We start from the raw sequence: 111,705 nt of genomic DNA on the forward strand, positions 1-111,705 counted from the left end.
TCAGGACGCTGGAGGATCTCGAAGCATTCGACGAGTTGGTCTCGATCGAGAGCACGACCATTTCTCACTACGAGCAGGTCCTACAGTCCGTCCGAGGAGCCCCAACTACATCCTTGCGAAACCTCATGGCGGCGCTCAACAGCGACGAAACCCTACCCACAGCTACTCTCGTATGCGGGCTTGGGCGTGGGGGCCTAGTGAACTCCATGTTCACTTCTGAGTGGGAGGTCGCGGGCCTAGAAACTGATGGGGCCAAGCGCACGCTGAGTGCAACCTGGAGGCGAAAGGGCGACACTCCAAGATGGTTGTCCGCAGGTCGCCGAACTTCGCTCCCCCCGACGATTGCCACAAGGATCGAGCGCGAGCAGAGTCTCGGTCGCGGCAATCAGGGGGTTGGGCGAATCTTGTTCGGCGATTCTTCGATTGACGTCGGCGCCGTGCAAGAGGGCCTGGTTGTTTGCCACGGACGCCTGCTCGTACTGCCCGGCCATCCGTTCCAGAGCATGAAGCCGGTGTCGGCGGAAATCCCGACGGCGGCACTGACCTATCTACGAGCTTGGGTTGCGGGAACGGTTACAGGTTTCACGCCGAATCGATATGGTCGTGCCTTCTCGGTACACGCACTCGACGAGGCGACCCGCGAACAATGGGACGGGAATATCCTGAAGGTGCTGGAGGACACAGGAGCCTTCGAGATCCTTGAGGAAGATTCGGTCCGACTCGCACTGCAGTCACCCGATCTTGAACCGCTCGATGTCGCCAGATGGGATCGTAGAACCTCGACGATCGACGACTTGGCGTGAAGTCCTTTGGCGTGGATCGCTGCGACGTATCGACTCGAGGCCACGACATCCGACCTTAAATCGGTGACTCTTGGCGCGGTCGGATCCGCGGTGAAAGGGCCGACTGCTGTTGTCCGATCGCGACCGCGGCCTTGGAACACTGCGTCTGATCGATGGATCTCAGAGTGCGCACCCACCTTGCTATGGAGGTACCCGAACGGCGTCGTTGAGTTGCTCGGACTCGGCATCTGTGGCCTGTGTACTCCAGGCCCGTGCCTAGCCTTGACCACTGAAGACTCACACACGGGCGGCGTGCGTGTCGGTCCCCGGCCGCGCGTAGACGCCCCAGGCGACGACGAGCATGACGGCGTAGACGGCGGCGAAGGCACACAGGCCTCCGGTGATGCCGAGCTCGGCGAAGGTGCGCGGCACGAAGAACGAGCCCAGCGCGCCGACGGCGCCCGCGATGCCGATGCAGCCGGCGGCGGCGCGGTGCCCGCGGGCGCGGGCGTCGTCGTCGTGTGCGCCGATCTGGAACGCGATCGGGATCATCCGGTAGACCGAGCCGTTGCCCACGCCCGCGGCGCCGAACAGCACGAGGAACAGGGCCAGGAAGAGCGCGAACGAGGCGTCCTCGAGCGTCAGCACCAGCCCGACCACGCCCGCGGCCATCGCGACGTAGGAGGCCATCGTGACGCGCGTGCCACCGAAGCGGTCGGCCAGCGCGCCGCCGAAGGGCCGCATCAGCGCGCCGGTCGCGGCGCCGAGGAACGCCATCGCGATCGGCACGTCGGGGTGCATCGCCTTCATGAGCGTGGGGAAGGTGAGCGAGAAGCCCAGGAACGAGCCGAACGTGCCGATGTAGAGGAACGAGATGACCCACGTGTGGGGGTTGCGGACGGCCAGCGCGTAGCTGCGCAGGTCGGAGCTCGTGTTCGAGAGGTTGTTCATGAGCAGCAGGGCAGCGAGCGCCGAGATGATGGCGGCGGGCACGAAGATCAGGCCGGCTCGCTCGAGCGCGACGCCGGCACCCGTCGTGATGATGAGCGGCACCACCAGTTGCACGACTCCGGTGCCGAGGTTGCCGCCGGCGGCGTTGATGCCGAGCGCCTTGCCCTTCTCGCGCTGCGGGTAGAAGAACGAGATGTTCACCATCGACGAGGCGAAGTTGCCGCCGCCGAGTCCGGCCAGGGAGGCCACCAGCAGCATCACCGCGAACGGGGTGCCCGGGTCGCTCACCGCCCACGCGAGCCCGAGCGCGGGGATCAGCAGCAGCAGGGCCGAGATCACGGTCCAGTTCCGCCCGCCGAACACCGGCACCATGAACGTGTAGAGCACGCGCATGGCCGCGCCCGCGAGCCCCGGCAGCGCGATCAGCCAGTAGAGCTGGTCGGTCGAGTAGGAGAAGCCGGCCGCGCCCAGGTTCGGGACGACCACGCTCCACACGCCCAGCATCATGAAGCCGAAGAACTCGGCGAAGACGGACACGGCGAGGTTGCGCCGCGCGATCGGGCGGCCCTCGGTCGCCCACTGGGCCTCGTTCTCGGGATCCCAGCCGTCGATCCACCGGCCGGGCCGGTGGACGAGGGAGGAGGTCTGCAGGTCGGTGTTCACGGTGGTCATCACGACTCCTGACGCAGGGCTGCTCGGATGGCCACGACCGTAGGAACGGCGCGTTTCGGCCGCCCGCGCCTGCCGGTAACCGGCCGGGAACGTTCTCCTCACAGGCGGTCCGTGACGATCGTGAGACCGATGTCATCGGTTGTTACATCCAGGTGTCGGGCCGGAAACCTGCGCCACGGACGCTGGAGGCATGACACGCAAGAGACTGATCGTCGCCGGCGCCGGCATGGTCGCCCGCCGCCTGGTGGAGGCCCTCGTCGAGCGCGGCGCCACCGCGCAGTGGGACATCGACGTGTTCGGTGAGGAGAGTCGTCCGCCCTACGACCGCGTCGCGCTCACCTCCTTCTTCACGGTGGCCGACCCCGACGAGCTGCTGCTCGGCGACCAGGCCCTGTGGCGGACGCCCGGCGTGCGACTGCACCGCAACGCGCGGGTCTCCGGGATCGACCGCGAGGCGAGGACGGTCACCGTCCACGGTCGCGAGGAGCACTACGACGAGCTCGTCCTGGCCACCGGCTCGTACGCCGCCGTCCCGCCCGTGGACGGCTCGGACCTGCCGGGCTGCTTCGTCTACCGCACGGTCGACGACGTCACCGAGCTGCGCACGTGGGTGCGCGATCGCGGCGAGCAGCTGGGCCACCCGGCGCGCGGTGTCGTGATCGGCGGTGGCCTGCTGGGCCTCGAGGCGGCCGGCGCGCTGCGCGAGCTCGGCGCCGAGTGCACCGTGGTCGAGTTCGCCGACCGGCTGATGCCCGTCCAGCTCGACCTCGCCGGCGGTCAGGCGCTGCGCCGCCTCATCGAGGGACTCGGCGTCGAGGTCCGCACGTCCACCGCGACGAAGTCGCTGCGCACCGGGCGCGGCACGAAGAAGGTCGGGCGCATGACGTTCGCCGACGGCGAGAGCATCCCCGCCGACGTCGTCGTCTTCGCGACCGGCGTGCGGCCGCGCGACGAGCTCGCCCGCGGGGCCGGCCTCGAGGTCCACCCGCGCGGCGGCGTGATGGCCGACGACGCCTGCCGCACGAGCGACGAGCACATCTGGGCGATCGGCGAGGTCGCCTGCATCGCCGACCGCGTCTGGGGCCTGGTCGGTCCCGGCTACACGATGGCCGAGGTCGTCGCGGACCGGCTGCTGGGCGGCGCGGCCGCGTTCACCGGCGCCGACCTCTCCACCAAGCTCAAGCTCATGGGCGTTGACGTCGCCAGCTTCGGCGACGCGTTCGCCGCGCAGGGCGGCAGCCTCGAGGTCGTCTACGCCGATCCGCTGGCGGGCGTGTACAAGAAGCTCGTCATGAGCGACGACGCCAGCACGCTGCTCGGCGGCATGCTCGTCGGCGACGCCTCGGCCTACACGAGCCTGCGCCCGATGGTCGACGCCGAGCTCGGCAGCGACCCGGCCGCGTGGCTCATGCCCGACGGGATCGAGCCGCCGTCGACCGGCGCGCTGCCCGACACCGCCACGGTGTGCTCGTGCAACAACGTGTCGGCGGGGGCGATCCGCTGCGCGATCAGCGGCGGCGAGTGCACGGACCTGGCGGGAGTGAAGGCGTGCACGAAGGCCGGCACCAGCTGCGGCTCGTGCGTCCCGCTGGTGAAGACGATCGTGAACGCCGAGCTCGAGGCGCAGGGCATCACCGTCAGCAACGCGCTGTGCGAGCACTTCGACCTCAGCCGCACCGAGCTGTACGAGGTCGTGCGGGCCACCGGCATCGGCTCGTTCAGCGAGCTGATCGCCCGGCACGGGCGGGGCCACGGCTGCGACATCTGCCGCCCCGTCGCGGCCTCGATCCTGTCGAGCCTGGGCCGCGGTCACGTGCTCGACCGCGAGAACGCCCGACTGCAGGACACGAACGACCACGTCATGGCCAACCTCCAGAAGGACGGCACGTACTCCGTGGTCCCGCGCATCCCCGGCGGCGAGATCACGCCCGAGGGCCTCATCGTCATCGGCCAGGTCGCGGCCGACTTCGGGCTCTACACGAAGATCACCGGCGGCCAGCGGATCGACCTGTTCGGCGCCCGCATCGACCAGCTGCCCGCGATCTGGAAGCGGCTCGTGGACGCGGGCTTCGAGTCGGGGCACGCCTACGGGAAGAGCCTGCGCACGGTGAAGTCGTGCGTCGGCCAGACCTGGTGCCGCTACGGCGTGCAGGACTCGGTGGGACTCGCGGTCGAGCTCGAGCTGCGCTACCGCGGCCTGCGCTCGCCGCACAAGATCAAGCTGGGCGTCTCGGGCTGCGCGCGCGAGTGCGCCGAGGCGCGCGGCAAGGACGTGGGCGTCATCGCCACCGACCACGGCTGGAACATGTACGTCGGCGGCAACGGCGGCTTCACGCCGCGGCACGCGCAGCTGTTCGCCGAGGACCTCAGCACCGAGGAGCTCGTGCAGGCCATCGACCGCTTCCTGCTCTACTACGTCCGCACGGCCGACCGGCTCCAGCGCACGGCCCCGTGGATCGAGTCGATCGAGGGCGGGATCGAGCACGTCCGCGACGTCGTCCTGAAGGACTCCCTGGGCATCGGCGCCGAGCTGGACGCGCAGATGGCCGAGCACGTCGAGAGCTACGCCGACGAGTGGGCGCAGACGCTGGCCGATCCCGAGAAGCTGGCCCAGTTCGGCTCCTTCGTGAACGCGCCCGACACGCCCGACCCCGACCTCGCGTACGTCGAGGTGCGAGGTCAGCGCCGCCCCGCCGACCCCGTCGTGATCGCCGGCGACCGTCTGCCCGTCCGAGGACTGGCTCGATGAGGGCGGCGGTGTCCGAGACGGCGTGGACGGCCGTGTGCACGGTGGACCGGCTCTGGGTCGACCGCGGCGCGGCGGCCCTGGTCGACGGTGAGCAGGTGGCGATCTTCCGCCTCCAGGACGGCGAGATCCTCGCGGTGGGCCACCGCGACCCGTTCACGGGGTCGAACGTCATCGCGCGCGGCCTGGTCGGGTCCCGCGGCGACGTCCCGACGGTGGCCTCGCCCCTGCACAAGCAGGTGTTCGACCTGCGGACCGGCGTGTGCCTCGACGAGCCCGCGGTCACGCTCGGCCGCTGGGACGTGCAGGTCGTCGACGACGTCGTGTGGCTGCGCCGGGAGGGCGCGTGACCCCTCACGGGCCGGTGCTCGCCGGGACCCGGATCCTCGTCACCGCGCAGCGGCGTGCCACCGACCTGGCCAGCGCCCTCGTGCGCCGCGGCGCGCAGGTCCACACGGCCGCGACGCTGGGCGTGGAGGCGCACATCGACGAGGCCACCCTCGTCGCGCGCACCCAGGACCTCATCGACGACCGTCCCGACGTCGTCGTCGTGACGACCGCGATCGGCTTCCGCAGCTGGCTCGAGACGGCCGAGTCGGTCGACCTGCTCGAGCCGCTGCACGAGGTGCTGGCCGCCGCGCGCATCGTCGCGCGCGGGCCGAAGGCGCGCGGCGCGATCCAGGCCGCCGGACTGGTGGCCGACTGGGTCGCGGAGTCCGAGACGTCGCGCGAGATGGCCGAGTACCTCGTCGCCGAGGGCGTCGACGGACTGCGGATCGCGGTGCAGCACCACGGCGCGGGCGACGACGGTCTCGAGTCCGCCGTCACCGCGGCGGGCGCGTCCACCGTCCCGCTGGTCGTCTACCGCTGGGGCCCGCCGCCGGACCCCGAGGCCGTCGAGCGCTCCGTGCGCGACGCGGCCTGCGGCGGCTTCGATGCCATCGTCTTCACCTCGGCGCCCGGCGCCAGCGCGTGGCTGCGCGTCGTGCGCGAGCTCGGCGTGCTGCCCGAGCTGCTGGAGCTGGCGGGGGAGGGCCGGCTCGTCCTGGCGGCGGTCGGACCCGTCACCGCCGAGCCGCTCGTCGTCGCCGGGTTCGACCCCCTCGTGCCCGACCGCGGTCGTCTGGGCGCGCTCGTCCGCTCGGTCGTCGTGCACTTCGGCCGCGACGACCTCGGGATCGACGTCGCGACAGGTCGGCTGCGCGTGCACGCCACCGCCGCGACCCTCGACCACGAGGTGCTGCCGCTGCCGCCGGCCGGTCTGGCCGTGCTGCGGCTGCTGGCCTCCGAGCCGGGAGCGGTGTTCACCCGCGAGCAGGTGCTGTCCGTCCTGCCGCGCGCCACGGACGATCCGCACGCCGCCGACGTCGCCGTCGGCCGGCTGCGCGAGGCGCTCGGCGACCGCCGCCTCGTCGGCACCGTCGTCAAGCGCGGCTACCGACTGGAACCGCACACCCTGGAGAGGCCCGCATGAGCGCACCCGTCCTGATCGCCTGCAGCCACGGCACCCGCTCGGAGCGCGGGGCCACCGCCGTCAGCGCCCTGGTGGACGCCGTCCGGGCCGCCTCGGGCCTGGAGGTCGTCCCGACGTGGGTCGACGTGCAGGAGCCGGCGCTGCCCGAGGTCGCCGCGTGGCTCGGTGACCGCCCGGCGGTCGTCGTGCCGCTGCTGCTCTCGGCGGGCTACCACGTGCACCACGACATCGCGGGCGTCGTCGCGCGCCGTCCGGCGCACATCGCGGCCGCGCCGCTCGGCCCGCACGAGGCGGTCACCGACGTGCTCGTCTCGCGGCTGCACGACGAGGGTCTCGCGCCGGACGACGTCGTGGTCCTCGGCGCCTCCGCGTCCAGCGACCCGCGTGCCCTCGCCGACCTCCGGGCGACCGCCGAGGACCTCTCCGTCAGACTCGACCGTGAGGTCGCGCTCGGCCACGTCGGCCACTGCGGCACACCCCTCTCGGAGGTCGTGGCGTCGGTTCGCCGTCCGGGCCGACGGGTCCTCGTGGCGAGCCATCTGCTGGCTCCCGGGCACTTCCACGACGCGCTCGGGCGGGCCGGTGCGGACGTGGTGACGGCGCCTCTGCTCGACGAGCGGACGCCCGACGAGCGCCTCGTCCGCCTCGTGCTCGAGCGGTACGAGCAGGCCCGGGCCCGCGAGCTGGCGACGGCGGTCTGACGTGGTGCGCACGGTCTGCGGGTACTGCGGCGTGGGCTGCGGCCTCACCCTGCAGGTCGAGCGACGTCACGACCAGGTCCTCGTCACGGGCGCGACGGGAACCCCCGACCACCCGGCCAACGCGGGCCGGCTGTGCACGAAGGGTGCGACGACGGCCGACCTGCTCGCCGCGCCGGGACGGATGGAGAAGGCCTCGATCCGCTCCGACCGCTCGGCGGACCGGGTCGAGGTGGGCATCGAGGCCGCGCTCGACGAGGCGGCCGCCCGCTTCCGCGCCGTGATCGACGAGCACGGACCCGACGCGGTCGCGCTGTACGTTTCGGGCCAGATGTCGCTCGAGGCGCAGTACCTTGCGACGAAGCTGGCCAAGGGCTACCTGCGCACGGTCAACATCGAGTCGAACTCGCGGCTGTGCATGGCCAGCGCGGGCACGGGCTACAAGCAGTCCCTCGGGGCGGACGGGCCGCCGGGCTCGTACGACGACTTCGACCACGCCGACCTGTTCCTCGTGATCGGCTCGAACATGGCCGACGCCCACCCGATCCTGTTCCTGCGGATGATGGAGCGGGTCAAGGCCGGCGCGCGACTCGTCGTCGTGGACCCGCGGCGCACCGCGACGGCCGAGAAGGCCGACCTCTTCCTCCAGGTCCGCCCCGGCACCGACCTCGCCCTCCTCAACGGTCTGCTGCACCTCCTCGTCGAGGCCGACGCGGTCGACCGCGGGTTCGTCGCGGAGCACACCCGCGGCTGGGAGGACGTCGAGGCGATGGTCGCGGCGTACGACCCGGACTCGGTGGCCGCCACCACCGGCATCGCCGCCGACGACCTGCGCACCCTCGCCGGCTGGATCGCCGAGGCCGACGACTGGATGAGCTGCTGGACGATGGGCCTCAACCAGTCCACGCACGGCACGTGGAACACCAACGCGCTGGTCAACCTGCACCTCGCGACGGGCGCGATCTGCCGCACGGGGTCCGGGCCGTTCTCCCTCACGGGCCAGCCGAACGCGATGGGCGGACGCGAGATGGGCTACATGGGGCCCGGCCTGCCGGGCCAGCGCTCCGTCGGCTCCGCCGCCGACCGTGCGTTCGTCGAGGAGGTCTGGGGTCTCGAGGCCGGCACGATCCGCGACGAGGTCGGTCGCGGCACGATCGACCTCTTCGAGCAGCTCGCCGCCGGAGACGTCCGCGCCGCGTGGATCATCTGCACCAACCCGGTGCACTCCGTCGCGAACCGCTCCACCGTCGTCGCCGGGCTGGCCGCAGCCGACGTCGTCGTGGTGCAGGACGCCTACGCCGAGAACGAGACGCTGGCACACGCCGACATCGCCCTGCCCGCCGCGCTGTGGACCGAGGCCGAGGGCGTCATGGTCAACTCCGAGCGGAACCTGACGCTGTGCCGGCCGGCGGGCCCGCCGCCCGGCGACGCGCGCGCGGACTGGCGGCTGATCGCCGACATCGCCACGCGGCTCGGGTTCGGCGAGGCGTTCGCCTTCGACAGCGCCGAGGAGGTCTTCGACGAGATCCGCGCCTTCGCCAACCCCGCCACGGGCTACGACCTGCGCGGCGCCGACTACGACCGCCTGCGCGAGGGCCCGCTGCAGTGGCCGTGCCCGCCGGACGGCGAGCGCAGGAATCCGATCCGCTACGTCGAGGACGGCGTGGTGAGGTTCCCGACGCCCGACGGTCGTGCCGTGTTCCACGCCCGGCCACACCTCGCGCCCGCCGAGCTGCCGGACGACGAGTTCCCCGTGGTCCTCAACACCGGGCGCCTGCCGCACCAGTGGCACACCATGACCAAGACCGGGAAGGTCGCGCAGCTCAACCGGCTGAATCCCGACCCCTTCGTCGAGGTCCACCCGGACGACGCGGCCGCGCTCGGTATCGGCGAGGGCTCGGCCGTCCGGGTCGTCTCGCGCCGCGGGGAGGTCGAGCTGCCGGCGGTCGTCACCGACCGCGTCCTGCCCGGCACGTGCTTCGCGCCGATCCACTGGGGCGAGATGACGGGGGAGGGGCTCGCCGTCAACGCCGTCACGCACGACGCCGTCGACCCCGACTCGCTCCAGCCCGAGTTCAAGTACTGCGCCGTGCGGCTCGAGCGCGCCCCGATCCGGCTGCCCGTCACGCCGCCGCGACCCACGTCCGAGGTCGAGACGGCCTGGCTGGCGGGGTTCCTCGCGGCGAGGACGCAGGCCGGTCTCCCGGCGTCGGCGCCGGTCGGTCCCGAGGTGCGCGCGTGGTTCGCCGAGGTGCTGGCCGCCCTCGCTCCGGAAGAGGAGTCCGGCGAGGCGGACGTCACGGTCCTCACGGCCTCGCAGACCGGCCGCGTCGAGGACCACGCGCCGCAGCTCGTCGAGCTGCTCCGCGCCCGCGGCATCTCCACGGCCCACCGCTCGATGCGCGACGCCGGCGACCTGCGCGGCACCGTCCTGTTCGTCACCAGCACGACCGGCGACGGCGACCCGCCCACCGAGGCGGTCGGGCTGTGGCGCCGGCTCGCCGCGCCCGACGCGCCCCGCCTGGAGGACCTCCGCTTCAGCGTGCTGGCCTTCGGCGACTCCGCCTACGCCGACTTCTGCGGCTTCGGGCGGCGTCTCGACGAGCGGCTGGCCGAGCTCGGAGCCCGGCGACTGGCTCCGAGGACGGAGTGCGAGCCTGCGTACGACGCTCCCGCCGCCGCTTGGCTCGAGGCGGTCGGTCGCGCCCTCGGGGCGACGGACGTGCCCGTCGTCTCGCGGACGAAGCGGCCCGCCCTGGCGACTCGTCTCACCCGCAACGAGCTGCTCACCGCGCCGGGATCGTCGAAGGAGGTCCGCCGGATCGGCTTCCACCTGCCCGACGACTCGCTCACGTACGAGCCCGGCGATGCGCTGGCGGTCTCACCGCGCGTCGACCCGGCGTACGTCGACGCCTGGCTGACCCTCACCGGCCTCGACGGCGACGCGCTCGTGGACGCCGACGGCGAGCCCGTGCGCCTCGCCGATGCCCTCGTCGAGCGGTACGACCCCGTGACGATCACCCCGGCGGTCGTCAGGCTCGTGATCGAGCGTCACCGCGGGACGATCACCGACCTGCCCGACCCGGACGACCGCCAGGCCGTGCAGGAGTGGGCGTGGGGCCGGCAGGTGGTCGACCTCCTGCACGACCACCCGACCCTGGCGCGGCTCGACCAGTGGCTCGACGTGCTGCAGCCGCTCACGCCGCGGCAGTACTCGATCTCGTCGAGCCCGCTGGAGGACCCGCGCGAGGTGCAGGTGACCGTCGGCGTCGTGCGCCACCGCGTGCACGGTCCCGAGCGCCACGGCATCTGCTCGGGCTTCCTCGCCGACCGCGCGGACGACGTCCGGGTGCACGTGCAGCGCCAGCGCCACTTCCGGCCGCCCGCCGACCCGTGCGCCGCGGCGATCATGGTCGGTCCCGGCACGGGCATCGCGCCGTTCCGCGGCTTCCTCGCGCACCGCGCGCTGGCGGGCGAGACCGGCCGGAACTGGCTGATCTTCGGCGACCGCAACGAGGACACCGACTTCCTGTACCGCGACGAGCTCGAGCGGTGGCGCGACGAGGGCGTGCTGACACGTCTCGACGCCGCGTTCTCGCGCGACCAGGACCGCCGTGTCTACGTGCAGGACCGGATGCGCGAGCACGGCGCCGAGCTGTGGCGCTGGCTCGACGAGGGCGCCCACTTCTACGTGTGCGGTGACCGGGTGCACATGGCCAAGGACGTCGAGGCGACGCTGCTCCACCTCGCCGAGCGGCACGGTGGCCTCGGGCGAGAGGCGGCGCGCGACTGGCTCGCGGGCCTCGCCGACGAGGGGCGCTACGCCAAGGATGTGTACTGATCTCGATAGGGTCACGAGCATGACCGTGGCCGTCGTCACCGACTCGACCGCGTCGTTGGATCCCGACGACGCGGCGCGCGAGGGCATCACCGTCGTGCCCACGACCGTCATCATTGGGGCGCGCGTCTACACCGAGGGCGTCGACGTCACGTCGCACATGATCGCCGACGCGCTCGCCGACAACGTGCCCGTCAGCACGTCGCGACCGTCGCCCGAGACGTTCCAGGCCGTCTACCGCGCGCTCGCGTCCACGGGCGTCGACGAGATCGTCTCGGTCCACATCAGCTCGAAGGTCTCCGGCACCGTCGATGCCGCACGCCTGGCCGCCGACCGCGTCGACGTGCCGGTCCGTGTCGTCGACACGATGCAGGTCGGCCTGGCCACGGGATTCGCCGCCGGGGCGGCCGCCCGCGCGCGCGACGCCGGCGGCACGCCCGAGGAGGTCGAGGCCGCGGCTCTCGCGTCCGCCGGCTCGGCCCGGGTGCTGCTCTACGTCGACACCCTCGAGTACCTGCGCCGCGGCGGCCGGATCGGTCGCGCCGCCGCCCTCATCGGCTCGGCGCTCGCGGTGAAGCCCATCCTCACGCTCGAGGACGGCGAGGTGACGCCGCTGGAGAAGGTCCGCACGTCGTCCAAGGCGCTCGCCCGCGTGGAGGCGCTCGCGGTGGAGGCCGTCCGGGGGTACGCCGGCGACTACGACATCGGCGTGCTGCACCTCGCGAGCGAGGAGGTCGCGGTCCGCGTCGCCCAGTCGCTCGCGCATCAGCTCGAGCGCTCCGAGATCCCCGTCGACGAGGTCGGCGCGGACATCGGCGCCCACGTCGGCCCCGGGATGATCGCGGTCACCGTCAGCGCCCGCTGATCCACAGGCGGCGCCGAGTCGTCGCGACGGTCCACAGGCTCGCGACGACGGGTTCCGCGCCGGGGCCGGCGATTCCTAGGGTCGCGGCATGGTTCCCGTCCCGCCCGAGACCCGCGCCCAGGTCGCACGGCAACGCCTGGCCGAGCTGGCCGCGACGTTCGACGCGACGCTCCCCGATCCCGACCGTCCGCCACCGGGCCGGCGCCGCAAGCCGCGCCGGGTGCTGCGGCCCGTGCACGTCCGGTTCGCCGTGGTCGTGGGCGGCGCGGCCGCGGTCCTCGTCGTCTGGTGGCTGCTGGCCGGCCGGCCGCAGGAGGTCGCCGTGCCCGACCCCACACCGGTCGCGGTGAGCGAGGGCGCCCCCGCGGCCTCCGCGCCCGCGACCCTCGTCATCGACGTGGCGGGGCGGGTGCGTCGGCCCGGCATCGTCACGCTGCCCCCGGGCTCACGGGTGCACGAGGCGATCGAGGCCGCCGGCGGTACGAAGGGCAAGGTCGACACCGCCTCGCTGAACCTCGCGCGCGTGCTCAGCGACGGCGAGCAGGTCGTGGTGGGCGGGCCCTCGACCGGTGCGGCGCCCGCCGGCGACGGCGCCCCCGCGACCGTCAACCTCAACTCCGCCGACGTGGTCGCCCTCGACGCCCTGCCCGGCGTCGGCCCCGTGACCGCCGAGGCGATCGTGTCGTGGCGCGACGAGAACGGGCCGTTCCGGTCGGTCGAGGACCTGCTCGACGTGAAGGGGATCGGCGAGGCGACCCTGGCCGACCTGCGTGACCGGGTCGCGCTCTGACCTGCGGGTCGTCCCGGCCGCGCTCGCGGTGTGGGCGGCCGCCGCGGCGCTCAGCCGTGCGGCGCCCGCGTGGTCGTTCGGTGCCGCCCTCGTGGGCGCCGTGGTCCTCGCGCTGGGCTGGCGCCGCCCGGTCCTCGCGTTCCCCGCCGCGGCCCTCGTGCTGGTCGCGGTCACGTGTGGCTGGCGCGTGACGGCGGTGGAGGCCTCGCCCGTCATGGCACTCGCCGAGCGGGGGACCACCGTCCGCGCGGAGGTCCAGGTGCGCGAGGAGGGTCGCGTGTACATCGCACCTTCCGGCCCCGGCACCGTCGCCCCCGTGACGGTGCGCGTGGTGGAGACCCGTGGCCGGACGTGGGAGGTGCGGGTGCGCGCCACGATGTTCGTCGAGGGGTCGCAGTCGCTCGTCACCGGCACCCAGCTGGCGGTCCGCGCCGAGCTCTCGCCCGCCGACGGCCGGGACGAGGCGGCCGTCCTGCGGGTGCGCGAGTGGCGCACCGTCGGCTCCGGGCCGGGGTGGTGGCGCTGGAGCGAGGTCGTCCGCGACGGAGTGCGCGACGGCGTCGACCACCGGGACGACCAGGCCGCGGCGCTCGTTCCCGCCCTGGTCGCCGGGGACGAGACCGGCCTCTCCGAGCGGACCCGCGAGGAGTTCGCGACGACCGGCCTCACCCACCTGCTCGCCGTCTCCGGCGCGAACCTCACGATCGTGCTCGGCATCGTGCTGCTGGGGCTGAGGGCCGTCGGCGCGTCCCGGCGCGTGGTGCTGGCCGCGGGCGTCCTCACGGTGATCGCGTTCGTGCTCGTGGCGCGACCCGAGCCCAGCGTGCTGCGCGCGGCGGTGATGGGGTCGGTCGCGCTCGCCGGACTCCTCGTCGGTCGCACGGGCGCGGGACTGCGCGCGCTCGCGTGGTCGGTGATCGGCCTCGTCGTGCTGGACCCGTGGCTCGCGACGCGCGCCGGGTTCGTCCTGTCGGTCTGCGCCACGGCCGGCATCATCACGGTCGCGCCTCCGCTGGCGCGGCGTCTCCGCTGGCTGCCGGGACCCCTGGCCACGGCGGTGGCCGTGCCCATCGCGGCCCACCTCGCCTGTCTACCGGTCGTCACGTCGCTGAGCGGCGAGATCTCCCTGGTCGCGGTCTTCGCGAACGTCGTGGTGGCGCCGGCGGTCGCGCCCGCCACGGTCGCCGGGCTCTCCGCGGGACTGCTCGACCTCGTCTGGGCGCCCGTCGCGGCGGTGCCCGGCACGGTGGCGTGGGCGTCGGCCTCGGTGATCGTCGCCGTCGCCCGCGTGGGCGCCTCCGTCCCGGGCGCCTCGGTCGCGTGGCCGTGGCCGTGGTGGACGCTGGTCCCGCTGGTGCCGGCGATCGGCGTCGCCCTCTGGTGGCTCGTCCGTCGACCGGCCCTCACCGTCGGCGTCACCCTCGGCCTGCTCGTGGCGATCGTCCGGACGCCCACGCCGGACTGGCCGCCGCGGGACGTCGTCGTGGTGGCGTGCGACGTGGGCCAGGGCGACGGGTTCGTCGTGCCGACGGGTCCGGGGGAGGCGATCGTCGTCGACGTCGGGCAGGAGCCCGGGCCCATCGACCGCTGCCTCACCGAGCTGGGCGTCGAGCGCATCCCGCTGCTCGTGCTCACCCACGGCGACGCCGACCACGTCGAGGGCTGGCGCGGTGCGGTCCGGGGACGCGAGGTCGAGGTGCTCGCCGATGGACCCTCGGGCGGCCCGGACGTGCCGGCTGCGCGCCGCGTCCGCCTGCTGTCGGGCAGCACCCTCGAAGTCGGGGACGTGCGCCTCGAGGTGCTCTGGCCGCGCGCCGACGCCGAGCGCGTCGCGCCCGAGGCGCGCAACGACGTGAGCGTGGTGCTGCGGGCCACCGTCCGCGGGCACCGGATCCTGTTCACCGGCGACCTCGGGGAGGAGGCGCAGCGCGGGCTCGGCCGACTCCACCCCGACCTGGCCGCCGACGTGCTGAAGGTGGCGCACCACGGCAGCGCCGACCAGTGGCCCGGGCTCGTCGAGCGGGTCGCGCCCGCGGTCGCGCTGATCGGCGTGGGCGCCGACAACGCGCACGGCCATCCCACGGCGGCGGCCCTCGACGCGCTGGCCTCGCACCGGGTCTCGGTGTGGCGCACCGACACCTCGGGCACGGTCGCGGTGGTCGACCGCGACGGGCGGCTCGTCGTGTCGGCGCGGTGACCTATTCTCGGGACGTGGCGAACCCGTTCGGCAAGATCCTGCTGGTCACCGGCAACTCCGAGTTCCTCTCCGACCGCGCCCGGCGCCAGGCCGTCGCGCAGGTCCGCGAGGCGGCGCCCGAGGCCGAGATCGCCGAGTCGTCCGCCTCCTCGCTCGCCCCGGGGGAGTTCACCGCGCTCACCAGCGCGTCGCTGTTCAGTCAGGCCACGGCCGTCGTGCTCACCGACCTGCAGGACCTCGGCGAGCAGGTCGCCGCCGAGCTGCTCCAGTACGCCGCGTCCCCGTCCGACGACACCGCGGTCGTCCTCGTGCACGGTGGGGGAGCGAAGGGCAAGGGCCTGCTCGACAAGCTCCGCAAGACCGCGGCCGTCAGCGAGGTCGCCCAGCAGGCGCCGAAGTACGAGCGCGACCTCATCGCGTGGGTCCGGCAGGAGGCGCGCTCGCGGGGCCGTGCGATCGACGACAAGGGCGCGGCGCTGCTCGTGGCGGCGGTCGGCTCCGACCTGCGCTCGCTCGCGGCGGCTGTCGACCAGCTGGTCACCACCCTCGCCGAGGGGGAGCGGCTCGACGCCACGGTCGTCGGGCGCTACTTCGGCGGGCGCGCCGAGGTGCGCGGCTACGAGATCGCCGACGCGGCCCTCGACGGTCGGCTCGACCTCGCGCTCGAGCGGGCCCGGTGGGCCGAGGCCGCGAAGGTCGCGCCGCTGCTCATCACCGCGGCGCTGGCCTCGGGACTGCGCCAGCTGGCGCGCGTGGCCACGGCCGACCCCGGGCTCCGCGACGCCGACCTGGCCCGCGAGGTGGGCGCGCCGCCGTTCAAGATCCGCACGCTGCGCCAGAGCGCCCGCGGCTGGACCGAGGCCTCACTGCGCCAGGCGCTCGACGCCGTCGCCCGCGCCGACCTCGCGGTCAAGGGCGGCTCGGCCGAGCCGGGTCACGCGGTCGAGCGGATGATCATCGACATCGCGGTCGCGCGCTCGCGCGGCTGACCCCGAACGCACGAACGCCCCGCCACCCATCGGGTGCGGGGCGTTCGAGGCGGAACTCAGAGAGCGGCGGCCTTCTTGGCGATCGCCGACTTGCGGTTCGCAGCCTGGTTCTTGTGGATGACACCCTTCGAAGCAGCCTTGTCGAGCTTCTTCGCGGTGTCGGCGGCGAGGACCTTGGCCTCGTCGGCGTTGCCGGCCTCGACGGCCTCCTGGAAGCGGCGAACCGAGGTCTTCAGTGCCGAGCGCACGGACTTGTTGCGCTCGCGCGCGGCCTCGTTCTGCCGGTTGCGCTTGATCTGCGACTTGATGTTCGCCACGGCAAACCTGTTCTTTCGTCGTTCTGGGTGATGAGAAGTCTGGTCGCGTCCGAGCCCGTCGTACGGTGGGCTGGACACGCAATCGTCAATGCTACCAGCGCTGACGGTCGGTCCTCAAATCCGGTGCGTCTCGTAGGCTTCGGGGCGTGCAGCTCCTCTACGACATTCTGGTCTGGGTCCACATCGCGTGCTGGGTCGCGGCCCTCGTCCTGTGGGCCATGTCGCTCAAGGCCCCCCGCGTCCCGAAGGGCATGGCGCACGCCGTCGCCACCGCCCTGGTCATCGGCATCGTGCTGACCGGCATCGGCTCGGCCAGCGAGGCCGTCCACGACCCGAACAACGCCAAGGTGGGCGTCAAGTTCGTCATCGCCGCGGTCGCCACCGCGCTCGCGTTCATGAAGCAGAAGCTCCCCGCGCCGAACCCGTGGGGACACGTCGTGGCGGCGCTGGTGCTCGTCAACGTCGTGATCGCTTACGCCTGGCGCTGATCGGCTGTCACGACCCCTGTGCGGGTCGTGGACAATGGATCTCACCATGACGCGCCCCACCACCGCCCCGGCCCCGGGGTCGACGCCGCCCGACCTGCTGCGGAACTTCTGCATCATCGCGCACATCGACCACGGCAAGTCGACGCTCGCCGACCGCATGCTGCAGCTGACCGGCGTCGTCGACGAGCGCGCCGCCCGTGCGCAGTACCTCGACCGCATGGACATCGAGCGCGAGCGCGGCATCACCATCAAGAGCCAGGCCGTGCGGATGCCGTTCACGAAGTCCGACGGCGACGACGCGGGCACGACCTACGTGCTCAACATGATCGACACGCCCGGGCACGTCGACTTCACGTACGAGGTCAGCCGCTCGCTCGAGGCGTGCGAGGGCGCGATCCTGCTGGTCGACGCGGCCCAGGGCATCGAGGCCCAGACGCTGGCGAACCTCTACCTGGCGATGGACGCCGACCTGCACATCATCCCCGTGCTCAACAAGATCGACCTGCCCGGCGCGCAGCCGGAGAAGTACGCCGAGGAGATCGCCGGGATCATCGGCGGGAACCCCGACGACGTGCTGCGGGTCTCGGCCAAGACGGGCCAGGGCGTCGAGGCGCTGCTGAACCTCATCGTCGACGAGGTCCCGCCGCCCGAGGGCGATCCCGACGGCCCGCCGCGCGCGCTGATCTTCGACTCCGTCTACGACACCTACCGCGGCGTCGTGACCTACGTCCGTGTGGTCGACGGCAAGCTCAGCCACCGCGACAAGATCAAGATGATGTCCACCGGCGCGGTGCACGAGATGCTCGAGGTCGGCGTCATCAGCCCCGAGCCCGTCAAGGAGGACCACCTCGGCGTCGGCGAGGTCGGCTACCTCATCACGGGCGTGAAGGAGGTCCGCCAGAGCCGCGTCGGCGACACCGTCACGTCGGCTACGAAGCCGGCCTCCGAGCCGCTCGGCGGCTACCAGCACCCGAACCCGATGGTGTTCTCCGGCCTGTACCCGATCGACGGAGACGACTTCTCCACGCTGCGCGACGCGCTCGAGAAGCTGCAGCTCAACGACGCGGCACTGGTCTACGAGCCCGAGTCGTCCGGCGCCCTGGGCTTCGGCTTCCGCATCGGCTTCCTGGGCCTGCTGCACCTCGAGATCGTTCGCGAGCGGCTCGAGCGCGAGTTCAACCTCGACCTCATCTCGACCGCGCCGAACGTGGTCTACCGCATCGAGCTGGAGGACGGCAGCGAGCACGTCGTCACCAACCCGAGCGAGTACCCGAACTCGGGCAAGATCGCGAAGGTCTACGAGCCCGTCGTCTCGGCCACGATCCTCGCGCCGTCGGACTACATCGGCACGATCATGGAGCTCTGCCAGGCGCGTCGCGGCCAGCTCGGCGGCATGGACTACCTGTCCGAGGACCGCGTCGAGATCCGCTACACGCTGCCCATGGGCGAGATCATGTTCGACTTCTTCGACGCGCTGAAGTCGCGCACCAAGGGCTACGCCTCGCTGAACTACGAGCTCGCCGGCGAGCAGGCCGCCGACCTGGTGAAGGTCGACATCCTGCTCCAGGGCGAGGTGGTCGACGCGTTCAGCGCGATCGTGCACCGCGACAGCGCCTACACCTACGGCGTCGCGCTCGCGGGCAAGCTCAAGGAGCTCATCCCGCGCCAGCAGTTCGAAGTGCCGATCCAGGCCGCCATCGGCGCGCGCGTCATCGCCCGCGAGAACATCCGCGCGATCCGCAAGGACGTCCTCGCCAAGTGCTACGGCGGCGACATCAGCCGCAAGCGCAAGCTGCTGGAGAAGCAAAAAGAGGGCAAGAAGCGCATGAAGATGGTCGGCCGCGTCGAGGTCCCCCAGGAGGCCTTCATCGCCGCCCTCTCCACCGGGGACGCCAAGCAGTCCTGAGCCCGCTGGCCGGGACTGTGACGAGAATCGCCCGCGTGGCCCGTACGCGCGGGTAGGGTGACGGGCATCACAGTGTCGACCGTCCCCCGGGAGCTCTCCGATGTCCGTCTCCGCCGCTGACCAACTCACGATCGTCCAGAACCGCGCCCGGAGCGTCGGTGAGCTGTTCTTCAGCCGCGTCGACGCGTCGGGTCCCCGGGAGGCGTTCCGCTACCCCGATGCCGACGAGAACTGGCACTCGCTGACCTGGACCCAGTCCGGCGAGAAGGTCACGAAGCTCGCCGCAGGCCTCGTCGCATTGGGCATCGAGCCCGAGGAGCGCGTCGCGATCGCGTCGGGCACGCGCATCGAGTGGATCCTGTCCGACCTCGCCATCAACTCCGCGGGCGCGGCCACGACCACCGTCTATCCCAGCACGGTGACCAACGACGTCGTCTACATCCTGGCCGACTCCGAGAGCCGGGTCGTGTTCGCCGAGGACGACAGCCAGGTCGCGAAGCTGCGCGAGGGGCGTTCGGAGCTGCCGCAGGTGGCGAAGGTCGTCGTCTACGAGGGCGAGACCGACGGCGACTGGGTCATCTCCTTCCAGGACCTGCTCGACCTCGGCGAGAAGCACCTCGCCGACCACCCGGGCGTCGTCCAGGAGCGCATCGCCGCGACCGGACCCGAGTCGCTGGCCACGCTCATCTACACCTCGGGCACCACGGGCCGCCCCAAGGGCGTCCGCCTCGTGCACGACTGCTGGACCTACGAGGGCGCCGCCGTCGCCGCGCCGGGGTTCCTCTCGATCGACGACCTCGAGTACCGCTGGCTGCCGATGGCCCACTCGTTCGGCAAGGTGCTGCTGACGACGCAGCTCGCCGTCGGCTTCCCGTGCGCGGTCGACGGCCGCGTGCCGAAGATCGTCGAGAACCTCGCGGTCGTGAAGCCCACGTTCATGGGCGCCGCGCCGCGCATCTTCGAGAAGGCCTACGGCCGCATCGTCGGCATGATGGAGGAGGAGGGCGGCCCCAAGCTCAAGCTCTTCCACTGGGCCGAGCGCGTCGGCCTCCAAGTCTCGCGCCTCACCCGCGCCGGCAAGCCCGTGCCGCTGCCGCTCAAGGTGCAGCACGCGATCGCCGACAGGCTCGTGTTCTCCAAGGTCCGCGACCGCTTCGGCGGCCGCGTCCGGTTCTTCATCTCCGGCGCCGCCTCGCTCTCCACCGACATCGCCGAGTGGTTCCACGCCGCCGGCATCCTCGTGCTGGAGGGCTACGGCCTCACCGAGACCTCGGCCGGCGCCGTCGTCGCCCACCCGGACGACTTCAAGATCGGCACGGTCGGCCGCCCGTTCCCCGGCTCGGAGGTCAAGATCGCCGAGGACGGCGAGGTCCTCATCAAGGGCCCGAACGTCATGCGCGGCTACCACAACCTCGAGACCGAGTCGGCGTCCGCGCTGACCGACGACGGCTGGCTCGCCACGGGCGACATCGGCGAGTTCGACGCCGACGGCTTCCTGCGCATCACCGACCGCAAGAAGGACCTGTTCAAGACCTCGGGCGGCAAGTACGTCGCGCCGTCGCACATCGAGGGCATCTTCAAGGCCGTGTGTCCGCTGGCCAGCCAGATGGTGGTTCACGGCAACGACCGCAAGTTCTGCTCGGCGCTCATCACGCTCGACCCCGACGCCGTCGACGGCTGGGCCGAGCACCACGGCATGGCCGGCAAGTCCTACCAGGAGATCGTGTCGTCGCCGGGCATCCAGCAGCAGATCGCGCAGGACGTCGAGGAGCTCAACGCGAAGCTCAACCCGTGGGAGACGATCAAGAAGTGGGCCGTCCTGGACCACGACCTGTCGATCGAGTCCGGGGAGATCACGCCCAGCATGAAGGTCAAGCGCCGGGTCGTGGAGGAGCGCTACGCGGACGTGCTCGACGGCTTCTACGCCGAGGCCTGACGGACCGCCACGTACCCTTGGTGCGTGGCGCTCGGCATCTACCTGCACGTGCCGTTCTGCTCCGTGCGGTGCGGCTACTGCGACTTCAACACGTACACCGCCGACGAGCTCGGCGGGCCCGACGTCGTCGGCGCGTCGCGCACCACGTACATCCAGGCGGCGCTGCGCGAGCTCGACCTCGTGCCCGAGCGCACGGTCGACACCGTCTTCGTCGGCGGCGGCACGCCGTCGCAGGTGCCGGCCGGCGACCTCGTGCGGTTCCTGAAGGCGGTCGACGCGCGCGGCGGGCTGGCCCCCGGCGCCGAGGTCACCACCGAGGCCAACCCCGACAGCGTCTCGCCCGAGTCCCTCGCCGAGCTGCGCGAGGGCGGCTTCACCCGGATCTCGTTCGGCATGCAGTCGGCCGTGCGGCACGTCCTGTCGGTGCTCGACCGCACGCACGACCCCGAGCGCGTCCCGCAGGCCGTGGCGTGGGCACGCGACGCCGGCTTCGAGCAGGTCAGCCTCGACCTCATCTACGGCTCGCCCACCGAGACCATGGAGGACTGGCGCCACACGGTGGAGTCGGCGCTGGAGATGGAGCCCGACCACATCAGCGCCTATGCCCTGATCGTCGAGGACGGCACCGCCTTCGCCCGCAAGGTCCGTCGCGGTGAGGTCGTCATGCCCGACGACGACGAGACCGCGGACAAGTACCTGCTGGCCGACGACCTGCTCGAGGCCGCGGGGCTGCGCTGGTACGAGCTGTCGAACTGGGCTCGCGACGAGGCGGCACAGTGCCGTCACAACGTCGGCTACTGGAACGGCGGCGAGTGGTGGGGCGTCGGACCCGGCGCGCACTCGTTCGTCGACGGTGAGCGCTGGTGGAACGTCAAGCACCCCGCGGCATACGCGCAGCGGCTCATGACGGGGGAGTCGCCCCGGGCCGACGGCGAGCGTCCCGACGCCGACGCGCGTCACCTCGAGGACGTCATGCTGCGCATCCGGCTCGCCGAGGGGATCGAGCCGAGGCTGCTCGGCGACGTGACCCGGTTCGTCGACGCGGGCTGGCTCGAGCCGCGCGGCGACCGCGTCGTGCTGACGCGCACGGGCCGGCTCATGGCCGACCGTGTGGTCCTTGAGGCTGTCGGCGACCTCTGAGGTCTGTTCGGCACCCCTTCGGCTGCGCTACGTTCGCCCCATGGGGGACGTGGAGGACACCACCACGCAGGAACGATCGGGCACGGTCAGCCGCCCGGTCCTGACCGCCATGGTCATCGGCTCCATGGTCGGAGCCGGGGTCTTCTCGCTGCCGGCGCGCTTCGGTGCGGACACGGGCGTCGCGGGCGCCCTCATCGCCTGGACGATCGCCGGCACCGGCATGCTCATGCTGGCCTTCTGCTTCCAAGCCCTCGCCGTGCGCAAGCCCGAGCTGGACTCCGGCGTCTTCATCTACGCCAAGGCCGGGTTCGGCGACTACGTCGGCTTCAACTCCGCGGTGGGCTTCTGGGCCAGCACGATGGCCGGCAACGCCTTCTACTGGGTCTTCATCACGGCGACGATCGGGGCGTTCTTCCCCGAGTTCGGCGACGGCGACACGATCCTCGCGGTCGCGATCTCGTCCGCCGGCGTGTGGGTGTTCCACGTCCTGATCGCGCGCGGCGTCCGCGACGCGGCCGTGATCAACCGCCTCGTCACGATCTTCAAGATCATCCCGATCCTGGTGTTCATCGTGGTGCTCGGCCTGAGCTTCGACGCGGGTACGTTCAGCGACAACTTCTTCGCGTACGACGACCTCGGCACCATGACCGAGCAGGTCAAGAACACGATGCTCGTCACGACGTTCGTCTTCATCGGGATCGAGGGCGCCAGCGTCTACTCCCGCTACGCCCAGAGGCGCGAGCACGTCGGCCAGGCCACCGTCGTGGGCTTCCTGAGCGTGCTGGCGATCTTCTCGCTCGTCACTCTCGTGTCCTACGGCGCGTTCCCGCAGACGCAGATCGCGAACACCCGCCAGCCGTCGATGGTGGGTCTCTTCGAGGAGACCGTGGGCCCGTGGGGCGAGTGGTTCATCAGCGCGGGCGTGATCGTGTCGGTGCTCGGCGCCTACCTCGCGTGGACCCTGATGGCCGCCGAGGTCGCGTTCGTCCCGGCACGCAGCAACGACATGCCGCGCTTCCTCGGTCGCGAGAACGCGGCGGGCACCCCGATCACCGCGCTCATCGCGACCACGATCGGCGTCCAGGCGCTGCTGGCGCTGACGTTGTTCGTCGACGACTCGCTCAACTTCATGCTGGACCTCACCACGAGCCTCGCGCTCGTGCCGTACCTGCTGGCCGCGGCCTACGCGCTGAAGCTGACCCTGTCCGGCGAGACCTACGAGGAGGACTCCTCCGAGCGGGTGAAGCACGGGATCTTCGCGGGTGTCGCCACCGCGTACGCGATCTTCCTGTTCGTCGCCGCCGGGCTCGAGTTCCTGCTGCTGTCGTCCCTGCTCTACGCGCCCGCCGCGGTGCTGTTCTTCCAGGCTCGACGCGAGCGCGGGCTGCGTCTGTTCACCCCCGCGGAGACCGTGCTGTTCGGCGTCATCTGCATCGGCGCGGTGATTGCCCTGTACGAACTGCTGACCGGTGGCATCGTGTTGTGATGTCACGTCCCGAAGGAGCCTCATGACGAACCCGTCCGACGCCTACGGCGTCCACTCCGAGGTCGGTCGACTGCGGAAGGTCCTGGTCTGCGCGCCGGGCCTCGCGCACGAGCGCCTCACGCCGTCGAACTGCGACGACCTGCTGTTCGACGACGTGCTGTGGGTGCAGAACGCGCAGCGCGACCACGAGGACTTCGTGGGGAAGATGCGCGAGCGGGACGTCGAGGTCGTCGAGCTCCACGACGTGCTCGCCGACACGATGGCCGACCGCGCGGCCCGGGCCTGGCTGCTCGACCGCAAGATCGTCGCGAACGAGGTCGGCGTCGGGCTCGTGGAGGAGACCCGCGGCTACCTCGACGAGCTGCCCGCCGACGAGCTGACCCGGTTCCTGATCGGCGGCCTCTCCACGCGCGATCTGCCGCGCGAGCTGGCGCCCGGCTACCGCGCCCTGGTGCGGGAGGCCCACGGCGGTCACGAGTACCTCATGCCGCCGCTGCCGAACACGCTCTACACGCGCGACACCACGTGCTGGGTGTACGGCGGCGTCACGCTGAACCCGCTGTACTGGGCGGCGCGCAAGGACGAGACGCTGCTGATGAAGGCGGTCTACGAGTTCCATCCCGACTTCGCGGGCTCGAAGGTCTGGTGGGGCGATCCCGAGGTCAACTGGGGTACGGCCACCGTGGAGGGCGGCGACGTCCTCGTCCCCGGCAACGGGGTCGTGCTGATCGGCATGAGCGAGCGGTCGTCGCGCCAGGGCATCACCCAGCTGGCCAAGTCGCTCTTCGACCGGGGCGCCGCCGAGAAGGTGATCGTCGCCGGCATGCCGAAGCTGCGCGCCGCGATGCACCTCGACACGGTGTTCACGTTCGCCGACCGCGACGTCGTGACGATCTACCCCGACATCGTGAACACGATCCACGCCTTCACCGTGCTGCCGGGGGAGGGCCTTCCCGGCATCGAGGTCATCGACCACGAGGACACCCCGTTCCTCGACGTGGTCGCCGACGCGCTGGGGATCGAGAAGTTCCAGGTCGTCGAGACGGGCGGCAGCGAGTACGACACCGAGCGCCAGCAGTGGGACAGCGGCAACAACCTCGTCGCGCTCGAGCCGGGCGTCGTCGTGGCCTACGACCGCAACACCCACACGAACTCGCTGCTGCGCAAGGCCGGCATCGAGGTCATCGAGATCGTCGGAGCCGAGCTCGGGCGCGGCCGCGGAGGCGGGCACTGCATGACGTGCCCGATCATCCGTGAGCCCCTCGACGGCTGAGCCGCGCCGCCGCTGGCTGCGCTTCGCGGTCACCGTCGGGTTGACGCTGCTGGTCCTGGTCGTCGGGATCAGCCTCGCGGACGAGATCGACTGGGAGGGCGTCCGGTCCTCGCTCGCCCGGCTCGAGGCGTGGCAGCTGGTGGTGCTGTGCCTCGGACTGCTGCTGCGCCAGTGGCTCAACGCGCTGCCGCTGGCCCTGTTCATCGATGGCCTCTCGTCGTGGCGGGCGATGCAGAACGACCAGGCGGCGATCCTCATGACCACCGTGGCGCCACCGCCGGCGGACTACGTCATGCGGTTCGCGATCTTCACGTCGTGGGGCATCGCCCTGCCCGCCGCGGTGGCCGGCTCGGTCATGAACACGCTGTCGTTCTACGTCGTGCGGTTCGGGGCGCCGGTGCTCGGCAGCCTGCTGATGATCTTCCTGGGCACGTTCCACCTCGGCGAGCTGCTCGGTGCCCTGCCCAGCATGCTCGTGAGCGTCGCGATCCTCGTGGCGCTGCGGCTGGCGTTCCGGGGCGAGGCCTTCACGGCCGCGCTCGCCCGTCGGGCGGGCGACCTCGTGGCCCGGGTGCGCCCGAAGGTCTCGGGCGACGCCTGGGCCGAGTCGGCGGCCGGCTTCCGCCGTCAGGTCATCGGCCGGGTGCCGCGGGCGCTGCCGCGCTCGCTGCTCGCGCTGACGGCCATGGTGCTGGTGGACGCGGCGCTGCTCGTCGCCTCGCTCCGGTTCGTCGGGGTGGACGCCCAGCAGGTGCCCGCGATCGAGGTCGTCGTGGCGTTCCTCGTCGCCTACCCGCTGACGCTGTTCCCGTTCTCGGGCATCGGCATCCTGGACGCCGTGGTCATCGCGACGCTCGTCAGCGTGGGCACCGATGTGTACGAGGAGGGCGTGATCGCGGGCTTCTTCGTGTGGCGCATCGTGACGATCGGCGGGCCGATCCTCATGGGTCTGGCGTCGGTGGCGCTGTGGAAGTGGCAGCTGCTGCGCCGACCCTCTATGACGTGACGAAGTCGATGAGCTCCTCGACCCGGCCCAGGAAGGCGGGCTCGAGGTCGGTCCAGGAGTCGACCCGGCCGAGGATCGCCTTCCACGCCCGGGCGATGTCGGCCTGTTCGGCGTGCGGCCAGCCGAGGTGGGCGCAGATGCCCTTCTTCCACTCGACGGTGCGGGGGATCGTGGGCCACGCGTCCATGCCGAGACGCTGCGGCTTCACGGCCTGCCAGACATCGACGTAGGGGTGGCCGACCACCAGCAGGTGCGGCACGTGCGCCACGGCGTCGGCGAGGCGCTGCTCCTTCGAGCCGGGCACGAGGTGGTCGACGAGGACGCCGAGGCGGCGCTTCGGCCCGGGGGAGAAGTCACGCACGATGCCCGCGAGGTCGTCGATGCCGCCGAGGTGCTCCACGGCCACGCCCTCGGCCCGCAGGTCGTCGCCCCAGACCTTCTCGACCAGCTCGGCGTCGTGACGGCCCTCGACGAAGATGCGGCTGGGCAGCGCGACCTTGGCGCGGGTGTCGGCGGCGACGCGCGAGCCCGAGGCCGTGCGGGTGGGCGCGGCGGCGACCTTCGGCGTGGGCGCCACGAGCACGACGGGCTTGCCCTCCATGAGGAAGCCGGGGCCGAGCGGGAAGACCTTGCGCCGCATGCGGCGGTCCTCGAGCTCCACGGTGCCGAGGTCGCGCTCGACGCGCATGATCTCGCCGACGAACCCCGAGGAGGCCTCCTCGACGACGAGGCCGGGGTCGGCGGCCAGCTCGGTGGAGCGGCCACGGGCGGGCCGGCGCCAGTCGCCGGAGAGGACGTCGGATCCGTAGCGGTCAGCCATGGCCGAACCACACTCCCAGGAGTCGCTGGTGGAAGTCCTCGACGTCGTCCTTGGTGCCGCTGTCGAGCGTGTCGCCGGCGATGAGGCCGATCGCGAGGTCGACGGCGGCGGGCCACGTCTCGGGGACGTCGGCCGGGACCTCGTCGGTGACGAGCGCGCCGAGGGCGACCTCGGGCGCGTGGCCGGGGCGGGTGACCACCATGACGAGCTCGCCGCCCTCCGGCCCGTGGCCCAGGTGCGAGACCTCGACGAACGCCTCGCCGACCGCGCCGGCCCAGACCGATGCCATCGAGCCGCCGCGCGACTCGTGCGCGACGGTGGTGCCGTCGGGGGCGGTCACGGCGTAGGGGGTGTAGACGAGGACCTGGTCCCCGTCGACGACCTCGATCGCGCCGTCGGGGCGCACGGAGACCTCACTCACCCCGACAGGTTGCCATGTCCGCGGACGCCGTTCGTGCAGGCACACCGCCCTCGACGACCTCGCTAGACTGGCACTGGTCAGGGTCGAGTGCCAGCAGCGTGGGAGGTGACAGCGTGATCGAGGACCGCCGGCTCAACGTCCTGCGAGCCATCGTCGAGGACTACGTCGCCACCCAGGAGCCCGTCGGCTCGAAGGCGCTCGTCGAGCGTCACCGCCTCGGCGTCTCGCCCGCCACGATCCGCAACGACATGGCCGCGCTGGAGGACGAGGGCTACCTCACCGCGCCGCACACCAGCGCCGGCCGCATCCCCACCGACAAGGGCTACCGGATGTTCGTCGACCGGCTGGCCGAGGTCAAGGCGCTGTCGGGCGCCGAGCGCCGCGCGATCGAGACCTTCCTGTCCGGCGCGATCGACGTCGACGACATCGTCATGCGCAGCGTGAAGATCCTCGCCCAGCTGACCAACCAGGTCGCGATCGTGCAGTACCCGTCGCTGACCCGGTCCACCGTGCGCCACGTCGAGCTCGTCGCGCTCGAGGGCTCGCGCGTCCTGATCGTGGTCATCACCAGCAGCGGCCGCGTCGAGCAGCGCATCGTCGAGCTGGTCGAGACGCCCGGCGAGGGCCTGCTCGCCGACCTCAAGTCCCGCATCGTGCGCGCCACCCTCGGCGAGCGCCTGCCCGAGGCCTCGCTGCGCCTGGCCGAGCTGATCGACACGTTCGCCGTGGACGACCGCCCGGTCGTCTCGGCCATCGTCACCACCTTGGTCAACACGTTCTCCAACGAGCGGTCCGACGAGCGCGTCGCGGTCGGCGGCACCGCCAACCTGGCCCGCTTCGGCGCCGACTTCGACACCGCCATCCGTCCCGTGCTGGAGGCGATGGAGGAGCAGGTCGTGCTGCTGCACCTGCTGGGCGAGGCCACGGTCGGCCCGCACGTGCGGATCGGCCGCGAGACCGGACGCGACGACCTGTCGGGCACGGCCGTCGTCTCCAGCACCTACGGACCCGACGGGGAGACCTTCGCCCAGCTGGGCACGATGGGGCCGACCCGCATGGACTATCCCGCCACGATGGCCGCCGTCGGCGCCGTCGCCCGCTACGTCGGGCGGATCCTCGCCGACGGCTGAGCGATCCACCTCGGACTGCGAAAGAGAAGAGATCTTGGACTACTACGAACTGCTGGGCGTGTCGCGCGAGGCGACCCCGGAGGAGCTGAAGAAGGCCTACCGCAAGGCGGCCCGCAAGTGGCACCCCGATGTCAGCGACGCCCCGGACGCCGCCGAGCGCTTCAAGGAGGTCACGACCGCCTACGAGGTGCTGTCCGACCCGCAGAAGCGGTCGATCTACGACCGCGGCGGCGACCCGCTGTCGGCCGGTGGCGGCATGGGCGGCGGCTTCGGCCAGGGCTTCAGCTTCGACGACATCATGGACGCGTTCTTCGGCCAGACGTCCTCGCGCGGCCCGCGCCCGCGCACGCAGCGCGGCCAGGACGCGCTGCTGCGCCTGTCGGTGAGCCTCGCCGAGGCGGCGTTCGGCGTGCAGCGCGAGATCAAGGTCGACACCGCGGTCACGTGCGAGGTCTGCGACGGCACCGGTGCGAACGCCGGCTCCGAGCCGGTCACGTGCGGCACCTGCCACGGTCACGGCAACGTCCACCACGTCCAGCGGTCGCTGCTCGGCGACATCCGCACCTCGCGCCCGTGCCCCACGTGCCACGGCTACGGCACCGTCATCCCCGACCCGTGCCGTGAGTGCAACGGAGAGGGCCGGGTCCGCTCGCGCCGCAGCCTGCAGGTCAACGTGCCGGCCGGCGTCGACGACGGCAACCGGATCCAGCTCGCGGGCGAGGGCGAGGTCGGCGCCGGGGGCGGCCCCGCCGGCGACCTCTACATCGAGATCAAGGTGGCCCGCCACCCCGTCTTCACGCGCCAGGGCGACGCGCTGGCCTGCCAGATCACGGTGCCGATGACGGCCGCCGCGCTCGGCACCCGCATCGACCTGCCCACGATCGACGCCGAGCGCGAGGACGTCGAGGACGACCAGCGCACCGTTGCGATCGACGTGCCCGCCGGCATGCAGTCGGGCGAGACCGTCGTGGCCCGCGGCCACGGCGTCCCGCGCCTGCGCGGCTCGGGTCGCGGCGACCTCACGGTGCAGGTCGTGGTGGAGACGCCACGCGACCTCGACGGCGAGCAGCGCGAGCTGCTGGAGAAGCTGGCCGCGTCCCGCGGCGAGGAGCACGTCGACCCGGTCGTGGGCCACCACTCCCGCTCCGGCGTCTTCGGCCGCATCCGCGACGCCTTCAAGTAGGCCGTGGCGGGTCGCTAGAGTCGCCCCATGGCTGCTGACTGCATCTTCTGCAAGATCGTCGCCGGGGAGATCCCGGCCGAGATCGTCGCCGAGTCCGAGCACACGATCGCGTTCCGCGACATCAACCCGAAGGCGCCCGTGCACGTGCTCGTCGTGCCGAAGGTGCATGAGCCCGACGCGGCCTCGCTCGCCGCGGCCGAGCCGGCCGTCGCGGCCGAGCTCCTCGCGCAGACGCGCGTGGTGGCCACCCAGGAGGGGTACGAGGACTACAACCTGGTGTTCAACACCGGGTCGAACGCGGGACAGACCGTCTTCCACGCCCACGTGCACCTGCTGGCGGGGGTCGACGTCTCGAAGCTGTTCCTGGCCTGACGCTACGCTGGAGGGGTATGACTGACGACACTGCACCGCCGCGGCACACGGTGACGATTCCCGCGTCCGTGCCCCTGGTCTCCCTGTTCGGGCCCGCCGACGAGTTCCTGCGTCTCATGGAGGCGGCGTTCGACGCCCGCATCCATGCCCGCGGCAACGAGGTCACGATCACGGGCGAGCCCTCCGAGGCCGCCCTCGTGGAGCGGCTCCTCGACGAGCTCGTCACGATCCTGCGCACGGGGCAGGCGCTCACCTCCGAGACGGTCGAGCGCAGCATCGGCATGCTGCGCACCGAGACGCAGGAGCGCCCGGCCGACGTGCTGAGCCTCAACATCCTGTCGAACCGCGGCCGCACGATCCGTCCCAAGACGCTCAACCAGAAGAAGTACGTCGACGCGATCGACGAGCACACGATCGTCTTCGGCATCGGCCCCGCCGGCACCGGCAAGACCTACCTCGCGATGGCCAAGGCCGTGCAGGCGCTGCAGGCCAAGGAGGTCACCCGGATCATCCTGACCCGGCCCGCGGTCGAGGCCGGCGAGCGGCTGGGCTACCTGCCGGGCACGCTCAGCGAGAAGATCGATCCGTACCTGCGCCCGCTGTACGACGCGCTGCACGACATGCTCGATCCCGAGTCGATCCCGAAGCTGCTGACGTCGGGCGTCATCGAGGTCGCGCCGCTGGCCTACATGCGCGGCCGCACGCTCAACGACGCGTTCATCATCCTCGACGAGGCCCAGAACACCACGGCCGAGCAGATGAAGATGTTCCTCACCCGCCTGGGCTTCGGCTCCAAGATGGTCGTCACCGGCGACGTCACGCAGGTCGACCTGCCGGGCGGCGCCACCAGCGGCCTGCGCGTGGTGCAGCAGATCCTCGACGACGTCCGCGACGTGCACTTCAGCCGGCTCACCAGCCACGACGTCGTGCGTCACAAGCTGGTCGGCCGCATCGTGGCCGCCTACGACCAGTACGAGGCGAACGGCCGTGGCCGCGCCGACGCCGCCGGGGGAGCACATGACCGTCGACGTCCTCAATGAGTCCGGGGTCGACGACGTCGACGTCGCGGCCCTCACCTCGCTGTGCCGGTTCGTCATGCGCCGCATGCGCCTGCACCCGCAGACCGAGATGACGCTGCGCCTCGTCGACGTCGACACGATCGCCGTCCTCAACGAGCAGTGGATGGGCAAGAAGGGCCCCACGGACGTGCTCTCGTTCCCCATGGACGAGCTGACGCCGGGCCGCGACGACGAGGAGCGCGACGCGGGCTACCTCGGCGACATCGCGCTGTGCCCGCAGGTCGCCGAGCAGCAGGCCCCGGCCGCCGGTCACGACCGCGACGACGAGATGGCCCTGCTGACCGTCCACGGCATCCTGCACCTGCTGGGCTACGACCACGCCGAGCCCGAGGAGCACGCCGAGATGTTCGGCATCCAGGGCCGCCTGCTGCTCGAGTGGGCCGACCCGGCCCTCCGGGAGAGCTGAGATGAGTGGTCCAGCCATAGCCCTGGCCGTCTTCCTCGTGGTGCTGGCCGGCGTGCTGGTGGCCGTGGAGGCGGCCCTCTCCACCTTCTCGCGCGCCCGCGCCGACGAGCTGACCGAGGCGGGCGTCGGCGGCGCCAAGCGCCTCGCCCGGATCCTCGAGGACCCGGCGCCGTACCTGAACTCCGTGCTGCTGCTGCGCATGCTGGCCGAGACCACGGGCATCGTGCTGGTCGCGGCGATCGTCGCCGACGAGGTCGACGGCTACTGGCAGAACGTCCTCATCGCCGCCGGCCTGATGTCCGTGGTGTCCTTCGTCGTGATCGGCGTGGCGCCGCGCACGCTGGGCCGCCAGCACTCCGAGAGCATCGCCGTGGCCTCCGCCGCGCCGGTGATCTGGCTGACCGTGCTGCTGGGCCCCGTCCCGCGGCTGCTGATCCTGCTGGGCAACGCGCTCACCCCGGGCCGCGGCTTCGCCGAGGGACCGTTCGCGTCCGAGGTCGAGGTGCGCGAGCTCGTCGACCTCGCCGCCGCCAGCTCGGTGATCGAGTCCGACGAGTCCAAGATGATCCAGTCGGTGTTCGAGCTGGGCGACACGATCGTGCGCGAGGTCATGGTGCCGCGCCCCGACCTGGTCTACATCGAGAAGCACAAGACCCTGCGTCAGGCGATGTCGCTCGGCCTGCGCAGCGGCTACTCGCGCATCCCCGTGATCGGGGAGAACCTCGACGACGTCATCGGCATGGCGTACCTCAAGGACGTCACGAAGCGCGTCTTCGACAACCACGCGGCCGAGACCACCGAGAAGGTCGACTCGATCTGCCGTCCGTGCGTCTACGTGCCCGACACGAAGCACGCCGACGACCTGCTGCGCGAGATGCAGGCCCAGCGCACCCACGTGGCCATCGTGATCGACGAGTTCGGCGGCACCGCCGGCATGGTGACGATCGAGGACATCCTCGAGGAGATCGTCGGCGAGATCACCGACGAGTACGACGACGAGCCCGACGAGCGCGAGCAGCTCTCCGACGGCGCTTGGCGCGTCAGCGCCCGGTTCGACGTCGACGACCTCGAGGAGCTCTTCGGCATCCCCGTGGAGGACGAGGACGTCGACTCCGTGGGCGGCCTCATGGCCAAGCACCTCGGCACCGTCCCGATCCCAGGTTCGGTCGTCGAGGTCGACGGTCTGCGCCTCGAGGCCCAGGCGCCCCAGGGCCGCCGGAACCGCATCGGCCGCGTCGTCGTCTCGCGCGTCGAGCCGCTGGACGTCACCGCCGAGGCCTGAGCCCGGCCGGTACATTCGTGGCATGGACCTGACCCCCGAGGACGCGAAGCTCGTGACGCTCGCCCGGACCTCTCGTGCCCGTCTCGGAGTGGCCCAGGGGGCCGCGGTGCGCGACCTCGACGGCCGCACCTACGCCGCCGCCACCGTCCACCTCGACACGCTGCGCGTCTCGGCGCTCGACCTCGCCGTCGCGATGGCCGTCTCGTCGGGCGCGAAGGGCCTCGAGGCCGCCGCGCTGGTGACCGAGGGCGACGTCCCGGTCGGCCTGGACTCGGTGATCGAGTTCGGTGGCGCCGGCGTCACCGTGGTGGTCGCCGACCCCGCGGGCGCCGTCGACACGGTGCTGTCGACATGAGCCAGTTCCGCTCCGGCTTCGCCTGCTTCGTCGGGCGTCCCAACGCCGGCAAGTCCACGCTGACCAACGCCCTCGTCGGCGGCAAGGTCGCGATCACGTCCTCGCGCCCCCAGACCACGCGCCACGTCATCCGTGGCCTCGTCCACCGCGACGACGCCCAGCTCGTGCTGGTCGACACCCCGGGCCTGCACAAGCCCCGCACCCTGCTGGGGCAGCGCCTCAACGACCTGGTCCGCACGACGTGGGCCGAGGTCGACACGGTGGGCATGTGCCTGCCGGCCAACGAGAGGATCGGCCCGGGCGACCGCTTCCTCATCAAGGAGATCGCGGCGCTGCGTCGCAAGCCGGTCATCGCGATCGCCACGAAGACCGACCTCGTGACGCCCGCGCGTCTCGCCGAGCACCTGACCGAGATTGCCGCCGCCGGCGCGGAGGCCGGGCTGGCGTGGCACGAGGTCGTCCCGGTGTCCGCCGTGTCGGGGGAGCAGGTCGAGCTGCTGGGCTCGCTGCTCATCGACACGCTGCCCGAGGGCCCGCCGCTGTACCCCGAGGGACAGCTCACGGACGAGCCCGAGGAGACGCTGATCGCCGAGATCATCCGCGAGTCCGCGCTCGAGGGCGTCCACGACGAGCTGCCGCACTCGCTGGCGGTCGTGGTCGAGGAGGTCGTGCCGCGCGAGGACCGTCCCGCCGAGAAGCCGCTGCTCGACGTGCGCGCCAACGTCTACGTGGAGCGCGACAGCCAGAAGGGCATCATCATCGGCAAGAAGGGCGCGCGCCTCAAGCAGATCGGCATCGACTCGCGCTCGCAGATCGAGCGGCTGCTGGGCACGCCCGTGCACCTCGACCTGCACGTCAAGGTGGCGAAGGACTGGCAGCGCGACCCACGCCAGCTGCGCAAGCTCGGCTTCTAGGCCACGCGGTACCGCTCGACGTGGGCCATCGGCCCGTCGAGGTGGCGGTCGTCGAGGTGTCCGTGGGACTTCATGTTGTGGTGCCGTCGGCACAGGCAGCGCAGGTTGCCGGCCGAGGTGGTGCCGCCGCGATCGTAGGCGAGCTCGTGGTCGAGGTCGGTGGAGCCGGCGGGGGCTCGGCAGCCGGCGACCCGGCAGGTGCCGTCCCTCCAGTGGAGGGCCTGCCGCAGTGACTCCGGCGGCCGGTAGCCCAGGACCGTCGAGTCCAGCACGGTGCCGGCCTCGTCGAGCACCAGGCGTCGCAGCACGGTGTGCTCGGACTGCGCCAGCTCGCGCACCCACGCGGCAGCGACCGGCTCGCCGTCGAGGGTGAGGCCCGGGCCGTCCGTGAGGCCGATGAGGTCGGTGGCGGCGATGCTGATCGCGATCTCGGCGCGGATGTCGGTCGCGGTGCCGTCGCACGACGTGAGCCAGTGGGCGACGAGGTCGGCCTGCTTCTGGTCGCGGGTGCGTCGGTCCGTCTCGCCCGTCTCGGGGTCGACCGCGGGAAGCGCCTTCGCCGCACGGCGCAGGCGCTCGGCGACGACCACGGCCACGCCGGTGGGCAGCAGCGCGTTCAGCCAGCTGGTGCCGTCGTCGAGGTGGGTGACGCCGACGCGACGCTCGTCGACGGCGCGAGCCGACTCGCCCGCCACCTCGTCGGGCTCGAGCCGGGCGCGGAGTCGCCGCAGCCACGAGCGGAGCTCGCCGACCGTGTGGGTCTCGGCGTAGTCGACCGCGGAGGCGTCGACGGCGGCGACGGCCTGGGAGGTGCGCAGCCGCTCGACGGTGGCGGCGATCGCGCCCGCCTTCGCGGCGTCGATGCGGCCGACCCGGAACGTGGCCCAGACGCGCGGCGTGTGATCGCGCAGGGTGCGGGCGTCGTGCAGGATGCCCCAGGCTCGCTGCTCGGAGATCGCCAGCTGCTGCGCCATGTCGAGCACCACGGCGCTGCGGCCGTGCTGCTTGGAGATCGACGGCTGGTCGGCCGCGTCGATCAGGCGCGTGGCCCGCTCGAAGTGCTGGAGGATGAGGTTCCACGTGGCGAACTCGGCCCGTGCCTGCTCGCGCCGGACGTCGGCGAACGCCTCGTCGTCGGTGCGGGCCCTGAGCATGCTTCATGATAGAACAGATGTTCGATGAGCAGGGCGTTCATGCTGCGCTTCCCGCCATGCGAGACGGGTTCATCGACCCGGTGCGTGGGCGGACACCGCATCGCTGAGCCGGTCGAGCAGCTCGGAGTCGAGTCGCCAGCGCTGCCAGTACAGGGCCACGCGGGTCACTGATCGGCCGAGGCGGACGAGCGTTCCCGCCTCGATGCCGCCGCGGGCCTGCGACTCCGGCAGCAGGCCCCAGCCGAGCCCGGCCTCGATCGCGGCGCGGAAGTCGTCGGACGACGGGACCTCGTGGATGACCGGAGCCGCGGCCTCGGTGTGGCGTTGCAGCTCCTCGTGCTGGAGCCGGTCCTTCGCGTTGAACACGACCATCGGCATGGCCGCCCAGTCGGGCCGTCCGGAGCGGTCGAGGAGCGAGGGGTGGGCGACCGGCAGGTACCGCATCGTGCCGAGCGGGGTGACCGAGCAGCCCTGCACGGGGGAGGGGTCGCTGGTCACCGCGGCGACCACCTCGCCGCGGCGCAGGAGGTCGTGGCTGTGGCCCTCGTCCTCCACGCGCAGCCGCAGCGCGACGCCGTCCCACGTGGCGATCTCGGCCAGCACGGGCCGGAACCACGTCGCGAGCGAGTCGGCGTTGATCGCCAGGGCGAGGTCGGTCGGTCCTTCGGTCAGCCCATCGGTCAGTGCCTCCGCGAAGACGAGCTCGAGCTGGCGACCGAGCCGCACGAGCGGGGCCCCGGCCTCGGTCGGCACGCATGGTGTCCCGCGGCCCACCAGGACGCGCCCGACGGCGCTCTCGAGGGCGCGGATGCGCTGGCTGACCGCGCTCGGGGTGACGTGGAGCCGCTCGGCCGCGGCCTCGAAGGAGCCGGTGTCGGCAATCGCCACCAGGGCCGACAGCTGGGCGGGGGAGAGGTCCATGGATCGAGTTAAGCACTCCTTCACCATGCAAAGAAAGATTCGTTGGACTTCACGAGTCGACGGACCCTACGGTCGAACGGTGCTGAACGCCTTCGTGACCGGAATGATCACCGGCCTGTCCCTCATCGTCGTCATCGGCGCCCAGAACGCCTTCGTCCTGCGCCAGGGCATCCGGCGCGCCCATGTCGGCGCCGTCGTCGCCATCTGCGCGGTGTCGGACCTCGCGCTCATCCTGGCCGGGGTCGCCGGCATCGGGGCGATCATCGACCGGGCGGGCTGGCTCATCGACGTCGTCACGTGGCTCGGCGTGGCGTTCCTGGTCTGGTACGGCATCGGCTCGATCCGGCGCGCGTTCCGCCCCGAGCACCTCGACGCCGCCGGGCGCACCGCCGCCACGCTGCGTGCCGTGGTGCTGCAGGCGCTGGCGCTCACGTGGCTCAACCCCCACGTCTACCTCGACACGGTGGTGCTGCTCGGCTCGATCGCTCAGACGCACGGCGACGACCGCTGGTGGTTCGGTGCGGGCGCCTCGGTCGGCAGCATCGTGTGGTTCTCGTCGCTGGGATTCGGCGCCACGCGTCTGGCCCCGCTGCTCGCCCGACCGCGGGCGTGGCAGGTGCTCGACCTGGTCATCGGCCTCGTGATGTTCGTGATCGCGGCGTCGCTGGTCTGGTGACCCGCGGGGACTTCTTGCACGATGGAGGGGTGGACCCCGTCGAGGCGCTGCGCGAGACCGCGTTCTGGCTCGAGCGCGAGCGTGCGTCGACCTACCGGGTCGAGGCGTTCCGCAAGGCCGCCGCGGCACTCGCCGGCCTGACCGCCGACGAGGTCGCCGAGCGAGCCCAGAGCGGATCGCTCGGCAGGATGAAGGGCCTCGGGCCGCGGACGACCACCGTCGTCGAGCAGGCGCTGTCGGGCGACGTGCCGGAGTACCTCTCCGACCTCCGGGCCCGCAACACCGGGCCCCTCGCCGAGGCCGGGGCCGAGCTGCGCGCCCTGCTGCGCGGCGACCTGCACAGCCACTCCGACTGGTCCGACGGCGGCAGCCCGATCGAGGAGATGGCGCGCGCGGCGGTCTGGCGGGGCCGCGAGTACCAGGCCATCACCGACCACTCGCCCCGGCTCACGGTCGCCAACGGGCTGAGCCGCGAGCGCCTCGAGGTGCAGCTCGAGGTCGTCGCCGACGTGAACGACCAGTTCCCCGACGTCACCCTCCTGACGGGCATCGAGGTCGACATCCTCGACGACGGCGCGCTCGACCAGGACGACGACCTCCTCGGTCGCCTCGACGTGGTGGTGGCGAGCGTGCACTCGAAGCTGCGCATGGACGCCCCGGCGATGACGCGGCGCATGGTGGCCGCGGTCACGAATCCGCACACCGACGTGCTGGGACACTGCACCGGCCGGCTCGTCGAGGGCTCGCGCGGGACGAGGAAGCAGTCCCAGTTCGATCCCGAGCAGGTCTTCCGTGCGTGCGCCGAGCACGGCGTCGCCGTCGAGATCAACTCGCGCCCCGAGCGCCAGGACCCGCCGGACGAGCTGATCGACCTCGCGTACGACCTGGGCTGCCTGTTCGCGATCGACACCGACGCGCACGCGCCGGGTCAGCTGGACTTCCTCGACCACGGCGCTGCCCGCGCCGCCGACCGCGGCATCGACCCCGACCGGATCGTCACGACCTGGCCGCTCGACCGCCTACGGGAGTGGCTGCGGCGCTAGCGGACGACGAGGTCGTACGTGTAGACCGACGACCGCGTCTCGGGGCCGTGGCGGTACTTGACCTTGAGGACGTGCTTGCCCGGCGCGAGCCCGGAGACGGTGGTCCTGAATCGGTCCTTGGAGGTCAGTCGCGTGTGGCGCTTCACCACCCTGCCGTCGATCTCCAGCGCGATGGCGCCGCCCGCGCGCTCGAGTCCGTAGGTGCGGACGTTCGCGTACGCCGACAGCAGGATCTTCCCCTTGTTCCGGGCGACGGTGATCGTCGAGCGGCGCGAGGACCACGGCATGTAGGTCTCGTCGCGCGTGAACGACGTCCGGTAGGCGCCGTTGAGCTTCAGGAACGGGCGGGGACGGTACGTCAGGTTCCGCACGGAGCTCCCGTTCTTGTAGACGAAGCTCGCGTAGCCCGTCACGGGCTCGAGGAACTTGCTGCGGCCGTAGTCCGCATCGGTCGTGAGGGTCCCGAGCCGCGGGCGGATCACGGGGCGCTTGGTTCCCGCCGCGAGATTCGAGTAGCCCTGCGGGGTGTAGTAGCCGTTGGCGTAGGAGTAGCGACCGTCCGCGACGGGGCGCCGGGCCTCCTTGACCGTCACGCCGGGGAAGACGGCGTACATCTCGACGTCCAGACCCTTGAGCGGCGTTCCCTTGACCGACCGGACCCGGCCACGCAGGGGCTGGTCCGTGAAGGGCTGGTCCGGGAAGTTGACCGTCCCGAGGTCGTTCTCGCCCTCCACCAAGGTCCGTCTGAAGGCGTGGAAGAGGTACCGGTCCTCGTCGAAGTCGTACACCTCGAAGGTCCATGTCCCCGGCGTCAGTCCGGGACTCCCGCTCTCGTTGCCTCGGCCGGTGTAGGCGCCGTGACCCCCGTAGAACGAGGCCCGACCCGTGCCGTCGGACTGGCGCGCGACGATCGAGTAGTAGTCGGTCGCGCGTCCGCCATGGGACAAGCGGAGCGTGATCGTCGTTTCGGGCGCGGCGGTCGAGGGCGCGCCGGCGAGCAGGCCGGCGGCCAGTGCGAAGGCGGCGACGACCGCGATCCGGAGCCTCATGGATGTCCCCCAATGTCGGAGGGTCCGACGCTAGCAGCGGACGGTGCCGCGGGAGCCCGGATCAGGTCATGAGCAGCGCGGCGAGCGTGCCGCCGAGCTCGGTGGCCGCGTCGAGGTGCGGGTCGACGTCGCCGGTGAAGACCAGCGGGGGAGCGGCGAGGGTCCACTGCAGACCCGTCGTGATCGACTCCATGGCGCGCTCGGCGCCGATCGTGTCGTAGCCGCCGCGGATCCAGTAGGAGAACGGCCGCTTGGCGGTCGGCTCGCGCACGTCGTTGTAGACGGTGTCGAAGAAGTGCTTGAGCGCGCCAGAGATGTAGCCGAGGTTCGCCGAGGTGCCCAGCACGTACCCGTCGGCCGCCAGGACGTCGTCCACGGTGGCCTCGAGTGCGGGCCGCACGACCACCTCGACGCCCTCGATCGCGTCGTCGCGCGCGCCCGCCAGGACGGCGTCGCCGAGGGTGGTCAGACGCGGGGTGGGGCAGTGCTGCACGACGAGGAGGCGGGCCATGGCGTCACCGTAGCGTCAGGTCCGTTCGTTCGCGTGTCCGATATTGCTCGGTGTGCCTAGGATCAGGCCATGGACTTCGCCGCAGCGGCCCAGGCCGTCCTCGACAACGTGGGCAAGGTCATCGACGGCAAGCAGCAGGCGATCGAGACCGCTCTCGTGGTGGCGCTGGCCGAGGGCCATCTCCTCATCGAGGACGTCCCCGGAGTCGGCAAGACGGCGCTCGCCCGCGCCCTGGCCCGCTCGGTCGACGGCTCGGTGCGACGCATCCAGTTCACGCCCGACCTCCTCCCGTCCGACGTCACCGGCGTCTCGGTGTTCAACCAGGCCAGCTCGGAGTTCGAGTTCAAGCCCGGCGCCGTGTTCGCGAACATCGTGGTCGGCGACGAGATCAACCGCGCCTCGCCCAAGACCCAGTCGGCGCTGCTGGAGTCGATGGAGGAGCGCCAGGTCTCGGTCGACGCCACCACCTACCCGCTGCCCCGCCCGTTCATGGTGGTGGCCACGCAGAACCCCTTCGAGATGGAGGGGACGTACGTCCTGCCCGAGGCGCAGCGCGACCGCTTCATGGCGCGCATCTCGCTGGGCTATCCCGACACCGACGCCGAGCTGGCGATGCTGCGCGACCGCGACACCCGCGACCCGGCGGCGCTGCTCGAGCCGGTGATCCTCGTCGATGACCTGCAGCAGATGATCACGCACGCCCGCGGCATCCACGTGGCCGAGTCGGTCGAGCGCTACGTGGTCGCCCTGGCCCGCGCCACGCGCGAGTCCGGCGATCTCCGGCTGGGCGCCAGTCCGCGCGCCACGCTCCAGCTCGTGCGCGCCGCCAAGGCCCTCGCCGCCGTCCGCGACCGCGAGTTCGTCCTGCCGGACGACGTCGTCGAGCTCGCGCCGCTCGTGCTGACCCATCGACTCGTCCCGCTGCGCGGCGGCGGCAGCTCCGACGAGATCGTGTCGGACATCCTGCGCCGGGTCCCGGTCTGACCATGTGGCTCACCGGACGGTCCATCGCGCTGATCGCGGCCGCTGTGGTGAGCCTCGCCCTGGCCGCGCTCGTCGGCATCCCCGCGCTGCTCTACGTCACCGGCCTGTGCGCCGGGCTCGTCGCGGTCGCCGTCGTGCTCGCCGTGCTGGCGCGGCCGCGGCTCGTGCTCACCCGCACCGTGACGCCGGCCATCGTCGAGCCCGGCGAGCCGGTCGAGGTCGTGCTGGACGTCGGCGTGATCTCGGGCGTGCCGGTCGTCGCGGGCCACTGGCGCGATCGCCTGCCGAGCACCGTCCTCGGCACGGCCACCGGCACCGTCCCCGTCACCGGAGAGCCGCGCGCCCGCGTGGAGTACGTCGTCACCGGGCGCCGTCGCGGGAGTCACGAGCTCGGCCCGTTCTCGGTCTCGGTGGGCGACGCCTTCGGGCTGGTGCAGCGCTCCCTCGTCGCGGGCGGCCGCGACCGCTTCATCGTGCTGCCGCGCCGTCACTCGCTGGACGTGCGGGTCGGCCCGGCCGGAGCCACCGACGGATCGACGCGCCTGCACCCGACCTCGGGCCTGGGGCAGGACGACGTCATCGCGCGTCCCTACCTGCCGGGCGACGCTCTGAAGCGCTGGCACTGGAAGGCCACGGCCCACCACGGCGAGCCCATGGTGCGCCAGGAGGAGTCCGAGCTGCGGCCCACCGTCCTGGTCGTCCTCGACGCCGACCCGCGCGTCCACGACCATGCCGGCTTCGAGTGGAGCGTCTCGGCGGCCGCGTCGGTCGTCGCGCACTACGGGGGACGCGGCTTCGACGTCGACCTCGCCACCGGCGCCCAGCAGGTTTCGCTGGAGTCCGGCCACGGTCTGCAGGACGCCCTCGTGGTGCTGGCGCTCGCCGAGCCCGACTCCTCGCCCCTGATCATCCCGGCGCGCGAGCGCACCACCTTCGTCATGACCGGCTCGCTCGACTCCACCTCGGCTGCTCGCCTGCTCCAGGCCGTGCCGTCGCGCGACACGATCGCGTTCGTCGCCCGCGGCACCTCCGAGGATGCCCACAGCGCCCTCGCCGCGGCCGGCTGGCACGTCGTCGTCCGCGACTCCAACGAGGACCTCGAGGCCGCCTGGGCCGCGGCGACGGGGGTGCCGGCATGAGGCGCGACCGCGGCGACGAGCTCAACGACACGCTGGTCGTGCTGGGCGCGACGGCCGTGCTGCTCGGTGGCTTCGCGCCCCTGTTCGACGGCCTGCGCTGGGTGGTCGTGGTGCTGTCGCTCGTGGTCTCCGTCGCGGCGGTGACCGCCGTGGTCCGCCTCTTCGCGCCCACGTGGGCCACGTCCGCCGGCGCCCTGGCCGCGGTGCTCGGACTCGTCTGGACGTTCGTGCCCGGCACGACCGTCCTCGGCATCCCCACGCCGTCCTCGTTCGTCGAGCTGGCGTCCATGCTCGGCGATGCCCGGACCACGATCGTGGAGGAGGTCGCGCCGATCCTGCCGCCCGACTCGGTGGTGCTGCTCGTCGCGATCGCGTACCTCGTGATCTTCGTGCTGTCCGACGCGGTGGCCCGCCAGGCATGGCGCGTGCCGCTGCTCGGCCTGCTGTGGGCGACGATGCTCGTCGTCCCCAGCGTCATCGCGATGGAGATGCCCCCGTGGTGGCTGTTCGCCGGCACGGCCGTGGCGTGGCTGTGGCTGTGGTGGTCCGAATCCCCGCACGTCGGCGTCATCCCGAGCGGGGCCGCGGCCGTCACGGGCGTCGGCGCGGTGGCCGTCGCGCTGGTGGTGCCGGTCGTGGGGCCCGAGATCGACCCCACCTCGAGCGACTTCGGCGTCGCCGAGAGCCAGGTCTTCGGCACCGGCATCAACCCGATGATCGAGCTCGGCCGCAACCTGCGCCAGTCCCAGCCGCGTCGCGTGCTGACGTACTCCACCGAGGGCACCACGGGGCAGTACCTCAAGGTCGCGACCCTGCGTCAGTTCAGCGGGCGCTCGTGGATCCCGAGCCCCGTGATGGGCGACCTCGACATCGAGGGTCTCGACGACCTCGACGAGACCATCACGTCCGAGGAGCGCACCACGAGCATCCGGATCGAGAGCCTGCGCTCGAGCCTGCTGCCGGTACCGTACCCTGCCACCAGCATCAAGGGCCTCGACGGCGACTGGCAGTGGCTGCGCGACGGGAGCACCGTGCGCGCCCAGGGCCGCACCACCACCGAGGACCAGAACTACACCGTGACGAGCCTGGACCGGCTGCCCACGGCCGACCAGGTCCGGGGTGCCGGCGACGCGGGACGATCGCTCGACTCCTACCGCTCGCTGCCGGACGACGTGCCCGAGCTCGTCACGCGCCTGGCCAACGAGCGCGCCGGTGACGAGGACAACGACTACGACCGCATGCTCGCGCTCCAGGACTGGCTGCGCACCGACTTCTCGTACTCCGTCGAGGCGCCGGTGGAGGAGGGCTACGACGGCAACGGGCTCGACGTCATGGAGGAGTTCCTGCAGAAGCAGAGCGGCTACTGCGTGCACTTCGCCTCCACCCTGGCCGTGATGGGCCGCGTGCTGGACGTGCCCACGCGCGTCGCGGTCGGGTACGCGCCGGGCGACAGCCTGCTGGGCCGCTCGGTCGACGAGTCGACGTTCGGCGTCGACTCCGACGACCTGCACGCCTGGACCGAGGTCTACTTCCGCGACATCGGCTGGATCCCCTTCGACGCGACGCCCGGCATCGGCGAGGCCACCGAGTTCGCCGAGGAGGTCGAGTCGGGCGGGGGCACCAGCTCCGACTCCGAGGTTCCCGAGGCGAGCGGCCAGAACGGGCGGACCCTCGACCCGCAGGACGAGCAGTCCGCCCAGCAGTCCGCCGGCGAGACGGGCCCCACGTGGCGGCCCGCCCTGCTGGCGCTGCTCACGGTGTCCGTGCTCGGCGCGGTTCCCGCGCTGGTCCGCCAGGTGCGTCGCCGTCGCCGGTGGAGCGCGGGCGAGCGATCCAGCGAGCCGCTGTGGAGCGAGGTCTCCGACACCGCGCGCGACCTCGGCATCGGCCTCGACCCCACCGAGACACCGCGGGTGTTCGCGGGCCGGCTCGAGTCCCACGGCGTCGCGGGGTCCGACCTCGACGGGCTCGTCGCCCAGGTCGAGCGCGACCGCTACGCCGGGACCGGACCGGGCACGGCCCGGGTCGAGGAGGCGCAGCGCGTCGTGGAGTCGCTGCAGGCCGCCAGCAGCCGCAAGGCGCGCTGGTGGGCGCGGCTCGCGCCGCGGTCGCTGCTCAGGTGATCGGCTCGAGCCACACCGACGTGTCGGGCCCCTTCGGCACGATCTGCGTCGGGTTGATGTCCGTCTGCACCACGTAGTAGTGCTGCTTGATCTGCTCGAAGTCGGTGTTGCCGCCGAACGCGGGGTGCGCATAGAGGTCGCGCGCGTACCGCCACAGGTGCGGCATCTCGATCAGCTGGTTGCGGTTGCACTTGAAGTGACCGTGGTAGACCGCGTCGAAGCGCGCGAGCGTGGTGAACAGGCGCACGTCGGCCTCGGTGATCGCGTCGCCCATGAGATAGCGACGGTCGGAAAGGCGGTGCTCGAGCCAGTCCATCGTGCTCCAGAGCCGGTCGTAGGCCGCGTCATACGCCTCCTGCGACCCGGCGAAGCCGCACCGGTAGACGCCGTTGTTCACCTCGGTGAACACGCGCTCCATGACGTCCTCCATCTCGTCGCGCACGGCGGCGGGCCAGAGGTCGGGGGCGTCGGGGGAGTGGTGCTCGCGCCACTCGAAGAACAGGTCGTGGGTGATCCACGGGAAGTCGTTCGTGACGACCTGGCCCGAGGCGACCTCGACGATCGCCGGCACCGTGATGCCGCGCGGGTAGTCGGGGTAGCGCGCGAAGTAGGCCTGCTGGAGACGCTCGATGCCCAGGACGGGGTCGACGCCGTCCGGGTCGAGGTCGAAGGTCCAGCTGCGCGCGTCGTGGGTCGGGCCGGGCAGGCCCACGCTGATGACGTCCTGCAGTCCCAGGAGGTCGCGCACGATGAGGGCGCGGGTGGCCCACGGGCAGGCCTTGGCGGCGACGAGGCGGTAGCGGCCGGGCTGGACCGGCCACGTCGGCGCGTCGGCGACGGGCGGCTTGCCGGTGCCCGCGCGATCGTCGACGGGGGCCCCGCCGTGGCGCGTGATGCGGTCGGGGATGTAGTTCATGTCGCGGTCGAAGGCCGAGCCGGCCTTCACGTACGAACCGGTCGTGGCGTGTGCGTCGTCGGCCATGCTCCCGACCCTAGCCACCCGGGACGATCCGCGCCGGGAACGGCCGGTGCTAGGCTGGGCCCATCATGCGGATCGCGAACCTCCTCCTTCGCCGCCGCGTCGAGGTCCTCTGAAGGTCGGACCCCTCGGCGCGGAGTCAGTCATGGCCGGCCGCTGAATCGCTCGACGATCCCCGAGGAAGACCTCCCATGAAGAACAACTCTGTTTCCCCCCAGCAGCCCTCCGGCATGCCGTTCGGCCGCTACCAGCCCTTCACCCCGATCGACCTGCCCGACCGCACGTGGCCGGCCCAGCAGATCACGCAGGCCCCGCGCTGGCTCTCCACCGACCTGCGCGACGGCAACCAGGCTCTGATCGATCCGATGACCCCGGCCCGCAAGCGCCGCATGTTCGACCTGCTCGTGCGCATGGGCTACAAGGAGATCGAGGTCGGCTTCCCGTCGGCCAGCCAGACCGACTTCGACTTCGTCCGCTCGCTGATCGAGGGCGGGGCGATCCCCGAGGACGTCACGATCTCGGTGCTGACGCAGGCCCGCGAGGACCTGATCGAGCGCACCGTCGAGTCGCTGGTGGGCGTCCCGCGCGCCAACGTGCACCTGTACAACGCCGTCGCGCCGCTGTTCCGCCGTGTAGTGTTCAACGTCGACCGCGACGAGTGCCGCGCGATCGCCACCCGGGGCACCGAGATGGTGATGAAGTACGCCGAGCAGCTGCTGGGCGACACCGCGTTCGGCTACCAGTACAGCCCCGAGATCTTCACGGGCGCCGAGCTGGAGTTCAGCCTCGAGGTGTGCGAGGCCGTCATGGACGTCTGGCAGCCCGAGGGCGACCGCGAGATCATCCTGAACCTGCCCGCCACGGTCGAGATGGCCACGCCGAACACGTACGCCGACCAGATCGAGTGGTTCAGCCGCAGCATCAGCCGTCGCGACGCCGTCGCGATCTCGCTGCACCCGCACAACGACCGCGGCACCGCCGTGGCCGCCACCGAGTTGGCGATGATGGCCGGCGCCGACCGCGTCGAGGGCTGCTTGTTCGGCCACGGCGAGCGCACCGGCAACGTCGATCTCGTCACGCTGGGCATGAACCTGTTCAGCCAGGGCATCGACCCGCAGATCGACTTCTCCGACATCGACGAGGTCCGTCGCACGGTCGAGTACTGCACCAACCTGCCGGTCCACCCGCGGCACCCGTACGCGGGCGACCTGGTCTACACCGCGTTCAGCGGCTCGCACCAGGACGCGATCAAGAAGGGCCTGGAGGACCTCGACCGCCAGGCCGCCGCGCAGGGCGTCCCGGTCGCCGAGCTGCCGTGGGAGGCGCCCTACCTGCCGATCGACCCGCACGACGTCGGCCGCACGTACGAGGCGGTCATCCGCGTCAACAGCCAGTCCGGCAAGGGCGGCGTCGCGTACATCATGAAGACCGAGCACCAGCTCGACCTGCCGCGCCGCCTGCAGATCGAGTTCAGCCGCGCGATCCAGTCCATGAGCGAGGGCGAGGCCGGCGAGATCCAGCCCGACGAGATCTGGGGCGCGTTCACGCGCGAGTACCTGGAGCGCGACGAGCCCTACTCGCTGACGCGCTTCACCTCGGTCACCACCGAGGACGGTCGCGACGAGCAGGTCGTCGACCTCGTCGTCCGCGGCCGGGAGCGCTCGTTCAAGGGCGAGGGCAACGGACCGGTCGCGGCGTTCGTCGACGGCATGCGCCAGGCCGGGGCCGACATCCGCGTCCTGGACTACAGCGAGCACGCACTCAGCTCGGGCGGCGACGCGAAGGCCGCGGCCTACGTCGAGTGCGAGATCGCGGGCGAGGTCGTGTGGGGCGTCGGCATCCACGAGAACATCGTCACCGCGTCGCTGCGCGCCGTGGTGTGCGCCGCCAACCGCGCGGAGGCCACCACCATCCCGGTGGGCTGAGCAGCCAGGTTCGACGTCGGGGTCGTTGGTATACCGTTTTGGTATGCCAACGACCCCGACCTCGTTCCGCCCCCTGCGCGAGGACGTCCGCGACCTGATCCGCGAGCGGATCATCGCCGGCACGCACGCGCCGGGCACCCGCCTCGTGGAGCGGACGATCGCGTCCGACCTCGGCGTCTCGAGGATCCCCGTGCGCGAGGCGCTCCAGGCGCTCGTGCTCGAGGGCTTCGCCGTCGACCGCGACACCCGCGGCATCGCGGTCCGCTCCTACGAGCCCGACCAGATCGCCGAGCTGGCCGAGGTCGGCGCCGCGCTCGAGCGCGTGCTGGTCGGCCGGGTCGTCGCGACCGCGACCGCCGAGGGGCTCGCCGGCCTGCGGGCCGTGCTCGATGAGGCGCAGGACGCGATCGACCGGGGCGACCTGGACGCGGGCGTGGCGGCCAACGGCCGCTTCCACGACGAGCTCGGGCGGCTGGGCGAGGGCACGATGGCGCACGAGGTGCTCGGCACCGTGTCGCAGCGGCGCCGCTGGCTGCTCGCGCAGCACACCGATCCGGCACCGATCCACGCCGAGCACGTCGCCCTGTTCGACGCGATCGTGAGCGGCGACGCCGATCGCGCCCGCCGGATCACCGAGGACCATGCGCGGACCACCGTCGAGAACGCGCTGCGCACGCGAGGGACGGTCTCGTGAGCCCGCGCACCGCGTCGCTCGCGGCGATCGCGGCCGCGGCGGGACTCCTGCTGGCGGCCTGTCAGTCGTCCGGGGAGGACCGGGCGGATCAGCCTGCCGCCAGCACCTCGGCCACGCCGACGACGCCGCCCACCACGCCGTCCCCGTCCCCCTCGCGGAAGGACCCGCTCATGGAGCTCGACCAGGACCAGCTCGACGCACGGCTGATCGCCGCGGCCTGGGACAACGACGTGAAGGCCGCGCGTCGGCTGATCGCCGCGGGTGCCGACGTGAATGCGACCGACGACACCGTCCAGAGCGCCCACCTCATCGCCACGAGCGAGGGGCGGCGCGCCCTGCTCGACCTCACGCTGCGGCACGGCGCCGACCTCGACGTCCACGACTCGTTCGACGGCACCGGCGTGATCCGGGCGGCCGAGCGCGGGCACGCCTGGATCGTCGGGCGACTGCTGCGGGCCGGCGCCGACCCGGACCACGTCAACAACCTCGGCTGGGTGGGCCTGCACGAGGCCCTCGTCTTCGCCAAGCCCGAGCGCCGGCGTCCGTACGTCGACACCGTGCGCGTGCTCGTCGCCGGGGGTGCCGACGTGCGGATCGCCTCCCGTCGCGACGGGCTCACGCCGGTGCAGCTGGCCGAGCGGCACGGGTTGGAGCCGCAGGCTCGCCTGCTGAAGCGGGCCGAGCGCGCCGAGAGGGTGAGCACCGAGGTCGCGGACCGGCGGCTGCTCGCGGCGGCGCGTGAGGGAGACGCCGACGCCGCGGCCCTCGCGCTGCGCGCCGGCGCCGACCTCGAGGTCCGCAACGAGCTGCGCCAGACGCCGCTGCTGCTGGCCTCCACCCACGACAGCGTCGCCGTGGCCCGCCTGCTGGTGGCGATGGGCGCCGACCCGGACGCGCTCGACCACCAGCACGATACGCCGTGGCTCGTGACGGGCGTGACGGGCAGCGTCGCGATGCTGGAGGCGTTGCTCCCCGCGCGTCCCGACCTCACCATCACGAACCGGTACGGCGGCCTCTCGCCGATCCCGGCGGGGGAGCGCGGCCACGTGGACTACATCCGCCGCGTGATCCGCACCGACGTCGACCTCGACCACGTCAACGACCTCGGCTGGACCGCGCTGCTGGAGGCCGTCATCCTCGGCGACGGCTCACGCCGCTACGAGCAGATCGTCTCGCTGCTCGTCGACGCGGGCGTGGACACGGGCATCGCCGACAAGAACGGCGTGACCGCGCTGGAGCACGCGCGGGCCGCCGGGTACGACGGGATCGTCCGGGTGCTCGAGCGCGCCTGAGGACTCAGCGCGCCCGCAGCGCCTCGACGATGGCGCGCAGCAGCGGGCGGTCGCGCTCGCCCGAGCGCACCGCGGCGCGGATCTCGCGGCCGAGCCGGGCGCCCGCGGGCACCGCCGTGTGCAGCCCGCGCCGGTCGACGTCGATCGCCAGCTGCGGCAGCAGCGTGACGCCCTGCCCGGCCGCGACGGCGCGCGACAGCAGCTGCAGGTCGTCGGTCTCCCAGCGCACCTGGGGCTCGAATCCGGCCTGCCGGCAGGCGTAGCGGACGGACTGGCCGCACGCCGCCTCGGCGGGTGGCATGACCCATGGTGCGTCGGCGAGGTCGGCCAGCGTGGTGCCCTCGGGGAACGGGTCGCGACCGATGAGGACGAGCGGCTCGCGGTGCACGGTCGTGGCGGTCACCCGCGGCGGGATCGGCATGGGGGCGTGCTCGTAGACGTCGACGAGCGCCAGGTCGATCCGCCCCTCGTGCAGCGCGGCCAGGCTCGACTGCGGCTCGGCCACCATGACGGTCGCGTCGATGCCCGGGTGGTGCTCGCGCAGGTCGGTGAGGGTGGGCAGCACGAACTCCTGCGCGGCCGAGGCGATCGTGCCGATGCGAACGCGGCCGACGAGGTGGTCGTCGAAGCCGTCGATGTCGCCGCGGGTGGCCTCGAGCAGGCGCACGAGGCTGCGGCCCCGCTCGGCCAGCACCTCCCCGGCGGCCGTGAGGGCCACGCCGCGGGGGAGCCGCTCGAGCAGCGGCACGCCGGACTCGCGCTCGAGCGTGGTGATCTGCTGGGAGACGGCCGAGGCGGTGATGTTGTTGGCGCGGGCGGCGCCGGCGATGGAGCCGTGGTGGGCGACGTCCACCAGCAGCCGCAGTCGGTTCGGGTCGGGCAGGTCGCGCACGGTGGTCCTCCGAATGCGTTAGAACAACTTACGCTGGACAGTCTGCCGCATCAGACAGACGATGGGGTAGTGAGGATTGAGAACGTCGCCGTGTTCGGACTCGGCAAGGTCGGAGAGCTCGTCGCGCACCTGCTGTCGCGCGCGGAGTTCAAGGTGGTCGGATTCGACTCGCGCCAGCGGGAGGTCCCGAACCTGCAGACGCGGGTGCTGGACGTCGCCGACGCCGACGCCCTGCGCGCCGCGCTGAGCGAGGTCGACGGCGTCGTCTCGTGCCTGCCGTACCACCTGAACATCGCCGTCGCGGAGGCCGCGCACGACACCGGCGTGCACTACTTCGACCTCACCGAGGACGTGCCCACGACGAACCGCGTGATCGAGCTGTCGAAGGACCGCCCGGACAGCGTCTTCGTGCCGCAGTGCGGTCTGGCGCCCGGCCTCATCGGCATCGTCGGCGCCAGCCTGGCCTCGACCTTCGACTCGATCCGCAGCATGGAGCTGAAGGTCGGCGCGCTGCCGCAGAACCCCACGGGCCTGCTCGGCTACGCGTTCAACTGGTCGGCCGAGGGCGTCGTGAACGAGTACCTCAACGACTGCGAGGTCGTCCGGTCCGGCGAGCGCCGCATGGTGCCCCCGATGACCGAGAAGGAGCGCGTCGTCATCGGCGGCATCGAGCTCGAGGCCGCGCTGACCTCGGGCGGCCTCGGCACGATGTGCCAGACCTACGAGGGCCGCCTCCAGCGCCTCGACTACAAGACGATGCGGTACCCGGGGCACTTCGAGCAGATGCACTTCCTGTTCGAGGAGCTCAACCTGCGCGACGAGCGCGAGCTCGTCGGCCGGATCCTCGTGGACGCCAAGCCTCCGGTGAACGACGACGTCGTCTACCTGCACGCCGCCGTGGAGGGCATCCACTCCGGCCAGCCGTTCCGCCGCAACCACGTCCGCGCCTACCGGCCGATCGACATCGACGGCCAGACCTGGCGCGCCATCAGCTGGACCACCGCGGCGAGCGCCGTGGCTGTCGTCGAGCTGGTCGCCGCCGGGAAGCTCCCCTCCACCGGCTTCGTCCGGCAGGAGGACATCTCCCTGACCGACCTGCTCGCGACGCACTCCGGCCAGCTCTTCGACACCCACGGAAAGATCGACGCATGAACGAGCGCCAGCGAGTGAACGAGGGGCCCCGAATGCCGGCTTCTTCGTACCCTGCACTTTCTTCGACGAAGGAGTCGGCATGAGCATTACCGACCAGGTCACCGAGATCTTCGGGCGCATCGGCGCGCCCACGCAGTTCGCCGCCGACGGCGAGATCGTCTGCCGCACCCCGATCGACGGCTCCGAGCTGGGCCGTCTCCAGGCCGACACGGCGCAGTCCGTGGGCGAGGCCGTCGGCCGCGCCCACGCGGCCTTCCAGGAGTGGCGCACCGTTCCCGCGCCTGCGCGCGGCGCGTTCGTCCGCGAGCTGGGCAACCTGCTGCGCGAGCACAAGGACGACCTCGGCGCCCTCGTGACGATCGAGGCCGGCAAGATCGTGTCGGAGGGCCTCGGCGAGGTCCAGGAGATGATCGACATCTGCGACCTGGCCGTCGGCCTGTCGCGGCAGCTGCACGGCCTGACGATCGCCAGCGAGCGACCGGGCCACCGGATGATGGAGCAGTGGCACCCGCTGGGCGTCGTCGGCGTCATCAGCGCCTTCAACTTCCCGGTCGCGGTGTGGTCGTGGAACGCCGCGCTGGCGTTCGTCTGCGGCGACAGCATCGTGTGGAAGCCGTCGGAGAAGACCGTGCTCACCGCGCTCGCGTGCCGTGCGCTCGCCGAGGAGGCGGCCCGTCGCACGGGCGCCCCCGAGGGCCTGCTCCAGGTCGTGGTCGGCGCCCGCGAGGTGGGCGAGGCGCTCGTCGACGACCCGCGCGTGCCCCTGGTCTCGGCCACCGGCTCCACGCGGATGGGCAAGGAGGTCGCGCCCCGCGTGGCCGCCCGTCTCGGCCGCAGCCTGCTGGAGCTCGGCGGCAACAACGCCGCGATCATCGCGCCCAGTGCCGACCTCGAGCTGGCCGTGCGCGGCATCGTCTTCTCGGCCGTCGGCACCGCCGGCCAGCGCTGCACGTCGCTGCGCCGCGTGATCGTGCACGAGTCGGTGAAGGACGAGCTGCTCCAGCGCCTCGTCGCCGCCTACGAGACCCTGCCGATCGGCTCGCCGCTGGACTCCGGGACGCTCGTCGGCCCCCTGGTGGACGAGTCCGCCGCGGCCGGCTTCGCCAAGGCCCTCGACCAGGCGCGCTCCGACGGCGGCACCGTCCTGACCGGCGGCACCACCGCCGAGGGCGTGGAGGGCGGCCACTACGTGCACCCCGCGATCGTCGACATGCCCGACCAGACCGAGATCGTGCGCGCCGAGACCTTCGCGCCGCTGCTGTACGTGCTGACCTACCGCGACCTCGACGAGGCCGTCGCGCTGCACAACGCGGTCGACCAGGGCCTGTCCAGCGCCATCTTCACGATGGACGTGCGCGAGGCCGAGCTGTTCGTCTCGGCGACCGGCTCGGACTGCGGCATCGCGAACGTCAACATCGGCACGTCGGGCGCCGAGATCGGTGGCGCGTTCGGCGGCGAGAAGGACACCGGCGGCGGCCGCGAGTCCGGCTCGGACGCGTGGAAGAGCTACATGCGCCGGTCGACGAACACGATCAACTACTCCACCGAGCTGCCGCTCGCGCAGGGCGTCGACTTCGGCTGAGGTCAGCCCAGCGCGGAGCGGTAGGCGAACAGCGAGGGGCCGCCGCCGGTGTGCACGAACACCGTGCGGCGGCGCAGCTCGGGGTCGCCGGGCAGCGCCGCGTACGCCTTGGCCGTGTAGACGGGATCCAGCGCGATGCCGCGCGTCGTGGCGAGGCGATGGATCTCCGCGAGGCCGGCGGGCGACGGGATGCCGTAGCCGTCGCCGAGCTGCGAGTCGTCGAGCACCCAGCGATCGTCGTCGGGGACGGGCACCCCCAGCTCGTCGGAGGCCTGCGTCAGCAGGTCGCGCAGCTGCGCCTCGGTCTGCTCGAGCGAGTGGTAGACGCACACGCCGCGCACGACCGTGTCGATGTCGGCGGCGGCGAGCCCGATCACCAGGCCGGCCATCGTGCCGCACGTGGACGCGGCGACGACGACCTCGTGCGGGTCGAACTCGAGCTGGGAGTAGAGCTCGAGCGCCGTGTCGACGTGCCCGAGCACGCCGATGCGGTCGGAGCCGCCGGGCAGGATCACGGCGAGGTCGTCGCCGTGCTCGGCCATCAGCTCCAGCGCGAGCGCGCCCGCGGCGTCGTCGTCGGGCACGACGTGGCGGGTCGCGCCGAACAGCTCGGTCAGGAACGCGTTGCCCGAGCCCGTGTAGTCGGCGTCCGTCCGTGGCACCGCCTGCACGGCGATGGCGTCCAGGCGCAGGCCGAGGCGCGCGCAGGCGGCCGCGGTCGCGCGGACGTGGTTCGACTGCAGGGCGCCGAACGTGACCACGCGGCGTTGGCCGCGGGCGACCGCCGCGCCCAGCAGGAACTCGAGCTTGCGGACCTTGTTGCCGCCGAAGCCGAAGCCGCTGAGGTCCTCGCGCTTCATCCAGAGTCCGTCCACGTCCTGCAGGGGCGTGGGCCACACGCCGAGGTGGGCGCGGGGGCGCTCGCTCAGGTCCATGGACCCGAGCGTGCCACACCGGCGGACGACCGCGACTGGGGCAGAATGGAGCGGTGGGCACCTATCGCGACTCCGGTGTCGTCCTGCGCACCCAGAAGCTGGGGGAGGCCGACCGCATCGTCACGATGCTCACGCGCGGACGCGGCGTCGTGCGGGCCGTGGGCCGCGGGGTCCGCAAGACCTCCAGCCGCTTCGGCGGCCGCCTCGAGCCGTTCATGCACGTCGACGTGCAGTTCGCCGAGGGCCGCTCGCTCGACGTCATCGCCCAGGTCGTGACGATCGACCCCTTCGCCTCGCATCTCGGCGCCGACTACGCCGCCTACACCGCGGGCACGGCGATGCTCGAGACCGCCGAGCGCCTCGTCGCCGACACGGCCGAGCCCTCGGTCCCGCAGTACCACCTGCTGGTGGGGGCACTGCGCGCGCTGACCGAGCACCGCCAGCCGCCCGGCATCCTGCTCGACTCGTTCCAGCTGCGGTCGCTCGCGATCGCCGGCTACGCACCGTCGTTCGACGGCTGCGCCCGCTGCGGCCTCGAGGGTCCGCACCGCCACTTCCACGCCGGCTCCGGCGGCATGCTGTGCGACGGCTGCCGCGTGCCGGGCTCCTCAGTCCCGTCGGCCACCACGGTGGCCCTGCTCGCCGCCCTGCTCGTGGGCGACTGGAGCGCGGTCGGGATCGCCGACGAGCGGTCGCGCCGCGAGGCCGGCGGCATCGTCGCCAACTACCTGTCCTGGCACCTCGAGCGCGGCCTGCGCTCCCTGGCCCACGTGGATCGCTGATGCCCCGAAACCCCACCCCGCACCCGTCGGGGGCCACCCCGCCGCGCCTCGCCCCCGAGCAGGTGCCCCAGCACGTCGCAATCGTCATGGACGGCAACGGCCGCTGGGCGAAGGAGCGCGGCCTGCCGCGCACCGAGGGCCACAAGGCCGGCGAGGCGGCACTGTTCGACGTCGTCGAGGGTGCGATCGAGATCGGCGTCAAGGCCGTCAGCGCGTACGCCTTCAGCACCGAGAACTGGAAGCGGTCGCCCGACGAGGTGAAGTTCCTCATGGGCTTCAACCGCGACGTCATCCGTCGTCGCCGCGACGAGATGCACGAGCTCGGCGTCCGGGTGCGCTGGGCCGGCCGGCGCCCCCGGCTGTGGCGCAGCGTCATCCGCGAGCTGGAGGAGGCCGAGCAGCTCACGAGGGACAACACCGTCTGCACCCTGACGATGTGCGTGAACTACGGCGGCAGGGCCGAGATCGCCGACGCCGCCGCGGCGCTCGCGCGCGACGTCAAGGCGGGCCGGGTGAACCCCGAGAAGGTCACCGAGGCCACCTTCGCGCGCTACCTCGACGAGCCGTGGATGCCCGACGTCGACCTCTTCTGGCGCACCTCCGGCGAGCAGCGCACCAGCAACTTCCTGCCGTGGCAGTCGGCCTACGCCGAGCTGGTGTTCAGCGACATCGCGTGGCCCGACGTCGACCGCCGCGCCCTCTGGGCCGCCGTCGAGGAGTACGCCACGCGCCAGCGCCGCTACGGCTCCGCCTGACCGGGGTAGGACCCCGCATCTCGGGTACCTCCTCCCCATGCACGACACCCTCGTCATCGGCGGAGGTCCCGCCGGTCTCCAGGCGGCCCTGACCCTCGGACGCATGCATCGCTCGGTCGTCCTCGCGGACTCCGAGCGGTACCGGAACGACAGCGCCCGGCACGCGCACAACTTCCTGACCCACGACGGCCGTGACCCCGCCGATCTGCGTCGGCTCGGCCGGGCGGACCTCGCGGAGTACGCGACGGTCCAGACCCGCGAGCTGACGATCGAGCGGGTGCGCGAGACCGAGGACGGCTTCGTCGCGCAGGCCGGCGGCGAGACGATCGAGGCGCGGACCCTGGTGCTGGCCACCGGGATGACCGACGAGCTGCCGGACGTGCCCGGGCTCGCCGAGGCGTGGGGAGCCGAGGTCGCGAACTGCCCCTTCTGCCACGGTCACGAGTTCGCGGCCCGGCCGATCGGCGTGCTGGGCGACGGTCCCCAGGTCGGCGAGCTGGCGGCGATGCTGCGCCCCGTGGCGTCCGAGGTCGTCACCTTCGGGCACGCCGACCTCGCGAAGGTGGAGCGCGGACCGGCGGGCCTGCTCGCGCACCGCACCGACGGCGACCCCGTGCAGCTGGCGGGACTGTTCCTCCATCCACGCACGGCCCAGGCCGCGCCGTTCGCCGAGCAGCTCGGTCTCGACCTGCTGCCGTCGGGCTGCGTGCGCATCGACGCGCTGGGGCGGACGAGCCGGCCTCGCGTCTTCGCCGCGGGTGACCTCGCGCACGTCGAGGAGCTCCCCGTGCCGATGCCGTCGCTGCTGGCGGCCGCCGCGGCCGGGCTCGCCGCTGGTGCCAGTGCCGTGCGCTACCTCGCCTCGCCAGAGGCCGAGACGGCGGCGCACCCGTTCGCCGACGGCTGAGCCGTCAGACCGTGGCCGGACCCTCGAGCGACCAGCGGGTCGTGCCGGCGAGGACGTCGGTGACGAAGCCACGGAACCGCGGGCACTGCGTGATGTCGTGCGAGCGGCAGCGCAGGGCGTGCTCGGTCATCTCGCGGGACCGCTCCATCTCCTGCATGCGCCGGTCGAGGTCGGCCAGGTGCGACTCCAGCACCTGGTGACGCGACGGCGCCTCCTCGTCGAGCAGCACCGCGATCTGCTCGAGCGACATCCCGGCGGCCTTGCTCCGCAGGATGACCGCGACCCGGACGAGGTCGTCGTCGCCGTAGCGACGCCGGTCGGCGCCGTCGCGAGCCGGCCGCAGCAGGCCCACGTCCTCCCAGTGCCGCAGCACGTGGGTCTCGAGTCCGAACCGCGCGGCGACGTCCCCGATCGACTGACTTGACTTCATGTCGACCTGAAGTCGCACGCTCGTCTCGTTATTCCATTCGAGAGGGGAACCCCATGTACGACGCACTCGTCATCGGCGGCGGACCGGCCGGGCTGCAGGCCGCGCTCACGCTCGGCCGGATGCACCGGACCACCGTCCTGGTCGACTCCGGCCGCTACCGCAACGGCACGGTCGAGCACGCCCACAACTTCGTGACCCACGACGGTCGCGCACCCGGCGAGATCCGCCGGCTCGCCCGCGAGGACCTCGCCGCGTACGACACCGTCGAGCTCCGCGACACCACCGTCCACGCGGTCCGCGAGGAGGGCGACAGCTTCGTCGCCGAGACCGAGGGCGGTCCGATCCATGCCCGCACGCTGATCCTGGCGACCGGCCTGAAGGACGACCTGGGCTCGATCCCGGGCCTGGAGGAGGCGTGGGGCCGCGAGGTCGCGGCGTGCCCGTTCTGCCACGGGCACGAGCTGTCGGGTCGCGTGATCGGCCTCGCCGGCACCGGACCTCACGTGCCGATGATGACCGCGATGCTGGCACCGATCGCGGCACGGATCGTGCACTTCGAGGACGGCGAGGTCACGAAGATCGAGCGGACCGGCGACGGCGTCCTGGTGCACCGCGCGTCCGGCGAGCCGGTCGCGGTGGCGGGCCTGTTCGTGCACCCGGCGTTCGCCCAGGCGGCTCCGTTCGCCGAGCAGCTCGGCCTCGAGCTGCTGCCGTCCGGCTGCATCCGGATCGACGTCCTCGGACAGACGAGCCACCCGCGCGTCTTCGCCGCGGGCGACCTCGCGCACGTGCAGGAGCTGCCGATGCCGATGGCGTCGGTGCTGGGCGCCGCGGCGGCGGGCCTGACCGCCGGGGCGAGCGTCGTGAGGACCCTCGCCCTCGCCGAGTCCGCGCAGGGCTGAGCGCCGCGGTCCGGGTCGGGCGGACGCCGCGGACCTCGGTAGTCTGGAGCGCATGCGCGTGGCCAGATTCGCCGGTGACGACGACCCCCGTTTCGGGGTCGTCGGCACCGAGGGCGACACCCCGATCATCGCCCCTCTCAAGGGGGACCCCCTCTACGCTCCGCTGGAGCTGACCGGCGAGAAGCTCGCGCTGGAGGACGTGCGCCTGCTGGCGCCGGTCATCCCGCGCAGCAAGGTGGTGTGCGTCGGCAAGAACTACGTCGCACACGCCGCCGAGATGGGTGGCGACGTCCCCGAGGAGCCGCTGATCTTCCTCAAGCCGAACACCTCGGTGATCGGCCCGGGCGAGCCGATCTTCTACCCGAAGCAGTCGCAGAACGTGCACTTCGAGGGCGAGCTCGCGATCGTGATCGGCCGCATCTGCCGCAACCTCACGGCGGAAGACGCGCCCAAGGTGATCTACGGCTACACCGTGGCCAACGACGTCACGGCGCGCGACCTGCAGCAGAAGGACGGCCAGTGGGCCCGCGCGAAGGGCTTCGACACGTTCTGCCCGCTCGGCCCGTGGATCGAGACCGACTTCGACCCGTCCGACGTCCGCGTGCGCACCACGCTCAACGGCGAGACGAAGCAGGACGGCCGCACGTCGGACATGGTCTTCGACGTGACGGCGATCCTGCAGTACGTGACCAGCTTCATGACCCTCCTGCCCGGTGACGTCGTCCTGACCGGCACGCCCGACGGCGTCGGCCCCATGGTGGCCGGCGACGACGTGGCCGTGACGATCGACGGCCTGGGCACCCTGACGAACCCGGTGGTGGCAGATGAGTGAGACCCGTTGGACGACCGCGACCGGCAGCGACGTGGTCGCCCGGTTCTGCCCGTCGCCGACCGGCAACCCGCACGTCGGCATGGCGCGCACGGCGCTGTTCAGCTGGGCCTTCGCGCGGCACCACGGAGGCCGCTTCGTGTTCCGCATCGAGGACACCGACGCGAGCCGTGACTCCCAGGAGTCCTACGACCTGCTGATCGACGTCATGCGGTGGCTGGGCCTGGACTGGGACGAGGGCGTCGAGGTCGGCGGCCCGAACGGCCCCTACCGCCAGAGCCAGCGCATGGACGTCTACGCCGACGTCGCGCAGCGCCTCCTCGACGCGGGCTTCGCGTACAAGGCCTACGACACCGCCGAGGAGCTGGAGGAGCGCCGCAACGCCGCGCGCGCCGCCGGCCGCCCGAGCGGCTACGACGGGCTGCACCGCGACCTCACGCCCGAGCAGCAGGCGGCGTACGAGGCCGAGGGCCGCCAGCCGGTCATCCGCTTCAAGATGCCCGAGCGCGACTGGACCTTCGACGACCTCGTCCGCGGCGAGATCACGTTCGGCGCCGAGAACGTGCAGGACTTCGTGATCGTCCGCGCCAACGGCCAGCCTCTCTACACGCTGACCAACCCCGTCGACGACGCGCTCATGGGCATCACGCACGTGCTGCGCGGCGAGGACATCCTCTCGTCCACCCCGCGCCAGATGGCGCTGTACGAGGCGTTCGGCGAGATCGGCGTCGGCTCGGGCTTCACGCCCCGGTTCGGCCACCTGCCCTACGTCATGGGCGCGGGCAACAAGAAGCTCTCGAAGCGCGACCCCGAGTCGAACCTGCTCGGCTACCGCGACCAGGGCTTCCTGCCCGAGGGCCTGCTGAACTACCTCGCCCTGCTGGGCTGGTCGATCGCCGAGGACCGCGACATCTTCTCGCTCGAGGAGATGGTGGCCGCGTTCGAGGTGGAGCGGGTCAACCCCAACCCGGCGCGCTTCGACCTGAAGAAGTGCGAGGCGATCAACGGCGACCACGTGCGCCTGCTCGCCCCCGACGAGTTCGTCCGCCGGCTGCTGCCCTACCTGCCCGAGGGTGTCGACGAGGCTCTCGTCACGCAGGCCGCGCCGCTCGTGCAGGAGCGCAGCAACCTGCTCACCGAGGCCGCGGAGATGCTCGGGTTCCTGTTCGCGGGCGACGACTTCGCCGTCGACCCCGACGACGCTGCCAAGCAGCTGAACGAGGACGGTCTCGAGGTCGCGAAGGCGGCCCGCGAGGCGCTGTCCGGCCTCGACGCGTGGAGCACCGAGTCGATCGAGGCGGCGCTGCGCCAGGCCCTCGTCGAGGAGCGCGGCCTCAAGCCGCGTCTCGCGTTCGGCCCGGTCCGCGTCGCGGTCACCGGCCGTCGCATCTCGCCGCCGCTGTTCGAGTCGATGGAGCTGCTGGGCCGCGAGACCTCCCTCGCGCGCCTCGACGCCGTCCTCTGACACACGAGAACGCGGTCCACCCCGGCGGGGGTGGACCGCGTTCGTCGTCTCCGGACGATCAGGCCTTGTCGGCCTCGGTGCCCATCTGCAGCGAGCGGATGCCGTCCTTGGCGTAGTAGCCCTTGAGGCCCACCAGCACCGCGACCAGGCCGACGGCGGCGAACAGCACCACGTAGTAGGCCGGGGAGATCGGGTCACCGGTGCGGGCGATCAGCCACGTGGCCACGAGGGGCGCCGTGCCGCCGAGCAGGGCGAAGGCCATGTTGTAGGCCAGCGCGCTCGCCGTGTAGCGGATCTCGGGCCGGAAGAGCTCGACCATGATGACCGGCGTGATCAGCGCGATCGCTCCGGCGAACACGCCGTAGAGACCCTGGCCGAGCATCGTGGCGCCGAGGCCGCCCATCCCCATGATGTGGAACGAGGGGATCACGGCGACGGCCAGGCCGATGGCGGCGGCGATGGCGACCGGACGACGGCCCCAGCGGTCGGCTGCCAGGCCGGTGAGCGGGCAGGAGACGGCGAACACCAGCAGCGCGACGATGTAGGAGGTCAGCGCGTCGACCCGTCCGAGCCCGAGCTCCTCGGTGTTGTACGCCACCATGTAGCCGCCGAGCAGGTAGAAGCTCACCGCGGTGACCATCGACCAGGCGAAGACGACGATCATCGGGCGGAGTCCGTCCTGGAAGGCGCGGACGATGGGCGGGTGGACCGCCTCGGCCGCGGCCTCGCGGACCGCCTCGAACTCGGGCGTCTCCTGGATCTTCAGGCGCAGGTAGAGGCCGACGAGGCCGACCGGGCCGGCGAGGATGAACGGGATGCGCCAGCCCCAGCTCTCCAGCGACGCCTCGTTCATGGACTGGGTCACGATCAGGCCGACGGTCGCGCCGGCGGCGGTGCCCAGGGCGACGGACATCGGGTTCACGGCGCCGAAGAGCGCGCGGCGGTTCGACGGCGCGTACTCGATGATGAAGCTGCCCGAGCCGGCGTACTCGCCGCCGGCCGACAGGCCCTGCAGGATGCGCCAGGCGACGAGCAGGACGGGGGCGAGCAGGCCCACGGACTCGTAGCTGGGGGTGAGGCCGATCGCGACCGTCGCGCCCGACATCAGCAGGACGGCGCCGGACAGCGCGGTGCGGCGGCCGACGCGGTCGCCGATGTTGCCGAAGATGATGCCGCCGATCGGGCGGGCGAGGAAGCCGACGGCGAAGGCAGCGAAGCCCGACAGCAGCGACGCGGTGGGGTTGTCGCTGGGGAAGAACTTCAGGCTGATGATGGTGATGAACTGGGCGTAGATGCCGAAGTCGAACCATTCGACGAAGTTGCCGATCCCGGCGGCGGACACCGCTTTGCGGCGCGCGCCGGCGATCTCGGCGGTCTTGAGGTCGGTCATGACCGGGGCCTTTCTGGGGGTGGTGGTGTCGAGATGAGGGAGGCGTCAGCGCAGCTCGCGACGCAGGATCTTTCCGGTGACGGACTGGGGGAGGCGGTCGAGGACCTCGACCTCCCGCGGGTACTTGTAGGCGGCCATCCGCTCCTTGCAGAACGCGATGAGCTCCTCGGGGGTGGCCTCGGCGCCGGAGTGCAGGGCGACGTAGGCCTTCACGGTCTCGCCGCGGTACTCGTGCGCGACGCCGACGACCGCGGCCTCCTTCACGGCCGGGTGCGCGTAGAGGACGTCCTCGACCTCGCGCGGCCACACCTTGTAGCCGGAGGCGATGATCATGTCCTTCTTGCGGTCGACGATGAAGAACCAGCCGTCCTCGTCCATGAAGCCCATGTCGCCGGTGCGCAACTCGCGGTCGATGATCGCCTCGGCCGTGGCCTCCGGGTTGTTCCAGTACCCGGGGATGACCTGGGGGCCCGACGTGGCGAACTCGCCGATCTGGCCCACGGGGACCTCGGTGCCGTCCTCGTCCACGACGCGCACGTGCGTGTTGAAGACGGGGAAGCCGACCGCCAGGGCCCCCGAGACCGGGTCCACGGGCGCCCGCAGTCCGCGCGGGACGCCGTGGGTGGGGGAGGTGGTCTCGGTCATGCCGTAGAAGTTGTGGGCGTAGAACCCGAACTCCTCCTCGATCCGGTCGGCCACGGACGGCGGGATCGGGGCGCCACCGGAGTAGACGACCTCGAGGGACGTGAAGTCGTCGCGGGTGGCGCCCTCGGCGCTGGTGAGGGCGACGAGCGCGGTGATCGCGCCGATCGTGAAGAAGGGCCGGTGCTCGCGGATGGCGTCGAGCATCGACAGCGGCTCGAAGCGGTGCGTCAGGACCAGCGGCCCGCCGAGCAGCATCGCCAGCGTGGCGTGCCCGACGAGGCCCGTGATGTGGAACAGCGGAGCGATGGCGAGGACGCCGGCGCCTTCGGGCAGGTCCATCCAGTCGCGGTAGGTCTGGGTGTTGAACGTCATCGCGCCGTGCGTGTTCATGGCGCCCTTGGGCAGGCCCGTCGTGCCCGACGTGTAGGTCAGGACGGCGACGCTGTCGGGGCCGAGCTCGGGGGAGGGGACGCTCCGGCCGGCGTGCGTCCGCGCGAAGTCGGTGAGTCGCAGGGTGCCCTCGGTGGCGACGACGTCGGTGCCGAGCACGCGGGGGTCGTTGCGGGTCTGGAAGTCGGTGGCCGAGGTCGTGATGACGGTCGTGACCGAGGTCTGTCCCGAGTCGACGACGTCGCGCGCCACGGAAGCGTACAGGTCGTCGAGCGTGAGCAGGGCGACGGCGCCGGAGTCGCGCAGCAGGTTGCCGACCTCGCGCTGCTTGTTCATCGGGTTGATGAGCACGGCGATGCCGCCGGCCTTCCACGCCGCGACGAGGCCGAGGGGGAACGCCGGGTCGTTCTGCAGGTACAGCGCGAGGCGGTCACCGGGGGCGAAGCCACGCTCGACGAGCACCGCGGCCATCGCGTCGGTGAGGGCGTCGACCTCGGCGTAGGTCAGGGTGCCGTCGAAGTACCGCACGGCGGGAGCGTCGGCGCTGCGGGCGACCGCGGCGGCGAACATCTCCAGGCACGTGGCGTACTCGGCGACGATGGTCTCGGGCTTCCCCTCGGGGTAGCCGGACAGCCACGGCGGGCGGGTCTGGGTGACGGAGTCGGACATCGAGTTCCTCGTGAAGCGGGCCGTTCAGGTCCAGCGGGGCTGAACTCACTGAACGACCGTTCGGGTGTGACGCAGGGAACAGTAATCACGGCTGTCCTGACGGCAAAACCGCGGAATCCGTGTTCAGGTGTTCAGTTCAGCCGACCTGAACACGCCGGGAGGGTCAGCGCCGGAGCACGGCCTCGGCGAGGGTGACCGGAAGCGCGCTTCCGCCTCGGATCTCGGGCGGAATCAGCCACGAGACCCCCGCGAGCCGCAGGACGGCCGCGCTGAACTCGTCGGCCGACAGGGGAGCGCCGCTGGTGGCGTTCAGGGCCTCGTCGGCGTGCACGCGCAGGGTGTCGTAGACGCCGCGGCACCGCGCGGCGATCCGCCCGCTCTCGGGCTCGTCGAGGCTGCGCAGCTCGGAGTCCGCCACGCGGGCCAGCTCGGGGTGCTGCTCGCGGAAGGTGCTGACGGCCTCGACCACGTTGACCACCCGGTCGTGCGGGGTCGCGCCGTCGTCGGCCGCCGCGGCCACGCGCGCCTGCAGCTCGTCGAGCAGGAGGTCGTAGACCGAGACCAGGATGCTGTGCTTGCTGCGGTGGTGGTGGTAGACCCCGGCGACGCTCAGCTGGGCCGTCGCGGCGATCGCCCGCATGGTGGCGCCGTGGTAGCCGGCTTCGTGGAACACCGTGACGGCGGCGGCGGTAACGTTGTCGAGTCGGATCGTCGACGCGGCGCGCCACGGACGCGGCCGGTCGACCGACGGGGGCGTCCCGGCGGGATTCACCGAGGGAGGCTGCATGACCAGGTGGGCGGTCTCGGTGCCCAGTGCCGAGGCGATCTGCGAGAGGCGGGCGATGCTGACCCCGACCTTGTCGTTCTCGATCGCGCTCATGGTGCCGGCGCTGACGCCCGCGGTGGAGGCGAGGTCCCGGAGGGTGAGGCCCGCGGCCCGGCGCGCCCGGCGGATCGCGGCGCCGACCGTGGGGGCCCCGGACGTCTCGGTCACGCAGCGGACTCTACCGGCCCGACCCGTCAGCACCGTGCGGCCGCGGGAGGCGGCATGAGCGCGGGGGAGGGGCGTCCCTGGGCCGCGTGGTACCCCGACGGCGACGTCGACCTCGCCGCCAGCGGTGCGACTCTCATGGACCACTTCCGCGCCACGGTCGCGCGCCAGCCCGGTCGGGTCGCGGTGCGCTACTTCGAGGGCAGGATCACCTACGGCGAGCTCGACGCGATGGCGGACTCGCTCGCCGCGCACCTGCGTGACGCCGGGCTGGGCGCCGGGTCCACGATCGCGCTGATGCTGCAGAACAACCCCGCGTTCCTCGTCGCCGTCGTGGCCGCGTGGAAGCTGGGGGCCGTGGCCGCGCCGCTGTCGCCGCTGGCGACCTCGCCCGAGCTCAGCCACCTGCTGGACGAGTGCGACGCCGACGCCGTCGTGATCCTCGACGAGCTGCTGCAGGTGCACGGCTCGCGCGTCTCGCGGCTGCGCGACCTCCCGGTCGTCGTGACGACCCGGACGGACTTCGACGGCTCTCCCGCGCAGGTCGGAGGCGAGGCGACCTCGCTGGCGCGGATCGTGGCGACCCGCGTCGAGCCCGTCTCGACCGAGCTCGACCCGGCGTGGCCGGCGGTGTTCGTACCGACCTCCGGGACCACCGGGATGTCGAAGTTCACGGTCAACACGCACGCCAACGTGGAGTTCGACGCCTCGGTCTACCGGCGGTGGGCCCGGCTGCGCGACGGCGCGGTGGTGCTGGGGCTCAGCCCGATCTTCCACGTGACCGGTCTCATCGGGCACGTCGCGGTGACGCTGCGCATCGGTGCCACGCTCGTGCTGACGCACCGGGTGCGTCCCGACGTGATGCTCGAGGCGATCCGCCGCCACCGCCCCGAGTTCACGATCGCCGTCATCACCGCGTACATCGGCCTGGCCGAGCTGCCCGACGCGACGCCCGAGGACTTCGCGAGCTTCCGCGAGCTCTGGTCGGGCGGCGCGCCGGTGGAGCCTGACGTGGCCGCGCGCCTGGGCGAGCGCTTCGGCCGGCCGATCCACAACGTGTACGGCCTCACCGAGGCGACCTCGGCGGTGGCGGCGGTGCCGCGCGGGCTCCGCACGCCCGTCGACGAGGACACGCGCACGCTGTCGATCGGCATCCCGGTCTTCGGCACCACGGTCCGCATCGTCGGGGAGGACGGCGCCGAGCTCCCGTCCGGCGAGGTCGGCGAGATCGTCGTCTCGGGTCCGCAGGTGGCGGCGGGCTACCTGAACAAGCCGATGTCGACCGCCGAGGTCTTCGGCGGGGGACGGCTGCGCACCGGCGACGTCGGCTTCATGGACGCCGACGGCTGGTTCTACGTGATCGACCGCAGCAAGGACATGATCAGCGCGAGCGGCTTCAAGGTCTGGCCTCGCGAGATCGAGGCCGCGCTCATGACCCACCCGCACGTCCGGGAGGCGGCCGTGGTCGCGATTCCCGACCAGTACCGCGGCCAGTCGCCGAAGGCCTACGTCGTCCTCGAGCCCGACGCGTCGGTGTCGGAGTACGAGCTGATCGAGTTCAGCCGCTCGATCCTCGCGCCCACGAAGTACCCCCGCGAGGTCGAGTTCGTGGCCGAGCTCCCGCGCACCGCCACGGGCAAGATCCGGCGCTCCGCGCTGGGGTGAAGCGCGCATCACACGACACGCGACCATCCCCGGTTTGGGCGCACGCGAGGGTGTCCGGTAAAGTCATCTCTTGGTTCGGAGCGCTGCCGCGAGGCAGGGATCCGATACCCCCATGGGGTATGGTGTAATTGGCAACACAGCGGTTTCTGGTACCGCCATTCTAGGTTCGAGTCCTAGTACCCCAGCTGAAGCGCTCGAAGAGTCATCTGGTAGCGTTTCTACTCGCTGGCCCCGTTGTGTAGCGGCCTAGCACGTCGCCCTCTCAAGGCGGTAGCGCGGGTTCGAATCCCGTCGGGGCTACCAGCGAAAAGGCCCCCGATCCTCGGATCGGGGGCCTTTCCCATTCCCGCACCCGAGCGCGAGGATGCTGGTGTGGCGCGGCGCTGAACCGTTCCGGTCCGCGGTGCGTGTCATGGGCGGAGGTGCACGACGACGTCATGACCGACGACTCCCAGGTGCTGATGCAGAGGCTGCACGACGCGCACGCGGCCGCGCTGTGGGGCTTCTGCCTGCACCTGACCGGAGATCCGGTCCGCGCCGAGGACGTCGTCCAGGAGACGCTGCTGCGCGCGTGGCGGCACCCGCAGGTCCTCGACGAGACCCGCGGGTCGATCCGCTCGTGGCTGTTCACCGTCGCGCGCAACATCGTCATCGACGAGTGGCGCAGCCGGCAGTACCGCAACGAGCGCCCGACCGAGCACCTGCCCGAGCCCGGCACCCCGGTCGACCCGACCGACGCGCTGCTCCAGTCGTGGGTCGTCGCCGAGGCGGTCACCCACCTGTCGCCGGAGCATCGCGCCGTCCTGCTGGAGTGCTACTACCGGGGGCGGTCGGTCGCCGAGGCCTCCCGCGAGCTCGGCGTCCCCGAGGGCACGGTCAAGAGCCGCACCCACTACGCCCTGCGGGCCCTGCGGCTCGCCCTCGAGGAGATGGGGATGGGCGCATGAGCGACTGCGGACACCAGCACGAGGCGGGCGCGTACGTCCTCGGCGCGCTGTCACCGGCCGACCGGGCGGCGTTCGAGCGCCACCTGCCCGGTTGTGCGTCGTGCCAGGGCGCGGTGCGGGACCTGGCCGGGCTGCCCGGACTGCTGGCCCGGGTCCCGATCGACGTCGTCGAGGACCCCCACGACCCGCCGCCCGTGCCCGACACCCTGCTGCCGTCGCTGCTGCGCCGCATGGCCCGGATCCGGCGGCGCCGGCGGACGTACGTCGTGACGGGCATCGCCGCGGCGGTCCTGGCCGTGGCCGCCATCGGAGCGGTCGCGGTCTCGAACGGCGGCGACGGGCCGGGGCCGGAGAGCTCGACGGTCGCGCAGGACACCGCGGCCCGTGAGCGGCTGCTGCCGGTCGGCGAGCAGCCGATCTCCGGCTGGGTGTCGCTGACGCCCGTTCGGTGGGGCACGCGCATCGACCTCGACTGCACCTACGCCGCGGTGGAGCCCGGCTACTCCGACGCGGTCTGGACCTACCGGATGGTCGTCACCCACGCCGACGGCACCTCCGAGGACGTCACGTCGTGGAAGGCGCTGCCCGGCAGGACGATCCACCTGACGTCGGGCACCGCGGCCGACCGCCAGGACATCCGGGACGTCACGATCGTGACCAGCGACGGACGCACCGTGCTGAGGCTCCGCGCGTCCTAGCGCCGCGCCCCGAACGCGGTCAGGAACCGGTCACGAAAGGCGTCCATGCGCCACACCGGTGCGTCCGGCGCGGGGCGCAACCCCGGGGTCCACCGCCAGCCGTCGATCCGCTCCAGGACCGCCGGGTCCGAGGCGATCACGCTGATCGGCACGTCGTGCCCGGGGCTGTCGCCGCTCACGGAGGCGTGGGGCTGGTGGTCGCCGAGCACGACCAGGACCAGGTTCGGGTCGCGGTAGGTGGTCAGGAACGAGACGAGCGTCCGCCACGTGTACTCGATGGACTCGCCGTACCGCGCGCTGACCGCCGGCTGGTCCCGCAGGACAGGCGACGGCGACGACTGTCGCATCGTGTCGTAGACGGACCCGTCGCCGATCCGGTCCCAGGCGATGAGCGACGGCAGGGGCGTCCACGGGTGGTGGCTGGAGGTCAGGTCGATCTCCGCCATGACGGGCTTCCTCGCGCCGGAGGTCAGCACCGCGCGCCGGAAGTGCTCGAGCGTGTACTGGTCCGGCACGCGGGAGTAGCCGAACCTCGGGCCGCGGTAGCCGACGGTGCGCGAGTCCAGAAGGCGCTGGAACCGGTAGAAGTCCCGGCCCTCGGGCCAGTCGGCGGTGTTGGCGGGTACGTCGAGGACCGTGTGCCAGCCCGCCCGGCCGAACAGGCGGGTGAGGGTGAGTCGGTCGGTGCGCAGCAGCTGCCGGTAGCGCCGCTGGCTGTCCACCCAGAGGCCGGACTGCACCGACGCGTGCGCCAGCCACGACCCCCCGCCGAACGTGGGCGACGTCAGGAACGCGCTGCGCGACCGGTAGCCGGCGGCATCGAGGGCGGCGGAGCCGTCGTCGAGCACCTCGGTGATCCCGGTCGCGTAGGTCGTGCCCTCGACGGCGACCCGGCCGTAGCTCTCCACGAAGACCAGCAGCACGTCCTTGCCGACCAGCCCGGAGAGCAGGGACGCGGGGTCGTGCCGCGCGGCGGCGACGGGGTCGGCCGCGATCTGCCGGGCGAAGGCCCGGCGGTCGGCGAGCCCGGCACGGACGGCGTCCACCTCGGCTGCGGTGAGATCCGCGGCACCGGCGGCCGCGACCGGCATCCCCGTGACGGCGAGCAGCGCCCAGACCAGAGCGAACGAGGTGGCCGTGGCCACGGCCGGCCGACGGTGCTCCCTCGCCACCGCGACGAGCCTGACCACGGCGAGGGGGAGCCCGACCAGCACGGCCACCGCCGCGACCGCCGCGAGTGCGGCGACGCCGAGCGCCCAACCCGTGCCGATCGAGTCGCCGAGCACGCCGACCCCTGGCCCGAGGTAGGACCAGTCGCCGACGGGGTCGAACCAGCGGTCGAAGACCGCGTGGAAGCCCAGGTCGAGCGCGGTCGCCAGCGCCACGACGGCGAGCAGCAGGCCGGCGAGGGCGGCTCCCGCCGTGCGGGTCCGGCGCCACGGGAGCAGGGCCAGCCCCACCACCAGCAGGACCTCCAGCGGCAGCCGCAGGAGCACCGCGGCAGTCAGGTGCTCGCGGTCCGTGGGCAGCACGAGGGCGGCCCAGACCACGACGAACGCGACCACGGTGGCGACCCGCGGCCGCTCCGGCGGACGCGGCGACCTCCAGCGATCGACCGTCTCCCGCAGGAACGACTCCGCGAGCAGCAGCGCGACCCCGACCACGAGAGCCGTCGCCACCGCCGTGGGCAGCGGGACCGCCGCCACTACGGCGAGCACGATCCCCACCGACGCGGCCACGACCTTGCACCAGTACCGCGGCCGGGCCGGGGGAGTGCGCAGCGGCGGGACGAGCCGGAACAGCGCGCCGAACGCGTAGTGGGCCATGCCGACACCGAGCACCCAGGCCCCCAGGTCCGCTGCGACCACCGCACTGAGCACGAGGATCAACAGCGCGTCGGCCTCCTGGTCGAGACGCGCGCCCAGTGGCGTGACGGTCCCGAGCCCGCGAGCCACGCGGCCGTCGACGAAGTCGCTGATCAGGGCGGCCCCGGCCAGCGCGCCGAGGAGCCACCCCGGGCCGTCGAGCAGCGCGACCACGGCCACCGCCGCCGCCAGGACGAAGCGGCTGCCCGTGACGAGGTTCGCCGCCGAGAGCAGATTCCGCGGCTCGATCTGAACCTGACTCACCGCGCCTCCGTGTGTGTGGGTACGGGAGCAACACGAACAGCGCGTTCGCCCGGTTCACACCCGGGTGGCGGGACGGAGACCGACGTGGAGGAGCAGGCCTTCTGGGTCGGACGCGGCCACGGCGAGATCCGCCCCGTGGCCGTCGGCGCTCCGGGCGCCGGCCAGGTCCGGGTGCGCACGGTGCGCTCGGCGATCAGCCGGGGCACCGAGACGCTGGTGTTCCGCGGCGCCGTCCCGGTCGACCAGCGGGAGCGCATGCGCGCGCCGCACCAGGAGGGGGACTTCCCCGGACCGGTGAAGTACGGATACCTGAGCGTCGGCGTAGTCGAGGACGGCGCGCGGGACCTGCTGGGCCGGACCGTGTTCTGCCTGCACCCCCACCAGACCGCCTACGTCGTCCCGGTCGCCGACGTCACGCTCGTCCCGGACGACGTCCCGGCCGATCGCGCCGTCCTGGCCGGGACCGTCGAGACCGCCGTGAACGCCCTGTGGGACGCCGGCCCCCTGATCGGCGACCGGATCGCCGTCGTCGGCGCCGGCATGGTCGGCTGCTGCGTGGCGCGGCTGCTCGCCCGGCTCCCGGCGGTGGAGGTGGCCCTGGTCGACGTGGACCCGTCGCGGGCCGAGGTCGCCGCGATGCTGGGCGTCGACTTCGCCGGCCCGGGCGAGGTCACCGGCGACCGAGACCTGGTGCTGCACGCCAGCGCCACCGAGGCCGGGCTGCGGACTTCCCTCGAGCTGCTCGCGCCGGACGGCGAGGTCGTCGAGCTGAGCTGGTACGGCGACACCCCGGTCACCCTCCCCCTCGGCGGCGACTTCCACTCGAGGCGGCTGGGGATCCGCGCCAGCCAGGTCGGCGAGGTCGCGCTACGTCGCCGGCACCGCCGCACGCGCTCGCAGCGGCTCGCGCTGGCGCTGGACCTGCTCCGCGACCCGGCGTTCGACGCCCTGCTCACCGGCGCCTCGCCGTTCGAGGAGCTGCCCACGGTGATGGCCGAGCTCGCCGCGGGGACGCGCACGGCGCTGTGCCACACCATCACCTACGACTCCGTGCACTCCCGGGAGGCCTGATGTTCGCCGTGACCGTCCGCGACCACGTGATGATCGCCCACAGCTTCCGGGGCGAGGTCTTCGGACCGGCCCAGCGGCTGCACGGCGCCACCTACGTCATCGACGCCACCTTCCGCGGGCCCGAGCTCGGTCCGGACGGGATCCTGGTCGACATCGGCCGGGCGATCGAGCAGCTCCGGGACGTCCTCGCCGTGGTGAACTACCGCAACCTGGACGACGAGGACGAGTTCCGGGGCGTCAACACCTCGACCGAGGCGATCGCCCGCTGGGTGGCCGACCGGCTCGCTCCCCGGTTCGCCGGCGACGCGGTGACCGAGCTCGAGGTGACCGTGCACGAGTCCCACGTCGCGTGGGCCGGCTACACGAGGCCACTGTGACGATCCACCTGTTCGTCCCGGCCGGCTTCGAGACGCGTCCCAGCGGCGGCAACGTCTACGACCGGCACCTGCGCGACGGGCTGATCGCCCGGGGGTGTGAGGTCGTCACCCACGAGGTTCGGAGCGACGAGGTGGGACCCGCGGTCGCCGCGCTGCCGATCGGAGCGACCGCGCTCGTCGACAGCCTGGTCGCGTCGTGGGCGCCCGAGCCGTTCCTCGGGGCGCCGGTCCGGGTGGTGCCGCTCGTGCACCTGGTCTTCGGGGGTGCGGGGGAGCACGAGCTGCTCGCCCGCGCCCCCGTGGTGGTCGCCACCAGCCGCTGGACCCGCCGCACGCTGCTCCGGGACCTGGACCCTCGGCGGGTGCACGTCGCCACCCCGGGGGCTCCCCGCGTGGTGCCCACCGCCGGCTCGGACGCGGGCTCGGCGCTGCTCTGCGTCGCCGCGCTCACGCCCGCCAAGGGACATGACGTCCTGCTCGCCGCCCTCGGCGAGGTGGCCGACCTCGACTGGACCTGCACCCTGGTCGGCTCCCCGGACCTCGACCGGCCGTTCGCCGACCGCCTCTGCAAGCGGGCGGCCGACAGCGGGATCGCCGACCGCATCCGCTGCGCCGGCGAGCTGGCGCGCTCGGACCTGTACGCCGTCTACGCGTCGTCCGACCTCGCGGTGGTGCCCTCGCGGGAGGAGACGTACGGGATGGTCGTGACCGAGGCCCTCGCCCACGGGCTCCCGGTGCTCGCCAGCGCCGTCGGCGGCGTCCCGGAGGCGCTGGGGGCCGTCGGCGACGAGACACCCGGCGTGCTGGTCGGCCCCGACGATCCCGAGCTCCTGGCGCGCTGCCTGCGCCGCTGGCTGGAGGACCCGGACCTGCGGCGCTCGCTCCGGGAGGTCGCCCTGGCCCGCCGTCGCACGCTGCCCACGTGGGAGGCCACGGCGGCCGCCGTCGCGATCGCCGTGGAGGCGCTGCCATGACGACGCTCGCGACGACGGTCCGGGCGCGCCACGGCGCGTTCCGCCTCGCCGCGGGGGTGGTGATCGTCCTCGTCCTGGTCCGGCAGCTCGGGGCCGACCCCTTCGTCGACGGCCTCCGCGCCGTGCGCCCGTGGGCGGTGCCGGCGGCCGTCCTGCTCACCGCGGGCACCACGTGGTGCTGCGCCAGGCGCTGGACCCTCGTGGCCCAGCGCCACGACGTCCCGCTGCCCCTCGGGGTCGCCTACGCCGCCTACTACCGCTCGCAGCTGCTCAACGTCGTGCTTCCCGGCGGCGTCGTGGGCGACGTGCACCGCGGCGTTCGGCACGGCTGGCGCGGCGTCCTGTGGGAGCGGGGCATCGGCCAGGCGGTGCAGATCGGGCTCGTCGGCGTGCTGGTGCTGCCGCATCCGTGGCGGTGGTGGGGAGTCGCCGCCTTCGTGCTGTCCGCGGTGGCTCTCGGCGCGATCGTGACGTGGTCCGCGCTGAGCACGGTCGGGCACCTGCTGGTCTTCGTGATCGCGGCCCAGCCCACCGGACTGCCGCTCTCCACGGTCCTGCCGATCGGGGCGCTCGTCCTCCTCGGCGCCGCGTGCCCTCTCAACGTCGCCGGCTGGGGTCCCCGCGAGGGCGTGGCCGCCTCCGCGTTCGCGGCGTTCGGCTCCACCGCGGCCACGGGCCTGACCGTGGCCGTCACCTTCGGCGTCCTGTCCAGCCTGGCCACGCTCCCCGGACTCCTGGTCCTGGCCCGCCACGCCACCGGGGAAGGTGCGCCGACGTGAGGCCCTACACGGTCCTGTCCTGCTGCATGTCGCTCGACGGCTACCTGGACGACACCAGCGACTGCCGCCTGCTGCTCTCGAACGACGCCGACCTCGACCGCGTCGACGAGCTGCGCAGCGAGAGCGACGCGATCCTGGTGGGCGCGGCGACGGTCCGGCACGACGACCCGCGCCTGATGGTCCGCTCGGCGGCCCGGGTCGCGCGCCGCCGGTCGGCCGGACGGGCCCCGCAGCCGATCAAGGTCACGGTCACCCAGCACGCCGCGCTCGATGCGCAGGCCCAGTTCTTCACCGTCGGCGACGGACCGAAGCTGGTCTACTGCGCCACCGAGAGCCTGGCCGCCGCCACCGAGCGGCTGGGTGCGCTGGCCACCGTGGTCGACGGCGGCCACCCGGTGGAGCTGGCGAAGGTCGGCGCGGACCTCGTCGAGCGCGGGGTCCGCCGGCTGCTGGTCGAGGGCGGTGGCGAGGTGCTCACGCAGTTCCTCACCGAGAGCCTGGCCGACGAGCTCCACCTGGTCGTCGCGCCGCTCTTCGTGGGCCAGGCCGAGGCCACCCGCTTCGTCGGGCCCGGCACGTTCCCGTTCACCGGAGGCGACCGGGCACGCCTGGTGGAGACCCGCTCGATCGGGGACGTCGTCCTGCTCCGCTACGCGTTGAACCACTCCGGCGTGGCCGACGTGTCAGGGGGAGAGGACCGAGGAGGTCAGCCATGACGGCAGCTCGAGTGGTCGGCGCACTGGCGGCGGTGGTGTCCGCGGTGGTCCACCTGTACCTGTGGTTCGACGGCGTGAAGGACCAGGGGACCGTCGGCGCCCTCTTCGTCGTCAACGTCGTCGCCGGCTTCGCGATCGCGGTGCTCCTGCTGGCCTGGAGGCACTGGATCCCGCTGTTCCTGCTGGCGGGCTTCGGCGCCACCACCCTGGTCTGCTTCCTGATCGCCGTGAACGGCGAGCTCTTCGGCATCTCCACCGACTGGAGCTGGTACGCCTGGGTGGCGGCGGTGTCGGAGGCCGTGGCGGTGCTGGCCGGTGCCTACGGGCTGTACGAGGAGCGGCCCGCACGGCTCACCGCGTCCGGACGGTAGTCAGCAGGCGGGGCCCTCGGTGCAGGTCTCGGCGCCCTCGCCCGCGACGGCCGCGATCGCGCGGGCGGCGTCGCCCAGGGCGGTCAGCTGCTCGTCGGTGAGGACGTCGATCACGAGCCGGCGCACCTCGCGTACGTGACCGGGCGCGATCGCCACGATCTTGGCCAGGCCCGTCTCGGTGAGCCGCGCCTGCATCCGGCGGCCGCCGGGCTCGGCGGCGGGGCACCGCTCGACCCAGCCCGCCTTCTCCAGTCGCGTCAGGGCGTGGGAGAGCCGCGACAGCGAGCCGCGCGCCTCCTCCGCCAGGACCGAGAGTCCGATCGTGTGGCCGGGGGACTGCGACAGGGCCGCCAGCACCTGGTACTCGTACGCGTTCACGCCGGCGTCGCGCTTGAGCTGGGAGTCGATCGCGCTCGGCAGCGTCGACAGCAGGCCGAAGAGGGCGCGCCACTGCTGCTGCTGGTCGTTCGTCAGCCAGCGCACGGATTCCGTGGTGTCGGGGGAGGCAGTGTCGGAGGTCACGCGAACAGGATACCGCCCACGCTTGAACGTTCAAGCAGACCGGACGTAGGGTCGACTTGAACATTCAACTCAAGGAGACCCGCATGACCCTGCTTCGTGTCGACGCCAGCATCCAGGGCCCGATGTCCGCCAGCAGCGCGCTGGCCGATCTCGTCCTCGACGAGTTCACCGCCGCCCGCCCCGAGGTCCCGGTCGTGCGCCGTCACCTCGGTCAGCAGCCCCTCGGAGCCGAGGTGTGGAGCGGGGCCATCGCCGGCAGCTTCACGCCCGAGGAGGACCGCAACGCCGCCCAGCGCGAGGCGATCGCCCTCGCCGAGCAGGTCGCCGACGAGCTGCAGCAGGCCTCGCTGGCCGTCCTGGCGATGCCGCTATACAACTTCGGCATCTCCCAGCACGCCAAGACGTGGATCGACGTCGCTCTGGCCGGTGCCCCGCAGGGCACCCGCCTGCTCGAGGGCACCCCGACCGTCCTGGTCACCACGCGCGGTGGCGCGTACGGCCCGGGCACCCCGCGCGAGGGCTGGGACCACAACACCGACTTCCTGCGCCGGATCCTCGTGGACATCTGGGGCGCCGACCTGACGGTGGTCGAGCGCGAGTTCACCCTCGTCGGCGTCAACCCGGCCCTCGACGAGTTCACCGAGATGGCCTCGATCATGCGCAAGACGGCCGAGGAGGCCGCCACGTCCGCGGGCGCCGACCTCGCGGCCCGCGCCGCCTGAGTCCCGCAGACGCAGCGAGGGCCCCGACCGTCACCGGTCGGGGCCCTCGCTCGTGTCGGACGGTCAGCCCTTCACCTTGATCTTCGTGCTGGCGGTCTTGCCGGCGTAGGCCGTGTTGCCCAGGTACGACACCTTGGCGCTCCACGTGCCCTTCGTCAGCTTCGGCAGCTTGACCGTGGCCTTGCCCGAGCGGACGGTGCCGACGACGGTCCTCGTGCTCGAGCCGCGCTTGAGCACGATCCGGACCTTGCCCGACGCCTTGACCAGGCCGCTCGGCGTCGTGACGGTCACCGTGGCGACGGTGGCCTTCTTGGCGCGAACGGTCTTGCGGGGCTTCAGCGAGACGCCTCGCACGGCCGCCTTCGCCACCGTCACACGCGCCGTGGTGCTGGCCGCCCGGACGTTGGCGTTGCCGCCGTAGACGACCGTCAGCGCGTAGGCCTTCGGCGTCAGGGTGCGCGGCAGCGAGACGTTGGCGCGACCCGCGGCGTCGAGGCGACCGACGTACGACTTCCCGCCGGTGGTCACCGTGACGGTGCCGGTGGGCGTGACGCCCGCGGGACCGGTGACGGTGGTCCGGACGACCGGAGCCGTGCCGTACCGGGTCGCGGCGACCGTGGCCTTCAGCGTGGCGTTCGCCTTCGCGACGACGAGCTCCGCCGCCTCGGACTCCGACGCGCCGTACTTGTCGTCACCGGTGTAGCGGGCGACGAGCGAGTGGCGACCCGCCGGCGTGGTGGCGGGCACCGTGAAGGTGGCCGTGCCGTCCTCGATCGCGGCCGTGAGCGGCTCGCCGGGCAGGCCGGTGAGTCGCACCGAGCCGGTCGCGCCCTCGGTGACCGTGGCGGTCACCGTGCCACCGGCGCCGTGGGTCACCGACGCCGGAACGCTGAGGCTCGTCGTCGACGGATCGCCCGCGACCGCGAACGAGACGGACGCCTGCGAGGGCTCGATCACGTCGCCGCGACCGAGGTAGCGGACCGTGAGGTCGGTCTCGCCGGCCGGCTGCGCCGGGAGCACGATCGAGGCGGTGCCGTCGCGCTTGAGCCGCGCCTGGGCGACCTTCTGGGCGCCGTCGAACACCGCGACGAAGCCGGAGGGCTTGCCGGTGTCGAAGACGAGCGGCGTGTTGGCATTGGCGGAGTTCAGCGAGATGTACGGCGCGTAGCCGGCCGCGGCGACCGAGACGTCGAGCGTGGGCGTGCCGCCGACCGAGACCGGGCCGACCTCGGCGACGGTCGTGGTGCTGGCGTGCGCCTGCTTCGCGAAGCCGCGGAAGACCGTGTGGATCTCGTCGATGGCCTCCTTGGCGAACGCGCGCTGGCTCTGCAGGGAGTTCGCGCCCGTCTCGCTGGTCGGGTTGAGGGCGCCGCGCAGGGTCGCGTCGCCCTTCGCCAGGTCGCGACCGGCGACGTACCACCACTCGGTCATGTGCTCGGTGTGTCCGCCGTCGTCGTTGCGACGGATGGCCTGGTCGACGACCGGGGCCGGGTTGCCGAGCGCGTCGACGTGGTCCTTGTTGTACGTCAGCACGTGACCGACCTGGATCTTGCGCGCCTGGCGCAGCTCCTTGGTCGTGTCGCCGCCGGGGTAGTACGAGACGGCGTTGACGCTGCCGCCGCCGAGGTCGGCGACGTCCTGGGCCGTGCGGTACTGCGTGGACGCGTTCGGCAGGTACGTGTTGACGAGGTCGCCGTAGAGGTGCGACGGGCGCGAGGCCTTCAGCGTGCCGTCCTCGGTGGTCGCCAGGGCGTTGTCGCGGATGTGACCGAGGTCGGAGCCGCCGTTGCCCGTGGAGAAGAGCGAGAAGTCGAAGTTGTAGACCGTCTTCACGCCGTACTGCTGCGCGTCCGCGTTCACGTCCTTGATGATCGCGCGGGTGTTGTGGCACCACGTGCCGCCGAACAGCAGCGGGATGTCGCCGGGCTTGCCGAGCAGGTGGATGAGCTCGGGGTAGGTGAGCGTCTGGATCCGGAAGCCGTCCGTGCCGTCGGCGTCGGTCAGGATCTGGCCGCCGTGCGTCTCCGCCGTGGGGTACGACGCGCTGTGGCGGCGGTTGACCTCGTCCTTCTGGAACTGGAAGTTCGTGTTGGTGGCGTAGCTGGAGACGCTGCCGAGCACGTCCTCGACCTGGTCCTCGTACGCCGCGACCTCGGTCGGGGTGTCGAGGTCGGCCGCGGTCTTGGCGCCGCCCAGCGCGGCGACGATGCGGTCCTCGACACCGCCGTCGACGCGGTCCTTGTTGTAGACGAACAGGTACGGGTCGGTGGCCGCGTTCTTCGTGAACGTGGTCTGCGCGTCCTTGTTCAGGTAGTCGGTGATCAGCCGGTTGCCGACGTTGCCGTAGAACGTGCGGCCGGCCTCGTTGAGGCCGGAGCGGCTGAGGTCCCAGACGTTCAGGGTGTCGCCGTCGAGCTTGGGCGTGAAGTTGTAGACCTTCGTGATGCCCTGGGCCTTCGCCACGCGGTTGACGTGCGCGATCGTGGCCTGGCTCGACGGGTCGGACGGGTCGCCGATGAAGAAGGCGATGTTGCCGGTCTGGTTCTTCAGCAGGTACTCGAAGCGCTCGATCGTCACGGTCTCGAAGACGCTGTTCGCGCCGAGGTCGTCGTACACGTCGTCGAAGTAGTCGACGGTGACGCCGAGGGAGGGGACGGGCGCCGCGGCGTGCGCGGTGGTCGTCGTCAGGCCGAGCAGCGAGGCCGTCAGGGCCCCGACGGCGGCGGCCGCGAGTCCGCGCCGCACGGGGCGCCGGAGGGAGGTGGTCATGGTGGTGTCGCTTTCTCCTGCCACACTGGGCAGGCCGGTTCAGGGGAGTGTTCTCGTGGGTCGGTGGGCTGGATCGCCGGGCGTGTGCATGTCGGGCGATCCAGCCGTCCTGCACATCGCCGTGGTCAGGCGATCACCTCCGCGAGTCGCGAGCGCGTCGCACGGCGGCGACCGGTCAGCACGTGCCACGTGAGCGACCCGACGCCGGCCAGCGCCAGGACGACCAGGATGGCCAGGCCCGTGTGCGGCGGGACGGTCTCGGCGACCTCGGTCACCGCGGCGGCCGCGGCCACCTCGGCGCCGCCGACCTCGACCGGCGTGCTGGAGATCTCGGTGCCGTCGAACAGCACGACGAGCGAGTGCTCGCCGGCCTCGACCGTCTCGGGGATCGTGACCGCGGTGGTGAAGCCGCCGTTCGCGTCGGTGGCGACCGTGCCCAGGACCACCGGGGTGGAGTGCAGCTCGAGCGTGAGCTCGGGGACGTCGGCGGCGAAGCCGGTGCCGGTCACGGTGACCGCGGCGCCGGGCTCGAGGTCACCGGTGACGGCGACCGTGCCGACGACCTCGGTGACCGGCTTGCCGACCGTGGCGATCTCCGACGGCGGGGAGGACGGCGACTCGCCGGCCTCGTTCACGGCGCGCACCGCGGCGCGGTAGGTGCCGTCGGGCAGGTCGGTGAAGGTGTGGGTCGTGGTCGTGGCGTCGAGCTGCACCGGGTCGGCGCCGCTGAAGCGCAGGACGTAGCCGGTGACGCTCTCGAGCTCGGCGTCGGGGCTGGCCTGCCACGTGACCGTGACGTCCTTGCCGTCGACCGTCAGGACGGGCGCGGCGGGCGCGGACGGCGCGCCCTCGGCGACGACCTCGTTCTCGTCGACGCCGAGGCTGTCGGTCGTGGTGGTCGGCGCGCCGGTGTCGACCGACTTCTTCGTCGTGGGCTTGGTCGTCGGCTTCGCGGTGGGCTTGGCGACGGGCTTCGTGGTCGGCTTCGTCGTGGGCTTGGCGGTCGGCTTCGGGGTCGGCTCCGCCTTGATCTCGTCGGCGTACTTCACGTCGTTGGGGTTGCCCTGCCAGATGCCCGTCTTGCGGCTGGGCAGGACGTACTTGCCGTCGTCGTCCTGGTAGCAGCCGCTGATCGGCGTGCACCACTGGTCGGCGGGCAGGGCGTCGAGCGCGCGGCCCATGTCGTCGTTGAGGCACGGCTGGTCGTCGCCGCCGTCGACCCAGGTGATGCTCGCGGCCTTCGCGGGCACGAGCAGGCCCTGGCCGGAGAGCAGGATGGTCGTCGCGAGGGCGAACGCCAGGAGCAGGTGCAGCGGCCGGGGCAGGCGCAGGGACTTCGAGGTCACGAGGACTCCTTCGGTGGGGGGTGCGGGGGTCAGCGGGTGGAGCCGAGCGGACGGCGCTCGGTGGGACGGTCGTCGATCGAGCAGGCGCCGACGGGGACGCCGCGGGCCACGGGGATCTCGCCGACCGCGGCCTCGAGGCGCTCCTTGGCCGAGGCCTCGTGCGGGACGACGGCCTCCTTGCGGCCGGCGAACACGTCGTCGTCGAGGCGGCCGACGCGGCGGGCCACGACGGTGGCCGCGACCGCGGCCGCGGTGACGTTGGTCATCGTGCGGGCCATGTCGACGATCGCGCTGATCGGCAGCGTGAGGATGACGACCTCGAGCGGCAGGCCGGCCGCGGTGAGCACGGTGGTGGCCACGATCGTGGCGGTGCCCGGGACGCCGGCGGTGCCGATCGACACCAGGAGGCACAGCACGACGAGCAGCGCGTAGTCCGCCAGCCCGTAGGAGAGTCCCAGGCCGTTGATGGCGTAGACCGCGAGCATGATCGGCCAGATGCCGGCGCAGCCGGGCATGCCGATCGTGGTGCCGAGCGGGGCGGTGAAGCCGGCGACGTCGGACGGGACGCCCACGCGCTGGGTCAGCACCGTGGTGGTGACGGGCAGGGTGCCGGCGCTGCTCTGCGTCGTGAACGCGGTGCTCTGCGCCGGGAAGATCTTGCGGAAGAACGCGAGCGGGCTCACGTGGGCGGCGCTGCGCAGGATCACCGCGTTCACGACGAAGGTGTGCACGAAGCAGGCGACGTAGCCGACCACCAGCAGGCCCAGCAGCGAGAGCAGCTGGTCGCGGCGGCCGACCGCCGAGGAGGCGGCGCCCGCCGTCAGCACCAGGACCGCGTAGGGCGTGAGGGCGATGACGTAGCCGACGGCCTTGTAGATGATGACGCGGCCGGCCTCGACGAGGTTCAGGAACGGCGCGACCGTCTTCGGCGACCGCTCGGCGACGACCGCGGTGGCCACCGCGACGAGCAGCGTGAAGACGATGATCGGGATGATGTTGTTCTCCGAGACGTCCTTGACGATGTTCGTCGGGAAGAACCCGATGAAGACCTCGGCGAACGGCCGCTGGATCTCGTCGAGCGAGCGGGTGTCGACGCCGGCGGTCTCGAGGTCGGCGTTCTTGCCGATTCCCAGCTCGAGGGTGAGCCCGAGCGTCAGCAGGATCGCGATGAGGTTCATGCCGAGCAGCCAGACCGTGGAGGAGAGGCCGATCGTGCGCAGCTTCGCGGTGGAGCCGAGCGACGTGACGCTGGACAGGATCGACACGATCACCAGCGGGGCGACGATCGCCAGCAGCAGGTTGATGTAGATGCGGCCGAGCGGCGCGAGGTAGTCGACGTGATCGCGGAAGACGACGCCGACGGCGGCGCCGACGACGAGCGCCCCGATCGTCAGCACGGCGAAGTTCACGCCGATGCGGCCCAGGACCCACACGCCCGCGAACAGGCCGAAGGTCACGGCCAGGGCCACCAGGTTCCACGTGTCCACGCGGCTCCTCCTCGAGATCGGCGCGGGTCGGATCCCGGGCGCTGATGGTGATCCTGTCGGTCCGCGAGCGCGCCGGATGACGATCTCAAGATGAGAGACGCCGTCCGCATGATGAGATTTGCCGTGGTAGGCGCAGCGGACTGGCAGGCTCTGGCTCACGGTCACGAGTGCCAGCCGCGTCCTCGACGCACAGCCCCGGCTTGCTGGTCGGCAACCCTCCGTCGCGGCGGGGTGCTCCGGGTGAGGACCGGGCCTCGGCCGACCGGCCGGGGCAAGCGCGAGTCACCCCGGAGGTCCTCCATGTCGTCTGTCCTGTCCCACGCCGACTGTCCGCTGCTGCCCCTCGTGGGAGCCGACGTCACCGTCCCCCTCGTCGACGGCCGCTCGGTGCGTCACGTCAACCTCGACGGCGCCGCCAGCGCGCCCGCCCTGGCCTCCGTCGCGGAGCGCGTCAACGCCGTGCTGCCCTGGTACGCCAGCGTCCACCGCGGCGCCGGCTACGCCTCGCAGGTGTCCACCGCGCTGTACGAGCAGGCGCGCGAGGCCGTCGGCTCGTTCGTCGGTGCGCGGTCCGGCGACGTCACGATCTTCACGCGGAACACGACCGACGCGACCAACCTGCTGGCGGGCGCGGTGCCCGGCCGGGTGCTGGTCCTCGACGTGGAGCACCACGCGAACCTGCTGCCGTGGCGGCGCAGCCTCGGCGGCTGCGAGGTGCTCGGGGTCCAGTCCACCGTCGGCGCCACGTTGAAGGCACTCGCGTCGGTGCTGTCGCGCCGCCAGATCAGCCTGCTGTCCGTCACGGGCGCCTCGAACGTCACGGGCGAGTCGCTGCCGATCGACGCGGTCGTCGACCTCGCCCACCGGTACGGCGCGCGGGTCTTCGTCGACGGCGCGCAGCTGCTAGCCCACCGGGCACTCTCGCTGGCCGAGTCGGGCGTCGACTACGTCGCCTTCTCCGGCCACAAGGTGCATGCGCCCTTCGGTGCGGGCGCGCTCGTGGGTCGTCGCGACTGGCTCGAGGGCATCGAGCCGTACCTCGCCGGTGGCGGCGCCGTGCGGCGGATCACCGACGAGGACGTCGAGTGGACCGACGGCCCCGCGCGCCACGAGGCGGGCACGCCGAACCTCGTCGGCGCGGTCGCGCTGGCCGCGGCCGCGGAGGCGCTGTCGTCGCTCGAGTCCGACGCGGTGGTCGCGCACGAGGCCGCGCTGCGGTCGCGGCTCGTCGACGGACTCCGCGAGCTGCCCGGCGTGGACGTCGCGCGCATCTGGTCGGACTCGGCCGAGCCGATCGGCGTGGTCACGTTCCGCCTCGAGGGAGTCGATCCGGGTCTGCTGGCGGCGTTCCTGGCGGCCGAGCACGGTGTGTCGGTGCGCGACGGTCGCTTCTGCGCGCACCCGCTGCTCGACCGTCTCGGCTGGGGCGACGGCGCGGTCCGGGCGAGCATCGGGGTGGGCAGCCGCGCCGAGGACGTCGAGCGCCTGCTGGCCGGCGTGCGCGCCTGGGTCGCGGGGGAGCGGGTGGCCGAGTACCGCCGCGACGCCGGGGTCTGGGTCGTGGTGGACGACCCGCGGCCGACGCCGGCGTCCCTCGACATCGACCGCCTCGTCGCCACCGCGGCCGCCTGCGCCCCGGTCACCGTCTGAGAGCCGCCCCGCCCTCCGGGGGTACGGATCTTTCGACCTTGAGGTCGCTCCAGCGACACCTTGGCACCACGATGCGTTCCCGGGAGGGCGTCAGGCGGGCGGTGGCGGGGGACAGGTGTCGAGCATCGAGGTCAGGGCGCGGGCCTCGCTCGCGTCGACGGCGAGGTCCCAGCGCTGCTTCACGTCGATCCAGCGGGTGGCGTAGGCGCACTGAAAGGCGGCCTTCGGGCGCCAGCCGGCTGGGTCCTGTGAGCCCTTCGAGGCGTTCGTCGGACCGTCCGCGGCCACGAGCGACGGCAGGTCGTTCGCGAACCGCGAGCGTCGCTCGGGACTCCACGCGTGCGCGCCCGAGACCCAGGCCTCGGCGAGGGGGACGACGTGGTCGATCTGGATCGCCTGGGCCTGGCGCTGGTCCTTGAGGTCGTCGAAGTCCAGTCGCGTGCCGCGGTACGGGTCGACCCACGAGCCCGCGATCACGTCGTGCTGGCAGGAGCGCTGCACCTGGACGACCACGGTGCCCGGCACCGCGTCGCGCAGCAGCACGTCGTCGCGCTGGTTGCAGCCGTTGCCGTCGACGTCCCGCCACGCCGGACCGAAGGCGTCGCGGTCGTAGGCAGGAACGCGCGGCCGCCGGTCGACGGTGCGCAACCCGTCGAGGGCGACGCGTGCCTGGGCCGGCTCGAGCGTGGGCGCCGGCGCGACCGCGGCATCGTCGCCGGGCTCGACGAGGCCGAGCAGCTCGCACCCCGCCAAGGGGACGAGGAGCAGCGAGAGCAGCACGGACGGCAGACGCACGGGGCCACTGTGGCAGGTGGGTCCGACACAGGGAGTCGTCCACCCCTCAGGGCGCGCCGGACTCCAGCGGCCGCTTGAACCCCTCGTGGCTCGCCGTGTAGCCGAGGGACTCGTAGAACCGGTGGGCGTCGGTGCGGCGCTTGTCCGAGGTCAGCTGCGCGAGGGTGGCTCCGCGGGCCGCGCCCCACGCGTGGGCCCAGCCGATCAGGGCGCGTCCGAGTCCCGAGCCGCGGGTCGACGACGCGACGCGGACCGCCTCGATCAGCAGCCGCTTCACCCCGCCGCGCGACAGTCCGGGGAGCAGGGTCAGCTGCATCGTCGCGACGAGCGCGCCGTCGTCGTCGCGGACCACCACCAGGAGGTGGGCGTCGTCGCGGTCGACCTCGCGGAACGCCTCGACGTAAGGACCGAGATTCTCCGACTCGCGGCCCGCCCCGATCTCGTCGTCGGTCAGCAGCGCGACGATGCCGGGCACGTCCGGCTCGGTGGCGCGCTCGAGGGCGAAGGCGCGGCCGTCCAGCGTGAGCGTGTCCATGGCGCCAGTCTCACAGCCCGGGAGGGGGCGCCCCGAGGGGCCTCAGTGACGGATGGCCTCCCGGACCCGCGTCGTGAGGGCGGCGAACTCGGGCAGGGCCCGCAGGTCGGTGGGCGACAGCTGTCGCTCGGCGGTGGAGAACCGCGCCGACTCGTCGAGCACGATCCGCCCGGGTCGCGGGCTCATCACGAGCACACGGGTACCGAGGAACACCGCCTCCTCGACGTCGTGCGTGATGAACAGGATCGTCTTGCCCGTCTCGCGCCAGATCGTGAGCAGCTCGTCCTGGAGCCGCTCGCGGGTGAGCGCGTCGAGGGCGCCGAAGGGCTCGTCCATCAGCACGATCTCGGGATCGTTCGCCAGCACCCGGGCGATCTGGGCGCGCTGCTGCATGCCACCCGAGAGCTCGTAGGGGCGCAGCCCGGCAGCGTCGCCGAGGCCCACCAGCTCGAGGTAGCGGTCGGCGATCGCCCGGCGCTCCGCCTTCGCGACCCCGCGCAGCCGCGGCCCGAGCGCCACGTTGGCACGCACGTCGAGCCACGGGTACAGCGTCGGCCGCTGGAACACGACGCCACGCTCGGCGCCCGGCCCCGAGACCGGCCGGCCGCCGACCGCGATGGAGCCGCTCGTCGGCGCGCCGAAGCCCGCGACGAGCCGCAGCAGCGTGGTCTTGCCGCACCCCGACGGTCCCGCGAGGGTGACGAACTCGCCGGGCTCGATCACGAGGTCGATCCCGTCGAGGGCGTGCACCTCACCGTCGCGGGCCCGGAACCGGTGGTCCAGGCCCGCGACCGTCACCGCGAGGTCGTGGCGGGCGGTGCCGACCGTCATGACGCGGCGGACTCCGCGGGCGCCGCATCGACGCCGTCCCTGTACACCGACTCGTCCTCGACCTTCGAGATGCCGTCCTGCGTCAGCAGGAACTTCGCCGTGCTGAACAGGTCGGTCCCGAGCTTGCCGCCCAGGTAGTCCGGCCCCGCCTGCTCGGAGGCGTCGAGGAAGACGAAGCCGTCGAACAGCTTCTCGGCCTCCTCGGTCGAGACGCCCACCTCCACGGCGACGCTCTCGGCGGCCTTCTTCGGGTCCTCCTTGATCTGCTTGACGGCGTAGTCCTGCGCCTTCGCCCAGACCTCGAGCACCTCGGGGTTGGCCTCGGCGAACGCGGTGTCGGCGATCGCGAGGTCGAACGTGGGCTTGCCGGCCTTCGCGGTGTCCTCGCTGGAGAGGATCACCTCGCCGCCCTGGCTCACCAGCTCGCTGAGCGTCGGGTCCCAGATCCACGCCGCGTCGATGTCGCCGCGACCCCACGCGGGGGCGATCTGCTCGGGCTCGGAGTTGATCAGCTTGTAGTCCGACGCGTCCTCGCCGGCGTCGGCGATCGCCTGCAGCAGCGAGAAGTGCGCGGTCGAGCCGAACGGCGTCGCGATCGTCCTTCCCTTCAGGCCGGCGATGTCGGTGGCGTCGACGCCCTCGCGCACGACGAGCGACTCCGCCGTGCCGATGACGTCGTGGATCCACACGACCGAGACCGGCAGGTTCAGCGGCGCCGACAGTGCCTTCGTGCTGGGGGAGGAGCCCGCGAGGCCGATGTCGAGGCTGCCACCGCCGAAGGCCTGGATGACGTCACCGCCGGACGCGAAGTTGCTCCACTTCACGGTGGCGTTCGGCAGGCAGTTCTCCAGGATGCGCTGGTCCTTCACGACCACGTCGCCGTTGGGGATCTTCTGGAAGCCCAGGCGCAGCGTGCCGGTGAAGTCCTCGTTCGCCTCGAACGGGCAGTCGCCCGAGGACGCCTCGGCCTCGTCCCCGCCGACGCCGCAGGCGCCGAGGGTCAGGGCGAGCGTCGCCGCGGCGCCGGCCGCGAGCAGCTTCAGTGGAGCCTTCATGGTCAGTCCTTCCCTCGCCACGGGACGAGTGCTTTCTCGATGGTGCGGATGAGTGCGTCAAGGGCGATCGCGGTGATGCCGATGACGAGGATGCAGGCGACCGACAGGGCGATCTTGTTCTGCGTTCCCGAGAGATAGGCCAGGCCTCCGATGCCCGGCAGTCCGTTGACCAGCTCGGCCGCGACGACCGTGGTCCACGCGAACCCGACGGCGACGCGGATGCCGCTGAGGATGTCGGGCAGCGTGGCGGGCAGCAGCACCGACGTGACGGTCTGCCGTCGCGTGGCGCCGAGCGTGCGGATCGCGTTGAGCTGGTCCTCGCGCACGCCGCGCACCCCGTTCACCGTGGCGAGCGCGATGGGCGGGAAGGCCGCGAGGAACAGCAGCCAGATCTTCGAGGCGTCGTAGATGCCGAACCACGCCACGAGGAAGCCGATGTAGGCCAGCGGCGGGATCGAGCGCAGGAAGTCGACGTACGGGCCGAGCAGCGTCCCGGCCCAGCCGACCGTGCCCATGAGGAGGCCGAGCGGGATGCCGACGACGATCGCCGCGGCCAGACCGGCACCGATCCGCTGCAGGCTGACCAGCAGGTGCTCCCACAGGAAGTAGCCCTCCTCGCCGCGGACGACGCGGTCCACGCCGCCGCCGATGGGGTGGTAGGTGTTCGCGCGGACGAACGCCTCCCACACCTCGCGCGGGCTCGGGGTCAGGTAGTGCGGCTCGACGAGGTCGGCGGCGGCGACGGCCGACCACACGAGCAGCACGACGGCGAGGGTCGCGACGTGCGGCCAGGCACGGCGCGCGAGGGCGGCGGTTCTCACCGCACCAGCCCGCGACGACGCAGGATCGGCAGGACGCCCTCGGCGAACCAGTAGGCCTCCTCGACGTGCGGGTAGCCGGACATCACGAACTCCTCGATGCCCACCGCCGCGTACTGCTCGATGAGGTCGGCGGCCTCCGTGTGGCTGCCCACGAGCGCGGTGCCGGCGCCGCTGCGCATGAGGCCGACGCCGGCCCAGAGCCCGGGGTGCACCTCGAGCGAGCGCGCGTCGTCGCGGTCGTACCGGCCGCCGTGCAGCTCGCGCATGCGCTTCTGGCCCTCCGACTCGCTCGCGGCGAGCGCCTGCTGTGCCTTCGCCACGTCGGCGGGGTCGAGCCCGGCGAGCATGTCGTCGGCCACCTTCCAGGCGTCCTCGGAGCGGTCGCGGGTGATCGAGTGCAGCCGGACGCCGAAGCGCACGGAGCGGCCCTCCTCCTGCGCCAGCTTGCGGATCCACTCGACCTTCTGCGCCACGGCCTCGGGCGGCTCGCCCCACGTGAGGTAGACGTCGGTGTGCGCCGCCGTGACCGGTCCCGCCGCGGCCGACGAGCCGCCGAGGTAGATCTCGGGGACGACCCCCGGCTTGCGGGTGCGGGCATCGGTGACGTCGTAGTACTCGCCGGTGAAGTCGCTGCCGCCCTCGGTGAAGGCGTCGCGGAAGACCTGGATGAACTCGGCGGCGCGGTCGTAGCGGGCGTCCTTCTGCACCCGGTCGCCGAAGCGCAGCTGCTCGGACGGGTCGCCGCCCACCACCACGTTCAGCAGCAGGCGGTTGTCGGAGATGCGCTGGAAGGTCGAGGCCATCTGGGCCAGCAGCGTCGGGCTGATGAGCCCGGGACGCAGCGCCACGAGGAACTTCAGGCGCGAGGTCTGCGGGATGAGCGCGGAGGCCATTACCCAGGCGTCCTCGCACGGGGTGCCGGTGGGCGTGAGGACGGCGTCGAAGCCGAGGTCCTCGGCGGTGCGCGCCACGTGCGCGAGGTAGCGCAGGTCGGGCTCGCGGTAGCGGCCGGCGGTGTCGCTCGTCCCGCCCGCGCGTCCGACCTCGGTCGGCACGCTGTGGCCGCCGCCGACGAGGGCGCGGCTGTCGCCGGTGGTGGGCAGGAACCAGTCGAACGTCAGGAACGTGGCGGTCATGGTGGGTCCTCCGGTCGGGATGGGCGGAACGATTGTTCAGTAAACAGCAGCACTTACTCGGGTTAGGACGTGTCCATCTGGTGAGCGGCGATGCCGCGCACCCCTGCGGAAAGGCCAGCCGGGGAGGGGGAATGGATCGCCGCGCGCGGGCACTGACTGGCACATGACCCTGACGACCACGACGCCGGCGAGCCCGCGCCTCGCGTCCCTGCCCACCCGTCGGCTCGTGCTGTTCGCCTTCATCGCCGCGGCGTCACCGCTGGCGATCGACCTGTACCTGGCCAGCTTCCCCGCGATCGGGCGCGAGCTGCGGACCAGCCCGGCGATGGTCCAGCTGACGCTGCCCGCCTACATCGCGGGCGTCGCGATCGGTCAGCCGATCTGGGGACCGATCTCCGACCGGTTCGGGCGGCGACGACCCCTCGTCGTCAGCAACGCGCTGACGCTGGCCGCGTCGATCGTGGTCGTGCTGGCGCCCACGATCGAGACCCTCGTGGCCGCCCGGTTCGTGCAGGCGCTCGCGGCCGCGGCGGGGATGGTCGTGGTCCGCGCGATGATCTCCGACCTCACCGAGGGGCTGGAGGGCGTGCGGGCGCTCGCGCTCATGATGACCGTCCACGCCGTGGTCCCGGTGGTGGCGCCCGTCCTGGGCGGCGTGCTGGCGACGGTCCTGCCGTGGCGCGGGGTCCTCGCCGTCTTCGCCGCGTTCGTGGCGCTGCAGCTGCTGGCGTCCGTCCTGCTGGTGCGCGAGTCCCTCCCGCGGGAGCGGCGCACCCGCCGGCTGTCCTACCTGGACCTGGCCCGGGTCATGCGACGCGGCGCGTTCGTCGTCCACGCCACCACGGTGGGTCTCACGGTGGGCGCCGTGATGACGTTCATCGCCACCTCGTCCTTCGTCTACCAGGACGTGCTGGGCCTGACGCCGCTGCAGTTCGGCCTGAGCTTCGGCGCCAACGCGTGCGGGATGGTGGCGGCGGGCCTGATCTCCGCGCGGCTCGCCCGGCGCGGGGTGCGGCCGACCCGGACGATGGCGGTCGGCTTCGCCGGGGCGCTGACGTCTGGGGTGCTGATGATCGCGGCGGCCGCCTCGCCGTCGCCCGTGCTGCTGGTCGGTCCCGTGCTGGTGCAGGTGTTCTTCCTGAACCTCGTCATGAGCAACGCGATGGGACTGGCGATGGCGCACACCGGTGGGCTCAGCGGCGCGGGCTCCGCGATGCTCGGCTTCTGGATGTTCGGGGTGAGCGCGCTCGTCACGCCCGTGGCCGGTCTGCTGTCGGGGTCGCGCCCCGAGGTGGCCATGGCCGCGGTCATGACGGGTCTCACCGCCACCGCCGCGGCCGTCTTCGCGCTCGGAGTCAGGCCGGCTCGCTGACGTACCGCGCCGCGTGGTGCACGAGCAGGTCGTGGAGGTCCTGCGCCGCCTTCGTCGGCCGGGCGCCGCGGCGGCGCAGCAGCGCCATCCGGATCACCGTGCCCTCGTCCTCGATGGGACGGAACGCGAGCCGCGTGCTCGCCTCGCGCAGGTCGTAGGACGTGAAGTCGGGCATGAGCGAGACGCCGATCCCCGAGGAGACCATCTGCTGGCACACGTCGGCGCTGTCGGCGGTGTGCCACTTCAGCGGCGGCGAGTCGCCGAAGACGCGGTGCGCGACCCGGTGCATCAGGTACCCGGCGCGGGCGCCGACGAAGACCTCCTGGCGCAGGTCGTCCACGGTGACGGCGGCGCGCTCCGCGAGCGGGTGCTCGGCGGGCAGCACCGCGACCGGCCGGCCGTGGAACAGCTCGGTCGCGACGAGGTCGGGGTGCACGTCGTCGCCGGGCAGCAGCGTCACGAGGCCGAGGTCGAGCGACCCGTCGCGCAGACCGTCGCGGACCTCGCCGTGACGCAGCTGACGCAGGTCGACCGCGGTGTGCTCGTGGTCGAGCTCGTGCGCGCGCAGGGCGGGCAGGACGAGTGCGGTGACGCCGAAGTAGACGCTGCCGACGCGCGTGGGCCGGTGGAACTGCGACTCCCCGCGAGCGGCCGCGCGCAGCCGGTCGACGGCGTCGAGGACCTCGAGGATCCGCGGCAGCAGCTCGCGTCCCGTGCCGTTGATCCGGGTGCCCGAGCGGTGCCGGTCGACGAGTGTCACGCCGAGCTCGCGCTCGAGCTTCGTGACCGCCTCGCTGAGCGCCGGCAGCGACACGTGCAGGTGCTCCCCGGCGCGCCGCAGCGAGCCCTGCTCGCTCACCGCCCTGACGTATTCGAGCTGCTCCAGTCGCATGCTCACCTCCCCGTTGACGGGCGACGCTACGTGATCGGCGACGCCTGTCGGGTGATCTCCCGCGTCGTGAGATGAGGCCGGACCCGGTGGCTGCGTTCGTAGCGTCGTCGGCACGCAACAGCGCCCCTCACGAGAAGAAGGCACTCATGACTCACGTCCGTTCCCACCGGTTCCTCCGCACCCTGGTCGTCGCCGCGGCCGCCGCGCTCGCCGCGACGGGCCTGACCGCCTGTGGCAGCGCCGGCGCGGACTCGGGGAAGGAGGAGACCACGATCCGCTACCAGAGCTACGCGGGTGCGGTCGACGCGTTCCTGCTCGCCGACGCGCTCGGCGAGTTCGAGGGCCTGACCCTCAAGCGGGTCGGCGACGTCACGGGCGGCCCGCAGGCCCTCCAGGCGCTCGTCTCGAACCAGACCGACATCGGCGGCTCCGCCTTCTACGGCGCGATCGCCCAGCTGGTGGCCACCGGCGCGCCGATCAAGGCGGTCATCCCGTTCTACGGCTCGAACGAGACCACGAACTCGCAGCTGGTCGTCCTCGACGAGTCGCCCATCCGGGACGCGAAGGACCTCGTCGGCAAGAAGATCGCCGTCAACACGCTCGGCGCGAACGCCGAGGCCGTGATCGACACGTGGTTCGACCAGGAGGGCCTCAGCCAGGCCGAGCAGGACAAGGTCACGCTCGTCCCGCTGCCGCCGCTCAACATCCCCGAGGCCCTCGGCAGCGGCAAGATCGACGCCGCCGTCGTCAGCTTCCTGGGCAAGCGCCAGACCGAGGCGCAGTACGAGATCCGCACGCTGCACCGCGACATCGACGTCGTCGGCGGCCCGTACGCCGGCGGCGGCCTGACCCTGCGCAACGAGTTCATCGAGAACAACCCGAACACCTCGCGCCAGCTCGTCGAGGGCGTCGCCGCGGCGATCGAGTTCATCGAGACGCACGACAAGCAGGAGGTCTTCGACGTCTACTTCCCCTACCTGGAGAAGGAGGGCTACGGCGACTACATCGAGCCGATCAAGACCAACTTCCCCGGCACGCTCGGCATCGACGCCAAGCCGGTCATCCAGGACGAGGACATCTCCCGCTGGGTCGACTGGCTCGACAGCCGCGGCGACATCGACGCCAAGAAGCTGAAGATCTCCGACGTCTACACCAACGAGCTCAACCCGAACGCCTGAGGAGGCAGCCATGAGTTCACGCATCGAACTGAGGAACGTCGGCCAGACCTTCTGGGTCCGCGGCGACGAGGACAAGAAGCTGCGCGAGTTCGTCGCGCTCGACGGGCTGGACCTGGACATCCGGGCGGGGGAGTTCCTGACCCTCGTCGGCCCCTCGGGCTGCGGCAAGTCCACCGTGCTCGACCTGATCTCGGGACTCGCGACGCCGACGTCCGGCACCATCACGGTCGACGGCACGCCGATCACGGGCCCCGGCCTCGACCGCAGCGTCGTCTTCCAGCAGTACACCCTGCTGCCGTGGCGCTCGGCCGCGGCGAACATCGAGTTCGCCCTCGAGGCCAAGGGCGGTCTGTCCAAGGCCGAGCGGGCTGCGACCGCCCGCGAGTACCTCGACCTGGTCGGCCTGGGCGAGTTCGCGAACCGCTACCCGCACGAGCTGTCGGGCGGCATGAAGCAGCGCGTGGCGATCGCGCGCAGCCTCTCGTACCAGCCCCAGGTCCTGCTGATGGACGAGCCGTTCGGCGCGCTCGACGCCCAGACCCGCGAGCGCCTCCAGGAGGAGCTCGTGCGGATCTGGGAGCACACCGGCACGACGGTCGTGTTCATCACGCACGACATCGAGGAGGCCGTCTTCCTGGGCCAGCGCGTCGCCGTCATGAGCGGTCGCCCCGGCCGGATCAAGGAGATCGTCACGATCGACCTCGACCGGTCGGGTGCCCACGACGAGGACGTCCGTGCGACGCCCGCGTTCACCGAGCACCGGCACCACATCTGGTCGCTGCTGCGCGAGAAGACCACCGCGAAGGAGCTGGCCCATGTCTGACCTGCTGACCGAGCGGACCGCCGCCCGACCCAACCCCCGCCAGGAGGAGGCAGCCAAGGCCCGGGCCGCGTCGCCCGGCCGCGACCGCGCCGTCGCGGTGGCTCGGGGCGCCGCCGGCCTCGTCGCCCTCGCCCTGGTGTGGGAGTTCGCTCCGCGCCTCGGGCTCGTCGACGCGTACTCGATCCCGCCCTTGCACGTCGTGCTCCAGGAGTGGTGGTCGATGGTGCTCGACGGCGAGCTGTGGCGCCACGTCTCGGCGAGCCTGCAGCGCTCGGTGATCGGCTTCGCGCTGGCGATCGTCCTCGCGATCCCGCTGGGCGCCGCGATCGCCTGGTACCGCCCCGTGCGCGAGTTCTTCACCCCGTCGCTCGAGCTGTTCCGCAACACCGCGGCGCTGGCGATCCTGCCGGTGTTCATCCTGCTGCTCGGGCTGGGGGAGACCTCGAAGATCGCGATCGTGCTCTACGCCTGCTTCTTCCCGATCCTGCTGTCGACGATCGCGGGCGTGTCCAGCGTGGACCCGCAGCTGCTGCGGTCGGCGCGCGTGCTGGGGCTCTCGCCCGTCGCCACGTTCCGCAAGGTGGCCTTCCCGGCGGCCGTGCCCACGATCTTCACCGGCATCCGTATCTCGGGCGCCGCCGCGATCCTGGTGCTCATCGCCGCCGAGATGATCGGCGCGGACGCGGGCCTGGGCTTCCTCATCAACTACGCGCAGTTCAACTTCCTCATCCCGAAGATGTACGCCGCGATCCTCACCACCTCCCTCATCGGCGTGGCCGTCAACTACGGACTCGTCGCCCTCGAGCGCCGCTTCTCCCAGTGGCGCGCCCTCTGACCCCTCATTCCGGAAGAGAGATCCCCATGACTCGTCAGCTCAGCCTCAACGCGTTCCTGCACGACACCGGCCACCACGAGGCCTCGTGGCGCCACCCCGACTCGGCCGCGGAGCGCGTCTACGACATCGACTTCGTCACCGAGAACGCCCAGATCGCCGAGGCCGCCAAGCTCGACGCCGTCTTCTTCGCCGACGGCCCCGGCCTGTGGGGCGCCACCGCGCACCGCCCGCCGGCCCACATCGAGCCGATCACGCGCCTGGCGGCGATCGCCGCGAAGACCGAGCGCATCGGCCTCATCGCGACCGCGTCGACGACGTTCTACGACCCGTACAACCTGGCCCGCTTGTTCTCGTCGCTCGACATCCTGTCGAACGGCCGCGCGGGCTGGAACATCGTCACGACGCAGTCCGAGGCGATCGCCAGGAACTTCAGCCTCCAGCAGCTGCCGAGCGCGGCCGAGCGGTACGTCCGGGCGCAGGAGTTCCTCGACGTCGTGACGAAGCTCTGGGACAGCTGGGAGGACGACGCGGTGCTCGTCGACCGCGAGGCGGGCGTGTACTACGACCAGGCCAAGGTCCACCAGATCAACCACGTGGGCACCCACTTCCAGGTGGAGGGCGCGCTCGCCGCCCCGCGCTCGCCGCAGGGCCGCCCGGTCTACGTGCAGGCCGGGTCGTCGAACGACGGTCGCGCCTTCGCGGGCCGCAACGCCGAGGCGATCTTCACCGCGCACCAGACGATCGGGGACGCGCAGGCCTTCTACGCCGACATCAAGCAGCGCGCCGTCTCGTTCGGTCGTTCGCCCGACGAGGTCAAGATCCTGCCGGGCATCAGCCCCTTCATCGCGGACACGCAGGCCGAGGCCGAGGAGCTCCAGCGGTACGTGAACTCGCTGACCGTGCCCGCGTACGGCATCGCGCAGCTCGAGGGACTGGCCGGCGTCTCACTGGCGCACCTCGAGCTCGACGAGCCCGTGCCGCTCGACGTCTTCGGGCAGGCCGGCGACGTGCTCGACAACAACCGCAGCCGCCTGCAGGTGATCGCCAACATCGTCGAGCGCGACCGCCTGACGCTGCGCGAGCTGCTGCACCGACTGGCCGGCGCGCGCGGCCACAACGTCGTGGCGGGCACGCCCACGCAGGTGGCCGACATCATCACCGAGTGGTTCCAGAACGGCGCCGCCGACGGCTTCAACGTCATGCCGCCGCTGTACCCGCAGCTGCTCCAGGAGTTCACGCAGAAGGTCGTCCCGATCCTTCAGGATCGCGGACTCTTCCGCACCGAGTACACCGGTTCCACGTTGCGAGATCACTTCGGACTGTCCCGTCCGGACTCGCTGTACGGTGCGGAGGCGCAGGAGGAGGCACACGTTGTCTAAGAGCAGAGTGTCTGATTTCAAGGATGTCGTCCGCACGGCCGTGGTGGTGGGCAACCCGAAGGCTGCCTCGCGCACGCTCGCGGCCGCCACGCACGTGGCGCGCGAGCTCACGGGCGCCGAGCCCGACCTCGTCGTCGACCTCGCCACCCTCGGTCCGGCCGTCCTCGACTGGGGCTCCGCCGAGGTGACCGAGCTGGTCGCGCAGGTCGGCGGCGCCGACCTCGTGGTGGTCGCCTCGCCGACCTACAAGGGCACCTACACGGGGCTGCTCAAGGTGTTCCTCGACCGGTTCGCCGGCGGCACGGGACTGCGCGGGCTGGCGGTGCCGCTGCTGCTCGGCGCCGGCCCGGGCCACGCGCTCGCGCCCGAGCTCACGTTGCGGCCCGTCCTGACCGAGCTCGGGGCCACGGTGCCGGGCCGGGGGCTGTTCGTCCTGGACTCCCAGTACGGCGACCCGGGCGCGTACGACCCGTGGCTCGAGGCCACCCGGCCCGTCGTGCGCAGCCTGCTGCAGGCGGTCGCATGACGGCGTTCTTCCCCACGAACCAGGACCTCGACCCGGTGCGCCTGCGGTCGGCGTTCGGGAACTTTCCCACGGGCGTGGTGGCGGTGGCCGCCGAGGTCGACGGCGAGCCCGTCGGCCTCGCGGCCAGCAGCTTCACCAGCGTGAGCCTCGACCCGCCGCTCGTCTCGATCAACCTCGCGGCCACGTCGAAGACCTGGCCCGACCTGCGCCGCGCCGAGCGGCTCGGGGTCACCGTGCTGGCCAGCCACCACGGACCGCTGTGCCGGCAGCTCGCCGGTCCGGTGGAGCAGCGCTTCGAGGGGATCGAGTACAGCGTGAGCCCCGAGGGCGCGATCTTCGTCGACGACGGGATGGCCACGTTCGACACCACGATCCACCGGGAGGTGGAGGCCGGCGACCACATCCTCGTGCTGCTCGAGCTGCACGCGGTCGACCACCGCGTCGACGGGGGACCGCTGCTGTTCCACCGCAGCGCCTTCGGGCGGCTGGCCGTCGCGGAGTAGGTCAGACCGCGACCGGCTGGTCCTCCTCGGGGCGGAGCGCGACCACGGCGCACAGGATGAGCGCCGCCCCGACGAGGCCGGCCGGGCCGAGCCGCTCGCCCAGCACCACCGCGGCGAGCGCGGCGGCCGAGATCGGCTCCACGAGGGTGGCCACCGTCGCGGCCGAGCCCGACGTGGTGCGCAGGCCCGCGTAGAGCAGGCCGTAGGACAGGGCCATCGTCGCGATGCCCAGGTACGCCAGCAGCGCGAGCGACCCGGGGGAGGTGCCCGCGACGGGCTCGCCCGAGACGACAGCCAGCACGAGGAAGGGTGCCAGCAGCACGGCGCCCGCGCCGGTGGCGCACGTGGTGAGGGCGACGGGCTCGAGCCGTGGCGCGAGGACGTGGCCGAGCACCGTGGTGGCCGCGTAGGTGGCGCCCGCGGCGACGGCGAGCACGAGTCCGAGCACGGGCCGGTCGGCGGGAGCGGCGGTCCCGTGCCCGGCGGTCGCGCTGATCAGCACGAGACCGGTCAGCGCGGCCGCGAGGACGGCGACGTCGCGCACGCCGGGTCGGGTTCGCGCGCGGAGGTGCTCCCACGTCGCGGCCAGGACGGGAGCCAGCCCGAGCGACACCACGGTCGCCACGCTGACGCCGACCATCAGGACCGAGACGAAGTAGAGACCTTGGTAGATCGCCGTGCCGCAGCCGATGACGATCGCGGTCACGGGGTGCTCGCGCAGGACGGTGCGCACTGACGCGAGGCGCCGGGTCAGCACCACGAACGCGACCAGCGCGACCGCCGCGATGAGCATGCGCCACGCGCTGACGGTCATCGCACTGACGCCGTCGCGCTCGTGCAGCACGGTGACGACGAGGCCGCCCGTGCCCCACAGCACGCCCGCCGCGCAGACCTGCAGCAGTCCGAGGCGCGCGTTCACGCGCCCAGACTAGGCGGCGTCGCGCCGTGGTCTCGATACGCCCTCTCGTTCCTCGAGGGCACTCGACCGCCGGGCGGTCCGACCCGGTGATCGAGTAGCACGCGAGCGCAGCGATCGGCGTATCGAGATCACGCCCCTCTGCGAGAGACCTACGTCCGGTCGCGCTCCGCTCCGATCGTGGTGTCCTGGCCGTGACCGGTGTGCACGACGGTCTCGGGCGGGAGCGTGAACAGCCTCTCGGCGATCGAGGCGCGGATGACGTCCACGTCGCTGTAGGAGCGACCCGTCGCGCCCGGCCCGCCGTGGAACAGGGTGTCGCCGGTGAAGACGCAGCCCAGCTCCTCGGCCAGCAGGCACGTGGCGCCCGGCGCGTGGCCCGGCGTGTGGATCGCGCGCAGCATGGTGCCGGCGACCGTGATCTCGGTGCCGTCGACGAGGTCCTCGTCCCACGTCGCGTCGGGGTGCGTGAGCTCCCACAGCGGACGGTCCTCGGGGTTCAGCCAGATCGGCGCGCCGGTGCGCTCGCGCAGCTCGGGCGCGATGCGGCAGTGGTCGTCGTGGGCGTGCGTCAGCACGATCGCCCTGAGGGTGCGACGGCCGATGATGTGCAGGATCGCGTCCACGTCGTGCGGCGCGTCGATGAGGACGCACTCGGAGTCGTCGCCGACGATCCACACGTTGTTGTCGACGTCGAACGTCTCGCCGTCCAGGCTGAAGGTGCCCGAGACGACGCCGTGGTCGAGCCGCGCGCCCATCAGAGCACCACCACCGAGCGCAGGACGTCGCCATGGTGCATCTTCTCGAACGCGGCCTCGACGTCCTCGATGCCGATCTCCTCGGTGACGAACGCGTCGAGGTCGAGCCGGCCCTGGCGGTACAGGTCGATGAGCATCGGGAAGTCGCGGCTGGGCAGGCAGTCGCCGTACCAGCTCGACTTGAGCGCGCCGCCGCGTCCGAAGACGTCGATCAGGGGCAGCTCGGGGACGGTCATGTCGGGTGTCGGGACGCCGACGAGGACCACGGTGCCGGCGAGGTCGCGGGCGTAGAAGGCCTGCTTCCACGTCTCGGGGCGACCGACCGCCTCGATCACGACGTCGGCGCCGTCGGCGCCCTCGTAGGTCTCGGCGCAGATGCGCTTGATCTCCTCGACCGGGTCGACCTTCGACGAGTCGACGGTGTGGGTGGCGCCCATCCGCTTCGCGGCCTCGAGCTTCGCCGCGTCGATGTCGACGGCGATGATCGGGCTGGCGCCGGCGAGGGCCGCGCCTGCCACTGCGGCGACGCCGACGCCGCCGCAGCCGATGACCGCGGCCGAGCGGCCACGGGTGAGGGCGCCGGTGTTGATGGCGGCGCCGATGCCGGCCATCACGCCGCAGCCCAGCAGGCCGGCCGCGGCCGGGCGGGCCTCGGGGTCGACCTTGGTGCACTGACCGGCGGCGACGAGGGTCTTCTCGATGAACGCGCCGATGCCCAGGGCGGGGGAGAGCTCGGTGCCGTCCTCGAGCGTCATCTTCTGCTTGGCGTTGTGCGTGGCGAAGCAGTACTGGAGGTCGCCGCGCTTGCACGCGCGACACTGGCCGCAGACCGCGCGCCAGTTGAGGACCACGAAGTCCCCGGGCGCGACCTCGGTGACGCCCTCGCCGACCGACTCGACGACACCGGCCGCCTCGTGGCCCAGCAGGAACGGGAACTCGTCGTTGATGCCGCCCTGGCGGTAGTGCAGGTCGGTGTGGCAGACGCCGCACGCCTGGATCGTCACCACGGCTTCGCCCGGGCCCGGATCGGGGACGTTGATGGTGACCAGTTCGACCGGCGCGTCCTTCGCGCGGGCGATGACGCCCTTGACCTGCTGCACGGCTCTCTCCTTGCTTCGGGGGTTCACGAGCGAGCCTGCCAGAGTGACTCGTGAGGCGCGAACGGCCGCTGCGCGCACGTGGGCCGGATGCCGCATCGTTGACATGAAATGACAGCGAAAAGAACGTGACAATCGAACAGGTGAGCGATAGGATCGACGCATGCAGTCGGGGGACGCGGAGCTGATCGAGGTGATGCGCCGGTGTGCGTCCGCCCTCCGGACGGTCACGTGCTCCGTGTCCGACGAGGCTCGCGCGCTGGCGGCCCTGCGTGACGCCGCCGAGGCGGCCCTCGCCGAGCGGCTCGAGGAGATCGACCGGACGAAGGCCTACGTCGCCGAGGACGCCTCCAGCGCCACCACCTGGGCGCGCCGCGAGCTGCGCCAGGACGCCCGCCGCACGCGCCAGCTGATCCGTGCCGCCGTCACGATGCGCGAGCTGCCGGCGGTGGGGGAGGCGGCCCGCGCCGGCCGCGTCTCGTCCGAGCACGTCGCGCGGTTCTCCTTCGCGCTGGCCCACGTCGACCAGACCGAGGTCCGCCGGGTCGAGGCGCACCTCGTCGCCGTGGCCGAGCTCCACCCACCCTCCCGCGTGAAGTCGCTCGTCGACCGGCTGCGCTCGGTCGTGCACGCCGAGGAGCTGGACGAGGCGTGGATCGCCGGCGCCGACAAGGCGCACCTCAGCCTGAACCCGCTGCCCGACGGCTGGCACGTCACGGGCTTCCTGCCGATCGAGGTTGGCGCGAAGCTGCAGGCCGTGCTTGACGCCGTCGCGGTCCCGCGCGAGGCGGGCGACCGGCGCCCGGCGTCGCAGCGGCGCATCGACGGGCTCGATCTCGTGCTCACCCGGGTGCTGGCCGAGGGCCTGCCCACCGACGGCACCGTCCGTCCGCAGGTGCACGTCGTGGTCGACGCCGGCACGCTCCAGCGCGCCCTCGCGCCCCGGACGGCCAGTGTCTTCGAGCCGGTCGAGCCCGCGGTCCTCGAGGGCTTCGGCCACGTCGGCCCGAACCTGCTGGCCCACCTCACCTGCGGTGCGGACCTGGTCCCGGTCCTCGTCGACCGGATCGAGGGCAACCGCACCGTGCTCGACGTGGGTCGCCGTCACCGCGACGCCACGCCGAAGCAGCGCCACGCGGTCTGGTTCCAGCAGGCCGGCCGCTGCGCCACCGAGCACTGCCGCAACTCCGTCGACCACGTCCACCACCGACGGCGATGGTCCGACGGTGGCCCCACCGACCTCGCGAATCTCGTCGGACTCTGCAGTGCCTGCCACCGGCACGAGCACCGGCACGACGTCGCTCTCGCCCGCGCGGGCTGAGGGCCGGACGGTCGTGTCCGATTCCCGCGAGAACTGTCATGCGGGGTGGGTCAGGATGGAGTCATGGAACCGAGCGACTGCTACCGCGCCGTGAGCGCGCGCGACGCCCGGTTCGACGGCGTCTTCTTCACGGCCGTGCGGACCACAGGGATCTACTGCCGTCCCTCGTGCCCGGCCGTCACCCCGCGACAGGCGAACGTCACGTTCTACCCCTCGGCGGCGGCCGCCGAGCGCTCGGGCTACCGGGCCTGCCGTCGCTGCCGGCCCGACAGCACGCCGGGCTCGCCCGAGTGGAACGCGCGGGCCGACGTCGTCGCGCGGGCCGTCCGGATGATCGGCGACGGCGTGGTCGAGCGCGAGGGCGTCAGCGGTCTGGCCGACCGGCTCGGCTACAGCGAGCGCCAGGTCAACCGGCTCGTCACCACCGAGCTCGGCGCCGGACCCCAGGCCATCGCCCGCAGCAACCGCGCGCGCACGGCCCGGATCCTGCTGGAGACCACGACGATGCGCGCGGCCGACGTGGCGTTCGCGGCGGGCTACGGCTCGGTGCGCCAGTTCAACGACTCCATCCGCGAGTCGTTCGCCCTCACCCCGCGCGAGCTGCGCGCGAGGTCGCGCCGCTCCAGCCACCCCGGCGCGGGCCGGATCCAGCTGGAGCTGGCGCTGAGGCCGCCGTTCCAAGGGGCCGCGCTCCTCGACTGGTTCGCGCCCCGCGCCATCGAGGGTGTCGAGCGGGTCGACGGTGATACGTACGCCCGCGTCCTCAACCTCCCGCACGGCGTGGGTGCGGTCGAGCTCACCCTGCACGACGCACGGGTCTCGGCCGAGCTCGAGCTGACCGACCTGCGCGACCTCGCCCCGGCGGTGCAGCGGTGCCGCCGGCTGCTCGACCTCGACGCCGACCCCGCCGCGATCGACGAGGCCCTGTCGGCGGCCGACCCGCTGCTCGCCGGCCTCGTCGCGGAGGCGCCCGGCATGCGCCTGCCCGGACAGGTCGACGGCTTCGAGATGGTGATGCGCGCGATCGTGGGCCAGCAGGTCTCGGTGGCGGGTGCGCGCACGATTCTGGGCCGGGTCGCCCGGTCGCGGGGCACCGAGGTCGACCTCGAGCTCGCCCACCGCCACGGCCTCACCCACGCGTTCGCCACGGCCGAGTCCGTCGCCGAGGCGTCGCCCGAGGAGTTCGCGATGCCGCGCGGCCGGGCCGCCGCGATCCTCGCCGTCGCCCACGCGGTGGCGTCGGGCGACCTCGATCTGCACCCCGGCGCCGACCGCGAGGCCGCGCGCGAGCAGCTGCTCGCGATCCGGGGGATCGGCCCCTGGACCGCCGACTACGTCAGGATGCGGGCCCTCGGGGACCCCGACGTCCTGCTCGACACCGACCTCGTGCTGCGCCGCGTCCTCGCGCGCGAGGGACTGGACCGGACGCGCACCGAACGGTGGCGGCCCTGGCGGTCGTACGCCTCACTGCACCTGTGGAGGGTCGCATGAAGACACGCTGGATGGACTCGCCCGTCGGGGGCCTGCGCCTGCACGTCGACGCCGGGCTGCTCACGGCGATCGACTTCGGGGCCGAGCCGCGCGGCGAGCGCGTCGACGACGCCCTGCTCGACGCCGCCGAGAGCCAGCTCGGGGAGTACTTCGCCGGCGACCGCCGCGCGTTCGACCTCCCGGTGGCCGCGGACGGCACCGAGTTCCAGAAGAAGGTCTGGGCCTACCTGCGCACGATCCCGTACGGCGAGACCGTCACGTACGGACAGGTCGCGACCGACCTGGGCTACCAGCCCGGCATCTCGCGCGCGGTGGGTGCGGCGAACGGGGCCAACCCGATCCCGATCGTCGTGCCGTGCCATCGCGTCATCGGGTCGAACGGCAAGCTCACCGGCTACGCCGGCGGGCTCGACCGCAAGACCACGCTGCTCGAGCTGGAGCGCCCGGGCCTGTTCTGAAGAGATGGAGTCGCCGAGGCGTCAGCGGCGCAGGTTCTGCGACAGCCGCTCGGCGGCCGCCACGACGGCGGGCGCGTGCATGCGGCCGGGCTGGCGGGTGAGGCGCTCCAGCGGTCCGGAGACCGACACGGCAGCGACGACCTTGCCGCTGGGGGAGCGGACCGGGGCCGAGACCGAGCCCACGCCCGGCTCGCGCTCGCCCACGCTCTGCGCCCAGCCGCGCTTGCGCACGGCGGACAGTTCGGCGGCCGAGAACGTGGCCTTCATGAGGCCCTTGTTCATGCGCTCGGGGTCCTCCCACGCGAGCAGCACCTGGGCGGCGGAGCCGCCGGACATCGTCAGTTGGCTGCCGACCGGGATCGAGTCGCGCAGGCCGGTGGGGCGGTCGGCCGCCGAGACGCACACGCGGTGGTCGCCCTGGCGGCGGAACAGCTGGGCGGACTCGCCCGTGATGTCGCGCAGGCGGGCCAGCACTGGACCGGCGGCGGCGAGGAGGCGGTCCTCGCCGGCAGCGGCGGCCAGCTCGGACAGCCGCGGGCCTAGGATGAACCGACCCTGCATGTCGCGCGCGACGAGCCGGTGGTGCTCCAGGGCGACCGCCAGGCGGTGGGCCGTGGGCCGCGCCAGTCCGGTGGCCGTGACCAGTCCGGCCAGCGTCGCGGGCCCCGGTTCCAGGGCCGCCAGCACGAGGGCGGCTTTGTCGAGAACGCCGACTCCGCTAGAGTTGTCCATGTCTTGATACTGCCGTATCGCATTGTGAGACGCAACCCCCGAAGTGAGAGTGAATCATGGGCAAGACGCTCGCCGAGAAGATCTGGGACGACCACGTCGTCCGTTCCGCGCCGGGTGAACCGGACCTGCTGTTCATCGACCTGCACCTCCTCCACGAGGTCACGAGCCCGCAGGCGTTCGACGGACTCCGCCTCTCCGGACGCGCCGTGCGTCGCCCCGACCTCACCCTCGCCACCGAGGACCACAACATTCCGACGACCGACCTCGACAAGCCGATCGCCGACCCGGTGTCGCGCACGCAGGTCGAGACGCTGCGCCGCAACGCGCAGGAGTTCGGCGTGCGTCTCCACCCGATGGGCGACATCGAGCAGGGCATCGTCCACGTCGTCGGCCCGCAGCTCGGCCTGACGCAGCCCGGCATGACGATCGTGTGCGGCGACTCGCACACCTCCACGCACGGTGCGTTCGGCTCGATCGCCTTCGGCATCGGCACCAGCGAGGTCGAGCACGTGCTCGCCACCCAGTCGCTGTCGCAGGCCAAGCCCAAGATGATGGCCGTCGAGGTCGTCGGCGACCTGCCCGCCGGCTCCACCGCCAAGGACCTGATCCTCGCGCTCATCACGCAGGAGACCACCGGCGGCGGCCAGGGCTACATCGTCGAGTACCGCGGCGAGGCGATCCGTGCGCTCTCGATGGAAGAGCGCATGACGATCTGCAACATGAGCATCGAGTGGGGCGCCAAGGCCGGCCTCATCGCGCCCGACCAGACCACCTTCGACTACATCGAGGGCCGCCCGCACGCGCCGCAGGGCGCCGACTGGGACGCCGCCGTCGAGTACTGGAAGAGCCTGGTCACCGACGAGGACGCCACGTTCGACAAGGTCGTCACGATCGACGCCTCGAAGGTCACCCCGTGGGTCACGTGGGGCACCAACCCGGGCCAGGGCGTGGCGCTGTCCGGCGTCGTCCCGACCCCCGCCGACTTCGCCGACGCCGACGAGCGCGAGGCCGCCCAGAACGCCCTGCGCTACATGGGCCTCGAGGCCGGCACGCCGATGCGCGACATCAGGGTCGACACCGTCTTCGTCGGCTCCTGCACGAACGGCCGCATCAGCGACCTGCGTCGCGCGGCCGACCTCATCAAGGGCAAGAAGGTCGCCGACGGCACCCGCATGCTCGTCGTCCCCGGCTCGGTGCGCGTGCGCCTGCAGGCCGAGGAGGAGGGCCTCGACGTCGTCTTCAAGGAGGCCGGCGCCGAGTGGCGCGGCGCGGGCTGCTCGATGTGCCTGGGCATGAACCCCGACCAGCTCACGCCGGGCGAGCGCAGCGCCTCGACCTCCAACCGCAACTTCGAGGGCCGTCAGGGCAAGGGTGGCCGCACGCACCTGGTCTCGCCCGACGTCGCCGTCGCCACCGCCGTCACCGGCCACCTGGCCTCGCCGGCCGACCTCTGAGGACGATCACCATGGACAAGTTCATCTCCCACACCGGCGTCGGCGCCCCGCTGCGCCGCAGCAACGTCGACACCGACCAGATCATCCCGGCGGTCTACCTCAAGCGCGTCACCCGCACGGGCTTCGAGGACGGCTTGTTCGCCGCCTGGCGCAACGACCCGGAGTTCGTCCTGAACCAGCCGGCGTACACGAACGCCACGGTGCTCGTGGCGGGCCCCGACTTCGGCACCGGCTCGTCGCGTGAGCACGCCGTCTGGGCGCTGCAGAACTACGGCTTCAAGGTCATCATCAGCCCCCGCTTCGGTGACATCTTCCGCGGCAACTCGGGCAAGGCCGGCCTCCTGGCGGCGCAGGTCGACGACAAGGTCGTCACGGCGCTGTGGGAGTACCTCGAGGCCAACCCGGGCGCGCAGATCAGCGTCGACCTCGAGTCGCGCACGGTCTCCGCCGGCGAGGGCGTCGACCGCATCGAGGACTCGTTCACGATCGACGACTACACCCGCTGGCGCCTGCTGGAGGGCCTCGACGACATCGGCATCACGCTCGGCCACGCCGAGGACATCGCCGCGTACGAGTCCCGTCGCCCGAGCTTCAAGCCCGCGACGCTCTGACGATGCACTGGCACGGCCTCCGGGTCGTACTAGGGTCATCCCATGTCCCGCACCCGTCCGCTGCCCACCGTGCTGCGGATCGTGGTCGTGGTGCTGCGGCCGATCTTCATGGTGGTCACGAAGCGTGACTGGAAGGGCGCGGAGCACCTGCCGCGCTCCGGCGGTTTCGTCGTCGCCGTGAACCACCTGTCGTACACCGATCCGTTCCTGTTCGGGCACTGGCTCGTCGACCACGACATCCCGCCGCGGTTCCTCGTGAAGGACCCGCTGTTCGCGGTGCCGGTGATCGGGTGGCTGCTGCGCAAGGCGGGGCAGATCCCGGTCTACCGCGGCACCGGCGCGGCGGCGGAGTCGCTGCGCGCGGCGATCCAGACGGTCGAGTCGGGATCGGTCGTGGCGATCTACCCCGAGGGCACGATGACCCGTGACCCCGGCGGCTGGCCGATGTCGGGCCGCGACGGCGCCGTCCGCACGGCGCACGCCGCGGGCGTGCCGCTCGTCCCCGTGGCGCAGTGGGGGCCGCAGGAGATCATGTGGCCGTACCGTCGCGAGCTCCGGCTCTTCCCGCGCAAGACGGTCCACGTGCGGGTCGGCCCGCCGATCGACCTCTCCGGTCTCGGCGAGCACCCCACGCAGGAGCAGGTCCACGCCGCCACCGAGCGGCTCATGGACGAGATCACCGCGCTCCAGGCGCAGATCCGGGGCGAGTCGCCCACGTCCCCGCGGATCGACGTCCGCACGTTGAAGAAGCCCAAGACCCGATACGAGGAGAGCTGATGGTCACTGCAGCAGTCATGGGAGCCGGGTCCTGGGGCACCGCCTTCTCGATCGTGCTCGCCGACGCGGGCCACGACGTCCACCTGTGGGGTCGGCGCGAGGAGACGTGCGAGAACATCAACGTGCGCCACGAGAACACCGAGTACCTGCCGGGTCAGGAGCTGCCGGGCACGATCCGCGCCACCACCGATCCCGCCGAGGCGCTCGCCGACGCCGCGATCGTCGTGCTGGCCGTGCCCTCCCAGACGCTGCGCCCCAACCTCGAGTCGTGGGGCCACCTCATCGAGCCGTCCGCCGTGATGGTGAGCCTCATGAAGGGCGTCGAGCTCGGCTCGCACATGCGCATGAGCGAGGTCATCGCCGAGGTCACCGGTGCGGGGCCCGAGCGGATCGCCGTCATCACGGGGCCGAACCTCGCGAAGGAGATCGCCCGCCGCGAGCCCGCCGCCGCGGTGGTGGCGTGCGCCGACGAGTCGGTCGCCCTCCAGCTGCAGAAGTACCTGCACACCACGGCCTTCCGCCCCTACACGAACACCGACGTCGTCGGCTGCGAGCTCGGCGGCACGGTGAAGAACATCATCGGCCTCGCCGTCGGCGTGTGCGACGGTCTCGGCTTCGGCGACAACACCAAGGCCTCGGTGATCACCCGCGGCCTCGCCGAGACGGCCCGCCTCGGCATGGCGATGGGCGCCGACCCGATGACCTTCATGGGCCTGGCCGGGCTCGGCGACCTCGTGGCCACGTGCTCCTCGCCGCTCTCGCGCAACCGCACGTTCGGTGAGAAGCTGGGCCGCGGCATGACGGTCGACGAGATCACCTCCCAGACCCGGCAGGTCGCCGAGGGCGTGAAGTCCTGCGTGTCGGTCGCCGAGCTCTCCGAGATGCACGGCGTCGAGATGCCGATCGTCGAGCACGTCCGCGCGCTCGTCGACGGGCGCATGACGCCCACCGAACTGGTCAACGCGCTCATCAGCCGCTCGGCCAAGCCCGAGACCCGCTGACGGGCGTCAGCCCAGGGCCGCCTCGATGTCGGCCCACAGGTCCTCGACGGCCTCGATGCCGACGCTGAGCCGGATCAGACCGGCGGGGATCGTCTCGGGCTCGGCGGGGAAGCGGCGGCGGCGCTCCCACGTGGACTCCACGCCGCCGAGGCTCGTCGCGTGCGTGATGACGCGGCTGGACTCCGTGGCGCGCTGTGCGTGGTCGGCGTCGTCGACGACGAAGCAGACCATCGAGCCGAACCCGGGGTAGCGGACCTCGGCCACGGCCGGGTGTGCCTTGAGCCGGTCGGCGAGCACGGCGGCGCTGGCCTCGGCGCGGTCCAGCCGCACGGCCAGCGTGCGCACGCCGCGCACGGCCAGGAAGCACTCGAGGGCGCCGGGGATGGCGCCGTGCAGCGACCGGTGGTCGTGAAGGCGCTCGTACAGGGCGTCGTCGCGCGTCGCGAGGACGCCGAGGACGAGGTCGCTGTGGCCGCCGAGCAGCTTCGAGGCCGAGTGCGTCACGATGTCGGCGCCGTACGAGAGCGGGCGGTCGCGCAGCGGCGTGCGGAAGGTGTTGTCCACCGCGACGAGAGCGCCGGCCTCCTTCGCCGCGGCCACCAGGACGGGCAGGTCGCCGACCTCCATCGCGGGGTTGGTGGGCGACTCGAGCCAGACCAGGTCGGCCCCGGCGAACGCCTCGATGCTGCCGGCAGTGTCGGACGGATCGATGAGGCGCACCTCGTACGGACCGCTCTGCACGAGGCTCGTCGTGCCGTTGTAGCCGTGGCGGGGGAGCACGACGACCGCGCCGGGCTCCAGCAGGCCGAGCGTGGCCGCCGCGGTCGCGATCCCGGAGGCGAAGGCCAGCGCGCGGCCGCCCTCGAGCTCGCCGACGACGTCCTCGAACGACTCGTACGTCGGGTTGGCGTGCCGCCCGTACTCGAACGCGCCGCCCGCGTGGAACGAGCTCGCGAGGGTGATGGGGGCGTTGAGCGGCGCGCCGGGCTCGTGGGCCGGGCGACCTGCGATGACGGTCACGGTGTCGGGCTGCATGGTTCCAGTGTCACAGGCGGGTAGAGTCGAGCCGATGCGCACCACGATCGCCGTCGTCTTCGGAGGCCAGTCCAGTGAGCACGGCGTCTCGTGCCTGACCGCGCGCGAGGTTCTCGCCGTGATCGATCGCGACCGCTATGACGTCGTCCCCGTCGGCATCACGCCCGACGGCCGGTGGGTCGAGGAGACCGCCGTGTGGGACGACCTCGAGCCCGGCGCCCTGCCATCGGTCCGCGACGGGTTCCCGCCCTTCTCGTGGGACCGCATCCGCGACCTCGACGTCGTCTTCCCGCTCCTGCACGGACCGTGGGGCGAGGACGGCACCGTCCAGGGCCTCTTCGAGCTCGCCGGCGTGCGCTACGTCGGCGCGGGCGTGCTGGCCAGCTCGGTCGGCATGGACAAGCCGTTCACCAAGACCGTCTTCTCGGCCGCGGGCCTGCCGCAGCTGCCCTACGTGACGATCCAGCCGTGGGAGTGGGACGCCAAGCGCGACCGCGCCGAGGCTCGCATCCACGCGCTCGGCCTGCCCGTCTTCGTCAAGCCCGCACGGGCCGGCTCCAGCTCGGGCGTGACGCCCGTCCACGACTGGGCCCAGCTCGAGGACGCCGTGCTCACAGCACGCAAGTACGACCCCAAGGTCATCGTCGAGTCCGCCGCCCACGGCAAGCGCGAGGTCGAGTGCGCCGTCATCCAGGACGAGCGCGGCATGCCGATCGCCAGCGAGGTCGGCGAGATCGTCGTGGCCGAGGACACCGAGCACGAGTACTACGACTTCGAGGCCAAGTACCTCGACGGCACCAGCACCAACGTGGTGCCGGCCGACCTGTCCGAGACGATGCGCCAGCGCATCCGCGAGTACGCCCTCCAGGCGTTCGACGCGATCGGCTGCGAGGGCCTCGCCCGCGTGGACTTCTTCCTCACCGACAGCGTCGGCGGCGGCCTCGTCATCAACGAGATCAACACGATGCCGGGGTTCACCCCGTTCTCGATGTTCCCCAAGCTCTGGGCCGCCTCCGGCGTCGACTACCCCGAGCTCGTCGAGCGCCTCATCCAGCTGGCGCTCCAGCGCCCCACCGGCCTCCGCTGATCCCGGGAGGGGCGGAGGTCAGATCCGGACGACGGGGCAGGTCAGCGTGCGGGTGATGCCGGGGACGCGCTGGATCTGCGAGACGACGAGGGAGCCGAGCTCGTCGACCGAGGGGCCCTCGGCGCGGACGATGACGTCGTAGGGGCCGGTGACGTCCTCGGACAGCTCGACCCCCTGGATCTGGGCGATCGCGGCGGCGACGTCGGCGGCCTTGCCGACCTCGGTCTGCACGAGGATGTAGGCGTGAACGGCCATCGGGGACGTCCTTTCTTCCGGGCCATGACACGCTACCGCAGTCCCCGGGGTCGGGCGCATGCGGCTGAGACAATGACGTCGTGAGCGAGCAGACGATTGCGGAACTGGGCGAGTTCGCCCTGATCGATCTCGTCCGGGGTCGCCTCGGCACGAGCGACTACGTGCTGGTCGGGCCCGGCGACGACGCGGCCCACATCGCCACCGCCGACGGCACCTACGTGACCGCCACCGACATCCTCGTCGAGGGCCGTCACTTCCGCCGCGACTGGTCCACCGCCGCCGACATCGGCCGCAAGGCGGTCGCGGCGAACCTCTCCGACATCAACGCCATGGGTGGCGTGGCCACGGCGCTCGTCGTCGCCTTCGCGGCGCCCGGCGACACCCCGGTGAAGTGGGTCGCCGACCTCATCGGCGGCATGGTCGAGGAGTGCGACAAGGTCGGCGCGAAGATCGTCGGCGGCGACATGTCCGCGGCCGACCAGATCGTCATCTCGATCACCGCGCTGGGCGACGCCGAGCGTCCCGTCACCCGCTCGGGCGCGCAGGTGGGCGACCAGGTCGCCTACGCCGGCACGCTCGGCCTCGCGTCCGCCGGTTACGGCGCGCTGAGCCGCGGCTTCCGCTCGCCCAAGGCCGCCGTCGACGAGCACCGCACCCCGCACCCGCCGTACGCCGCCGGCCCGGCCGCCGCCGCGGGCGGAGCCACGTCGATGATCGACATCAGCGACGGCCTGCTGGCCGACCTCGGCCACGTCGCCCGCGCGAGCAAGGTCGCGATCGACCTCGACCCGGCGTCGTTCCCGATCCTCGACGCCGTGCAGACGGTCGCCGGCGCCCTCGGCGGCGTCGACCCGCTGCGATTCGTGCTGGCCGGAGGCGACGACTACGCGCTCGCCGCCACGTTCCCCACGAGCGCGAGCCTGCCCGAGGGCTGGACCCGCATCGGCGTCGTCAAGGCGGGCGAGGGCGTCACCGTGGCCGGCGCGCCCTACGAGGGCGGCACCGGCCACAAGCACTGGAACTGACGGCTGCGCCGTCGGGGCACGGAGCTGACTAGTCCTGGATCCGCGCGAACGGCGCGGCCGCCTCGAGTTCGAAGGCCAGCTCCAGCAGCGTGCGCTCGTCGCCGTGGTCGGCCGAGAAGTGCAGGCCGAGCGGCAGGTCGGTCGAGGTCCGTCCGAGCGGCAGGCTGATCGCCGGGCCGCCCGAGGCGTTGTTGAGCGGCGTGTAAGCCACGTACGTGCGCAGCCGCTCGAACGCGACGTCGAACTCCACGCCCGGGTCGAGCCAGCCGAGCTCGGGCGTCGTGTGCCCGAGGACGGGACTCAGCACGACGTCCCAGTCGGCGAAGATCTCGCCGTACGCCCGCGCCGACCGCTTGAGCGCGACGATCGCGCCGGGGGTGCGCCAGAACGTGCGCAGGAACGCCCGCGCCAGGCCGTGGGTGAACGGGTCCACCCGGCTGCGGTCGAAGTCGCGCGAGAGGACGAAGCGGCCCGCGTAGTCCAGGGAGAACGCCAGCGTCCGCCAGTACTGGACGAAGTGGCGCTCGAACGCGGCGTCGACCGGGATCGGCATCTCGACGACCTCGTGCCCGAGTGAGGCGACGAGGTCGGCGACGCGGCGCAGCTCCCGCAGGCTGTCCTCGTCGAGCGGCACGCCGCTGAGCGTCTCGGTGACGAGTCCGACGCGAAGACGCCGTGCCGCCGGTCCTTCCACGAGGCCGACCTTCGGCAGCCGGGGGACCGGGCGGTGGCGCTCGGCGGCGGCGAGGAACACGGCGGTGTCGCGCACGCTGCGGGTCAGCACGCCGTTGGCGACGATGTCGAGCGGCGCGTCCGCCATCTCCTTCGCGGGGGCGAGTCGGTGGCGCGTGGTCTTCAAGCCGACCAGGCCGCAGGCCGCCGCCGGGATCCGGATCGATCCGCCCCCGTCGTTGCCGTGCGCGATGGGAACGACGCCGGCGGCCACCAGGGCGGCCGAGCCGCCCGACGAGGCGCCGGAGGAGTAAGCGGGGTTCCACGGGTTGCGCGTGGGATCGCGGTCGACGAACTCCGTCGAAGCGGTGAGGCCGAACGCCGGCAGGGTGGTCGCCCCGAGGACGTTGACGCCGGTGGAGAGGAACTGCTCGGTGAAGGCCTCGTGCCGCTCGGCGGGCTCTGGCGGGACGGCCGCGGAGCCCTGCTGCGTGGGCAGGCCCTTGAAGTCGGTGTTGTTCTTGATCAGCGAGGGGACGCCGGCGAACGGCGCGCCGTCGGGCGCGGTCTCCTCGGCGCGGACGATCGCGCGGGCCCGGTCGTCGTGGCTGATCCCGTTGAGCGTCGGGTTCACGCGGTCGAGGCGGGCGAGAGCGGACTCGAGCACCTCGGTGCGGCTGGCCTCCCCGGAGGCGATCAGGGCCGCGACGCCCACCGCGTCGAGATCGGCCAGGACGTCATCGGTGAAGGCGTGGATGCGGGTCACCCCGCGAGAATAGACAACGGCGGCCCGAGGGCCGCCGCTGTCTATGAAAGATCTGAACGTCTCAGCGCGAGACCTTGCCGGCCTTCAGGCAACCGGTGCAGACGTTGAGCCGCTTCGGGGTGCCCTCGACGACGGCGCGGACGCGCTGGATGTTCGGATCGAAACGACGCTTGGTGCGTCGGTGCGAGTGGGACACGTTGTGGCCGAAGCCCGGTCCCTTGCCGCACACATCGCAGACGGCTGCCACGGCGACCACTCCTGAACTCGTTCGGGGGAAAAATACAACCTCTCGAGCATACCTGACGCGACACGGCCAGCGCGAATCGAGTCCGACCACGGCCCGATAGTCTCGACCCATGGCCCTGCGGATCAGCACCGAGCGCTTCGACGCGTGGGCCCGTCTGTGCACCCGGCTGCTGGCCGAGTCGCGCGACGAGATCGACGCGCTGAACGTCTTCCCGGTGCCCGACAGCGACACCGGCACGAACGCCTACTTCACCTTCGTGGCGGGCGTCGAGGCGATCGACGCGCTCCCGGCGGACACCTCGCCCCTCGACCTCATGCGCACGTTCGCCGAGGGCCTGCTGATGGGCGCCCGGGGCAACTGCGGCACGATATTGGCCGAGCTCGTGCGCGGATCGCTGCGCGTCCTGCGCGGCTGCGTCGACGGGCTCAGCGCCGACGACGTCGCGGGAGCGCTCGAGGCCGCCTCGGCCGCCGCGTACGCCGCGGTCGGCCGGCCGCAGGAGGGCACGATCCTCACCGTCGCGGCCGCCGCGGCGAAGGCCGCCCGCGAGGCCGCCACGAACGACGACGACCCGAAGCGCGTCTTCGACGTGGCCTCGGGTGCCGCCCGCGAGGCGCTCGCGCTGACGCCCACGCAGTTCGAGCGGCTGGCGCGGGCCGGGGTCGTCGACGCCGGCGGCCGCGCGCTCGTGGTCGTCCTCGACTCGGTCGCCTTCGCGCTCACCGGCCGCACCCCGACCCCGCGACCGGCCACCGTGCCCGTCCCGATCGTCGAGCCCGGCGCCGACCTGGGGGAGGAGGGTCCCTCCTACGAGGTCATGTACCTGCTGCGCACCGCCGACGACCGCATCCCCGAGCTGCGCACCGCGCTCGAGCCGCTCGGCGACTCCCTCGTCGTCGTGGGCGGCGAAGGCCTGTGGAACGTCCACGTCCACGTCGACGACGTCGGGGCGGCGATCGAGGCCGGCATCGCCGCCGGATCCCCGTTCCGGATCTCGGTCACGCACTTCGCCGAGCAGATCGCCCGCCCGGCCCGGCCTGCCGGCGGCCGCCTCATCCTCAGTGCCGTCACGGGCCCCGGCCTCGCCGAGCTCACCCACCGCGCGGGCGGCACCGCGCTGCACTTCGCGCCCGACCGGTCGCTCACGGTGGCCGAGGTCGCCGCCGCGATCGACGGCAGCGGTGCCGACGAGGTCATCCTGCTGCCCAACCGCGCCGGCCACATCGCGATGTTCGAGGCTGCGGCCGCGACCGCTCGCGACGCCGGCGCGCGGGTGGCCGTGCTGCCCACCACGGTGCAGGTCCAGGCCCTCACAGCGCTCGCGGTGCACGACCCCGGCCGCCCGTTCGACGTCGTCGTCGTCGCGATGTCCAACGCGGCCGGCGCCACGCGTCACGGAGCGGTCACGATCGCGGCCGAGGACGGCATCACGATGGCCGGCCCGTGCAGCGCCGGCGACGTGCTCGGCGTCGTCAACGGCGACTTCGCGATCGTCGGCTCCTCGCAGGTCGACGTCGCCTTCGACGTGCTCCAGCGGCTCGACCTCGCCACGGCCGAGATGGTCACGCTCGTCACGGGACGCGACTGCGACGCCTCCACGAGCGAGAAGATCGCGGCGCGCGTGCAGCAGGAGGCCCCGCACGTCGACGTCGAGACGATCGAGGGCGACCAGGACACCTACCCGCTCTTCCTGGCGGTGGAATGACCGCGATCGACTTCGACACCCGCCTGTCCAGGGTCGTGGGGGACTCGGCCAAGAAGCTCGAGAAGGCGTTCGGGCACCGCACCGTCGGCGACCTGCTGCGGCACTTCCCGCGCCGCTACATCGACCTCGAGCACCCCGACTCCTTCGAGGACCTGGAGGAGGGTCACGTCGTCGCGTTCGTCGCCACGGTCCTCGACGTGAAGAAGCTGCCGTTCCGCAACAACCCGCGCAAGTTCCGCGTGGTCGTGACCCTGTCGGACGGCCGCGCCACGATGGAGGCCGTCTTCTTCAACCAGTACGCCGTCTCGAAGACCCCCGTCGGCAGCCAGCAGCTGCTGTCCGGCGAGGTCTCGGTCTACCAGGGGCGCCTCCAGCTGGCGTCGCCCCACATGCGCGACCTGCCCGAGGGCAAGACGCTCGCCGACCTCGGCCGTGGCGGTGGCGCGATGCCGATCTACCCCGCGGGCGGGGGACTGACCACGTGGGACGTCGAGCGCGCCGTCACGGTGGCACTGGACGTGGTGGACGTGTTCCCCGAGCCGATCCCGGCGACGGTCCGGTCCGAGCGCGGCCTGCTCGACGCGCCCACGGCCTACGAGTACATCCACCGCCCCCGGAAGCGATCGGACTGGGTCTTCGCCCAGACCCGGCTGCGCTTCGAGGAGGCGTTC

Annotated in this window: 105 protein-coding genes, 2 tRNA genes and 1 riboswitch (2 of these 108 only partly in view); of the genes, 72 read left to right on the forward strand and 35 right to left on the reverse strand. The window is 72.2% G+C overall.

What is annotated here, in order from left to right; all coding sequences use genetic code 11:
• Nucleotides 1–803 carry the 3' end of an ATP-binding protein gene (locus ACK99Q_RS09530; protein ID WP_410185879.1) on the forward strand. Its footprint begins 2,314 nt before the window's first position, so 803 of the gene's 3,117 nt are visible here — the last part of the coding sequence; its start codon lies off the left edge, out of view; the stop codon is at nt 801–803.
• Nucleotides 804–1,079: 276 nt separating this feature from the next.
• Here the strand turns inward: ACK99Q_RS09530 and ACK99Q_RS09535 are convergent, their stop codons facing one another.
• Entirely contained in the window at nt 1,080–2,405 is a 1,326-nt protein-coding gene (locus ACK99Q_RS09535) for an MFS transporter (protein ID WP_410185880.1), read from the reverse strand.
• A 190-nt stretch (nt 2,406–2,595) separates the two neighbouring features.
• Here ACK99Q_RS09535 and nirB point away from each other — a divergent pair, with 190 nt between their 5' ends.
• The 9 genes from nirB (at nt 2,596) to holA (ending at nt 16,002) form a co-directional block, all read left to right on the forward strand.
• Nucleotides 2,596–5,154, forward strand: a complete 2,559-nt coding sequence (nirB, locus tag ACK99Q_RS09540; protein WP_410185881.1) for a nitrite reductase large subunit NirB — start codon at nt 2,596–2,598, stop codon at nt 5,152–5,154.
• A complete protein-coding gene (gene nirD / locus ACK99Q_RS09545; RefSeq protein WP_410185882.1) occupies nt 5,151–5,501 on the forward strand; it encodes a nitrite reductase small subunit NirD in 351 nt (116 codons plus the stop codon). Before nirB ends, nirD begins: the two co-directional genes overlap by 4 nt.
• Nucleotides 5,498–6,625: a uroporphyrinogen-III synthase gene (locus ACK99Q_RS09550; RefSeq protein WP_410185883.1), complete on the forward strand. Its 1,128-nt coding sequence runs from the start codon at nt 5,498–5,500 to the stop codon at nt 6,623–6,625. Before nirD ends, ACK99Q_RS09550 begins: the two co-directional genes overlap by 4 nt.
• Nucleotides 6,622–7,326, forward strand: coding sequence for a sirohydrochlorin chelatase (locus ACK99Q_RS09555; protein ID WP_410185884.1), 705 nt, complete (start codon nt 6,622–6,624; stop codon nt 7,324–7,326). The genes ACK99Q_RS09550 and ACK99Q_RS09555 overlap by 4 nt, the downstream gene beginning before the upstream one ends.
• A gap of 1 nt (nt 7,327) precedes the next feature.
• Nucleotides 7,328–11,164, forward strand: coding sequence for a molybdopterin-dependent oxidoreductase (locus ACK99Q_RS09560; RefSeq protein WP_410185885.1), 3,837 nt, complete (start codon nt 7,328–7,330; stop codon nt 11,162–11,164).
• Nucleotides 11,165–11,183: 19 nt separating this feature from the next.
• Nucleotides 11,184–12,026, forward strand: coding sequence for a DegV family protein (locus ACK99Q_RS09565; RefSeq protein WP_410185886.1), 843 nt, complete (start codon nt 11,184–11,186; stop codon nt 12,024–12,026).
• Between the two features lie 88 nt (nt 12,027–12,114).
• Nucleotides 12,115–12,816, forward strand: coding sequence for a helix-hairpin-helix domain-containing protein (locus ACK99Q_RS09570; protein ID WP_410185887.1), 702 nt, complete (start codon nt 12,115–12,117; stop codon nt 12,814–12,816).
• Nucleotides 12,797–15,013, forward strand: coding sequence for a ComEC/Rec2 family competence protein (locus ACK99Q_RS09575; protein WP_410185888.1), 2,217 nt, complete (start codon nt 12,797–12,799; stop codon nt 15,011–15,013). Before ACK99Q_RS09570 ends, ACK99Q_RS09575 begins: the two co-directional genes overlap by 20 nt.
• A gap of 14 nt (nt 15,014–15,027) precedes the next feature.
• A complete protein-coding gene (holA, locus tag ACK99Q_RS09580) occupies nt 15,028–16,002 on the forward strand; it encodes a DNA polymerase III subunit delta (RefSeq protein WP_410185889.1) in 975 nt (324 codons plus the stop codon).
• 56 nt (nt 16,003–16,058) lie between these two features.
• On the opposite strand, the gene rpsT is transcribed toward holA, so the two are convergent.
• The gene (rpsT, locus tag ACK99Q_RS09585; protein WP_179423740.1) at nt 16,059–16,319 is read right to left on the reverse strand and encodes a 30S ribosomal protein S20; all 261 of its coding nucleotides are present in this window, start codon (nt 16,317–16,319) and stop codon (nt 16,059–16,061) included.
• A gap of 146 nt (nt 16,320–16,465) precedes the next feature.
• On the opposite strand from rpsT, the gene ACK99Q_RS09590 reads away from it, so the two are divergent.
• From ACK99Q_RS09590 to ACK99Q_RS09620, 7 genes are all read left to right on the forward strand, one after another.
• Complete coding sequence (locus tag ACK99Q_RS09590) at nt 16,466–16,807, forward strand: hypothetical protein (protein WP_410185890.1); 342 nt, start codon at nt 16,466–16,468, stop codon at nt 16,805–16,807.
• A 46-nt stretch (nt 16,808–16,853) separates the two neighbouring features.
• Nucleotides 16,854–18,713, forward strand: coding sequence for a translation elongation factor 4 (lepA, locus tag ACK99Q_RS09595; RefSeq protein ID WP_410185891.1), 1,860 nt, complete (start codon nt 16,854–16,856; stop codon nt 18,711–18,713).
• Between the two features lie 100 nt (nt 18,714–18,813).
• Entirely contained in the window at nt 18,814–20,649 is a 1,836-nt protein-coding gene (locus tag ACK99Q_RS09600; RefSeq protein ID WP_410185892.1) for an AMP-dependent synthetase/ligase, read from the forward strand.
• A 24-nt stretch (nt 20,650–20,673) separates the two neighbouring features.
• Nucleotides 20,674–21,789, forward strand: a complete 1,116-nt coding sequence (hemW, locus tag ACK99Q_RS09605) for a radical SAM family heme chaperone HemW (RefSeq protein ID WP_410185893.1) — start codon at nt 20,674–20,676, stop codon at nt 21,787–21,789.
• A gap of 40 nt (nt 21,790–21,829) precedes the next feature.
• Entirely contained in the window at nt 21,830–23,275 is a 1,446-nt protein-coding gene (locus ACK99Q_RS09610) for a basic amino acid/polyamine antiporter (protein ID WP_410185894.1), read from the forward strand.
• Between the two features lie 22 nt (nt 23,276–23,297).
• Complete coding sequence (locus tag ACK99Q_RS09615; protein WP_410185895.1) at nt 23,298–24,548, forward strand: arginine deiminase; 1,251 nt, start codon at nt 23,298–23,300, stop codon at nt 24,546–24,548.
• Nucleotides 24,529–25,554: a lysylphosphatidylglycerol synthase domain-containing protein gene (locus tag ACK99Q_RS09620; RefSeq protein WP_410185896.1), complete on the forward strand. Its 1,026-nt coding sequence runs from the start codon at nt 24,529–24,531 to the stop codon at nt 25,552–25,554. Before ACK99Q_RS09615 ends, ACK99Q_RS09620 begins: the two co-directional genes overlap by 20 nt.
• Here the strand turns inward: ACK99Q_RS09620 and ACK99Q_RS09625 are convergent.
• Nucleotides 25,544–26,374: a DUF3097 domain-containing protein gene (locus ACK99Q_RS09625; RefSeq protein WP_410185897.1), complete on the reverse strand. Its 831-nt coding sequence runs from the start codon at nt 26,372–26,374 to the stop codon at nt 25,544–25,546. The two genes, ACK99Q_RS09620 and ACK99Q_RS09625, sit on opposite strands and share 11 nt — an antisense overlap.
• Nucleotides 26,367–26,795 (reverse strand): hypothetical protein, encoded by a 429-nt coding sequence (locus tag ACK99Q_RS09630; protein ID WP_410185898.1) that lies wholly within the window; start codon nt 26,793–26,795, stop codon nt 26,367–26,369. The genes ACK99Q_RS09625 and ACK99Q_RS09630 overlap by 8 nt, the downstream gene beginning before the upstream one ends.
• Before the next feature lie 113 nt (nt 26,796–26,908).
• Between ACK99Q_RS09630 and hrcA the strand changes: the two genes are divergently transcribed.
• Genes hrcA through era form a run of 8 tightly spaced genes read left to right on the forward strand, consistent with a single transcriptional unit; the run spans nt 26,909 to nt 33,516 of the window.
• Nucleotides 26,909–27,925 (forward strand): heat-inducible transcriptional repressor HrcA, encoded by a 1,017-nt coding sequence (gene hrcA / locus ACK99Q_RS09635; RefSeq protein ID WP_410185899.1) that lies wholly within the window; start codon nt 26,909–26,911, stop codon nt 27,923–27,925.
• Between the two features lie 34 nt (nt 27,926–27,959).
• On the forward strand, nt 27,960–29,108 hold the full coding sequence (gene dnaJ, locus ACK99Q_RS09640; RefSeq protein WP_410185900.1) for a molecular chaperone DnaJ: 1,149 nt from the start codon (nt 27,960–27,962) through the stop codon (nt 29,106–29,108).
• 27 nt (nt 29,109–29,135) lie between these two features.
• The gene (locus ACK99Q_RS09645) at nt 29,136–29,480 is read left to right on the forward strand and encodes an HIT domain-containing protein (RefSeq protein ID WP_410185901.1); all 345 of its coding nucleotides are present in this window, start codon (nt 29,136–29,138) and stop codon (nt 29,478–29,480) included.
• Between the two features lie 17 nt (nt 29,481–29,497).
• Entirely contained in the window at nt 29,498–30,520 is a 1,023-nt protein-coding gene (locus ACK99Q_RS09650; protein ID WP_410185902.1) for a PhoH family protein, read from the forward strand.
• A complete protein-coding gene (ybeY, locus tag ACK99Q_RS09655; RefSeq protein ID WP_269302947.1) occupies nt 30,498–30,965 on the forward strand; it encodes an rRNA maturation RNase YbeY in 468 nt (155 codons plus the stop codon). Before ACK99Q_RS09650 ends, ybeY begins: the two co-directional genes overlap by 23 nt.
• A 1-nt stretch (nt 30,966) precedes the next feature.
• Entirely contained in the window at nt 30,967–32,247 is a 1,281-nt protein-coding gene (locus ACK99Q_RS09660; protein WP_410185903.1) for a hemolysin family protein, read from the forward strand.
• Between the two features lie 22 nt (nt 32,248–32,269).
• The gene (locus ACK99Q_RS09665) at nt 32,270–32,602 is read left to right on the forward strand and encodes a cytidine deaminase (protein WP_410185904.1); all 333 of its coding nucleotides are present in this window, start codon (nt 32,270–32,272) and stop codon (nt 32,600–32,602) included.
• Entirely contained in the window at nt 32,599–33,516 is a 918-nt protein-coding gene (era, locus tag ACK99Q_RS09670) for a GTPase Era (RefSeq protein ID WP_410185905.1), read from the forward strand. Before ACK99Q_RS09665 ends, era begins: the two co-directional genes overlap by 4 nt.
• On the opposite strand, the gene ACK99Q_RS09675 is transcribed toward era, so the two are convergent.
• Nucleotides 33,513–34,670 carry a DUF222 domain-containing protein gene (locus ACK99Q_RS09675; RefSeq protein WP_410185906.1) on the reverse strand — a complete coding sequence of 386 codons (1,158 nt, stop codon included), beginning with the start codon at nt 34,668–34,670 and terminating at the stop codon, nt 33,513–33,515. The genes era and ACK99Q_RS09675 overlap by 4 nt on opposite strands.
• Nucleotides 34,671–34,739: 69 nt before the next feature.
• Complete coding sequence (locus ACK99Q_RS09680; protein ID WP_410185907.1) at nt 34,740–35,591, reverse strand: LysR family transcriptional regulator ArgP; 852 nt, start codon at nt 35,589–35,591, stop codon at nt 34,740–34,742.
• A gap of 79 nt (nt 35,592–35,670) precedes the next feature.
• Here ACK99Q_RS09680 and ACK99Q_RS09685 point away from each other — a divergent pair, with 79 nt between their 5' ends.
• Both ACK99Q_RS09685 and ACK99Q_RS09690 read left to right on the forward strand, forming a co-directional pair.
• Nucleotides 35,671–36,267, forward strand: a complete 597-nt coding sequence (locus ACK99Q_RS09685) for a LysE/ArgO family amino acid transporter (protein WP_410185908.1) — start codon at nt 35,671–35,673, stop codon at nt 36,265–36,267.
• 29 nt (nt 36,268–36,296) lie between these two features.
• Complete coding sequence (locus ACK99Q_RS09690; protein WP_410185909.1) at nt 36,297–37,310, forward strand: PHP domain-containing protein; 1,014 nt, start codon at nt 36,297–36,299, stop codon at nt 37,308–37,310.
• Here the strand turns inward: ACK99Q_RS09690 and ACK99Q_RS09695 are convergent.
• Nucleotides 37,307–38,359 (reverse strand): hypothetical protein, encoded by a 1,053-nt coding sequence (locus ACK99Q_RS09695; protein WP_410185910.1) that lies wholly within the window; start codon nt 38,357–38,359, stop codon nt 37,307–37,309. The genes ACK99Q_RS09690 and ACK99Q_RS09695 overlap by 4 nt on opposite strands.
• Nucleotides 38,360–38,420: 61 nt before the next feature.
• Complete coding sequence (locus tag ACK99Q_RS09700; protein WP_410185911.1) at nt 38,421–38,870, reverse strand: flavodoxin family protein; 450 nt, start codon at nt 38,868–38,870, stop codon at nt 38,421–38,423.
• A 69-nt stretch (nt 38,871–38,939) separates the two neighbouring features.
• On the opposite strand from ACK99Q_RS09700, the gene ACK99Q_RS09705 reads away from it, so the two are divergent.
• From ACK99Q_RS09705 to ACK99Q_RS09715, 3 genes are read left to right on the forward strand one after another with little or no spacing between them, the layout of a single operon-like run.
• A complete protein-coding gene (locus ACK99Q_RS09705) occupies nt 38,940–39,854 on the forward strand; it encodes an AAA family ATPase (RefSeq protein ID WP_410185912.1) in 915 nt (304 codons plus the stop codon).
• A 2-nt stretch (nt 39,855–39,856) separates the two neighbouring features.
• A complete protein-coding gene (locus ACK99Q_RS09710) occupies nt 39,857–40,993 on the forward strand; it encodes a DUF58 domain-containing protein (RefSeq protein WP_410185913.1) in 1,137 nt (378 codons plus the stop codon).
• Nucleotides 40,990–43,116, forward strand: coding sequence for a DUF3488 and DUF4129 domain-containing transglutaminase family protein (locus ACK99Q_RS09715; RefSeq protein ID WP_410185914.1), 2,127 nt, complete (start codon nt 40,990–40,992; stop codon nt 43,114–43,116). The genes ACK99Q_RS09710 and ACK99Q_RS09715 overlap by 4 nt, the downstream gene beginning before the upstream one ends.
• Here the strand turns inward: ACK99Q_RS09715 and ACK99Q_RS09720 are convergent.
• Nucleotides 43,109–44,098 (reverse strand): glutathione S-transferase C-terminal domain-containing protein, encoded by a 990-nt coding sequence (locus tag ACK99Q_RS09720; protein WP_410185915.1) that lies wholly within the window; start codon nt 44,096–44,098, stop codon nt 43,109–43,111. The genes ACK99Q_RS09715 and ACK99Q_RS09720 overlap by 8 nt on opposite strands.
• A 188-nt stretch (nt 44,099–44,286) precedes the next feature.
• Between ACK99Q_RS09720 and leuA the strand changes: the two genes are divergently transcribed.
• From leuA to ACK99Q_RS09735, 3 genes are read left to right on the forward strand one after another with little or no spacing between them, the layout of a single operon-like run.
• The gene (leuA, locus tag ACK99Q_RS09725; protein WP_410185916.1) at nt 44,287–46,020 is read left to right on the forward strand and encodes a 2-isopropylmalate synthase; all 1,734 of its coding nucleotides are present in this window, start codon (nt 44,287–44,289) and stop codon (nt 46,018–46,020) included.
• Between the two features lie 43 nt (nt 46,021–46,063).
• Nucleotides 46,064–46,714: a GntR family transcriptional regulator gene (locus ACK99Q_RS09730; RefSeq protein WP_410185917.1), complete on the forward strand. Its 651-nt coding sequence runs from the start codon at nt 46,064–46,066 to the stop codon at nt 46,712–46,714.
• A complete protein-coding gene (locus tag ACK99Q_RS09735; RefSeq protein ID WP_410185918.1) occupies nt 46,711–48,006 on the forward strand; it encodes an ankyrin repeat domain-containing protein in 1,296 nt (431 codons plus the stop codon). The genes ACK99Q_RS09730 and ACK99Q_RS09735 overlap by 4 nt, the downstream gene beginning before the upstream one ends.
• Nucleotides 48,007–48,010: 4 nt before the next feature.
• On the opposite strand, the gene ACK99Q_RS09740 is transcribed toward ACK99Q_RS09735, so the two are convergent.
• Nucleotides 48,011–48,898 carry a LysR family transcriptional regulator gene (locus ACK99Q_RS09740; RefSeq protein ID WP_410185919.1) on the reverse strand — a complete coding sequence of 296 codons (888 nt, stop codon included), beginning with the start codon at nt 48,896–48,898 and terminating at the stop codon, nt 48,011–48,013.
• Nucleotides 48,899–48,967: 69 nt separating this feature from the next.
• Between ACK99Q_RS09740 and ACK99Q_RS09745 the strand changes: the two genes are divergently transcribed.
• A complete protein-coding gene (locus tag ACK99Q_RS09745) occupies nt 48,968–50,050 on the forward strand; it encodes a saccharopine dehydrogenase C-terminal domain-containing protein (protein WP_410185920.1) in 1,083 nt (360 codons plus the stop codon).
• A gap of 79 nt (nt 50,051–50,129) precedes the next feature.
• On the forward strand, nt 50,130–51,632 hold the full coding sequence (locus ACK99Q_RS09750; protein WP_410185921.1) for an aldehyde dehydrogenase family protein: 1,503 nt from the start codon (nt 50,130–50,132) through the stop codon (nt 51,630–51,632).
• A gap of 2 nt (nt 51,633–51,634) precedes the next feature.
• Here the strand turns inward: ACK99Q_RS09750 and ACK99Q_RS09755 are convergent, their stop codons facing one another.
• Complete coding sequence (locus tag ACK99Q_RS09755; protein ID WP_410185922.1) at nt 51,635–52,567, reverse strand: 1-aminocyclopropane-1-carboxylate deaminase/D-cysteine desulfhydrase; 933 nt, start codon at nt 52,565–52,567, stop codon at nt 51,635–51,637.
• 53 nt (nt 52,568–52,620) lie between these two features.
• Here ACK99Q_RS09755 and recO point away from each other — a divergent pair, with 53 nt between their 5' ends.
• The 3 genes from recO to ACK99Q_RS09770 are packed head-to-tail and all read left to right on the forward strand — an operon-like array spanning nt 52,621 to nt 55,011.
• Nucleotides 52,621–53,349, forward strand: a complete 729-nt coding sequence (gene recO / locus ACK99Q_RS09760) for a DNA repair protein RecO (protein WP_410185923.1) — start codon at nt 52,621–52,623, stop codon at nt 53,347–53,349.
• Nucleotides 53,349–54,104, forward strand: a complete 756-nt coding sequence (locus ACK99Q_RS09765; RefSeq protein WP_410185924.1) for an isoprenyl transferase — start codon at nt 53,349–53,351, stop codon at nt 54,102–54,104. Before recO ends, ACK99Q_RS09765 begins: the two co-directional genes overlap by 1 nt.
• Before the next feature lie 37 nt (nt 54,105–54,141).
• Complete coding sequence (locus ACK99Q_RS09770) at nt 54,142–55,011, forward strand: NAD(P)/FAD-dependent oxidoreductase (protein ID WP_410185925.1); 870 nt, start codon at nt 54,142–54,144, stop codon at nt 55,009–55,011.
• Between the two features lie 4 nt (nt 55,012–55,015).
• Here ACK99Q_RS09770 and ACK99Q_RS09775 read toward each other — a convergent pair whose 3' ends face one another.
• Entirely contained in the window at nt 55,016–55,459 is a 444-nt protein-coding gene (locus ACK99Q_RS09775) for a MerR family transcriptional regulator (protein ID WP_410185926.1), read from the reverse strand.
• Between the two features lie 35 nt (nt 55,460–55,494).
• Here ACK99Q_RS09775 and ACK99Q_RS09780 point away from each other — a divergent pair, with 35 nt between their 5' ends.
• Genes ACK99Q_RS09780 through gltX form a run of 3 tightly spaced genes read left to right on the forward strand, consistent with a single transcriptional unit; the run spans nt 55,495 to nt 58,637 of the window.
• Nucleotides 55,495–56,343: an NAD(P)/FAD-dependent oxidoreductase gene (locus ACK99Q_RS09780; RefSeq protein WP_410185927.1), complete on the forward strand. Its 849-nt coding sequence runs from the start codon at nt 55,495–55,497 to the stop codon at nt 56,341–56,343.
• 52 nt (nt 56,344–56,395) lie between these two features.
• A complete protein-coding gene (locus ACK99Q_RS09785; protein ID WP_410185928.1) occupies nt 56,396–57,175 on the forward strand; it encodes a fumarylacetoacetate hydrolase family protein in 780 nt (259 codons plus the stop codon).
• Nucleotides 57,168–58,637, forward strand: coding sequence for a glutamate--tRNA ligase (gene gltX / locus ACK99Q_RS09790; protein ID WP_410185929.1), 1,470 nt, complete (start codon nt 57,168–57,170; stop codon nt 58,635–58,637). Before ACK99Q_RS09785 ends, gltX begins: the two co-directional genes overlap by 8 nt.
• A gap of 58 nt (nt 58,638–58,695) precedes the next feature.
• Here the strand turns inward: gltX and ACK99Q_RS09795 are convergent, their stop codons facing one another.
• From ACK99Q_RS09795 to ACK99Q_RS09805, 3 genes are all read right to left on the reverse strand, one after another.
• A complete protein-coding gene (locus ACK99Q_RS09795; protein ID WP_410185930.1) occupies nt 58,696–60,027 on the reverse strand; it encodes an MFS transporter in 1,332 nt (443 codons plus the stop codon).
• Between the two features lie 45 nt (nt 60,028–60,072).
• Nucleotides 60,073–61,731 carry a class I adenylate-forming enzyme family protein gene (locus tag ACK99Q_RS09800; protein WP_410185931.1) on the reverse strand — a complete coding sequence of 553 codons (1,659 nt, stop codon included), beginning with the start codon at nt 61,729–61,731 and terminating at the stop codon, nt 60,073–60,075.
• A gap of 163 nt (nt 61,732–61,894) precedes the next feature.
• The gene (locus tag ACK99Q_RS09805) at nt 61,895–62,725 is read right to left on the reverse strand and encodes a TetR family transcriptional regulator (protein ID WP_410185932.1); all 831 of its coding nucleotides are present in this window, start codon (nt 62,723–62,725) and stop codon (nt 61,895–61,897) included.
• A gap of 54 nt (nt 62,726–62,779) precedes the next feature.
• Between ACK99Q_RS09805 and ACK99Q_RS09810 the strand changes: the two genes are divergently transcribed.
• The 5 genes from ACK99Q_RS09810 to ACK99Q_RS09830 all read left to right on the forward strand — a co-directional run bounded on the left by ACK99Q_RS09810 (nt 62,780) and on the right by ACK99Q_RS09830 (nt 66,032).
• Nucleotides 62,780–64,387 carry a class I adenylate-forming enzyme family protein gene (locus ACK99Q_RS09810; protein WP_410185933.1) on the forward strand — a complete coding sequence of 536 codons (1,608 nt, stop codon included), beginning with the start codon at nt 62,780–62,782 and terminating at the stop codon, nt 64,385–64,387.
• Between the two features lie 113 nt (nt 64,388–64,500).
• Nucleotides 64,501–64,572: transfer RNA gene (locus ACK99Q_RS09815), tRNA-Gln, on the forward strand.
• Between the two features lie 42 nt (nt 64,573–64,614).
• A tRNA-Glu gene (locus tag ACK99Q_RS09820) sits at nt 64,615–64,690 on the forward strand.
• Between the two features lie 158 nt (nt 64,691–64,848).
• Nucleotides 64,849–65,334 (forward strand): sigma-70 family RNA polymerase sigma factor, encoded by a 486-nt coding sequence (locus ACK99Q_RS09825; RefSeq protein WP_410186084.1) that lies wholly within the window; start codon nt 64,849–64,851, stop codon nt 65,332–65,334.
• Nucleotides 65,331–66,032 (forward strand): anti-sigma factor family protein, encoded by a 702-nt coding sequence (locus tag ACK99Q_RS09830; RefSeq protein ID WP_410185934.1) that lies wholly within the window; start codon nt 65,331–65,333, stop codon nt 66,030–66,032. The genes ACK99Q_RS09825 and ACK99Q_RS09830 overlap by 4 nt, the downstream gene beginning before the upstream one ends.
• On the opposite strand, the gene ACK99Q_RS09835 is transcribed toward ACK99Q_RS09830, so the two are convergent.
• Nucleotides 66,029–68,161 carry a CDP-alcohol phosphatidyltransferase family protein gene (locus tag ACK99Q_RS09835; RefSeq protein WP_410185935.1) on the reverse strand — a complete coding sequence of 711 codons (2,133 nt, stop codon included), beginning with the start codon at nt 68,159–68,161 and terminating at the stop codon, nt 66,029–66,031. The two genes, ACK99Q_RS09830 and ACK99Q_RS09835, sit on opposite strands and share 4 nt — an antisense overlap.
• Before the next feature lie 84 nt (nt 68,162–68,245).
• Here ACK99Q_RS09835 and ACK99Q_RS09840 point away from each other — a divergent pair, with 84 nt between their 5' ends.
• From ACK99Q_RS09840 to ACK99Q_RS09865, 6 genes are read left to right on the forward strand one after another with little or no spacing between them, the layout of a single operon-like run.
• Nucleotides 68,246–69,232, forward strand: a complete 987-nt coding sequence (locus ACK99Q_RS09840) for a zinc-dependent alcohol dehydrogenase (protein ID WP_410185936.1) — start codon at nt 68,246–68,248, stop codon at nt 69,230–69,232.
• Nucleotides 69,232–69,609, forward strand: coding sequence for a 6-pyruvoyl trahydropterin synthase family protein (locus ACK99Q_RS09845; RefSeq protein WP_410185937.1), 378 nt, complete (start codon nt 69,232–69,234; stop codon nt 69,607–69,609). Before ACK99Q_RS09840 ends, ACK99Q_RS09845 begins: the two co-directional genes overlap by 1 nt.
• The gene (locus ACK99Q_RS09850; RefSeq protein ID WP_410185938.1) at nt 69,606–70,583 is read left to right on the forward strand and encodes a glycosyltransferase family 4 protein; all 978 of its coding nucleotides are present in this window, start codon (nt 69,606–69,608) and stop codon (nt 70,581–70,583) included. The genes ACK99Q_RS09845 and ACK99Q_RS09850 overlap by 4 nt, the downstream gene beginning before the upstream one ends.
• Complete coding sequence (locus ACK99Q_RS09855) at nt 70,580–71,362, forward strand: lysylphosphatidylglycerol synthase domain-containing protein (protein WP_410185939.1); 783 nt, start codon at nt 70,580–70,582, stop codon at nt 71,360–71,362. The genes ACK99Q_RS09850 and ACK99Q_RS09855 overlap by 4 nt, the downstream gene beginning before the upstream one ends.
• Nucleotides 71,359–72,078 carry a RibD family protein gene (locus ACK99Q_RS09860; protein WP_410185940.1) on the forward strand — a complete coding sequence of 240 codons (720 nt, stop codon included), beginning with the start codon at nt 71,359–71,361 and terminating at the stop codon, nt 72,076–72,078. Before ACK99Q_RS09855 ends, ACK99Q_RS09860 begins: the two co-directional genes overlap by 4 nt.
• Nucleotides 72,075–72,449 (forward strand): hypothetical protein, encoded by a 375-nt coding sequence (locus ACK99Q_RS09865; RefSeq protein ID WP_410185941.1) that lies wholly within the window; start codon nt 72,075–72,077, stop codon nt 72,447–72,449. The genes ACK99Q_RS09860 and ACK99Q_RS09865 overlap by 4 nt, the downstream gene beginning before the upstream one ends.
• Here the strand turns inward: ACK99Q_RS09865 and ACK99Q_RS09870 are convergent, their stop codons facing one another.
• Nucleotides 72,450–72,971: a MarR family winged helix-turn-helix transcriptional regulator gene (locus ACK99Q_RS09870; protein ID WP_410185942.1), complete on the reverse strand. Its 522-nt coding sequence runs from the start codon at nt 72,969–72,971 to the stop codon at nt 72,450–72,452.
• An 83-nt stretch (nt 72,972–73,054) separates the two neighbouring features.
• On the opposite strand from ACK99Q_RS09870, the gene ACK99Q_RS09875 reads away from it, so the two are divergent.
• A complete protein-coding gene (locus ACK99Q_RS09875; protein WP_410185943.1) occupies nt 73,055–73,693 on the forward strand; it encodes an FMN-dependent NADH-azoreductase in 639 nt (212 codons plus the stop codon).
• Between the two features lie 63 nt (nt 73,694–73,756).
• On the opposite strand, the gene ACK99Q_RS09880 is transcribed toward ACK99Q_RS09875, so the two are convergent.
• The 3 genes from ACK99Q_RS09880 to ACK99Q_RS09890 form a co-directional block, all read right to left on the reverse strand.
• The gene (locus ACK99Q_RS09880) at nt 73,757–76,462 is read right to left on the reverse strand and encodes an Ig-like domain-containing protein (protein ID WP_410185944.1); all 2,706 of its coding nucleotides are present in this window, start codon (nt 76,460–76,462) and stop codon (nt 73,757–73,759) included.
• Nucleotides 76,463–76,587: 125 nt separating this feature from the next.
• Nucleotides 76,588–77,808, reverse strand: a complete 1,221-nt coding sequence (locus ACK99Q_RS09885) for a fibronectin type III domain-containing protein (RefSeq protein WP_410185945.1) — start codon at nt 77,806–77,808, stop codon at nt 76,588–76,590.
• Between the two features lie 29 nt (nt 77,809–77,837).
• Nucleotides 77,838–79,295, reverse strand: coding sequence for a dicarboxylate/amino acid:cation symporter (locus ACK99Q_RS09890; RefSeq protein ID WP_410185946.1), 1,458 nt, complete (start codon nt 79,293–79,295; stop codon nt 77,838–77,840).
• A 159-nt stretch (nt 79,296–79,454) separates the two neighbouring features.
• A riboswitch (SAM riboswitch) is annotated at nt 79,455–79,579 on the forward strand.
• Nucleotides 79,580–79,595: 16 nt separating this feature from the next.
• On the opposite strand from ACK99Q_RS09890, the gene ACK99Q_RS09895 reads away from it, so the two are divergent.
• Nucleotides 79,596–80,945, forward strand: a complete 1,350-nt coding sequence (locus ACK99Q_RS09895; RefSeq protein ID WP_410185947.1) for an aminotransferase class V-fold PLP-dependent enzyme — start codon at nt 79,596–79,598, stop codon at nt 80,943–80,945.
• A 90-nt stretch (nt 80,946–81,035) separates the two neighbouring features.
• On the opposite strand, the gene ACK99Q_RS09900 is transcribed toward ACK99Q_RS09895, so the two are convergent.
• Genes ACK99Q_RS09900 through ACK99Q_RS09925 form a run of 6 tightly spaced genes read right to left on the reverse strand, consistent with a single transcriptional unit; the run spans nt 81,036 to nt 86,118 of the window.
• Nucleotides 81,036–81,740, reverse strand: coding sequence for an HNH endonuclease family protein (locus ACK99Q_RS09900; RefSeq protein ID WP_410185948.1), 705 nt, complete (start codon nt 81,738–81,740; stop codon nt 81,036–81,038).
• 46 nt (nt 81,741–81,786) lie between these two features.
• A complete protein-coding gene (locus ACK99Q_RS09905; protein WP_410185949.1) occupies nt 81,787–82,275 on the reverse strand; it encodes a GNAT family N-acetyltransferase in 489 nt (162 codons plus the stop codon).
• Between the two features lie 42 nt (nt 82,276–82,317).
• Entirely contained in the window at nt 82,318–83,106 is a 789-nt protein-coding gene (locus ACK99Q_RS09910; RefSeq protein ID WP_410185950.1) for an ABC transporter ATP-binding protein, read from the reverse strand.
• The gene (locus ACK99Q_RS09915; RefSeq protein WP_410185951.1) at nt 83,103–84,161 is read right to left on the reverse strand and encodes an ABC transporter substrate-binding protein; all 1,059 of its coding nucleotides are present in this window, start codon (nt 84,159–84,161) and stop codon (nt 83,103–83,105) included. The genes ACK99Q_RS09910 and ACK99Q_RS09915 overlap by 4 nt, the downstream gene beginning before the upstream one ends.
• Nucleotides 84,162–84,163: 2 nt before the next feature.
• Complete coding sequence (locus ACK99Q_RS09920) at nt 84,164–84,982, reverse strand: ABC transporter permease (RefSeq protein WP_410185952.1); 819 nt, start codon at nt 84,980–84,982, stop codon at nt 84,164–84,166.
• The gene (locus ACK99Q_RS09925) at nt 84,979–86,118 is read right to left on the reverse strand and encodes an LLM class flavin-dependent oxidoreductase (RefSeq protein ID WP_410185953.1); all 1,140 of its coding nucleotides are present in this window, start codon (nt 86,116–86,118) and stop codon (nt 84,979–84,981) included. The genes ACK99Q_RS09920 and ACK99Q_RS09925 overlap by 4 nt, the downstream gene beginning before the upstream one ends.
• 163 nt (nt 86,119–86,281) lie before the next feature.
• Here ACK99Q_RS09925 and ACK99Q_RS09930 point away from each other — a divergent pair, with 163 nt between their 5' ends.
• Complete coding sequence (locus ACK99Q_RS09930; protein WP_410185954.1) at nt 86,282–87,490, forward strand: Bcr/CflA family efflux MFS transporter; 1,209 nt, start codon at nt 86,282–86,284, stop codon at nt 87,488–87,490.
• On the opposite strand, the gene ACK99Q_RS09935 is transcribed toward ACK99Q_RS09930, so the two are convergent.
• A complete protein-coding gene (locus ACK99Q_RS09935; protein WP_410185955.1) occupies nt 87,474–88,382 on the reverse strand; it encodes a LysR family transcriptional regulator in 909 nt (302 codons plus the stop codon). The genes ACK99Q_RS09930 and ACK99Q_RS09935 overlap by 17 nt on opposite strands.
• A 146-nt stretch (nt 88,383–88,528) precedes the next feature.
• On the opposite strand from ACK99Q_RS09935, the gene ACK99Q_RS09940 reads away from it, so the two are divergent.
• The 6 genes from ACK99Q_RS09940 to ACK99Q_RS09965 are packed head-to-tail and all read left to right on the forward strand — an operon-like array spanning nt 88,529 to nt 93,626.
• Nucleotides 88,529–89,560, forward strand: a complete 1,032-nt coding sequence (locus tag ACK99Q_RS09940; RefSeq protein ID WP_410185956.1) for an ABC transporter substrate-binding protein — start codon at nt 88,529–88,531, stop codon at nt 89,558–89,560.
• A 10-nt stretch (nt 89,561–89,570) separates the two neighbouring features.
• Nucleotides 89,571–90,383 carry an ABC transporter ATP-binding protein gene (locus ACK99Q_RS09945; protein ID WP_410185957.1) on the forward strand — a complete coding sequence of 271 codons (813 nt, stop codon included), beginning with the start codon at nt 89,571–89,573 and terminating at the stop codon, nt 90,381–90,383.
• A complete protein-coding gene (locus tag ACK99Q_RS09950; RefSeq protein WP_410185958.1) occupies nt 90,376–91,218 on the forward strand; it encodes an ABC transporter permease in 843 nt (280 codons plus the stop codon). Before ACK99Q_RS09945 ends, ACK99Q_RS09950 begins: the two co-directional genes overlap by 8 nt.
• 26 nt (nt 91,219–91,244) lie before the next feature.
• Complete coding sequence (locus ACK99Q_RS09955) at nt 91,245–92,597, forward strand: LLM class flavin-dependent oxidoreductase (RefSeq protein ID WP_410185959.1); 1,353 nt, start codon at nt 91,245–91,247, stop codon at nt 92,595–92,597.
• A gap of 7 nt (nt 92,598–92,604) precedes the next feature.
• Entirely contained in the window at nt 92,605–93,123 is a 519-nt protein-coding gene (locus tag ACK99Q_RS09960) for an NADPH-dependent FMN reductase (RefSeq protein WP_410185960.1), read from the forward strand.
• Nucleotides 93,120–93,626, forward strand: a complete 507-nt coding sequence (locus ACK99Q_RS09965; RefSeq protein WP_410185961.1) for a flavin reductase family protein — start codon at nt 93,120–93,122, stop codon at nt 93,624–93,626. Before ACK99Q_RS09960 ends, ACK99Q_RS09965 begins: the two co-directional genes overlap by 4 nt.
• Before the next feature lies 1 nt (nt 93,627).
• Here ACK99Q_RS09965 and ACK99Q_RS09970 read toward each other — a convergent pair whose 3' ends face one another.
• From ACK99Q_RS09970 to ACK99Q_RS09980, 3 genes are all read right to left on the reverse strand, one after another.
• On the reverse strand, nt 93,628–94,545 hold the full coding sequence (locus ACK99Q_RS09970; protein ID WP_410185962.1) for a DMT family transporter: 918 nt from the start codon (nt 94,543–94,545) through the stop codon (nt 93,628–93,630).
• Nucleotides 94,546–94,694: 149 nt separating this feature from the next.
• Complete coding sequence (locus ACK99Q_RS09975) at nt 94,695–95,300, reverse strand: MBL fold metallo-hydrolase (RefSeq protein ID WP_410185963.1); 606 nt, start codon at nt 95,298–95,300, stop codon at nt 94,695–94,697.
• A complete protein-coding gene (locus tag ACK99Q_RS09980) occupies nt 95,300–96,400 on the reverse strand; it encodes an S-(hydroxymethyl)mycothiol dehydrogenase (protein WP_410185964.1) in 1,101 nt (366 codons plus the stop codon). Before ACK99Q_RS09980 ends, ACK99Q_RS09975 begins: the two co-directional genes overlap by 1 nt.
• 160 nt (nt 96,401–96,560) lie before the next feature.
• Between ACK99Q_RS09980 and ACK99Q_RS09985 the strand changes: the two genes are divergently transcribed.
• The 3 genes from ACK99Q_RS09985 to ACK99Q_RS09995 all read left to right on the forward strand — a co-directional run bounded on the left by ACK99Q_RS09985 (nt 96,561) and on the right by ACK99Q_RS09995 (nt 99,667).
• Nucleotides 96,561–97,718, forward strand: a complete 1,158-nt coding sequence (locus ACK99Q_RS09985; protein ID WP_410185965.1) for an HNH endonuclease — start codon at nt 96,561–96,563, stop codon at nt 97,716–97,718.
• Between the two features lie 63 nt (nt 97,719–97,781).
• Nucleotides 97,782–99,209 carry a DNA-3-methyladenine glycosylase 2 family protein gene (locus ACK99Q_RS09990; protein WP_410185966.1) on the forward strand — a complete coding sequence of 476 codons (1,428 nt, stop codon included), beginning with the start codon at nt 97,782–97,784 and terminating at the stop codon, nt 99,207–99,209.
• Nucleotides 99,206–99,667, forward strand: coding sequence for a methylated-DNA--[protein]-cysteine S-methyltransferase (locus tag ACK99Q_RS09995; protein ID WP_410185967.1), 462 nt, complete (start codon nt 99,206–99,208; stop codon nt 99,665–99,667). The genes ACK99Q_RS09990 and ACK99Q_RS09995 overlap by 4 nt, the downstream gene beginning before the upstream one ends.
• 21 nt (nt 99,668–99,688) lie before the next feature.
• Here ACK99Q_RS09995 and ACK99Q_RS10000 read toward each other — a convergent pair whose 3' ends face one another.
• Nucleotides 99,689–100,399 carry an IclR family transcriptional regulator gene (locus ACK99Q_RS10000; protein ID WP_078698542.1) on the reverse strand — a complete coding sequence of 237 codons (711 nt, stop codon included), beginning with the start codon at nt 100,397–100,399 and terminating at the stop codon, nt 99,689–99,691.
• A 56-nt stretch (nt 100,400–100,455) separates the two neighbouring features.
• Between ACK99Q_RS10000 and leuC the strand changes: the two genes are divergently transcribed.
• From leuC to ACK99Q_RS10020, 4 genes are read left to right on the forward strand one after another with little or no spacing between them, the layout of a single operon-like run.
• Complete coding sequence (gene leuC, locus ACK99Q_RS10005; RefSeq protein ID WP_410185968.1) at nt 100,456–101,853, forward strand: 3-isopropylmalate dehydratase large subunit; 1,398 nt, start codon at nt 100,456–100,458, stop codon at nt 101,851–101,853.
• 11 nt (nt 101,854–101,864) lie between these two features.
• Nucleotides 101,865–102,464 (forward strand): 3-isopropylmalate dehydratase small subunit, encoded by a 600-nt coding sequence (gene leuD, locus ACK99Q_RS10010; protein WP_410185969.1) that lies wholly within the window; start codon nt 101,865–101,867, stop codon nt 102,462–102,464.
• Nucleotides 102,465–102,506: 42 nt separating this feature from the next.
• Complete coding sequence (locus ACK99Q_RS10015) at nt 102,507–103,241, forward strand: lysophospholipid acyltransferase family protein (protein ID WP_410185970.1); 735 nt, start codon at nt 102,507–102,509, stop codon at nt 103,239–103,241.
• Nucleotides 103,241–104,242 carry an NAD(P)H-dependent glycerol-3-phosphate dehydrogenase gene (locus ACK99Q_RS10020; RefSeq protein WP_410185971.1) on the forward strand — a complete coding sequence of 334 codons (1,002 nt, stop codon included), beginning with the start codon at nt 103,241–103,243 and terminating at the stop codon, nt 104,240–104,242. Before ACK99Q_RS10015 ends, ACK99Q_RS10020 begins: the two co-directional genes overlap by 1 nt.
• A 6-nt stretch (nt 104,243–104,248) precedes the next feature.
• On the opposite strand, the gene ACK99Q_RS10025 is transcribed toward ACK99Q_RS10020, so the two are convergent.
• A complete protein-coding gene (locus ACK99Q_RS10025; RefSeq protein WP_410185972.1) occupies nt 104,249–105,277 on the reverse strand; it encodes a trans-sulfuration enzyme family protein in 1,029 nt (342 codons plus the stop codon).
• A 34-nt stretch (nt 105,278–105,311) separates the two neighbouring features.
• Here ACK99Q_RS10025 and ACK99Q_RS10030 point away from each other — a divergent pair, with 34 nt between their 5' ends.
• On the forward strand, nt 105,312–106,364 hold the full coding sequence (locus ACK99Q_RS10030; protein ID WP_410185973.1) for a D-alanine--D-alanine ligase family protein: 1,053 nt from the start codon (nt 105,312–105,314) through the stop codon (nt 106,362–106,364).
• A gap of 18 nt (nt 106,365–106,382) precedes the next feature.
• Here ACK99Q_RS10030 and ACK99Q_RS10035 read toward each other — a convergent pair whose 3' ends face one another.
• Nucleotides 106,383–106,619: an Lrp/AsnC ligand binding domain-containing protein gene (locus ACK99Q_RS10035; protein ID WP_179423876.1), complete on the reverse strand. Its 237-nt coding sequence runs from the start codon at nt 106,617–106,619 to the stop codon at nt 106,383–106,385.
• A gap of 80 nt (nt 106,620–106,699) precedes the next feature.
• Here ACK99Q_RS10035 and ACK99Q_RS10040 point away from each other — a divergent pair, with 80 nt between their 5' ends.
• Nucleotides 106,700–107,644, forward strand: coding sequence for a thiamine-phosphate kinase (locus tag ACK99Q_RS10040; RefSeq protein WP_410185974.1), 945 nt, complete (start codon nt 106,700–106,702; stop codon nt 107,642–107,644).
• 28 nt (nt 107,645–107,672) lie between these two features.
• Here the strand turns inward: ACK99Q_RS10040 and ACK99Q_RS10045 are convergent, their stop codons facing one another.
• On the reverse strand, nt 107,673–109,082 hold the full coding sequence (locus ACK99Q_RS10045) for an amidase (protein ID WP_410185975.1): 1,410 nt from the start codon (nt 109,080–109,082) through the stop codon (nt 107,673–107,675).
• 61 nt (nt 109,083–109,143) lie between these two features.
• Nucleotides 109,144–109,329, reverse strand: a complete 186-nt coding sequence (rpmB, locus tag ACK99Q_RS10050) for a 50S ribosomal protein L28 (protein WP_078701430.1) — start codon at nt 109,327–109,329, stop codon at nt 109,144–109,146.
• A 109-nt stretch (nt 109,330–109,438) separates the two neighbouring features.
• Here rpmB and ACK99Q_RS10055 point away from each other — a divergent pair, with 109 nt between their 5' ends.
• Nucleotides 109,439–111,034, forward strand: a complete 1,596-nt coding sequence (locus ACK99Q_RS10055) for a DAK2 domain-containing protein (RefSeq protein WP_410185976.1) — start codon at nt 109,439–109,441, stop codon at nt 111,032–111,034.
• A protein-coding gene (locus ACK99Q_RS10060; RefSeq protein ID WP_410185977.1) for an ATP-dependent DNA helicase RecG crosses the window boundary here: on the forward strand, nt 111,031–111,705 show its start. 1,503 nt of this gene lie beyond the right edge of the window; only the first 675 of its 2,178 coding nucleotides appear in the window; the start codon lies at nt 111,031–111,033; the stop codon falls past the right edge of the window. Before ACK99Q_RS10055 ends, ACK99Q_RS10060 begins: the two co-directional genes overlap by 4 nt.

Origin of the sequence: Aeromicrobium sp. MLTX1, from assembly GCF_046452335.1 — a bacterium.
Taxonomy (GTDB): domain Bacteria; phylum Actinomycetota; class Actinomycetes; order Propionibacteriales; family Nocardioidaceae; genus Aeromicrobium.

What these genes read in the sequence shown, in the direction of transcription:
- lepA (WP_410185891.1), top strand. Translation starts at nt 16,854, where the DNA reads ATGACGCGCCCCACCACCGCCCCGGCCCCGGGGTCGACGCCGCCCGAC.
- ACK99Q_RS10025 (WP_410185972.1), bottom strand. Translation starts at nt 105,277, where the DNA reads ATGCAGCCCGACACCGTGACCGTCATCGCAGGTCGCCCGGCCCACGAG.
- ACK99Q_RS09555 (WP_410185884.1), top strand. Translation starts at nt 6,622, where the DNA reads ATGAGCGCACCCGTCCTGATCGCCTGCAGCCACGGCACCCGCTCGGAG.
- ybeY (WP_269302947.1), top strand. Translation starts at nt 30,498, where the DNA reads ATGACCGTCGACGTCCTCAATGAGTCCGGGGTCGACGACGTCGACGTC.
- ACK99Q_RS09730 (WP_410185917.1), top strand. Translation starts at nt 46,064, where the DNA reads ATGCCAACGACCCCGACCTCGTTCCGCCCCCTGCGCGAGGACGTCCGC.
- ACK99Q_RS09895 (WP_410185947.1), top strand. Translation starts at nt 79,596, where the DNA reads ATGTCGTCTGTCCTGTCCCACGCCGACTGTCCGCTGCTGCCCCTCGTG.
- ACK99Q_RS09650 (WP_410185902.1), top strand. Translation starts at nt 29,498, where the DNA reads ATGACTGACGACACTGCACCGCCGCGGCACACGGTGACGATTCCCGCG.
- ACK99Q_RS09935 (WP_410185955.1), bottom strand. Translation starts at nt 88,382, where the DNA reads ATGCGACTGGAGCAGCTCGAATACGTCAGGGCGGTGAGCGAGCAGGGC.
- ACK99Q_RS09610 (WP_410185894.1), top strand. Translation starts at nt 21,830, where the DNA reads ATGGGGGACGTGGAGGACACCACCACGCAGGAACGATCGGGCACGGTC.
- ACK99Q_RS09695 (WP_410185910.1), bottom strand. Translation starts at nt 38,359, where the DNA reads ATGAGGCTCCGGATCGCGGTCGTCGCCGCCTTCGCACTGGCCGCCGGC.
- ACK99Q_RS09705 (WP_410185912.1), top strand. Translation starts at nt 38,940, where the DNA reads ATGGACTTCGCCGCAGCGGCCCAGGCCGTCCTCGACAACGTGGGCAAG.
- ACK99Q_RS09675 (WP_410185906.1), bottom strand. Translation starts at nt 34,670, where the DNA reads ATGCTCAGGGCCCGCACCGACGACGAGGCGTTCGCCGACGTCCGGCGC.
- ACK99Q_RS09930 (WP_410185954.1), top strand. Translation starts at nt 86,282, where the DNA reads ATGACCCTGACGACCACGACGCCGGCGAGCCCGCGCCTCGCGTCCCTG.
- ACK99Q_RS09535 (WP_410185880.1), bottom strand. Translation starts at nt 2,405, where the DNA reads ATGACCACCGTGAACACCGACCTGCAGACCTCCTCCCTCGTCCACCGG.
- ACK99Q_RS09665 (WP_410185904.1), top strand. Translation starts at nt 32,270, where the DNA reads ATGGACCTGACCCCCGAGGACGCGAAGCTCGTGACGCTCGCCCGGACC.
- ACK99Q_RS09600 (WP_410185892.1), top strand. Translation starts at nt 18,814, where the DNA reads ATGTCCGTCTCCGCCGCTGACCAACTCACGATCGTCCAGAACCGCGCC.
- ACK99Q_RS09950 (WP_410185958.1), top strand. Translation starts at nt 90,376, where the DNA reads ATGTCTGACCTGCTGACCGAGCGGACCGCCGCCCGACCCAACCCCCGC.
- ACK99Q_RS10000 (WP_078698542.1), bottom strand. Translation starts at nt 100,399, where the DNA reads ATGGACAACTCTAGCGGAGTCGGCGTTCTCGACAAAGCCGCCCTCGTG.
- ACK99Q_RS09990 (WP_410185966.1), top strand. Translation starts at nt 97,782, where the DNA reads ATGGAACCGAGCGACTGCTACCGCGCCGTGAGCGCGCGCGACGCCCGG.
- nirB (WP_410185881.1), top strand. Translation starts at nt 2,596, where the DNA reads ATGACACGCAAGAGACTGATCGTCGCCGGCGCCGGCATGGTCGCCCGC.
- ACK99Q_RS09955 (WP_410185959.1), top strand. Translation starts at nt 91,245, where the DNA reads ATGACTCGTCAGCTCAGCCTCAACGCGTTCCTGCACGACACCGGCCAC.
- ACK99Q_RS09770 (WP_410185925.1), top strand. Translation starts at nt 54,142, where the DNA reads ATGCACGACACCCTCGTCATCGGCGGAGGTCCCGCCGGTCTCCAGGCG.
- ACK99Q_RS09750 (WP_410185921.1), top strand. Translation starts at nt 50,130, where the DNA reads ATGAGCATTACCGACCAGGTCACCGAGATCTTCGGGCGCATCGGCGCG.
- ACK99Q_RS09865 (WP_410185941.1), top strand. Translation starts at nt 72,075, where the DNA reads ATGACGGCAGCTCGAGTGGTCGGCGCACTGGCGGCGGTGGTGTCCGCG.
- ACK99Q_RS09700 (WP_410185911.1), bottom strand. Translation starts at nt 38,870, where the DNA reads ATGGCCCGCCTCCTCGTCGTGCAGCACTGCCCCACCCCGCGTCTGACC.
- ACK99Q_RS09570 (WP_410185887.1), top strand. Translation starts at nt 12,115, where the DNA reads ATGGTTCCCGTCCCGCCCGAGACCCGCGCCCAGGTCGCACGGCAACGC.
- ACK99Q_RS09940 (WP_410185956.1), top strand. Translation starts at nt 88,529, where the DNA reads ATGACTCACGTCCGTTCCCACCGGTTCCTCCGCACCCTGGTCGTCGCC.
- ACK99Q_RS09615 (WP_410185895.1), top strand. Translation starts at nt 23,298, where the DNA reads ATGACGAACCCGTCCGACGCCTACGGCGTCCACTCCGAGGTCGGTCGA.
- era (WP_410185905.1), top strand. Translation starts at nt 32,599, where the DNA reads ATGAGCCAGTTCCGCTCCGGCTTCGCCTGCTTCGTCGGGCGTCCCAAC.
- ACK99Q_RS09915 (WP_410185951.1), bottom strand. Translation starts at nt 84,161, where the DNA reads ATGAAGGCTCCACTGAAGCTGCTCGCGGCCGGCGCCGCGGCGACGCTC.
- ACK99Q_RS10020 (WP_410185971.1), top strand. Translation starts at nt 103,241, where the DNA reads ATGGTCACTGCAGCAGTCATGGGAGCCGGGTCCTGGGGCACCGCCTTC.
- ACK99Q_RS10030 (WP_410185973.1), top strand. Translation starts at nt 105,312, where the DNA reads ATGCGCACCACGATCGCCGTCGTCTTCGGAGGCCAGTCCAGTGAGCAC.
- ACK99Q_RS09715 (WP_410185914.1), top strand. Translation starts at nt 40,990, where the DNA reads ATGAGGCGCGACCGCGGCGACGAGCTCAACGACACGCTGGTCGTGCTG.
- ACK99Q_RS09660 (WP_410185903.1), top strand. Translation starts at nt 30,967, where the DNA reads ATGAGTGGTCCAGCCATAGCCCTGGCCGTCTTCCTCGTGGTGCTGGCC.
- ACK99Q_RS10015 (WP_410185970.1), top strand. Translation starts at nt 102,507, where the DNA reads ATGTCCCGCACCCGTCCGCTGCCCACCGTGCTGCGGATCGTGGTCGTG.
- ACK99Q_RS09800 (WP_410185931.1), bottom strand. Translation starts at nt 61,731, where the DNA reads ATGTCCGACTCCGTCACCCAGACCCGCCCGCCGTGGCTGTCCGGCTAC.
- ACK99Q_RS09910 (WP_410185950.1), bottom strand. Translation starts at nt 83,106, where the DNA reads ATGACGGTCGGCACCGCCCGCCACGACCTCGCGGTGACGGTCGCGGGC.
- ACK99Q_RS09875 (WP_410185943.1), top strand. Translation starts at nt 73,055, where the DNA reads ATGACCCTGCTTCGTGTCGACGCCAGCATCCAGGGCCCGATGTCCGCC.
- ACK99Q_RS09855 (WP_410185939.1), top strand. Translation starts at nt 70,580, where the DNA reads ATGACGACGCTCGCGACGACGGTCCGGGCGCGCCACGGCGCGTTCCGC.
- ACK99Q_RS10055 (WP_410185976.1), top strand. Translation starts at nt 109,439, where the DNA reads ATGGCCCTGCGGATCAGCACCGAGCGCTTCGACGCGTGGGCCCGTCTG.
- ACK99Q_RS09765 (WP_410185924.1), top strand. Translation starts at nt 53,349, where the DNA reads ATGCCCCGAAACCCCACCCCGCACCCGTCGGGGGCCACCCCGCCGCGC.
- ACK99Q_RS09965 (WP_410185961.1), top strand. Translation starts at nt 93,120, where the DNA reads ATGACGGCGTTCTTCCCCACGAACCAGGACCTCGACCCGGTGCGCCTG.
- ACK99Q_RS09785 (WP_410185928.1), top strand. Translation starts at nt 56,396, where the DNA reads ATGCGCGTGGCCAGATTCGCCGGTGACGACGACCCCCGTTTCGGGGTC.
- ACK99Q_RS09925 (WP_410185953.1), bottom strand. Translation starts at nt 86,118, where the DNA reads ATGACCGCCACGTTCCTGACGTTCGACTGGTTCCTGCCCACCACCGGC.
- ACK99Q_RS09905 (WP_410185949.1), bottom strand. Translation starts at nt 82,275, where the DNA reads ATGGACACGCTCACGCTGGACGGCCGCGCCTTCGCCCTCGAGCGCGCC.
- ACK99Q_RS09680 (WP_410185907.1), bottom strand. Translation starts at nt 35,591, where the DNA reads ATGGACCTCTCCCCCGCCCAGCTGTCGGCCCTGGTGGCGATTGCCGAC.
- leuD (WP_410185969.1), top strand. Translation starts at nt 101,865, where the DNA reads ATGGACAAGTTCATCTCCCACACCGGCGTCGGCGCCCCGCTGCGCCGC.
- leuA (WP_410185916.1), top strand. Translation starts at nt 44,287, where the DNA reads ATGAAGAACAACTCTGTTTCCCCCCAGCAGCCCTCCGGCATGCCGTTC.
- ACK99Q_RS09780 (WP_410185927.1), top strand. Translation starts at nt 55,495, where the DNA reads ATGTACGACGCACTCGTCATCGGCGGCGGACCGGCCGGGCTGCAGGCC.
- ACK99Q_RS09880 (WP_410185944.1), bottom strand. Translation starts at nt 76,462, where the DNA reads ATGACCACCTCCCTCCGGCGCCCCGTGCGGCGCGGACTCGCGGCCGCC.
- leuC (WP_410185968.1), top strand. Translation starts at nt 100,456, where the DNA reads ATGGGCAAGACGCTCGCCGAGAAGATCTGGGACGACCACGTCGTCCGT.
- ACK99Q_RS09995 (WP_410185967.1), top strand. Translation starts at nt 99,206, where the DNA reads ATGAAGACACGCTGGATGGACTCGCCCGTCGGGGGCCTGCGCCTGCAC.
- ACK99Q_RS09565 (WP_410185886.1), top strand. Translation starts at nt 11,184, where the DNA reads ATGACCGTGGCCGTCGTCACCGACTCGACCGCGTCGTTGGATCCCGAC.
- ACK99Q_RS09845 (WP_410185937.1), top strand. Translation starts at nt 69,232, where the DNA reads ATGTTCGCCGTGACCGTCCGCGACCACGTGATGATCGCCCACAGCTTC.
- ACK99Q_RS09825 (WP_410186084.1), top strand. Translation starts at nt 64,849, where the DNA reads ATGCAGAGGCTGCACGACGCGCACGCGGCCGCGCTGTGGGGCTTCTGC.
- ACK99Q_RS09710 (WP_410185913.1), top strand. Translation starts at nt 39,857, where the DNA reads ATGTGGCTCACCGGACGGTCCATCGCGCTGATCGCGGCCGCTGTGGTG.
- ACK99Q_RS09755 (WP_410185922.1), bottom strand. Translation starts at nt 52,567, where the DNA reads ATGGACCTGAGCGAGCGCCCCCGCGCCCACCTCGGCGTGTGGCCCACG.
- nirD (WP_410185882.1), top strand. Translation starts at nt 5,151, where the DNA reads ATGAGGGCGGCGGTGTCCGAGACGGCGTGGACGGCCGTGTGCACGGTG.
- ACK99Q_RS09810 (WP_410185933.1), top strand. Translation starts at nt 62,780, where the DNA reads ATGAGCGCGGGGGAGGGGCGTCCCTGGGCCGCGTGGTACCCCGACGGC.
- gltX (WP_410185929.1), top strand. Translation starts at nt 57,168, where the DNA reads ATGAGTGAGACCCGTTGGACGACCGCGACCGGCAGCGACGTGGTCGCC.
- ACK99Q_RS09945 (WP_410185957.1), top strand. Translation starts at nt 89,571, where the DNA reads ATGAGTTCACGCATCGAACTGAGGAACGTCGGCCAGACCTTCTGGGTC.
- ACK99Q_RS09975 (WP_410185963.1), bottom strand. Translation starts at nt 95,300, where the DNA reads ATGGGCGCGCGGCTCGACCACGGCGTCGTCTCGGGCACCTTCAGCCTG.
- ACK99Q_RS09985 (WP_410185965.1), top strand. Translation starts at nt 96,561, where the DNA reads ATGCAGTCGGGGGACGCGGAGCTGATCGAGGTGATGCGCCGGTGTGCG.
- ACK99Q_RS09645 (WP_410185901.1), top strand. Translation starts at nt 29,136, where the DNA reads ATGGCTGCTGACTGCATCTTCTGCAAGATCGTCGCCGGGGAGATCCCG.
- ACK99Q_RS09720 (WP_410185915.1), bottom strand. Translation starts at nt 44,098, where the DNA reads ATGGCCGACGACGCACACGCCACGACCGGTTCGTACGTGAAGGCCGGC.
- ACK99Q_RS09795 (WP_410185930.1), bottom strand. Translation starts at nt 60,027, where the DNA reads ATGACCGACCTCAAGACCGCCGAGATCGCCGGCGCGCGCCGCAAAGCG.
- ACK99Q_RS10035 (WP_179423876.1), bottom strand. Translation starts at nt 106,619, where the DNA reads ATGGCCGTTCACGCCTACATCCTCGTGCAGACCGAGGTCGGCAAGGCC.
- ACK99Q_RS09625 (WP_410185897.1), bottom strand. Translation starts at nt 26,374, where the DNA reads ATGGCTGACCGCTACGGATCCGACGTCCTCTCCGGCGACTGGCGCCGG.
- ACK99Q_RS09830 (WP_410185934.1), top strand. Translation starts at nt 65,331, where the DNA reads ATGAGCGACTGCGGACACCAGCACGAGGCGGGCGCGTACGTCCTCGGC.